General features: G+C 57.9%; 113 protein-coding genes, 1 tRNA gene and 3 pseudogenes (2 of these 117 cut by a window edge). 58 read left to right on the top strand and 59 right to left on the bottom strand.

Annotation, left to right across the window (positions count from 1 at the left end; translation table 11 throughout):
- Both NLK58_RS09985 and NLK58_RS09980 read left to right on the top strand, forming a co-directional pair.
- On the top strand, positions 1-368 hold the end of the coding sequence (locus NLK58_RS09985) for an NYN domain-containing protein (protein ID WP_117618361.1). 385 nt of this gene lie to the left of the window's left edge; the window shows 368 of its 753 coding nt (coding positions 386-753); the start codon falls outside the window, past its left edge; its stop codon occupies positions 366-368.
- Between the two features lie 220 nt (positions 369-588).
- On the top strand, positions 589-1,029 hold the full coding sequence (locus tag NLK58_RS09980; RefSeq protein ID WP_341582733.1) for a universal stress protein: 441 nt from the start codon (positions 589-591) through the stop codon (positions 1,027-1,029).
- Positions 1,030-1,419: 390 nt separating this feature from the next.
- On the opposite strand, the gene NLK58_RS09975 is transcribed toward NLK58_RS09980, so the two are convergent.
- The 8 genes from NLK58_RS09975 to NLK58_RS09940 form a co-directional block, all read right to left on the bottom strand.
- Positions 1,420-1,914, bottom strand: coding sequence for a type II toxin-antitoxin system VapC family toxin (locus NLK58_RS09975; RefSeq protein WP_117618359.1), 495 nt, complete (start codon positions 1,912-1,914; stop codon positions 1,420-1,422).
- A complete protein-coding gene (locus NLK58_RS09970) occupies positions 1,889-2,938 on the bottom strand; it encodes an XRE family transcriptional regulator (protein ID WP_205422301.1) in 1,050 nt (349 codons plus the stop codon). The genes NLK58_RS09975 and NLK58_RS09970 overlap by 26 nt, the downstream gene beginning before the upstream one ends.
- An 827-nt stretch (positions 2,939-3,765) precedes the next feature.
- Positions 3,766-4,965 carry an ImmA/IrrE family metallo-endopeptidase gene (locus tag NLK58_RS09965; protein WP_117618357.1) on the bottom strand — a complete coding sequence of 400 codons (1,200 nt, stop codon included), beginning with the start codon at positions 4,963-4,965 and terminating at the stop codon, positions 3,766-3,768.
- Positions 4,966-4,977: 12 nt separating this feature from the next.
- Positions 4,978-5,262 carry a type II toxin-antitoxin system HigB family toxin gene (locus tag NLK58_RS09960; protein WP_117618356.1) on the bottom strand — a complete coding sequence of 95 codons (285 nt, stop codon included), beginning with the start codon at positions 5,260-5,262 and terminating at the stop codon, positions 4,978-4,980.
- A gap of 332 nt (positions 5,263-5,594) precedes the next feature.
- Positions 5,595-5,670: transfer RNA gene (locus NLK58_RS09955), tRNA-Phe, on the bottom strand.
- 121 nt (positions 5,671-5,791) lie between these two features.
- Entirely contained in the window at positions 5,792-6,064 is a 273-nt protein-coding gene (locus tag NLK58_RS09950; RefSeq protein ID WP_117618355.1) for an oxidative damage protection protein, read from the bottom strand.
- Between the two features lie 75 nt (positions 6,065-6,139).
- A complete protein-coding gene (mutY, locus tag NLK58_RS09945) occupies positions 6,140-7,207 on the bottom strand; it encodes an A/G-specific adenine glycosylase (protein WP_117618354.1) in 1,068 nt (355 codons plus the stop codon).
- Positions 7,207-9,369, bottom strand: a complete 2,163-nt coding sequence (locus NLK58_RS09940) for an AsmA family protein (RefSeq protein ID WP_341582732.1) — start codon at positions 9,367-9,369, stop codon at positions 7,207-7,209. The genes mutY and NLK58_RS09940 overlap by 1 nt, the downstream gene beginning before the upstream one ends.
- 193 nt (positions 9,370-9,562) lie before the next feature.
- Between NLK58_RS09940 and NLK58_RS09935 the strand changes: the two genes are divergently transcribed.
- The 5 genes from NLK58_RS09935 to hisF all read left to right on the top strand — a co-directional run bounded on the left by NLK58_RS09935 (position 9,563) and on the right by hisF (position 13,171).
- Complete coding sequence (locus NLK58_RS09935; protein ID WP_117618352.1) at positions 9,563-10,024, top strand: SRPBCC family protein; 462 nt, start codon at positions 9,563-9,565, stop codon at positions 10,022-10,024.
- A 138-nt stretch (positions 10,025-10,162) separates the two neighbouring features.
- Positions 10,163-10,756 (top strand): imidazoleglycerol-phosphate dehydratase HisB, encoded by a 594-nt coding sequence (gene hisB, locus NLK58_RS09930; RefSeq protein WP_007153401.1) that lies wholly within the window; start codon positions 10,163-10,165, stop codon positions 10,754-10,756.
- Positions 10,757-10,827: 71 nt separating this feature from the next.
- On the top strand, positions 10,828-11,469 hold the full coding sequence (hisH, locus tag NLK58_RS09925) for an imidazole glycerol phosphate synthase subunit HisH (RefSeq protein WP_117618351.1): 642 nt from the start codon (positions 10,828-10,830) through the stop codon (positions 11,467-11,469).
- A gap of 182 nt (positions 11,470-11,651) precedes the next feature.
- Positions 11,652-12,389 (top strand): 1-(5-phosphoribosyl)-5-[(5-phosphoribosylamino)methylideneamino]imidazole-4-carboxamide isomerase, encoded by a 738-nt coding sequence (gene hisA, locus NLK58_RS09920; RefSeq protein WP_117618350.1) that lies wholly within the window; start codon positions 11,652-11,654, stop codon positions 12,387-12,389.
- A gap of 8 nt (positions 12,390-12,397) precedes the next feature.
- On the top strand, positions 12,398-13,171 hold the full coding sequence (hisF, locus tag NLK58_RS09915; protein ID WP_117618349.1) for an imidazole glycerol phosphate synthase subunit HisF: 774 nt from the start codon (positions 12,398-12,400) through the stop codon (positions 13,169-13,171).
- Between the two features lie 38 nt (positions 13,172-13,209).
- On the opposite strand, the gene NLK58_RS09910 is transcribed toward hisF, so the two are convergent.
- The 4 genes from NLK58_RS09910 to gpmI form a co-directional block, all read right to left on the bottom strand.
- A complete protein-coding gene (locus tag NLK58_RS09910; protein ID WP_341582794.1) occupies positions 13,210-13,992 on the bottom strand; it encodes a divergent polysaccharide deacetylase family protein in 783 nt (260 codons plus the stop codon).
- A gap of 38 nt (positions 13,993-14,030) precedes the next feature.
- Positions 14,031-15,440, bottom strand: coding sequence for a S41 family peptidase (locus NLK58_RS09905; RefSeq protein ID WP_341582731.1), 1,410 nt, complete (start codon positions 15,438-15,440; stop codon positions 14,031-14,033).
- 97 nt (positions 15,441-15,537) lie between these two features.
- Positions 15,538-16,671 carry a peptidoglycan DD-metalloendopeptidase family protein gene (locus tag NLK58_RS09900; RefSeq protein WP_341582730.1) on the bottom strand — a complete coding sequence of 378 codons (1,134 nt, stop codon included), beginning with the start codon at positions 16,669-16,671 and terminating at the stop codon, positions 15,538-15,540.
- A 20-nt stretch (positions 16,672-16,691) separates the two neighbouring features.
- Positions 16,692-18,239: a 2,3-bisphosphoglycerate-independent phosphoglycerate mutase gene (gene gpmI / locus NLK58_RS09895; RefSeq protein WP_341582793.1), complete on the bottom strand. Its 1,548-nt coding sequence runs from the start codon at positions 18,237-18,239 to the stop codon at positions 16,692-16,694.
- 147 nt (positions 18,240-18,386) lie between these two features.
- Between gpmI and NLK58_RS09890 the strand changes: the two genes are divergently transcribed.
- On the top strand, positions 18,387-18,803 hold the full coding sequence (locus NLK58_RS09890) for a rhodanese-like domain-containing protein (RefSeq protein ID WP_117618344.1): 417 nt from the start codon (positions 18,387-18,389) through the stop codon (positions 18,801-18,803).
- 144 nt (positions 18,804-18,947) lie between these two features.
- The gene (secB, locus tag NLK58_RS09885; protein ID WP_117618343.1) at positions 18,948-19,451 is read left to right on the top strand and encodes a protein-export chaperone SecB; all 504 of its coding nucleotides are present in this window, start codon (positions 18,948-18,950) and stop codon (positions 19,449-19,451) included.
- A gap of 85 nt (positions 19,452-19,536) precedes the next feature.
- Here the strand turns inward: secB and trmL are convergent, their stop codons facing one another.
- From trmL to traF, 5 genes are all read right to left on the bottom strand, one after another.
- Positions 19,537-20,001 (bottom strand): tRNA (uridine(34)/cytosine(34)/5-carboxymethylaminomethyluridine(34)-2'-O)-methyltransferase TrmL, encoded by a 465-nt coding sequence (gene trmL, locus NLK58_RS09880; protein WP_117618342.1) that lies wholly within the window; start codon positions 19,999-20,001, stop codon positions 19,537-19,539.
- Between the two features lie 5 nt (positions 20,002-20,006).
- A complete protein-coding gene (locus tag NLK58_RS09875) occupies positions 20,007-21,185 on the bottom strand; it encodes an acetyl-CoA C-acetyltransferase (RefSeq protein WP_117618341.1) in 1,179 nt (392 codons plus the stop codon).
- A 129-nt stretch (positions 21,186-21,314) separates the two neighbouring features.
- Positions 21,315-22,061: a pteridine reductase gene (locus tag NLK58_RS09870; RefSeq protein WP_117618340.1), complete on the bottom strand. Its 747-nt coding sequence runs from the start codon at positions 22,059-22,061 to the stop codon at positions 21,315-21,317.
- 9 nt (positions 22,062-22,070) lie between these two features.
- Positions 22,071-23,192 (bottom strand): multifunctional CCA tRNA nucleotidyl transferase/2'3'-cyclic phosphodiesterase/2'nucleotidase/phosphatase, encoded by a 1,122-nt coding sequence (locus tag NLK58_RS09865; protein WP_341582729.1) that lies wholly within the window; start codon positions 23,190-23,192, stop codon positions 22,071-22,073.
- Positions 23,193-23,318: 126 nt separating this feature from the next.
- Positions 23,319-24,623 (bottom strand): conjugal transfer protein TraF, encoded by a 1,305-nt coding sequence (gene traF, locus NLK58_RS09860; RefSeq protein ID WP_341582727.1) that lies wholly within the window; start codon positions 24,621-24,623, stop codon positions 23,319-23,321.
- Positions 24,624-24,870: 247 nt separating this feature from the next.
- Between traF and NLK58_RS09855 the strand changes: the two genes are divergently transcribed.
- Together NLK58_RS09855 and NLK58_RS09850 are read left to right on the top strand one after the other, a co-directional pair.
- Positions 24,871-25,419 (top strand): LPP20 family lipoprotein, encoded by a 549-nt coding sequence (locus NLK58_RS09855; RefSeq protein WP_117618337.1) that lies wholly within the window; start codon positions 24,871-24,873, stop codon positions 25,417-25,419.
- 9 nt (positions 25,420-25,428) lie between these two features.
- A complete protein-coding gene (locus tag NLK58_RS09850; RefSeq protein ID WP_341582725.1) occupies positions 25,429-26,673 on the top strand; it encodes a flagellar assembly protein T N-terminal domain-containing protein in 1,245 nt (414 codons plus the stop codon).
- Between the two features lie 13 nt (positions 26,674-26,686).
- Here the strand turns inward: NLK58_RS09850 and NLK58_RS09845 are convergent, their stop codons facing one another.
- The 8 genes from NLK58_RS09845 to yegQ form a co-directional block, all read right to left on the bottom strand.
- Positions 26,687-27,157, bottom strand: coding sequence for a SufE family protein (locus NLK58_RS09845; RefSeq protein ID WP_117618335.1), 471 nt, complete (start codon positions 27,155-27,157; stop codon positions 26,687-26,689).
- A 125-nt stretch (positions 27,158-27,282) separates the two neighbouring features.
- The gene (sufT, locus tag NLK58_RS09840) at positions 27,283-27,825 is read right to left on the bottom strand and encodes a putative Fe-S cluster assembly protein SufT (protein WP_117618334.1); all 543 of its coding nucleotides are present in this window, start codon (positions 27,823-27,825) and stop codon (positions 27,283-27,285) included.
- 88 nt (positions 27,826-27,913) lie between these two features.
- Positions 27,914-28,267, bottom strand: a complete 354-nt coding sequence (locus tag NLK58_RS09835) for an iron-sulfur cluster assembly accessory protein (protein WP_117618333.1) — start codon at positions 28,265-28,267, stop codon at positions 27,914-27,916.
- 13 nt (positions 28,268-28,280) lie between these two features.
- The gene (locus tag NLK58_RS09830; protein WP_117618332.1) at positions 28,281-29,534 is read right to left on the bottom strand and encodes an aminotransferase class V-fold PLP-dependent enzyme; all 1,254 of its coding nucleotides are present in this window, start codon (positions 29,532-29,534) and stop codon (positions 28,281-28,283) included.
- A 6-nt stretch (positions 29,535-29,540) separates the two neighbouring features.
- Positions 29,541-30,827 carry a Fe-S cluster assembly protein SufD gene (gene sufD, locus NLK58_RS09825; RefSeq protein WP_117618331.1) on the bottom strand — a complete coding sequence of 429 codons (1,287 nt, stop codon included), beginning with the start codon at positions 30,825-30,827 and terminating at the stop codon, positions 29,541-29,543.
- Positions 30,828-30,842: 15 nt separating this feature from the next.
- Positions 30,843-31,628, bottom strand: coding sequence for a Fe-S cluster assembly ATPase SufC (gene sufC, locus NLK58_RS09820; protein ID WP_117618330.1), 786 nt, complete (start codon positions 31,626-31,628; stop codon positions 30,843-30,845).
- A 90-nt stretch (positions 31,629-31,718) separates the two neighbouring features.
- Positions 31,719-33,167 (bottom strand): Fe-S cluster assembly protein SufB, encoded by a 1,449-nt coding sequence (gene sufB, locus NLK58_RS09815; RefSeq protein WP_117618329.1) that lies wholly within the window; start codon positions 33,165-33,167, stop codon positions 31,719-31,721.
- Positions 33,168-33,651: 484 nt separating this feature from the next.
- Positions 33,652-34,968, bottom strand: a complete 1,317-nt coding sequence (yegQ, locus tag NLK58_RS09810) for a tRNA 5-hydroxyuridine modification protein YegQ (RefSeq protein ID WP_117618328.1) — start codon at positions 34,966-34,968, stop codon at positions 33,652-33,654.
- A 207-nt stretch (positions 34,969-35,175) separates the two neighbouring features.
- Here yegQ and NLK58_RS09805 point away from each other — a divergent pair, with 207 nt between their 5' ends.
- The gene (locus NLK58_RS09805; RefSeq protein ID WP_117618327.1) at positions 35,176-35,532 is read left to right on the top strand and encodes a helix-turn-helix transcriptional regulator; all 357 of its coding nucleotides are present in this window, start codon (positions 35,176-35,178) and stop codon (positions 35,530-35,532) included.
- Positions 35,533-35,538: 6 nt separating this feature from the next.
- Here the strand turns inward: NLK58_RS09805 and fabB are convergent, their stop codons facing one another.
- The gene (fabB, locus tag NLK58_RS09800) at positions 35,539-36,750 is read right to left on the bottom strand and encodes a beta-ketoacyl-ACP synthase I (RefSeq protein WP_117618326.1); all 1,212 of its coding nucleotides are present in this window, start codon (positions 36,748-36,750) and stop codon (positions 35,539-35,541) included.
- A gap of 11 nt (positions 36,751-36,761) precedes the next feature.
- The gene (gene fabA / locus NLK58_RS09795) at positions 36,762-37,271 is read right to left on the bottom strand and encodes a bifunctional 3-hydroxydecanoyl-ACP dehydratase/trans-2-decenoyl-ACP isomerase (RefSeq protein ID WP_341582720.1); all 510 of its coding nucleotides are present in this window, start codon (positions 37,269-37,271) and stop codon (positions 36,762-36,764) included.
- A gap of 344 nt (positions 37,272-37,615) precedes the next feature.
- On the opposite strand from fabA, the gene NLK58_RS09790 reads away from it, so the two are divergent.
- Positions 37,616-38,146 carry an SRPBCC family protein gene (locus tag NLK58_RS09790; RefSeq protein WP_117618324.1) on the top strand — a complete coding sequence of 177 codons (531 nt, stop codon included), beginning with the start codon at positions 37,616-37,618 and terminating at the stop codon, positions 38,144-38,146.
- Positions 38,147-38,203: 57 nt separating this feature from the next.
- Here NLK58_RS09790 and NLK58_RS09785 read toward each other — a convergent pair whose 3' ends face one another.
- The gene (locus NLK58_RS09785) at positions 38,204-39,388 is read right to left on the bottom strand and encodes an NnrS family protein (RefSeq protein ID WP_341582716.1); all 1,185 of its coding nucleotides are present in this window, start codon (positions 39,386-39,388) and stop codon (positions 38,204-38,206) included.
- A 126-nt stretch (positions 39,389-39,514) separates the two neighbouring features.
- Between NLK58_RS09785 and NLK58_RS09780 the strand changes: the two genes are divergently transcribed.
- Positions 39,515-39,892: a SirB2 family protein gene (locus NLK58_RS09780; protein WP_341582715.1), complete on the top strand. Its 378-nt coding sequence runs from the start codon at positions 39,515-39,517 to the stop codon at positions 39,890-39,892.
- Here the strand turns inward: NLK58_RS09780 and NLK58_RS09775 are convergent, their stop codons facing one another.
- The gene (locus tag NLK58_RS09775; RefSeq protein ID WP_341582713.1) at positions 39,893-40,132 is read right to left on the bottom strand and encodes a hypothetical protein; all 240 of its coding nucleotides are present in this window, start codon (positions 40,130-40,132) and stop codon (positions 39,893-39,895) included.
- A gap of 172 nt (positions 40,133-40,304) precedes the next feature.
- Here NLK58_RS09775 and NLK58_RS09770 point away from each other — a divergent pair, with 172 nt between their 5' ends.
- Positions 40,305-40,802: a DUF6088 family protein gene (locus NLK58_RS09770; RefSeq protein ID WP_341582712.1), complete on the top strand. Its 498-nt coding sequence runs from the start codon at positions 40,305-40,307 to the stop codon at positions 40,800-40,802.
- A gap of 69 nt (positions 40,803-40,871) precedes the next feature.
- Positions 40,872-41,702, top strand: a complete 831-nt coding sequence (locus tag NLK58_RS09765; RefSeq protein WP_341582710.1) for a nucleotidyl transferase AbiEii/AbiGii toxin family protein — start codon at positions 40,872-40,874, stop codon at positions 41,700-41,702.
- A 301-nt stretch (positions 41,703-42,003) separates the two neighbouring features.
- Here the strand turns inward: NLK58_RS09765 and NLK58_RS09760 are convergent, their stop codons facing one another.
- Entirely contained in the window at positions 42,004-43,326 is a 1,323-nt protein-coding gene (locus NLK58_RS09760; RefSeq protein ID WP_341582708.1) for a nitrate/nitrite transporter, read from the bottom strand.
- Positions 43,327-43,625: 299 nt separating this feature from the next.
- Here NLK58_RS09760 and NLK58_RS09755 point away from each other — a divergent pair, with 299 nt between their 5' ends.
- Complete coding sequence (locus tag NLK58_RS09755) at positions 43,626-44,087, top strand: universal stress protein (protein WP_117618302.1); 462 nt, start codon at positions 43,626-43,628, stop codon at positions 44,085-44,087.
- 47 nt (positions 44,088-44,134) lie between these two features.
- Positions 44,135-45,637 (top strand): MFS transporter, encoded by a 1,503-nt coding sequence (locus NLK58_RS09750; RefSeq protein ID WP_117618301.1) that lies wholly within the window; start codon positions 44,135-44,137, stop codon positions 45,635-45,637.
- A gap of 79 nt (positions 45,638-45,716) precedes the next feature.
- Here the strand turns inward: NLK58_RS09750 and NLK58_RS09745 are convergent, their stop codons facing one another.
- The 3 genes from NLK58_RS09745 to NLK58_RS09735 all read right to left on the bottom strand — a co-directional run bounded on the left by NLK58_RS09745 (position 45,717) and on the right by NLK58_RS09735 (position 49,310).
- The gene (locus NLK58_RS09745) at positions 45,717-46,133 is read right to left on the bottom strand and encodes a globin (protein WP_341582706.1); all 417 of its coding nucleotides are present in this window, start codon (positions 46,131-46,133) and stop codon (positions 45,717-45,719) included.
- A gap of 168 nt (positions 46,134-46,301) precedes the next feature.
- On the bottom strand, positions 46,302-47,894 hold the full coding sequence (locus tag NLK58_RS09740) for an antiporter (RefSeq protein WP_117618299.1): 1,593 nt from the start codon (positions 47,892-47,894) through the stop codon (positions 46,302-46,304).
- 258 nt (positions 47,895-48,152) lie between these two features.
- Entirely contained in the window at positions 48,153-49,310 is a 1,158-nt protein-coding gene (locus NLK58_RS09735; RefSeq protein ID WP_117618298.1) for an NnrS family protein, read from the bottom strand.
- Between the two features lie 73 nt (positions 49,311-49,383).
- Between NLK58_RS09735 and NLK58_RS09730 the strand changes: the two genes are divergently transcribed.
- On the top strand, positions 49,384-49,947 hold the full coding sequence (locus tag NLK58_RS09730; RefSeq protein WP_117618297.1) for a Yip1 family protein: 564 nt from the start codon (positions 49,384-49,386) through the stop codon (positions 49,945-49,947).
- Here the strand turns inward: NLK58_RS09730 and NLK58_RS09725 are convergent, their stop codons facing one another.
- Complete coding sequence (locus NLK58_RS09725) at positions 49,948-50,613, bottom strand: hemolysin III family protein (protein ID WP_341582703.1); 666 nt, start codon at positions 50,611-50,613, stop codon at positions 49,948-49,950.
- A 190-nt stretch (positions 50,614-50,803) separates the two neighbouring features.
- Between NLK58_RS09725 and wrbA the strand changes: the two genes are divergently transcribed.
- On the top strand, positions 50,804-51,403 hold the full coding sequence (wrbA, locus tag NLK58_RS09720; protein WP_341582702.1) for an NAD(P)H:quinone oxidoreductase: 600 nt from the start codon (positions 50,804-50,806) through the stop codon (positions 51,401-51,403).
- 96 nt (positions 51,404-51,499) lie between these two features.
- Here the strand turns inward: wrbA and NLK58_RS09715 are convergent, their stop codons facing one another.
- The 9 genes and pseudogenes from NLK58_RS09715 to NLK58_RS09675 form a co-directional block, all read right to left on the bottom strand.
- Complete coding sequence (locus tag NLK58_RS09715) at positions 51,500-52,207, bottom strand: Crp/Fnr family transcriptional regulator (protein WP_341582700.1); 708 nt, start codon at positions 52,205-52,207, stop codon at positions 51,500-51,502.
- A gap of 204 nt (positions 52,208-52,411) precedes the next feature.
- Complete coding sequence (locus NLK58_RS09710; protein WP_376788088.1) at positions 52,412-53,905, bottom strand: cytochrome D1 domain-containing protein; 1,494 nt, start codon at positions 53,903-53,905, stop codon at positions 52,412-52,414.
- Positions 53,906-53,909: 4 nt separating this feature from the next.
- Positions 53,910-54,740, bottom strand: a pseudogene (cobA, locus tag NLK58_RS09705) (uroporphyrinogen-III C-methyltransferase); the annotation flags it as partial.
- Between the two features lie 38 nt (positions 54,741-54,778).
- Positions 54,779-55,975, bottom strand: a complete 1,197-nt coding sequence (gene nirJ, locus NLK58_RS09700; protein ID WP_341582696.1) for a heme d1 biosynthesis radical SAM protein NirJ — start codon at positions 55,973-55,975, stop codon at positions 54,779-54,781.
- A gap of 13 nt (positions 55,976-55,988) precedes the next feature.
- Entirely contained in the window at positions 55,989-56,504 is a 516-nt protein-coding gene (locus NLK58_RS09695) for an Lrp/AsnC family transcriptional regulator (protein ID WP_117618291.1), read from the bottom strand.
- Complete coding sequence (locus tag NLK58_RS09690; protein WP_341582693.1) at positions 56,479-56,961, bottom strand: Lrp/AsnC family transcriptional regulator; 483 nt, start codon at positions 56,959-56,961, stop codon at positions 56,479-56,481. The genes NLK58_RS09695 and NLK58_RS09690 overlap by 26 nt, the downstream gene beginning before the upstream one ends.
- A complete protein-coding gene (locus NLK58_RS09685; protein WP_341582792.1) occupies positions 56,945-57,445 on the bottom strand; it encodes an AsnC family protein in 501 nt (166 codons plus the stop codon). Before NLK58_RS09685 ends, NLK58_RS09690 begins: the two co-directional genes overlap by 17 nt.
- Positions 57,446-57,486: 41 nt before the next feature.
- Complete coding sequence (locus tag NLK58_RS09680) at positions 57,487-57,951, bottom strand: AsnC family transcriptional regulator (protein WP_341582691.1); 465 nt, start codon at positions 57,949-57,951, stop codon at positions 57,487-57,489.
- A 27-nt stretch (positions 57,952-57,978) separates the two neighbouring features.
- Entirely contained in the window at positions 57,979-59,706 is a 1,728-nt protein-coding gene (locus NLK58_RS09675) for a cytochrome D1 domain-containing protein (RefSeq protein ID WP_341582689.1), read from the bottom strand.
- A gap of 215 nt (positions 59,707-59,921) precedes the next feature.
- On the opposite strand from NLK58_RS09675, the gene NLK58_RS09670 reads away from it, so the two are divergent.
- Genes NLK58_RS09670 through NLK58_RS09650 form a run of 5 tightly spaced genes read left to right on the top strand, consistent with a single transcriptional unit; the run spans position 59,922 to position 63,419 of the window.
- The gene (locus tag NLK58_RS09670; protein ID WP_341582687.1) at positions 59,922-60,287 is read left to right on the top strand and encodes a cytochrome c; all 366 of its coding nucleotides are present in this window, start codon (positions 59,922-59,924) and stop codon (positions 60,285-60,287) included.
- Positions 60,288-60,313: 26 nt separating this feature from the next.
- Positions 60,314-61,546, top strand: coding sequence for a cytochrome D1 domain-containing protein (locus NLK58_RS09665; protein ID WP_117618286.1), 1,233 nt, complete (start codon positions 60,314-60,316; stop codon positions 61,544-61,546).
- 37 nt (positions 61,547-61,583) lie between these two features.
- Positions 61,584-62,294, top strand: coding sequence for a hypothetical protein (locus NLK58_RS09660; protein ID WP_117618285.1), 711 nt, complete (start codon positions 61,584-61,586; stop codon positions 62,292-62,294).
- Positions 62,291-63,079 carry a CbbQ/NirQ/NorQ/GpvN family protein gene (locus NLK58_RS09655; protein ID WP_117618284.1) on the top strand — a complete coding sequence of 263 codons (789 nt, stop codon included), beginning with the start codon at positions 62,291-62,293 and terminating at the stop codon, positions 63,077-63,079. The genes NLK58_RS09660 and NLK58_RS09655 overlap by 4 nt, the downstream gene beginning before the upstream one ends.
- A complete protein-coding gene (locus tag NLK58_RS09650) occupies positions 63,045-63,419 on the top strand; it encodes a hypothetical protein (protein WP_117618283.1) in 375 nt (124 codons plus the stop codon). Before NLK58_RS09655 ends, NLK58_RS09650 begins: the two co-directional genes overlap by 35 nt.
- A 97-nt stretch (positions 63,420-63,516) precedes the next feature.
- On the opposite strand, the gene NLK58_RS09645 is transcribed toward NLK58_RS09650, so the two are convergent.
- From NLK58_RS09645 to NLK58_RS09620, 6 genes are read right to left on the bottom strand one after another with little or no spacing between them, the layout of a single operon-like run.
- Positions 63,517-63,756 (bottom strand): cytochrome C oxidase subunit IV family protein, encoded by a 240-nt coding sequence (locus NLK58_RS09645; RefSeq protein WP_117618282.1) that lies wholly within the window; start codon positions 63,754-63,756, stop codon positions 63,517-63,519.
- 12 nt (positions 63,757-63,768) lie between these two features.
- Positions 63,769-64,341 carry a cytochrome c oxidase subunit 3 gene (locus NLK58_RS09640; protein ID WP_117618281.1) on the bottom strand — a complete coding sequence of 191 codons (573 nt, stop codon included), beginning with the start codon at positions 64,339-64,341 and terminating at the stop codon, positions 63,769-63,771.
- A 5-nt stretch (positions 64,342-64,346) separates the two neighbouring features.
- Entirely contained in the window at positions 64,347-66,170 is a 1,824-nt protein-coding gene (locus tag NLK58_RS09635; protein ID WP_341582684.1) for a VWA domain-containing protein, read from the bottom strand.
- 9 nt (positions 66,171-66,179) lie between these two features.
- Positions 66,180-67,136, bottom strand: coding sequence for a 4Fe-4S binding protein (locus NLK58_RS09630; RefSeq protein WP_341582682.1), 957 nt, complete (start codon positions 67,134-67,136; stop codon positions 66,180-66,182).
- 57 nt (positions 67,137-67,193) lie between these two features.
- Entirely contained in the window at positions 67,194-68,609 is a 1,416-nt protein-coding gene (locus NLK58_RS09625; RefSeq protein WP_341582681.1) for a cbb3-type cytochrome c oxidase subunit I, read from the bottom strand.
- A gap of 10 nt (positions 68,610-68,619) precedes the next feature.
- Positions 68,620-69,069 carry a cytochrome c gene (locus NLK58_RS09620; RefSeq protein WP_117618277.1) on the bottom strand — a complete coding sequence of 150 codons (450 nt, stop codon included), beginning with the start codon at positions 69,067-69,069 and terminating at the stop codon, positions 68,620-68,622.
- 194 nt (positions 69,070-69,263) lie between these two features.
- On the opposite strand from NLK58_RS09620, the gene NLK58_RS09615 reads away from it, so the two are divergent.
- Positions 69,264-70,181, top strand: a complete 918-nt coding sequence (locus tag NLK58_RS09615; RefSeq protein WP_117618276.1) for an AEC family transporter — start codon at positions 69,264-69,266, stop codon at positions 70,179-70,181.
- On the opposite strand, the gene NLK58_RS09610 is transcribed toward NLK58_RS09615, so the two are convergent.
- The 5 genes from NLK58_RS09610 to NLK58_RS09590 all read right to left on the bottom strand — a co-directional run bounded on the left by NLK58_RS09610 (position 70,178) and on the right by NLK58_RS09590 (position 73,979).
- Positions 70,178-70,837 (bottom strand): cation transporter, encoded by a 660-nt coding sequence (locus tag NLK58_RS09610; RefSeq protein ID WP_341582679.1) that lies wholly within the window; start codon positions 70,835-70,837, stop codon positions 70,178-70,180. The two genes, NLK58_RS09615 and NLK58_RS09610, sit on opposite strands and share 4 nt — an antisense overlap.
- A gap of 79 nt (positions 70,838-70,916) precedes the next feature.
- Positions 70,917-71,375, bottom strand: a complete 459-nt coding sequence (gene cadR / locus NLK58_RS09605) for a Cd(II)/Pb(II)-responsive transcriptional regulator (RefSeq protein ID WP_341582677.1) — start codon at positions 71,373-71,375, stop codon at positions 70,917-70,919.
- Between the two features lie 53 nt (positions 71,376-71,428).
- Entirely contained in the window at positions 71,429-72,052 is a 624-nt protein-coding gene (locus NLK58_RS09600) for an SCO family protein (protein ID WP_341582676.1), read from the bottom strand.
- Positions 72,052-72,891, bottom strand: a complete 840-nt coding sequence (locus tag NLK58_RS09595; RefSeq protein WP_341582674.1) for a cytochrome c oxidase assembly protein — start codon at positions 72,889-72,891, stop codon at positions 72,052-72,054. The genes NLK58_RS09600 and NLK58_RS09595 overlap by 1 nt, the downstream gene beginning before the upstream one ends.
- A gap of 179 nt (positions 72,892-73,070) precedes the next feature.
- Positions 73,071-73,979 (bottom strand): cation diffusion facilitator family transporter, encoded by a 909-nt coding sequence (locus tag NLK58_RS09590; protein ID WP_117618272.1) that lies wholly within the window; start codon positions 73,977-73,979, stop codon positions 73,071-73,073.
- Positions 73,980-74,344: 365 nt separating this feature from the next.
- Here NLK58_RS09590 and NLK58_RS09585 point away from each other — a divergent pair, with 365 nt between their 5' ends.
- From NLK58_RS09585 to NLK58_RS09575, 3 genes are all read left to right on the top strand, one after another.
- Positions 74,345-75,700, top strand: a complete 1,356-nt coding sequence (locus NLK58_RS09585) for an APC family permease (RefSeq protein WP_341582673.1) — start codon at positions 74,345-74,347, stop codon at positions 75,698-75,700.
- Positions 75,701-75,712: 12 nt separating this feature from the next.
- Positions 75,713-75,958, top strand: coding sequence for a hypothetical protein (locus tag NLK58_RS09580; RefSeq protein ID WP_341582671.1), 246 nt, complete (start codon positions 75,713-75,715; stop codon positions 75,956-75,958).
- 116 nt (positions 75,959-76,074) lie between these two features.
- Positions 76,075-76,548 carry a hypothetical protein gene (locus tag NLK58_RS09575; RefSeq protein ID WP_341582670.1) on the top strand — a complete coding sequence of 158 codons (474 nt, stop codon included), beginning with the start codon at positions 76,075-76,077 and terminating at the stop codon, positions 76,546-76,548.
- Positions 76,549-76,704: 156 nt separating this feature from the next.
- Here the strand turns inward: NLK58_RS09575 and NLK58_RS09570 are convergent, their stop codons facing one another.
- Positions 76,705-77,469, bottom strand: a complete 765-nt coding sequence (locus tag NLK58_RS09570; protein WP_341582668.1) for a copper resistance protein B — start codon at positions 77,467-77,469, stop codon at positions 76,705-76,707.
- 20 nt (positions 77,470-77,489) lie between these two features.
- On the bottom strand, positions 77,490-79,325 hold the full coding sequence (locus tag NLK58_RS09565; RefSeq protein ID WP_341582667.1) for a copper resistance system multicopper oxidase: 1,836 nt from the start codon (positions 79,323-79,325) through the stop codon (positions 77,490-77,492).
- 392 nt (positions 79,326-79,717) lie between these two features.
- Between NLK58_RS09565 and NLK58_RS09560 the strand changes: the two genes are divergently transcribed.
- From NLK58_RS09560 to NLK58_RS09550, 3 genes are all read left to right on the top strand, one after another.
- Positions 79,718-80,104: a hypothetical protein gene (locus NLK58_RS09560; protein ID WP_341582665.1), complete on the top strand. Its 387-nt coding sequence runs from the start codon at positions 79,718-79,720 to the stop codon at positions 80,102-80,104.
- 298 nt (positions 80,105-80,402) lie between these two features.
- The gene (locus tag NLK58_RS09555; protein WP_341582664.1) at positions 80,403-81,830 is read left to right on the top strand and encodes a hypothetical protein; all 1,428 of its coding nucleotides are present in this window, start codon (positions 80,403-80,405) and stop codon (positions 81,828-81,830) included.
- 58 nt (positions 81,831-81,888) lie between these two features.
- Positions 81,889-83,472 (top strand): hypothetical protein, encoded by a 1,584-nt coding sequence (locus tag NLK58_RS09550; RefSeq protein ID WP_341582662.1) that lies wholly within the window; start codon positions 81,889-81,891, stop codon positions 83,470-83,472.
- Here NLK58_RS09550 and NLK58_RS09545 read toward each other — a convergent pair.
- Positions 83,469-84,191: a cytochrome c biogenesis protein CcdA gene (locus tag NLK58_RS09545; RefSeq protein ID WP_341582660.1), complete on the bottom strand. Its 723-nt coding sequence runs from the start codon at positions 84,189-84,191 to the stop codon at positions 83,469-83,471. The genes NLK58_RS09550 and NLK58_RS09545 overlap by 4 nt on opposite strands.
- A 456-nt stretch (positions 84,192-84,647) precedes the next feature.
- On the opposite strand from NLK58_RS09545, the gene NLK58_RS09540 reads away from it, so the two are divergent.
- The 8 genes from NLK58_RS09540 (at position 84,648) to NLK58_RS09505 (ending at position 90,496) form a co-directional block, all read left to right on the top strand.
- Positions 84,648-85,106 (top strand): ATPase, encoded by a 459-nt coding sequence (locus NLK58_RS09540; RefSeq protein ID WP_341582658.1) that lies wholly within the window; start codon positions 84,648-84,650, stop codon positions 85,104-85,106.
- Positions 85,107-85,154: 48 nt separating this feature from the next.
- The gene (locus NLK58_RS09535) at positions 85,155-86,048 is read left to right on the top strand and encodes a hypothetical protein (protein WP_341582657.1); all 894 of its coding nucleotides are present in this window, start codon (positions 85,155-85,157) and stop codon (positions 86,046-86,048) included.
- Positions 86,049-86,181: 133 nt separating this feature from the next.
- Complete coding sequence (locus tag NLK58_RS09530; protein ID WP_341582655.1) at positions 86,182-87,048, top strand: ribose-phosphate diphosphokinase; 867 nt, start codon at positions 86,182-86,184, stop codon at positions 87,046-87,048.
- Positions 87,049-87,465: 417 nt separating this feature from the next.
- Positions 87,466-88,641 (top strand): porin, encoded by a 1,176-nt coding sequence (locus NLK58_RS09525; protein ID WP_341582654.1) that lies wholly within the window; start codon positions 87,466-87,468, stop codon positions 88,639-88,641.
- Between the two features lie 12 nt (positions 88,642-88,653).
- The gene (locus NLK58_RS09520) at positions 88,654-88,962 is read left to right on the top strand and encodes a cytochrome c (protein WP_341582653.1); all 309 of its coding nucleotides are present in this window, start codon (positions 88,654-88,656) and stop codon (positions 88,960-88,962) included.
- A complete protein-coding gene (locus tag NLK58_RS09515; protein WP_341582652.1) occupies positions 88,963-89,316 on the top strand; it encodes a c-type cytochrome in 354 nt (117 codons plus the stop codon).
- Between the two features lie 263 nt (positions 89,317-89,579).
- Positions 89,580-89,951 (top strand): DUF1778 domain-containing protein, encoded by a 372-nt coding sequence (locus NLK58_RS09510; RefSeq protein WP_341582650.1) that lies wholly within the window; start codon positions 89,580-89,582, stop codon positions 89,949-89,951.
- A complete protein-coding gene (locus NLK58_RS09505; protein ID WP_341582648.1) occupies positions 89,951-90,496 on the top strand; it encodes a GNAT family N-acetyltransferase in 546 nt (181 codons plus the stop codon). Before NLK58_RS09510 ends, NLK58_RS09505 begins: the two co-directional genes overlap by 1 nt.
- Positions 90,497-90,634: 138 nt before the next feature.
- Here NLK58_RS09505 and NLK58_RS09500 read toward each other — a convergent pair whose 3' ends face one another.
- On the bottom strand, positions 90,635-90,940 hold the full coding sequence (locus NLK58_RS09500) for a metalloregulator ArsR/SmtB family transcription factor (protein ID WP_341582646.1): 306 nt from the start codon (positions 90,938-90,940) through the stop codon (positions 90,635-90,637).
- A gap of 224 nt (positions 90,941-91,164) precedes the next feature.
- Here NLK58_RS09500 and NLK58_RS09495 point away from each other — a divergent pair, with 224 nt between their 5' ends.
- From NLK58_RS09495 to NLK58_RS09480, 4 genes are read left to right on the top strand one after another with little or no spacing between them, the layout of a single operon-like run.
- Positions 91,165-91,368 (top strand): DUF2892 domain-containing protein, encoded by a 204-nt coding sequence (locus NLK58_RS09495; RefSeq protein ID WP_053113999.1) that lies wholly within the window; start codon positions 91,165-91,167, stop codon positions 91,366-91,368.
- Positions 91,369-91,386: 18 nt separating this feature from the next.
- Positions 91,387-93,849 carry an MMPL family transporter gene (locus NLK58_RS09490; protein ID WP_341582643.1) on the top strand — a complete coding sequence of 821 codons (2,463 nt, stop codon included), beginning with the start codon at positions 91,387-91,389 and terminating at the stop codon, positions 93,847-93,849.
- Entirely contained in the window at positions 93,846-94,694 is an 849-nt protein-coding gene (locus tag NLK58_RS09485; protein ID WP_341582642.1) for an outer membrane lipoprotein-sorting protein, read from the top strand. Before NLK58_RS09490 ends, NLK58_RS09485 begins: the two co-directional genes overlap by 4 nt.
- 31 nt (positions 94,695-94,725) lie before the next feature.
- A complete protein-coding gene (locus NLK58_RS09480; protein ID WP_341582641.1) occupies positions 94,726-96,135 on the top strand; it encodes a hypothetical protein in 1,410 nt (469 codons plus the stop codon).
- A 152-nt stretch (positions 96,136-96,287) separates the two neighbouring features.
- Here the strand turns inward: NLK58_RS09480 and NLK58_RS09475 are convergent, their stop codons facing one another.
- Positions 96,288-97,556, bottom strand: a complete 1,269-nt coding sequence (locus NLK58_RS09475) for a cyclopropane-fatty-acyl-phospholipid synthase family protein (RefSeq protein ID WP_341582640.1) — start codon at positions 97,554-97,556, stop codon at positions 96,288-96,290.
- 286 nt (positions 97,557-97,842) lie between these two features.
- Here NLK58_RS09475 and NLK58_RS09470 point away from each other — a divergent pair, with 286 nt between their 5' ends.
- The 14 genes and pseudogenes from NLK58_RS09470 to NLK58_RS09410 all read left to right on the top strand — a co-directional run.
- Positions 97,843-98,490: a heavy metal translocating P-type ATPase gene (locus tag NLK58_RS09470; protein WP_341582639.1), complete on the top strand. Its 648-nt coding sequence runs from the start codon at positions 97,843-97,845 to the stop codon at positions 98,488-98,490.
- Positions 98,426-100,129: a copper-translocating P-type ATPase gene (locus tag NLK58_RS09465; protein ID WP_341582638.1), complete on the top strand. Its 1,704-nt coding sequence runs from the start codon at positions 98,426-98,428 to the stop codon at positions 100,127-100,129. Before NLK58_RS09470 ends, NLK58_RS09465 begins: the two co-directional genes overlap by 65 nt.
- 169 nt (positions 100,130-100,298) lie before the next feature.
- On the top strand, positions 100,299-100,757 hold the full coding sequence (locus NLK58_RS09460) for a hypothetical protein (protein ID WP_008171259.1): 459 nt from the start codon (positions 100,299-100,301) through the stop codon (positions 100,755-100,757).
- Between the two features lie 46 nt (positions 100,758-100,803).
- Positions 100,804-102,318 (top strand): thymidine phosphorylase family protein, encoded by a 1,515-nt coding sequence (locus tag NLK58_RS09455; RefSeq protein WP_339753352.1) that lies wholly within the window; start codon positions 100,804-100,806, stop codon positions 102,316-102,318.
- On the top strand, positions 102,315-103,235 hold the full coding sequence (locus tag NLK58_RS09450; protein ID WP_339753355.1) for a ribose-phosphate diphosphokinase: 921 nt from the start codon (positions 102,315-102,317) through the stop codon (positions 103,233-103,235). Before NLK58_RS09455 ends, NLK58_RS09450 begins: the two co-directional genes overlap by 4 nt.
- Entirely contained in the window at positions 103,232-104,587 is a 1,356-nt protein-coding gene (locus NLK58_RS09445; protein WP_341582633.1) for an MBL fold metallo-hydrolase, read from the top strand. The genes NLK58_RS09450 and NLK58_RS09445 overlap by 4 nt, the downstream gene beginning before the upstream one ends.
- Before the next feature lie 175 nt (positions 104,588-104,762).
- Positions 104,763-105,725 carry an HlyD family secretion protein gene (locus NLK58_RS09440; protein ID WP_162893663.1) on the top strand — a complete coding sequence of 321 codons (963 nt, stop codon included), beginning with the start codon at positions 104,763-104,765 and terminating at the stop codon, positions 105,723-105,725.
- A 6-nt stretch (positions 105,726-105,731) separates the two neighbouring features.
- A complete protein-coding gene (locus NLK58_RS09435) occupies positions 105,732-107,462 on the top strand; it encodes an ATP-binding cassette domain-containing protein (protein WP_341582631.1) in 1,731 nt (576 codons plus the stop codon).
- Positions 107,459-108,553, top strand: a complete 1,095-nt coding sequence (locus NLK58_RS09430) for an ABC transporter permease (RefSeq protein WP_286894525.1) — start codon at positions 107,459-107,461, stop codon at positions 108,551-108,553. Before NLK58_RS09435 ends, NLK58_RS09430 begins: the two co-directional genes overlap by 4 nt.
- A complete protein-coding gene (locus tag NLK58_RS09425; protein ID WP_008172526.1) occupies positions 108,553-109,656 on the top strand; it encodes an ABC transporter permease in 1,104 nt (367 codons plus the stop codon). The genes NLK58_RS09430 and NLK58_RS09425 overlap by 1 nt, the downstream gene beginning before the upstream one ends.
- A gap of 165 nt (positions 109,657-109,821) precedes the next feature.
- A pseudogene (locus tag NLK58_RS20615) lies at positions 109,822-110,106 on the top strand (hypothetical protein); the annotation flags it as partial.
- A 23-nt stretch (positions 110,107-110,129) separates the two neighbouring features.
- Positions 110,130-110,687, top strand: a pseudogene (locus tag NLK58_RS09420) (APC family permease); the annotation flags it as partial.
- Positions 110,663-111,526: an outer membrane lipoprotein-sorting protein gene (locus NLK58_RS09415; protein WP_341582628.1), complete on the top strand. Its 864-nt coding sequence runs from the start codon at positions 110,663-110,665 to the stop codon at positions 111,524-111,526. The pseudogene NLK58_RS09420 and the gene NLK58_RS09415, both read left to right, overlap by 25 nt.
- Positions 111,527-111,557: 31 nt before the next feature.
- A protein-coding gene (locus NLK58_RS09410; RefSeq protein WP_341582627.1) for a hypothetical protein crosses the window boundary here: on the top strand, positions 111,558-112,282 show its 5' portion. The gene runs 685 nt beyond the window's last position; only the first 725 of its 1,410 coding nucleotides appear in the window; the start codon lies at positions 111,558-111,560; its stop codon lies off the right edge, out of view.

The following is a 112,282-nucleotide window of genomic DNA, read 5'->3' as shown; positions in this document are numbered from 1 at the left end:
CTCCGGTTTCATTCCGCAGTGCCTGCGACGATTTCCTGTTCACGGAAAACCTTGAGTACCCCGATGAGGCGGCTCCGGGCGAACCGGCAAAAACCGAAACCGAACCCCGGAAAAAGAAACACGAAAAGCTTCCCGAGGAAGTCGCACTGCTCAAACGCGCGTGGGAACAGACCCAGGACGACCAGGGATGGGCGACTTTCTCTGCGGCCGGCTCCTTCCTCAAGCGCACCCGCCCGGACTTCGACCCAAGGACCTACGGTGTGAAGAAGTTCTCTGATTTGCTGGTAGCCAGATCGGAATATTTCACGGTCAAGAAGGGCGCCAACGGGCAGGGGTATCGGGCGTACAAGCCGATAGAACAGAAGTAAGCAGATATCAGAGGCGCCAGAGCCTGCGCCAGGCGGGCTTTGCGCATGGACTTTCGGGCATAGTAATCTAAGCTCATGCCGGGGATTCAAAGGAGTGAATGGTGTCCCTCAGAGCCTGCGGCTCTTAAGGATTCATCCGGGGGTATGACCTGAGTCAACCATCCGGCTTTCGCATCAATGTTATGTTGATTGCACATCCAACATAAAAGGAGAGGGGACCATGGCCAAAGGGACTCCGAGCATTGTGGTTGCTTGTGACGGTTCGGATCATTCGTTACACGCAGCAAAAATGGCAGCCGAACTGGCTAAATCTACCGGCCAACCGCTCAAATTGTTAGCTGTGTTTCCGGGCACAAAGGTGGAGAGACTGGTTGTCAGCGGCGTATGGCCGAGTGATATTGAGGAAGAGGCAAAAAGTTACGGGCGCAAAATATTTGATGCCGCGAGACAGGCCGTGAGCGGGACGGCCGATCCCGTTGAAGAGGTCCTTCTCAAAGGTGATCCTGCCAAGGAAATTATTGAGTACCTGGAAAACAATCCGGGCGCTCACCTGTTTATGGGCAGGCGCGGTCATTCACTGGTGCGCAGTCTTACTCTGGGTAGTATCAGCGAAAAGGTTGTCAGGCATGCCACCGGGCCGGTGACGGTTGTAAGCGAATAACGTCGGCCCTGTTGCCAGAAAAACCGCGATCAGGGTTCGGTTTTTCTGGCAACCAGGCCCATCAGTTAAAAAAGCGAAGAAGAGAAAACAAGTCGGCGACCCATGTCCGGCGTTGCATGCGGCGGGTGGTTTTGCAGGGTTGTGTCTTTATTGTCGATCACCAACACGTCCGATGTTGCCAGCTTGCCCTTCGCAGTGCAGCTTTCCCAGCGGGACCTGAAGATCTTGATGCCCACCTCGCCAAGTATGATGCTGGCCAGAGGGGAAAATGTTCATTTTTTCGAGACTTCATCCTGAAGCAATGAGTACTGCCGGGAAACGTCGACCTGAAGGCGGTGCAGGTCTGTCGTTATGGCGGTAGATTGACAGCTTGGAAGAAAAATTCGGATTTCAGCCCTTGCGCCACTTCGTAAGGCGTTTGTCGCATTCTTCGTCTGGCAAGCGTGCGCCGGAGTAGAGCATCGAAGCTAGAGCACTCGCGAGCTTAGCTGGCGACAGTCCCCGGTGAAACTCCAATTCATCCAGAATCCAGAGTACACCTCGGACATCCAACTCCGCTTGGTGGCCAGATTTTCGCAGGTCACCATCATTCGTTAGCAGGGTCCACCCTCTCTCCCTGGCCACGAAATAGCAGGACACATCCGCCAGCGATGAATTGTTCAGAGACTGCTTGAGGTCGAATAGCTGCAGCGTCTCGCTACGACTGAGCGCCTCAATGGTCAGCCCAAGATCCGTTAATTGCTGTCCCGGAGGCTTGCGCAGCTCCCGCCAGACAAACTCTGTGGTGACAAACTGATGGGGTAGCTCGAATACCGTCTCCAAAAGGTTGCAGCGGTGAAGATCTATCCAGATATTCGTGTCAGAGACGAGAATTTTCGTGGGCATCGGCGCCCTCACCTGCTTGTCCGTTTGCCATCACATCCTCGATCTCTCCCAGACCGACGCCAAGTAACTCAGCCGCTCTGGACGGGGTTACTAGCCCCTCCGCCAATGCCCTGTATACGATCTGACGCAAGCGATAGGAGTTCTCCGGGTCCAGAGGTTCCGGTTCATCCTTCCGGTAGCCCTTGGACGACCAGAAACGAAAAGTACTTTGGTAGAAGCCCTGCTGAACAATGTCCAGATCATAGAGTCGCCGCAGGAGCGCCTGGATAGAGATTCCCCATTCCTCTTTGGCCAGCAAAAACTCCTTGAACAGCACCCGTCGGCGGCTGGTGCCGAAAGTTGCTCTCACCTGGCTGGCGGGAAAAAGGAATGCGCCTGCAAAGCGGTGGCACCAGTTTTCTTCATCACGAGTGCCATGAACCGCTTCTGGTATGTCCATCACAAGGTGGCCCAGTTCGTGGGCCAGATTGAATCGCTGCCGTTCTCCGGGGCGTTCGATATTGCTTACGATCACAGCATCAGCACCATCGTTAACCACAGCACAAAGCCCATCAAATTTTTCATGAGCTTTCAGGCCAACCACCTTGATGCCATTCTCTTCCAGGGTTTCAGTTAGGTTTGCAATGGGGTTGGTGCCAAGATGCCATCCTTTCCGAAGGTCTTCTGCGGCCTTTTCAATATCGTCGACATTAGACACCGAAAAGCACTCCCGCCATTGGGCGAACCCATCGGCAGCGTGCTCGGTTTCAAACAGATCCTCCGCAGCCAGATACCGTTCCAGGTGTTCCCGAACTTGCTCTTTCACCGCTTCCTGCTGCTTTTTGCCGAATGCAGAGTGCTTCCGAAAGTCTACCTCGCCAAGCTTGACGGAATCGGAACGAAAGAAATACTCAGGGTTTACCTCCAGCACGTCCGCGAGCTGTATTAAACGGGTGGAATTGGGCGCATCTTTGCCCTGTTCATATTTCGACAGAGCCTGCTTGGAAATATCTCCCAACTGGTCCGCAACCTGCTGTAGTGACATGTTTTTCAGGACTCGTGCACAACGCAACCGATCATGCAACATGGCTCTATTCCTTTAGGGTGACAACTGCTGGTTGACAATTTTAGGTTAAAGTTAATGGATGTCAACCTTATATGTGGATTTATCACAGCACGACACAAGATGTAGTGTTTTTTGCACAGAACGGGATTTCTTCTCAAAGCTGGAAGTCTGGAAGGGCTTTATTGAGGAAGGGTTCCCGGCTTGGGTGGCTCATACCGGGAGAACGTCATTCAATCCGTAATATCGAATTTGAGTAATCCAAGCTCAGCTATATCCTTATCGCCTTTTGACGGTGAGTAGTAGGCCTGAAAAAAACGAAATTCTGCGCGCCCTTCGGCATGGCACTTTCTTTCAGGCAGTTGTGTTCGGATTAAAGAAGGTGTGAGGATTCCAGGCTGTCCATGGTTAAGGTTCGCCCCACTGGCAGTACGGAAGCCTATTGGACGGGGCTGGAACTGCCGGTTGAGCGATAAAGCCACCGGCACAGTAGATCAGCTTTAAGTCCGACAGGCTGCTGGAAACAACAAAGCCCGCACAAGGCGGGCTTTGTCTGAATTCTTAATGGTGCCCGGAGGCGGAATCGAACCACCGACACGGGGATTTTCGATCTGAAGAATGCTGTTGATGGCAGCAGTAGACAAAAAACGACGGCAATAAAATCAGTCAGGTACGGTTTTTTGGTGTCGCTGAGTGCCGCCCAGATGTAGCGCCCAGGCCGTTCCAGCCAATGGCCACGCAGTTGTTGTCTTTGAAGTTGTCGAAGTAGCGTCCCGTTCTCTTTGAGGGCAAGGCCAGTCTTGAATAATCTAGCACTCGAGCTCGGTGCCTACTTTCTCTCTGAAGGCGCTTCCAAACAGCCTGTGATTTCCCGTTTCGTGTCGAACTCTGCCGGCAATAATCGCTGGCGCAATATTCAGCTCATTTGCGAGCTTTCGGACCGAGGCCGCTAGGGTAATTGATCGGTAGTTAACGCTATCTGGCAGTAATGCGCTTTGCGCAAGAGCGTCGGCTTGCTGCTCCTGGTCGTCTTCGGTTTCGGCATCCAGGTTGTCGATGAACCAGGCTTCATTACCGTCCAGATGCAACGCAACGTGGGCAAGTTCGTGCATGAGAGTGAACCAGAAGTTATCGAGCCGGTTATACCGAAGTGTCAGCGCTATGACCGGGTTGCCATTGGCAGCTACGCAGGCTGCGCCGTCAAGGTAGGTCTTGGGTAAATGCGGTTCAATAACGAGATGGATGCCGGACCTTTCAAGATACTCCCGCGCCAGTTCAGGCCCCTTCCCGGACCAGGATAGCCGAGTGAGATTACGCATCCATTCCAGGGTAACTGTGCCTTTTTTGTATGAGCCAGGTAGTTGTTGCTCTGCGGCTTTCTGTAAAACTCTTGCCTGCCAGGCCCATAAGGCGTAGCGGTCGCTTACCTTGTCGTTGGTGCGAAGGTGAGCGGCCGTGCGCAGCATTGCCGGTTCCAGCTCAAAACCGCCTCGCACACCGCTGAAAAGTCGCGTCAACCACTCTGCTGCGTATTCTTTCAGTTCTTGAAGGGAACCCTCGAAGCCTTCGAAATACCCACGCTTCAGCATGACCGCCAAGGGGAACGCTTGCCAGTCGACGTTTTTTTCGCTGGCAGTCTCCTGAACGGGCTCCTGAATCAGGATGTCTGCCGGTATGCCAAGACCGTGATTCAGCCGGCGAATCATATTCAGGCTGAGCGGGCGGTTTCCATTCAGTACCTCACTGACTTTGGATGCTGAACCGATAAAGGGAATGAGGTCTTTATTCTTCAGGCCCTGCTGGTCCATGCGAAAGCGAATGGCTGTTACAGGGTCAGGAAGGTCGATAGGGAACTGGCGTTGCTCGTATTGCTCAATCAGCATAGCCAACACTTCCAGCTCGTCAGCTTCCGGGGAACCCTCCAGCGGGCCAGCGTCCATCAGTACCATAAGGCGCTCCAGAGCAGCCTCATGCTCTTCCGGAGTTTTAATGATTTTCAGATGGTCCATGATGCTGTTTCCTTAGAGTTTTTGCTTGCTGTAGTCCGCGTGTGTTCCAACCCACTCCACCACGACAATGCCACCCTGGTACCGAACCTTGACCACGAGCCGAAAGTGATTGCCCTTGATGTTGAATATGACCCGGTTATCGGCGAGAAAGTCGGCGCTGGCGAATCGATTCTTGATGTCTTGTGGTGTCTGCCAGTTGCTTCTTTCTGCCTCTGCATACCACGCTTCAAGAGCCTTCTTGGAGGAAGCGTGCTTGCGCATGAAGTCGGTCAGCTTGTTCCGGGCTAAGACCTTCATAGGATGGCGAAGTTCCTTTTTCGGGAATTTTATCAAATGTTCCCTAAATGGGAAAATAACGTCTGGTTATAAGGAGTGAGAAGGTTGGCTGTCAAGGCCACCCTGATTGAGCTAAAGGTGAACTCGGTTTTTCCGCTAGCGGCCGCAGAGGGTTTGCCTTTGCGCGAGTTGCCTCAACTGAGCTCGCTGACCGGAAAGCTAAACGGCGTTAGAGAAGGGGCCCGTAAAAGCCTTACACTGGCTAAAGAGATTGGCTGTTAGTTTTCCGTGGACACTTGGTGGACACCAGAAACAACAAAGCCCGCAAGAAGCGGGCTAAGTCATTGAATTCGTGGTGCCCGGAGGCGGAATCGAACCACCGACACGGGGATTTTCAATCCCCTGCTCTACCAACTGAGCTATCCGGGCATGTTGCGCTACTGCAGTGCAACGGGGCGCTATTAAACCGGTTTCGATGTTTTGAGTCAAGGCTGAGCCGGAAAAATTTCTGAATCTTTTCAGGGTCGCTCAGGCTTTGATCAATCCGGCTTTACTGCTCCGGCGGTACGTAGCCTTCGGCCTTGTCAAAAGGCTCGTTGTTGAAAAAGTGCTGCATCTGCGCCTGCAGGTATTTGCGGGTGTTCTGGTCCATCAGGCTCAGGTGTTTTTCGTTGATCAGCATGGTCTGCTGGGCCTGCCATTCTTCCCAGGCCTGCTTCGATACGTTTTCGAAAATGTCCTGGCCCCTGGCGCCGGGCATCGGGGGGAAATCCAGGCCTTCCAGTTCTTTCTGGTATTTGCGGCAGAACACGGTACGGCTCATGGTGGCTCCTGTTGGTAAGTGTCACTGGCGGTGATGATAACAGATCGTTGCGGGTGAAAGCGCAAGCGGGCCGGCTCAAAGCAGGGCGGTTTGCTCCGGTTTGGTGAGCAGCAAACGAATCGGCGCCGGTAACCCGAGATTCAGGGCTTCATGGCGGTGCAGCCATTTCAGGTGGCCCTGGTCTGCAATGCTTTTAGAGCCGCTGGCCACGTTCAGGCGGGCGGGTTGAATGTGCAGGTGGTAATGGGAGAAGGTGTGGCGGAAGCCGCTGATCAGTTCCGGTTCTCCGCAATCCAGCCCGAGGTTCTGTTCACAGGCTTCCTGGAGTTCGTCTGCCCCGTAGGCCGGGTCCAGTTCCGGCAGGCTCCAGAGGCCACCCCAGACGCCGCTGGGTGGGCGACGCTCCAGCAGGATGCGGCCCTCGCTGTCTTGAAGGATCATCATCCAGGTAGTCTTTTCCGGTTTGGCTTTCCTGGGCTTTGAGCCCGGATAGAGTGATGTTTCGCGCCGGGCATAGGCCTGGCAGCCGTGTTGCAATGGGCAGCTGTCACAGGCCGGGCGGCTACGGGTACACACCATGGCGCCCAGATCCATAATGCCCTGGGTATAATTCCGCACCCGTTGTTCTGGCGTGTGTTCCTCGGCCCGTTGCCAGAGCTGGTTGAGCACGGCGGTCTGGCCGGGCCAGCCGGGGATGGCGTGGTAGCGGGCCAGTACCCGTTTCACGTTGCCGTCCAGTATGGCGGCGCGAATGCCGAAGGCCTGGGCCAGTATGGCCGCTGCGGTCGAGCGGCCGATTCCGGTGAGGGACTCGAGCTCTTCCTGGGTTTGTGGAAACTCACCACCGAAGTCGCGAACGACCGTTTGCGCGGCTTTCTGCAGGTTGCGGGCCCGGGCGTAATAGCCAAGGCCGGACCAGTGGCTGAGCACGTCATCTACGGGTGCTTCGGCCAACGCCTGGACATCCGGGAAGCGTTCCATGAACGCTTCAAAGTAGGGGATAACGGTGGTTACCTGGGTTTGCTGCAGCATGATTTCCGAGACCCACACCCGGTAGGCGTTCCGGTTATGGTGCCACGGCAGGTCATGCCGGCCGTGGCTGTCGTACCATTGCAGCAGTTTTTGGGCGAATCGGTCGGGCATCAGTTGAACAGGCCCTTGAGTTTGTCGCCAAGTTTATCCTGCAGCTTCTCTTTCACCTTTTCCTCGGCTTTTGTCCTGGTCTCGTCAACTTTCTCCTTAACTTTGGCCCTGGCGGCATTTTCAGCGATGGTTTTCAGGGTATCCCGGAAACGTGATCCGTCAAAGGAGCAGAGGCCGGCGGGATCTTCGGCAAAGTTGCCCCGGCATTCCACCGGAATAACCACGTTCTCCACATACTCGGTAACCCGGCAGGCGTTATCCCGATGAATCTCACCCACGATTCGAAGCCCCGCCTCGTAATCCAGCTGGCTCTGTTCCATGTCTATGGTTCCTTTGCCCTCAAGGCGCATGCCGGCCAGTGAGGCCACCAGATCGGTGTTGTTCAGGGTGTTGCCGTTGATGTTCAGGGTCCCGCGCATGTCGTTAAACGGGGTGCTGGTGCCCCAGTCGGTGGTGGTCAGCTGATCCTGGTTAACCAGAGCAATTCCCTGGCAGGCCATGCGGGTCAGGTTCATTCGGCGGAACTGGCCCTCCGCCAGGTTGAAGCTGACCTGGCCATCGGCGTTGCTGCGTAGTGCCGAGATGCGGTTACCGGTGGTGGTGACGTTCACTTTGAGGTTGGCGCCACCGCCGAGCATGTCCACGTCGGCAAGGTCGGTGAGCAGGGGCAGGGTCTGCACATTGGTAACGTCTGAGCCAATGGTCCATTTCGGGTTGTCGCTCCGGGCGTCGATGGTTACGTTGGCGCTAAAGCGGCCCTCATAGAGCTTGCCGCTGAACTCATCCACTTTTAACAGGCCATTTTTCGCTGTGGTACTGGCTTTGATTTCTTTGATGGTCAGGTTGCTGACAATCAGTTGGCCGAGTCCCAGATCAATGTCCAGCAGCAGGCCGCGGATGGTTTCCAGTGGCAACAGATCGCCTTCCGGGCTGGTTGTCGCCTTTTCGGGGGTGGCGGCCTGCTTTGTATCGCCTTCTGCTTGAGGGGGGAGGTAGCGGTCTGCATTCAGCTGGTCGCCCTGAAGGTTGAAGACGATGCCAGTGTCAGCGAGGTTGTAGCTGCCGGAGCCATTGAAGGTGGTGTCATCCAGTTTGATGGTCAGGTCGGACAGCTCCACCTTGCCGGCCGGGCCGCTGATGCTGGTGGAGAAGGCGAGGGCTTCAAGAACGTCTTTGTCACGGGTTTCAACGGCTGGCTGGCCGAGGTTGCTTAGCAGCTTCCTGAGGGAGAAATCTGCGATGGATACCTTGCCGCTCAGGGTCGGTTTGTCACCGAACCCGTTCACGGTGAGTTCCGTGCTGAGGGACAGGTTGGCAAGGCTGGCGGTAAAGTCGCTCAGGGTTGCGGTTTCGTTTTCCAGGTTTGCCTTGGCAGAGCCACCAAGTTCAGCGGTGACCTCTTTGCTGCCGAACGGTTCGCCGGTCATATCGAACACGGCTTTCAGGCCGGATACGGCGAACTCGTTGAGTGCTTCGTTGGCGGCAAGACGGGCACTGATGTTGCCATCCACCTCAAGGGTCGGCTGGGTGGTGGCAACCCGGAATCCGATCTCCAGCGGGAACTCGGAACCCAGGGTGATGTTGCTGGCGTTAACGGTAAAGTTTTCCAGGGTGACCGACTGGCCGGTGCTCTTGTCGGTGTAGTGCACCTGGGCATTGCTGATCTGAACATTCTCCACGTTGAAGTTCAGGGGCTCGCCGCCGGCACCCTGATCTTCCTGTGCCTGCTCCTCCTGGGTCCCGGCTGTTTCCGCGGCTGCCTCTCCGGCGGACTTCCCGGGCATGATGCGGGTCCAGTTGCCGTTGCCCTGTTCGTCTACTTCGAGGCGCGCGTCCAGCCCGTCCAGCACAAAGGTATTCACCCGGGGCGACATGGCAATGAGTGACCAGAAGTCGATTTGGGCAACCAGCTTTTCCAGAGCAACGAAACGATCACCTTCCAGGGTGGCCTCTACGGAATTCAGTTCAAACCCCAGCGGGATGAAAGACCAGCCAATGTCGCCTTTGAGAATCAGGTCGAGGTTGGTCTGCTTCTCAACGGCCTGTTCAATCTGCGGTTTGTAGTCGTTGGGGTCGATCACGGCCATGGCGATGGCAACGGCAGCCACGGCGAGAATGACCAGCGCAACGAGGGTGATCAGCACATAACGGACGGCTTTCATGATTCAGGCTTCCTTCCTAATGTTGGGAGCTTGCAGTATTCGCGGAGAATACCGACGCCAATGACCCAAAGGATAACGCAGGGTTAACAAATTAACAGCGCAGGAGTATGACAATGCCGTAGTGTTGGGCCAAAATACACGTCCTTGATTTTCCGACTACATTGATACCTATAAACACAAGAAGGAGTTGGTTGTGGCTATTACTGTTTCGATTGAGCTGAACCGGGAGCTTGAAATACCGGGTAGTTATGATGAAGTGTTTGACCTGCTGGCGGATGTGCCACGTTCCGCCAGCCATTTTCCCAAGGTCCACAAGCTGACCGACCTTGGCGACAACGCCTACCGGTGGGAAATGGAAAAGGTGGGCGTGGACAAGCACGCGATCCAATCCGTGTATGCCTGCAAATATTACTCAGACAAAGACGCCGGCAAGATTACCTGGGACCCCGTTAAAGGTGAGGGCAACGGGGTGGTGAGCGGCTCCTGGACCATTAAGTCCAGGGGTGACAAGGCCACGGCAGTGAAATTCCAGACCAGCGCTGAGCTTACTTTGCCACTGCCCAGCCTGCTGAAACTGGCGATCAGCCCGGTGATCAAGCACGAGTTCAACAGCCTCGTGGATACCTACATGAATAACCTCAAGAAGGCGTTTTAACCGCGCTTTTCTTTCGGATTAACCGCGCTTTGCTATCGGAGCGATTAAACCGGTTGTGGGACTCAGGCGGACATAAAAGGTATAATCGCCGGATAGATTTTTTCCGGCGCTATGCCGCTCAATTGTCACGGAGTCCCCATGGCCGAACGTAAGGCTCGGGTAGAACGAAATACCCTTGAAACCCAGATCACCGTTGAGATCGATCTCGACGGCACCGGCAAATCCAGTTTCGACACCGGCGTGCCCTTCCTGGAGCACATGATGGACCAGATTGCCCGTCACGGCCTGGTGGATCTGAACATCGTTTCGAAGGGCGACCTGCACATTGATGACCATCACACGGTGGAGGACATCGGTATCACCCTGGGCCAGGCCTTTAAGCAGGCGGTGGGTGACAAAAAAGGCATTCGCCGTTATGGCCACGCCTATGTGCCGCTGGACGAAGCCCTTTCCCGTGTTGTGATTGACCTGTCCGGCCGTCCCGGCCTGATGATGGACGTGCCCTATACCCGGGGTGCCGTTGGTGGCTTCGATGTGGACCTGTTCGAGGAGTTCTTTCACGGTTTCGTGAACCATTCCATGGTGACCCTGCACATTGACAATCTGAAGGGCAAGAACACCCATCACCAGATTGAAACCGTGTTCAAGGCCTTTGGCCGCGCCCTGCGCATGGCTATTGAAATGGACGAGCGCATGGCGGGTATTACTCCGTCCACCAAAGGCTCGCTGTAAAAGGCTCGTCGCAAGAAGACTCGCTGTAACCGGTCACTTTTCACCGGTCAATCAAGGACACCGCAACAACCATGAAAACCGTTGCCATAATCGACTACGGCATGGGCAACCTTCACTCTGCCAAAAAAGCGGTAGAGCACGTCGCCCCGGACACCACCGTACTGGTCACCGACAACGCTGGCAAAATCCGCGAAGCCGACCATGTGATCCTTCCCGGCGTCGGCGCCATCCGCGACTGCATGGCCGAAATCCGCCGCCTGGGCGTCGACACCCTGGTTCGTGAAGTGTCCCAGGACCGACCATTCCTGGGCATCTGCGTTGGCATGCAGGCCCTGATGTCCCGCAGTGAAGAAAACGGCGGCGTCGACTGCATCGGCCTGTTCCCTTCGGAGGTGCGTTATTTTGGTGACCACCTCACGGAAAACGGTGAACGCCTGAAGGTGCCCCACATGGGCTGGAACCAGGTGCACCAGACCATCGATCACCCCCTGTGGCACAACATTCCGGAGGGCGACCGTTTCTACTTCGTGCACAGCTTCTACGCGGAAGCCGAGGGCAATGCCGATATGGCCGGCCGCACGCATTACGGCGTAGACCTTGCAGCAGCGGTGGCCAGAGACAACATTTTTGCAGTGCAGTTCCACCCGGAGAAAAGTGCACGGGCGGGTTTGCAGTTGCTAGAGAATTTCACAAACTGGACTGGAAAGAGCTGACGGACCGGAATGTTTCAGCCCTTCGATGCGGGGAGCTACTGCCGGGACTGCCTGCAGCATGGATGCTGCAGGCAAGCTCACAGGGACGTATTCACAGCGTGTTCCGGCAGTAGCTCCCTGTAGCGGAGGGTGGGCGACTATCTCCGGTATCTGATCGGCCATCTCCGAGGAAGCTAGAAAATATGCTCATTATCCCCGCCATTGATCTGAAAGACGGCAAATGCGTGCGCCTGCGCCAGGGCCGGATGGACGACTCCACCGTATTCGGTGACGACCCGGTAGATATGGCCACCCGCTGGGTGGAAGCCGGCGCCCGCCGCCTGCACCTGGTGGACCTGAACGGTGCCTTCGCCGGCGAGCCGGTAAACGGCGAAATCGTTCAGACCATTGCCCGAAAATACCCGGATCTGCCGATCCAGATCGGCGGCGGCATCCGCTCCGCGGAAACCATCGAAGCCTACCTGAAGGCCGGCGTGCAGTGGGTCATCATCGGCACCAAGGCGGTGAAAGAGCCGGAATTCGTTACCGATATGTGCAAGCGCTTCCCTGGCCACATCATTGTTGGCCTGGACGCCAAAGACGGCCGCGTTGCGACCGACGGCTGGGCGGAAGTCTCCGAAGTGATGGCTACCGACCTGGCGAAGCGGTTCGCCAACGACGGCGTGGACGCCATTGTCTACACCGACATCAGCCGCGACGGCATGATGCAGGGCGTTAACGTGGAAGCCACTGCGGCACTGGCGGAAGAGGGCGGCATTCCCGTGATTGCTTCCGGCGGCGTCACCAACATGGACGACCTCAGGCGCCTGGCTACCGTGGCCGATAAGGGTATCCTCGGTGCCATTACCGGCCGTGCCATCTACGAAGGCACGCTGGATGTGGCTGAAGCCCAGGCCTTCTGTGACAGCCTGAAGGGGTAAGACGACATATGGCTCTGGCGAAACGTATTATTCCCTGTCTGGACGTCGACAAAGGCCGCGTTGTAAAAGGTGTTAACTTCGTGGATATCCGCGACGCCGGCGATCCGGTGGAAGTGGCCCGCCGCTACAACGAGCAGGGTGCCGACGAAATTACCTTTCTCGATATAACGGCCAGCCATGAAAGCCGTGATACCACCTACGAAACTGTCGAACGGATGGCGGCGGAAGTGTTTATTCCGCTCACCGTGGGTGGCGGTGTGCGTACTGTGGACGATATTCGCAAGTTGCTGAATGCCGGCGCCGACAAGGTCTCGATCAACACCGCGGCGGTCTTCAACCCGGAATTTGTGCGTGAAGCAGCGGAGCGTTTTGGCAGCCAGTGCATCGTAGTGGCCATTGATGCCAAGCGGGTCAGTGAGGAAGGCGGGGAGCCTCGCTGGGAAATCTTCACCCACGGTGGCCGCAAGCCAACCGGCCTGGACGCCATAGAGTGGGCCCGCCAGATGGTCGAAATGGGCGCCGGGGAATTGCTGCTGACCAGTATGGACCGGGACGGCACCAAGATCGGTTTCGATCTGGGCCTGACCAAGGCAATTTCAGATGCTGTCATTGTGCCGGTGATCGCCTCCGGCGGTGTCGGGGAGCTGCGGCACCTGGCCGATGGCGTGACCCAGGGTGGTGCCGATGCGGTTCTGGCGGCTTCCATTTTTCACTTTGGCCAGCACACCATTCCCGAGGCCAAAGCTTTTATGAAGGCTCTGGGGATAGAAGTCCGCGATTGAACATGAAAGCCGGCGAATAAGGGGTCAGATGAAAGCTTTCATCTGACCCCTTTTTTACGTGCAAAAGCAGGTCGAATGGCCTGCTTCTCACCCTCTGCAAACATCTTCTGGTTGCTGTTGCGCATGGCCCAGAGGCCACTCACGGTAGCGATGGCAATGCCCTGGGCGTCCAGTTCCGGAAGGTGCTTTTCCAGATAGTCCACGGTGACTTTGTGTGGATGGCCGATGCCGATGGCGCTGCCGTTCTCCCGCGCACGCTGGATCAGCAGCTTGAACTGGCGGTCGACAAACTCCTCGGTTTGTTCGTGGTCGAGAAAGACATCCCGGTTCAGGGTGGGAATCCTGTAAGCGGCAGCCACATCACCGGCGACTGATGCAGCAATGGTGCGGCTGTCTACAAAATAGACCGGGTAGCGAAAGAGCTCCTTCATTACCCAGTCCATGGGCTGGAGCTGCTGGGTTAGCAGGCTACCCATGTGATTATTCACACCCTGTACGTGAGGAATGGAGCGGAGCGCGCGCCGGAGCGTCATTGCCATGCTCAGCTCGTCCATATCGGGCGTCAGCCCGCCAGGGCCAAGGCCGAAGTTTCGTGTGTTGGCCATCGGGGCGTGCAGCATGATTTCCTTGTTTTTCCGGTAGGCAAACCGGGCAAGGGTATCGGTATGCCTGCGGTAGGGCAGGAAGGCGAGGGTCAGCGGTTGATCCAGGTTGGCCAGGCGCTTGCCCTCGTGAAGGCTGTGTCCCATGTCATCAATAATGATGGCAATGGTCGGAGGCAGCGCCTGTTTTGCTGGCTCGGCTGCTACCAGGGTGGGCACAACCGAGAGGGCAAATGCCAGCAGGGAGCCTGCCAATTTCACTGACTGCTTCCTTCTGCCTTGCCTTTGCCTTGCGGATTCAGAATCCGGATGCCCTTGAGCAGATTAAGAGCCGAGCGCAGTTGGTAGTCCCTGTCTGCCAGGGAGGCGGTTTCGTCCTCCGCCAGGGTTTTATTGTCCTGTTGCTTCCTGTTCTCGTCCTGGCCTTCCAGGTGTCCGCTCAGGTCTGCCTCGGTGAAGAAGGGTTTGCTGTCCAGTTCCTTCAGCTCTGCCGGGCGCACTTCAATATCCGGTTTGATGCCGGTTGCCTGGATGGAGCGGCCATTCGGTGTGTAGTAGCGTGCAGTGGTCATCTTGATGGCGTGGGTTTCATCCAGGGGAATGACCGTCTGAACGCTGCCCTTGCCGAAGGACTGGGTGCCCATGATCACAGCGCGTTCATGGTCCTGCAGGGCTCCGGCCAGGATTTCGGAGGCAGAAGCAGAGCCTCCGTTAATCAGTACCACAATCGGAGTGCCTTCCATGACGTCGCCGGCTCCGGCGCTGAAGCGAAGGCGCGAACTCTGGATGCGGCCCTCGGTATAAACAATCAGCCCCTCATCAAGGAGCACGTCCGCGGATTCCACGGCCGCCTGAAGAACACCACCCGGATTGTTACGCAGATCAATGATCAGGCCATCGAGATCGCGGCCCAGTTCGTCCTCGAGTTTGCCGAGGGCATCCCTGAACTGCGAGCCGGTATCCGCCTGGAACTGGGTAATCCGCACATAGCCGTAGCCGTTTTCCAGCATCCGGGACTTCACGCTGGTGACCTTGATGATGTCACGCTCGACTTTGATCTCAATGGGCCCCGTCTCGCCCTCACGCATGATGGTCAACGTGAGGATGGTGCCGGGTTTGCCTCGCATCATTTGGACTGCTTCTTCGAGGCCCATGCCTTTCACCGGCTTCTCATCGAGCTTGATAATCAGGTCTCCGGCCTGAACCCCGGCCTTTTGTGCGGGAGTGTCATCAATCGGTGCGATTACCTTTACGAAGCCATTCTCCATGCCCACTTCAATGCCGAGCCCGCCAAATTCTCCGGAGGTGCTTTCTTCCAGATCCTCATAATCCTTGGGGGCAAGATAGGTGGAGTGGGGGTCCAGGTCTGACAGCATGCCCTTGATGGCGCTTTCAAGCAGCTGTCGATCATCCACTTCCTCTACATAGGCGTCTTTTATCCGACTGAACACCTCGGTAAATTTTCGGAGATCTTCCAGAGGCAGCTGCTTTTCCGGGTCAGGGAGGCGGATTTCAACCCGTTCGCCGTCCCGGATGCCTTCGAGCAGTTGTTCGGTAGCGGAGTTTTTCTCCTGGGCCCAGGCCAGACCGGATGCGGTGGCGAAACAGGTAGCGAGTGCAATGCTGCGTAATGGAAAGGCATGGAGTGTACTTCTGACCCGTTTCATTCACATATCCCGTTTTTATTCCGATAGTTGGACTGGTTTCCCTGACACCCGACAGTATGGCGTTACCCGGGACGTTTGTCAGCCCTCCCGCAGCCTGTCAGTTTGCCAGCCACCGGCCCGGATTGTCAGGTTTGCCATTGTGCCGAACCTCAAAATACAGGGCTGGAGAATCCGTGCCGCCGGTACGCCCGGCCAGGGCGATGGGTTCTCCGGCTGCCACCCAGTCTCCGGGGCTGGTAAACAGGCTGCTGCTGTGGCCATAGAGTGTCATGTAGCCGTCGCCGTGATCAATAATGGTGATCAGGCCAAAGCCCCGAAGCCAGTTGGCAAAAACCACCCGGCCATAATGAATTGCCCGTATCTCCGCTTCTTCTTCGGTGCCGATGAGAAGGCCGGTGCGTCGCAATCTGCCATCGGCGTACCTGTCTCCGTAGCCGCTGAGAACCTTGCCCTGTGCAGGCCAGGGCAGCTTGTCCCGTAGTGAAGCGAAGGGCCGGAATTCGTTGGGCGAAGGAATGTTATTGATCGCCTGCTGAACTTCCTCAAGCAGTTTTTCCAGCCGTTTGCGGTCGGATGCCAGTTCTTCCCGTTCGCCGAGCCGGTTCTTGATGTCGGCGTTGAGCGATGCGAGGGTTTGCTGCCGTTGCTTTCTGGATGCCGCCAATTCCTGCTGGCGCCTGGCCACATCATCTTCCGTTCGGGCCAGTTTCACCCGTGTCGCCTGCGCTGCGGCGCGGGTGTTTTTGAGTTCCTGTAGGCTTTCCCTGAACACCTCAAGGCGGGTGACCGTATCCTTGCTCAGATACTCGTAGTAAGTCATGGTCCGGGCGATCCTGTCCGGATCGATCTCATTCAGCAGAACCTTTACCGCCGGCGCGTCGCCCTCCATCCAGGCAGCCCGGATCTGTTTCTTCAGGCTCTCCCGTTGCCGGTCCAGCGTGCGGGTGAGTTCCTGCTCTTCTTTCTGCAGTTCCTTGAGTCGCTGTTGCTGCTGTTCCACCTGCTGGCGCAGGGAGCGGCGTTCCCGGGTCAGGCGGCTGATGGTGCGTTCAGTCGAAGCGAGCTGCTGCTCCAGGGAGGATCGGTCTTCTTCGGCATCCGCCAGCCAGTCATCTATCTCCTCAATACGTTCCTTGAGTTTCTCGATCTGGGCCGGTGTGACCTCTTGCTGGGAGATCGCCGGCGCCGCACCCAGAACAAGGGTTAGCGCCAGCATTGCAGGCAGTCGCAAGGGGTGGGTCCGCGCCGGGATCAACCGATCTGAACCAGGCTGTGCCCGGTCATTTCTTTCGGCTGGTCCAGTCCCATCAGGGTCAGCAGCGAGGGCGCCACGTCGCTCAGGCTGCCGTCGTTTTTCAGCGTCACCTTGCGGTGGCCGGTGTAGACCAACGGAACCGGGCCAATGGTGTGCGCGGTATGAACCTGCCCTGAATTGGGGTCAGTCATTTGCTCGCAGTTACCATGGTCCGCCGTAATCAGGGCTTCGCCGCCCACTTCATTCAGCGCTTCAACCACTCGCTTTACACACTCGTCGAGACACTCGGCGGCCTTGATGGCGGCAGCCAGCTTGCCGGTGTGGCCAACCATGTCGCCGTTGGCGTAGTTGCAGACAACCAGGTCGTATTTGCCGCTCTTGATGGCTTCTACGAGTTTGTCTGTTACTTCCGGCGCGCTCATTTCCGGTTGCAGGTCGTAGGTGGCGACTTTCGGGGAGGGGACCAGAATCCGGTCTTCACCCTCGAACGGTGTTTCCAGGCCGCCGTTAAAAAAGAACGTGACATGGGCGTATTTCTCCGTTTCAGCAATGCGGAGCTGGGTCTTGCCCTGATTTGCCACATATTCGCCGAGACCGTTGGTTAACTGCTCCGGGGGGTAGGCGCAGGATGCCTTGATGTCCGCCGCGTACTCGGTCAGCGTCACGAAATCCGCCAGTTCGGGGTGTTTGCGGCGCTTAAAACCGTTGAAGTCCGTCTCCACAAAAGTGCGGGTCATTTCCCGGGCACGGTCGGCCCGGAAGTTCATGAACAGAACCGTGTCGCCGTCGTTAATGGTGCCTTCTGGCTCCCCCGGTGCGTGAATACGAGTGGGCATCACGAATTCGTCATTCTCGCCGCGCTCGTAGGCCTGTTCCAGGCCGGAAACCGGGTCGACTGCCGTGAACTCGGCGGCGCCCTGGGTCATCAGGTTGTACGCGGCTTCAACACGATCCCAGCGGTTGTCGCGGTCCATGGCGTAATAACGGCCAACGATGGAGGCGACACGGCCTACACCCAGGCTCTTCAATCTGGCTGCTGCTTTCTCCAGAGAGGGCTTGGCACTGCGAGGCGGCATGTCCCGGCCGTCCAGGAAGGCATGTATGTAAACTTCCTTTGCACCACGAGCGGCAGCCAGTTCGGCAGCGGCCAGAATATGGTCTTCATGGCTATGCACGCCGCCCGGAGACATCAGCCCCATCAGGTGAACAGCGCGACCACTCTGAACGGCTTTATCGATGGCCGAGCAAAGCACTTCGTTGCTCTGGAAGGTGCCTTCTTCCAGATCCTTGTCGATCCGGGTCAGGCTCTGATAGACCACGCGCCCTGCGCCGAGGTTCATGTGGCCGACTTCCGAATTACCCATTTGCCCCTGAGGCAAACCAACAAACATGCCCGACGTGTTGAGCAGGGTCTTTGGCTGATTCTGCCAGAGCTTGTCCCAGAACGGGGTATTGGCGGTGCTGATGGCATTGTCTTCAGCCGGGTCGCGGTGGCCCCAGCCGTCCAGGATAATCAGGGCAGTCGGCTTGCGCATTGCAGTCATCATTCAGTCCGGAAGTAAAATGTTAGTAAATTTACTAAACTAAAAATTCAGTTTGTCTATTCTCGCATTTACAGGCCAGTTTCGTCACCTTCTGTCCGGGGAGCAGGCTGTGTATAATCCCGCCAAACTCATCATCGGGGTAAATTCATGGGCCGGTTGTTTGAATTTGTCGTTAATCACTACATTCTTGTGTCGCTGTTTGTGGCATTTCTGGTCGCGATTCTTATTCTGGAGTCCCGTCGTGGCGGTGCCAAGATCTCGGCCCAGGGCGCAGTTAACCTCATCAACAAGGATGAGGCCATCGTGGTGGACATCCGGGACCGGAAGGAATTCGGTGAAGGGCGCATTACCGGTTCCATCAATATTCCGCTGAACAGCCTCAAGAGCCGGGTTGCCGAGCTGAACAAGTTCAAAGACAAGCAGATTATTGTTGCTGACAAGATGGGCCAGCATTCAGCGATGGCGGTCAAGCAGCTGAACGCCGAAGGCTTCAGCAATGTTGTGCGTCTCAACGGTGGCGTTTCTGACTGGAAGGCCAGCAATCTTCCGCTGGTGAAGAAATAAGGCCACTCTTGATCTGAAGATCAATCTGCCGCACTGTTTCACATAAGCCGGCGTAGCCTCGACGTAAACTGTTCCGGCAGCAAACTCCACAACACTCCATAACAACGGGCCCCGGGCCCATGACCGAGAACGAAAGGACTGAACATGGCTGAGAATCAGCAAGCCGCAGCAGGCAGTGACAACCAGAACCAACCCCAGTTTGCCCTTCAGCGTATTTACGTGAAGGACCTGTCTTTTGAATCACCCAATTCTCCGGTGGTGTTTCAGGAGCAGTGGAAGCCACAGGTTAACCTGGACCTCAATACGTCCCACAACAAGGTGAGCGACAACCAGTACGAAGTTGTGCTTTCGCTGACCGTGACGGCCAAAGTGGGTGAGAAGGTTGCCTACATCGTCGAGATCCAGCAGGGTGGCGTGTTCCTGGTTCAGGGTATTGAAGGCCAGCAACTGGGTCAGATGCTCGGTGCCTACTGCCCGACTATCTTGTTCCCCTATGCCCGCGAAGCCATTGACGGCATCGTGAATAAGGGCAGCTTCCCGGCCCTGATGCTGGCGCCGGTGAATTTTGATGCCATCTACGCCCAGGCTCTGAAACGCAAGCAGGAAGAAGCGGCGGGTGAGGCGAAGGAAGAGCAGCAGACTCACTGAGGCTGGCACTTTCCGAATACGGGGTCAGATGAAAAAGGGGTCAGATGAAAAGTTCATCTGACCCCTTTTTCATCTGACCCCAACTTCACACTGCTCCGTTGAATCCCAGTTGCCGCCAGGCTTCGTAAACCACCAGCGCGGCGGTGTTGGAGAGGTTCAGGCTGCGGCTCTCAGGGCGCATGGGAACCCTGAGGCGATGTTCTGGCGGCAGGCCTTCACGGATACCGGCCGGCAGGCCCCGGGTTTCCGGGCCGAACATCAGATAGTCGCCGCCCTGATAACTCACTTCATGGTAGGGGTGGCTGCCTTTGGTGGTCAGCCCGAACAGGCGTTCCGGCTGCTCGCTGTCCAGAAAGCTCGGGTAGTCCTTGTGGACCTTAACCCGGGCGTACTCACTGTAATCCAGCCCCGCCCGCCGCATCTGTTTGTCTTCCAGGCTAAAGCCCAGGGGTTCGATCAGATGAAGCTGGCAGCCGGTGTTGGCGCACAGCCGGATGATATTGCCGGTATTCGGCGGTATCTCCGGTTCGTACAGCACCACGTGGAGCATGAAGCTTAGCGCTCGACAGCCAGGGCAACGCCCATGCCGCCGCCGATGCACAGGGTGGCCAGTCCCTTGTGGGCATCCCGGCGCACCATCTCATGAAGCAGCGAGACCAGGATGCGGCAACCGGAGGCGCCGATCGGGTGGCCCAGGGCGATGGCGCCGCCGTTGACGTTCACCTTGCTGGTATCCCAGCCCAGATCCCGGTTCACGGAGATGGCCTGGGCCGCGAAGGCTTCGTTGGCTTCCACCAGGTCCAGATCGTCAACGCTCCAGCCGGCCAGCTTCAGGCAGCGCTGGCTGGCCGGAATCGGGCCGGTTCCCATGATGGTGGGATCTACCCCTGCGTTGGCGTGAGCCTTTATGGTGGCCAGCGGCGTCAGCCCCAGTTCTTTGGCTTTTTCCGCGCTGCACACCATCACCGCAGCCGCTCCGTCGTTCAGTGACGAGGCGTTTCCAGCGGTGACAGTGCCGTCTTTTTTGAAAGCCGCACGAAGTTTGCCCAGTCCCTCGGCAGTCACGCCGTCACGGGGGCCTTCGTCCCGGTCAACCACGATCGGATCGCCTTTGCGCTGGGGAATGGAGACCGGAACAATCTGGCCATCGAAGTAGCCGGCTTCGCGAGCGGCAGCGGCTTTCTGCTGGGAAGCGGCGGCAAATTCGTCCTGCTCTTCACGGCTGATACCGTATTTCTCTGCGACGTTCTCGGCGGTAATGCCCATGTGGTAGTCGTTGAACGCGTCCCAGAGGCCATCGTTGATCATGGTATCCACCATGGACCAGTTGCCCATGCGCTGCCCATTGCGGCTGTTGGGCAAGACGTGGGGCGCCTGGCTCATGCTTTCCTGACCGCCGGCGATCATCATCTCGGCATCGCCACAGCGAATGGCCTGTGCCGCCATATGGACCGCTTTGAGGCCAGAGCCGCACACCTTGTTGATGGTCATGGCGGGCACCGATGCCGGAATGCCGGCGTTGATGGCGGACTGGCGGGCCGGGTTCTGGCCGCAGCCGGCAGTAAGGACCTGGCCAAGAACCACTTCGTTGATCTGGTCGCCGGCGACACCGGTTTCCTCCAGGAGCGCCTTGATGACGGCGGTCCCCAGCTGGTCTGCGCGCAGGCTGGAGAGACCTCCGCCAAAGGCTCCGATAGCAGTACGGCGGGCAGCAACAATAACGACATCACGCATGGGAATTCTCCGGGTCAATGGCGCGCGTGGGCCTGAGCCCCAGCGCGTGCAGGATTGAAAACTGCAAGTATTGTATCCGGAAAGCGGCGGTTGGCCAAAGTTAGCGGGCGGGGAACGCCGGGTGGCACTCTACATATTCAGGCTGCGGCCGCCATCGACGGCTAAAATTTGCCCGGTAATGAACGGCGCGTCGCAGATCAGGAAAGCGATGGTCCCGGCGATATCATCCGGGTTGCCGGTGCGCGCCAGCGGCGTTTTCTCGAGAATGGCCTGCTGGTGCTTTTCATCCATCGCGGCTCCCCCCTCCGGCCAGAGAATGGCTCCCGGCGAAACGCCGTTCACCCGCACATCGGGTGCCAGGTCTTTGGCCCATGAACGGGTCAGTGCAGCGAGGCCTGCCTTGCTGGCACAGTAAAGCGGGTGATCGGCAAGAGGCCTTTCGCTGTATATGTCGATCATGTTGACCACACTGCCTCCGTTTTCCCGCAGCGCCGGAAGGCAGGCCTGAAGCAGAAAGAATGGAGCCCGGAGATTGGTGTGCAGGACGGTGTTCCAGTCGTCCTCGGTGGCTACTTCTGTCGGGTTGGGGTAGAACGCCGAGGCATTGTTTACCAGTGCGTCGAGTCGGTCCCACGGGGTAATGGCCTCGCTCGCCAACCGGTTCACATCGCCAGTCAGGCCGAGATCAGCCTGAACCGCATAAGCGGAATCCGGGCGCTCCCGGTTCAGGTCTTCAACCAGCTCCCGGGCCTGCTGTTCCCTGCTCCGGTAGTGAACCACCAGATTCCAGCCCCTTTGATGAAGTGTCTTCGCCGTTTGCGCGCCAAGGCGATGGGCAGCGCCGGTGATCAGTGCAACGGGAGCAGTGGCGGGCATTTCAACTCCTCAGTGACTGGGCGGGGTGACGGCATCGGCAATGCGTTTCAGGCGTTCGGTACGGATCGCCTCCCCGAGTGCCTTGCCTTTATAACCATGGGTCAGAAGAGTCTTGGGGTCAACGCCGGTTGCGGCGTCGGAGGCGGTCCGAAGCAGTTTCAGGCTGTTCCGGCTATCCGGGAGGGCGCATTCCAGTACGTTAAGCAGTTGTGCGAAACGCCCCGGTCGGCGCCAGAAGTCCGCATGGTCGAGCCGATCCAGCAATGATTCACCCTCGGGATTCCGAGAGTTCATTTCCTGTACCTTTGGTATAAACGCCGTCGCCAGGCGTGCCAGATTCTGACAATCATTGGGAGCTTTCAGGACCTTGGCCCGGGCAATGGCTGCTTGCTCATCCAGAGGCGACAGCAGGGCGGCGAAGCGCTCTTCGGAACTGGTATCAGGTTGAGTATGGATGCAGCGAAGTGTCTCCATTGCCAGAGAGAAAACCTCTGACGGATCGAGTTCCGGAATCAGCACGCCAAGAGCCCCGCAGTCACGGAGAACCTCAAAGAACGCCTCTGGCGCCTGTTCGTGCAGAGCCCGCTGTATCTCCTGCCAGACCCGCTCCGGCACAAGGTGGTTTACTTCACCGGCATCCACCATGTTCTGCATCAGGGCCATGGTCTGGTCGCACACAGTAAATCCCAGGGGCCGGAAGCGGGCTGCGAAGCGGGCGGTGCGCAGGATTCGTAACGGGTCTTCGGCGAACGCCTCCGACACATGGCGCAGCTTCCGGTCTGCTAAATCGGCTTGGCCCTGGAAGGGGTCCACCAGATCGCCACCTTCGGTTTTCGCTATGGCGTTGATGGTCAGATCACGTCGCTTCAGGTCCTGTTCCAGGGTGACATCCGGTGCGCTGTATACGGTAAAACCATGGTAGCCACGTCCCTGCTTCCGCTCGGTACGGGCCAGCGCGTATTCCTCCCGGGTTCCCGGGTGCAGGAATACCGGAAAGTCCGCACCAACCTGTTTGAAGCCCTTGGCAAGCATTTCGTCAGGCGTTGCGCCAACCACGACCCAGTCCCGGTCCTTGACCTCAAGGCCGAGTAATTCATCACGAACAGCACCGCCAACCAGATAGGCTTGCATGGAATGCCTGATTCCTTTCGGAAAGTGTGCGTGGATTATCCGGTCTGGGAGGCAGGTTCGCAAATCCGGGAACGGTGAAATTGGGGTCAGATGAAATTTTCATCTGACCCCAATTTCAGTTTTTGATCAGAACGCGGTGCCAAGCTCCAGCGCAGCACCTACATCCGCATCGCTGTACAGGGCGCCGATATCAAGGCGGGCGCCCAGGATGTTCAGGCCGAGACCGGCGGTGAACTGGGTTTTTTCCTCGATGCCGTCGTTGTCTTCGTTGCTGGCCAGGTTATGGCGAACCCCGGCACGCAGCTGGGCATAGCGGAAGGCATCGAATTCAGCGCCCAGCGCCACCCACTGGGTATCGTCCTCAAAACCAAAGGCTTCCTTCCTGGTCAGATCAATTTGCGCGGTAACGACATGGTACTCGCCTTTATGGGCAATGCCGGTGGTGACCATCGGGTTAAGTTCGAGGGTCCGGACTTCCTCGCCCAGTGCCGGACGGCTGGCTGCGGAATCCAGCTCCATGGGGATGAGGTTTTTCACCACGATGCCGGCGTTCCATTGTTGTTCTTCACCGAAGGCATAGGCGGCGCCGATATCCATATTGAAGCCGCTTTTGTCGGTCTGGTATTGATCACCGTCGAAGTCGTTGTCCTCGAAAGCAGAGACACTCTCGGTGTACTGGAATGTTCTCAGTTCCACGTATTTCGGGGACAGTCCCAGTTGAAACTTATTGCCACTGGGGAGTTCAAACTGGCGTGCGAAGGAGATTCCGACTTCCCCGACTGCGGAGGCCAGGATTCTGCCTCGTGAGGTCAGGTCCAGGGTGCCATCCGGGTTGATAAGCTGGTCAATCGCGGTGTCGACATCCTGTGCATTCGCGGCATTGGCAATATCATCGAGCAAGCTTGTGTCCTGGCCAGAAACGTCGCCACGAACAGTCGCCGTCAGGCTGGCATTGGTAAACACACCCACGGCGAATGACTTGCCGGGGACCGCGAAACCCAGCCCCAGCCCTGCGTTTACTCGCATGGTGTCGCTGTCGAAGGCGGTCAGTCTGTCTCGGAGGTCGGCTGCACCATCCTGAATGATTTGCGGATCGTCCGTGTTCGGATCGAATCCAGAGACCAGGGATTCAAGGTCATCAATCACATCCTGAATATCATCAACCTGGTCAACCGTTTCTTCCTCGTCGGCGGCTCGGGCGTTAACTGATGGAAGCATCAATCCGAAGTCATCATTCCAGCTGTGGTGATCCGCAGCCATCATCGCGGGGTTGTCAGTCGGGGCCGTTGAAGGCGTTGCAACAGCAACACCGGTGCCGCCCATGGCAAAGGAGCGGGCAGACATAAAAGACTGGGGGCTGGCCAGTGCCGAGGTGGTGGCAACGGAGAGGCCAATGGCAGCAGAAAGCTTGGTTAGACGGTGTCCGGTCATGAAGAATCCTGTCGGGTAAAAGGCAAAATAAATATTACGTAACTGAAAGGTTAATGCAGAACGTTTTCCAGCACATGACACATGGGGTAACGGTTTGTTTTTGATGTGTAAACAGAGGCAGGTTTTTGCCGCATCGGGTTGACGGGTCGGTGCGCTTTGCGTCTGTTAACCGAAATATCAGGGGCTTAGAAAAACTGGCGTAATTCTTTCATGGCAAACCGGAAATGACGTTTTCTGGAGACAAGCAATGACCCTTCGCTGGATACTGATCCCTCTGCTGGCAACGAGTCTTGCTGCCTGTGCGCCGGTTGGCAGTTATCAGGGTGATGGCGGCAAACAGTCCCGGGAGGATACCAGGCTGGAGCCCATTACTGTTCGGGTGAGTGGTCTGGGGACCTATAAAGATGCCGGATCGGAGCGCTCGGACACCCGCAAGCGTCTGATGGCCCGGCGGGCTTCGCAACTGGATGCCTACCGGAACCTGGTTGAGCGGGTATACGGCACCGTGGTTTACGGCAGCTCCACCGTCAATGACTTCGTTTTGCGCAATGACACGTTCCGAACCTATGTCGACAGCTATCTCCGCGGCGCGAAGTTGGTCGCAGTCAACGAGCACAGCGACGGGGTTTTTGAAACGGTTATGGAGCTGAAGCTGGAACCCCGGTTCCGGGCCTGTGTTGCCAAGGTTGCAGAGGATCAGGTTCGGGACCTGTGCCCGATCCCCGTGCCGCGGGACAATGACAGTATTGGCGATGTGCAGAGCAAGGGCGTCGATTCCCTGTATTACCTTGAGTGATCGAAAATTATGAAGCGTTTGTCATCACTGCGTTTGTCATCACTGCGTTTGTCGTCACTGATAGTGCTGTGCGCCCTGGCCCTGCCGCTGGTGTTTGCCACCGGGGCGCAGGCCGTGGTTCTGGAAGGTGTGGGCCACGCCAGTATCTATAACGGGGATCTTGAGACCGCCCGTGCCGAGGCCCGCAAGGCCGCGATCAGGGATCTCTCGTTGCAGTATGAAGCCCGGGTGAGCACCCACGACACCATGGAAAACGGTGTTATCACCGAATCGCGGATACGCCTGGCTTCCAGTGCGCGGGCACGAAATGTACGGATTATTGACGAGTACCAGAGCGGCAATTTGCTGCGGGTGGTTGTACGGGGTGATATCAGTGAGAGTCGGGTAGGACAATGCAGTGCCGGTGAGTCGAGCCGGCTGAAGAAGCGAGTGGCGGTTACGGGGTTTCCGGTCCTGTATCCGGACCAGGCCAGGGTAGGGCGTATTGATGACGCCGGCGAAATCTTGCCGCACCAGCTGCAACAGCGGTTGATGGAGCAGGGTGGCTTTCAGGTCTTTGGCGCCACCACATCACGGGTGTTTACCGACCTTCTGAACGCACCCACTGTTTGGCAGGGCAACAACCAGCTGACCAATGTGTTACAGGTGGCTCGTGAAATGGAGGTTCAGTTTGTGGTAACGGGCGTTATCCGGGATCTGGGTGTGGCTGATCCCTCCGCCTGGGGCACATCGGTTCTGGACAGAATGCAGCGTGGCATTGGTGCGGTGGATCAGCAACGTCGGTTTGCTGCGGATCTTGTCGTTTATGACGGATTCAGCGGTTCCCCTGTCTATCAGCAGAGGTTCGCGACATCAGCAGATTGGGATGCAGGCCCCGGCAGCTCAGTCGGCTTTGGTTCGGAGGGGTTCCGGAAAACCGCCTATGGCCGGTCTGTAAATGGCGTCATTGAAGAAATGGCGACAGCGGTTACCGAGGCCCTGGCTTGTCAGCCGTTTATTACCCGGATTGCCCGGGTGGATGGGCATTTGGTGACGCTGGGATCCGGCGCAACTGCAGGGCTCAGGCCTGGCGACGAATTGAAGCTGTACCGGAGCACCGCTTACCTGGATTCACCCGGTGCCACGCCGGAACTGAACGATAGCCGGCTTTCTGTAACCCTGGACAGGGTTCAGCCTCAGTCCAGCCGCGGAACCATGCCGCAGCTGGGTGGCATGGTGAATATACAGAGGGATGATATTGCCATCCTGTGGTAGGCGTTGAGCTCATTCAGTCTGCGGCGTCAGCCACCTCGGCGGCGGCAATATCCCGGATCTTGCCGACCATGGCCCGCAGGCCATTGCCTCGGGTGGGGGAGATGTGGCGGAACAGATCCAGCTGCTCGAACAGCTCATCAATGTCGGTTGCCAGCAGGTCCCGTGGGGGTTTCCCGTTCAGTGCTACCAGAATGATGGCGGCCAGGCCACGAACAATCATGGCATCTGAATCAATCAGCAGGTAGAGACGGCCGCTGGCGTCGTCGTAATGGTGAATCAGCCAGACCTGGCTCTGGCAGCCGTGCACATAGTTCTCTTCAATCCGGGCTTCGTCCGGAAAGGCCGGCAGCTGTTTGCCCAGGTCGATAATGTAGGCGTAGCGCTCTTCCCAGTCGTCCAGCAACTCGAAGCCATCCAGAACGTCTTCGAGGGTGGTGTCTCTACCGAGCGGGTTGTTCAGGAAATCGTCTTTAGTGGCGGTCATGTGGTTGCTACTGTTATGAAAACGCGGTCAGATGAAAGCGTTCATCTGACCCCATGTTAGCGGTTTGAAGCCTGCGGGGAAAACGGGGTCAGAAGAAGGCTTTCTTCTGACCCCACCTTCAACCTTCACAGCATCCCCAGTTCAAGCTTGGCTTCATCGGTGAGCATGTCGTTGCTCCAGGGCGGATCGAAGGTCAGTTCCACGGTCACCTTGTCGACGTTCGGCACATGTTCGAGCTTGCGCTTGACGTCTTCGGTGATCACCGGCCCCATGCCACAACCGGCAGCGGTTAGCGTCATTCTGACGTACACGTGGTTGCCGTCTTCGGTGCCGTTCTCGATCTTGCATTCGTAGATCAGGCCGAGGTCCACTACGTTAACCGGAATTTCCGGGTCGTAGCAGTTGCGCATCGCTTCCCACACCTGATTTTCGTTGACGGTGCCGTCTTCCGGTGTGTCGAAGCTGCTTTCCAGTGGCTGCTTGCCAAGGGCGTCGGCGTCATGGCCCTCGATGCGGGCAAGGTTGCCGTTGACTGCAACGGTGAAGGTACCACCCAGTGACTGTGTGATGGTCACGAAGGTGTCCGAAGGAATCATGATCTCTGTCCCGGAAGGAACGAGTCTGGCTTCCACCTCGCGTTTGGTCAGGACCACTTCCCGTTCTTGCATGCCCAGACTTGCCTCGCTGTATCCTGTGTTTATTAGTGTGGGGTCAGATGAACTTTTCATCTGACCCCAATTTCATCTGACCCCAATTTCACGCTACGGTAAAACTCTCGCCGCACCCGCACTCGGCGGTCGCATTCGGATTGCGGAACTGGAACATGGAGTTCACGCCTTCGGTGACAAAATCGATCTCGATGCCGTTCACCAGTGGCAGGTGTTCCTCTTTAACGAAGACGTCAACGCCATCAATATGAAACACCCTGTCGTCGGCTGCGGCTTCTTCCACCCACTGGGTTTCGTACTTGAAGCCGGAGCAACCACTTTTCCTGATGGCCAGCCGGATGCCTTTGGCCTCCGGTTTCTTCTCCAGTTGTTTGCGCACGTGTGTGACCGCGCTGGGCGTCATGGTGACGGCGACGGTCGGGGTGAAGATTTCAGCTGTCATGATTCCATCTCCATCAGGCAAACAGGCGCTGGACTTTCCGCAGGGCGGTAAACAATGCTTCCACCTCGTCCAGGGTATTGTAGAACGCAAAGGAGGCCCGGGCTGTACCGGGAACTCCGTAGAAATCCATCAGCGGCATGGCGCAGTGGTGGCCGGTGCGGATGGCGATACCCTGCTGATCCAGCAGGGTGCCTATATCACTGGGGTGCAGGCCGGCAATTTTAAAGGACATCACCGGCACTTTCCGTTTTGCGGTGCCAATGATTTCCATGCCCGGAACGGTTTCCACCAGTTGGTTGGCCCGCTCGAGCAGCGCCGATTCCGCGGTTTCCATAGCCTGGCGATCCAGACCCTGGAGATAGTCGATGGCCGCCCCCAGGCCCACGGCTTCGGCAATGGCCGGCGTGCCGGCTTCAAACTTGTAGGGCAGGGTGTTCCAGGTGGTGCGCTCGAACGATACCCGCTCAATCATTTCGCCACCGCCCTGGTAGGGAGGCATCTCCTCCAGCAACTGGGCCTTGCCGTAGAGCACACCAATGCCGGTGGGGCCAAACAGTTTGTGGGATGAGAACACGTAAAAGTCGCAACCCAGCGCCCGGACATCCGGCTGGTAATGGGGTACCGCCTGTGCGCCATCCACCAGGGTGATGATGCCGAGGGCCTTGGCCTGCTCGATCAGCGCCGCCACCGGATTGACCGTGCCCAGCACGTTGGAAACATGGGTGATTGCCAGTACCCGGGTCTTCCCGTTCAGCAGGCTGGTGAAGGATTCCAGGTCCAGCTCACCTTCCGGCGTTACCTGGATGGGAACCACTTTCGCGCCGGTACGCTCGGCAATCATCTGCCAGGGCACAATGTTGGCGTGATGCTCCATGTGGCTGACCAGGATCTCGTCGCCGGCCTTCAGTCGCGGGGCCAGGCCGTTGGCGACCAGGTTAATGGCCTCGGTGGTGCCACGGGTCCAGATGATTTCCCGGGTGCTGTCGGCGTTCAGGAACCCGCGAACCGTCTCTCTGGAACCTTCGAAGGCGACCGTGGCCCGATCCCCGAGAGTGTGGGCACCCCGGTGAACGTTGGAGTGCATTTCCCGGTAATAGCGGTCCATGGCGTCCAGCACTGCCTCTGGCTTCTGGGCCGAAGCGGCATTGTCCAGATACACCAGCGGCTTTCCGTTCACCTGCTGTGACAGGATCGGGAAGTCCTGGCGAATGGCCTCCACATCGAAGGTCGGGCGCCTGGTTGTGTTTGCCACGGACAGATCGGTCATAGCCGGTTACGCCTCCTGGAATGTCTGTTCAAAGAACTGGTTCAGCCGGCCCTGGGCCGTTTCCCGAACGGTTTCTACCGGGATCTGCTCCACCAGCTCGTTGATGAAGGCCATGGTGAGCAGGACATTGGCTTCGCGCCGGCCGATACCTCGTGAAACCAGGTAAAACAGCGAGATTTTGTCGAGTTGGCCGATGGTGGCGCCATGGGCACACTTGACGTCGTCTGCGTAAATTTCCAGTTCCGGCTTGGTGTCGATTTCTGCGCCATTGGACAGCAGCAGGTTCTTGTTGTTCATATCCGCGCTGGACTTCTGGGCGTCCTGATGGATATGAATCCGGCCGTTGAAAATCGCGTGGGACTGATCCGCGGCAATGTTGCGATAGGTTTCTTCGCTGTTGCAGCGGGCCGCCACGTGCTCAATGGTGGTGTGGTTGTCGTAGTGCTGTTTGCCCTGGGTTACCACCACGCCGTTGAGCTTGCACTCCGCCCCTTCACCTTCCAGGCGAACCTGCAGGTCGTGCCGGCGCAGGAGGCCGCCGAAGCCGACGCAGTGGCTTTCAAAGCGGGAGCTGCGTTGCTGCAGGACGCCGGTTGCGCCAATATGCTGAACATTCTCGCCTTCCATGTTCAGGCGGATGCTGGTGACGTCGGCACCTTCACCAAGGTTCAGCTCGGTTACCGTATTCACCATGACCGATTCGCTGCCGCCGGAGATGTACTCTTCCACCAGGGTGATCTGGCTGTTAGCGCCGGCGTCCACGTAAATGCGCGGGTAGGCAGAGCCGCTGGCATCAGCACTGGTTTCATGAACAATGAACAGTGGCTGGTCCAGAACCGCGCCGGGCTTCAGACGAATCAGCAGGCCATCTTCAAACCGCGCGGTATTGAGGCGGGAGATCTGCACTGACTGGCTATCCAGGGCGTGATCCAGGCGCCCGGCCAGCCAGGTGGCGGTGTCGCTGTCCAGGTCCTCGAAGCGCTCAATGGTTATGCCATCCAGGTCCGGGTAGTCGCTGGCTTCCGGCATCATGATGCCGTTCAGCAATACTACCTTGTAGCCGGGCACCGCCAGACTGCTGCCGGACTTGCCTTCCGCGGGCAGCGAGATGGCCATATCGTCGGTCAGCTTCAGGTACTTGCTCGAGTACTTCCAGTTCTCTGTTTTCCGGGTGGGCAGCGGCAGATCCACAAGGCTGGAGCCCTGCTGCTTGCGCAGCGCAGCCAGAGGCTCCGGCAATGAGTGCCCGGCCGGATGCAGGAACGCGGTAGAAAGGGTTGGTGCTGGCTTCATTCCGCGACCTCCTTTTTAGTTGCCGGAAACGTTGGCTGTGCTGTCGGCGGTTTCTTCATCCTTGATGCCGAGCCAGCCGTAGCCACGTTCTTCCAGCTCCAGGGCCAGCTCACGGCCGCCGGATTTAACGATCTTGCCCCCGGCCAGCACGTGCACGTAATCCGGCACAATGTGGTTCAGCAGGCGCTGGTAGTGGGTCACCATCAAAATGGCGCGGTCTTTTGCGCGCAGGGCGTTAACGCCGTTGGAGACCACCTGCAGGGCGTCGATGTCCAGCCCGGAATCGGTTTCATCCAGAATGGCCAGCTTCGGCTGCAGCAGGAGCGCCTGCATGATTTCGTTCCGTTTTTTCTCACCGCCGGAGAAGCCTTCATTGACCCCGCGTTTCAGGAAGGCCGGATCCAGATCTACCTGTTTGGAGACCTCCTTGGCCAGCTTCATGAACTCCGCCGCGTTCATCTCGCCTTCGCCCTTGTGGTGACGCATGGCGTTCACGGCGGTGCGAAGGAACTGAAGGTTGCTCACGCCGGGAATCTCCACCGGGTACTGGAATGCCAGGAAAATGCCTTCGCGGGCGCGTTCCTCGGTTTCAAGCTCCAGCAGGTTTTCGCCATTCAGGGTAATTTCCCCCTCGGTGACTTCAAATGCTTCGTTGCCTGCCAGCACCTGCGACAGGGTGCTCTTACCAGAGCCGTTGGGGCCCATGATGGCGTGAACTTCCCCGGCCTTGATCTCCAGGTTGATACCCTTGAGGATTTCTTTGTCCTCAACGGATGCGTGCAGGTTCTTGATGCTCAGCATTTGTCGGCTTCTCTCTGTATTCTGAAATTCTGTATGTAAATTAAACCGTTTCGGTGCCCGCAAAACGTTCGGCGCAGCGAGGCAAAATAGTTAACCAACGGACCCTTCGAGGCTCACTTCGAGCAGCTTGCCGGCCTCGACAGCGAACTCCATCGGCAGTTCCCTGAACACCTCCTTGCAGAAGCCGTTCACGATCATGGACACGGCCTGCTCCGGATCGATACCACGCTGGCGGCAGAGGAACATCTGCTCATCGCTGACCTTGGACGTGGTGGCCTCGTGCTCGACAATGGCGGACTTGTTCTTGCTCTCTATGTACGGGAAGGTGTGCGCGCCGCAGCGGTCGCCAATGAGCAGCGAATCACACTGGGTGAAGTTGCGCGCGCCTTCCGCGCCGGGGCCGAATTTCACCAGCCCGCGATAGGCGTTGGAGCTCTTGCCGGCGGAGATACCCTTGGAGATGATGGTGCTGGAGGTATTCTTGCCCAGGTGGATCATCTTGGTGCCGGTGTCGGCCTGCTGGTAATTATTGGTCAGCGCCACGGAATAGAATTCGCCCACGCTGTTGTCGCCGCGCAGTACGCAGCTCGGGTACTTCCAGGTTACCGCTGAACCGGTCTCGACCTGGGTCCAGGAGATTTTGGAGTTCTTGCCGATGCAGGCGCCGCGCTTGGTCACGAAGTTAAAGATGCCGCCCTTGCCTTCTTCGTCGCCCGGGTACCAGTTCTGCACGGTGGAGTATTTGATCTGGGCATCGTCCAGGGCCACCAGCTCAACCACGGCCGCGTGCAGCTGGTTTTCGTCTCGCATGGGCGCGGTGCAGCCCTCGAGGTAGCTCACGTAGCTGCTGTCTTCGGCGATGATCAGGGTGCGCTCGAACTGGCCGGTGTTGGCTGCGTTGATGCGGAAGTAGGTGGACAGCTCCATGGGGCAGCGCACGCCCTTGGGCACATACACGAAGGTGCCGTCGGAGAAGACCGCCGAATTCAGTGCGGCAAAGAAGTTGTCGCCGTGGGGTACCACGGTGCCCAGATACTTCTGTACCAGCTCCGGATAATCGCGGACGGCCTCGGAGATGGAGCAGAAAATCACGCCGGCTTTGGCGAGGGGCTCCTTGAAAGTGGTCGCGACGGAAACGGAATCGAATACGGCATCGACGGCTACGCCAGCCAGCTTTTCGCGCTCGTGGAGGGGGATGCCCAGCTTTTCGTAGGTTTTCAGCAGTTCCGGATCCACCTCGTCCAGGCTCTGGGGCATGTCTTCGGGGCGCTTGGGCGCGGAATAGTACGAAATCGAGTTGTAATCGATTTTCGGGTAGCCCACGTGGGCCCAGTCCGGCTCGTCCATCTCGAGCCAGCGACGGTAGGCTTTCAGGCGCCACTCCAGCATCCATTCCGGTTCTTTCTTGAGGCCGGAAAGGCGGGCGATAACGTCTTCATTAAGGCCGGGTTCGAACGTGTCGGATTCAATGTCTGTTACGAATCCGTACTCGTATTCCCGTTTGATCAGCTCGTTCACCTCGGTGTCGGTGGTCGCCATGATCGTCGCTCCGTATTCTCTCATCGCGGGCTTGCGCCCTTGGTGTCGCCGGCAGCCTCATAGGCGGGCTGTCGATCGGATGTCATCAGTTTGGGTGTTGCCAGTAGTCGCTCATCCGGTGAGTGCGCCCTGCAATCGCTTTTTTGGATGACGGATTTCTGGTGGCCTGATGCTGAAAAGTAAGCAGAAAAACAGGCTGAATCCGTTGCTTCTGGCTGGCGATTATACAATACCAGAGTAAATTAGTCAGGTATTAATTTGTGCGTGAGGTGATTATACCTTAATCGGCCTTTGGGGCACTAAGGGGGCTGCCAATAGCCTTGATAGTCTGGCCTCGGGCAGGACGGCGTATTATGGAGGGGGGCGTCAGGCGGGTCTGCCTCCCAAAACACGCCGTGAACCCGTCCATGGGGGGCTCGGCATTGCCATCCATGGCAATGCACGGTTTTGGGAGGCAGACCCGCCTGACGCCTCAAACTAATTGCTATTCGCTGGCGGGAAGGATTCTGGTCAGGTAGGTGAAATCCAGAGATTTTGGCAAATGTTCTGGTTTCGGAATTCTCACGATATGGCCACTGCCCGGGGCATACTCCATGGTTTCGCCGTTCCGGTTTTCCATGATATCAGCGGAGAAACGAATATTACCGGCCGGGTTGATCAGTTCCAGTTGGTCGCCTGGGGCGAATTTGTTTTTCACGTCGATGGTCAGCCATCGGTCATCCGCATCCGTTATGGTGCCTACAACCTGCTGGGTGCCGAGGAACGATGAGCCCTGTTCGTAGGTCTGGTATTCCCGGGGTACGTGCCGGCGGAGGAAGCCTTCGGTGTAGCCGCGGTTGGAGAGGGCTTCGAGTTCGTCCATCAGGTTCATGTCAAAGGGCTTGCCGTGTACGGCCTCGTCGATGGCCCGGCGGTACACCTGGGTGGTGCGGGCTACGTAGTAGGTGCTTTTGGTGCGGCCTTCGATTTTCAGGGAGTGGACGCCCATTTTGGTCAGTTCCGCTACGTGCTGGACGGCCCTCAGGTCTTTCGAGTTCATGATGTAGGTGCCGTGTTCGTCCTCGTAGGCGGGGATGAAGCCTCCGGGGCGATTGGGCTCTTCCAGCAGGAGCTCTTTTGGCTCCACGTCTTGCACACCGCCGCTGCAGGTGGCGATCAGGTCGCCGGTCTGGTCATGGCTGTGCTGGACTTCCTTGTAGTTCCAGCGGCAGGCGTTGGTGCAGGCGCCCTGGTTGGCGTCCCGGTGGTTCATGTAGCCGGAGAGCAGGCAGCGGCCGGAGTAGGCCATGCACAGGGCGCCGTGCACGAAGACTTCCAGTTCCATGTCCGGGACCCGGTCGCGGATCTCGCGAATTTCGTCAAGAGCCAGTTCTCTGGAAAGGATTACCCGGCTGATGCCCTGTCTGCGCCAGAACTCCACAGTTGCCCAGTTAACGGCGTTGGCCTGCACCGAGAGGTGTATGGGCTGGTCCGGCCATTTTTCCCGCACCAGCATGATCAGTCCGGGGTCAGACATGATCAGGGCATCGGGTTTTTGTTCCAGTACCGGCTCCAGGTCTTTCAGATAGCTGCGTACCTTGTTGTTGTGAGGTGCTATGTTGGAGACAAGGTAGAACTGTTTGCCAAGTTCATGGGCTCTTGCGATTCCGGAGCCGAGGGCTGCAACATCCTTGAAACTGTTGTTCCTTACTCTCAGGGAGTAGCGGGGCTGGCCGGCGTAGACGGCATCCGCACCGTAGGCGAAGGCGGTTTCGAGGTGTTCAGGGGTGCCTGCGGGGGCAAGCAGTTCCGGGGTGTTCATGTTGGCTCCGGGTGGTCCGTTCAGGTCAGTCTGGTTGGCGGGCCCTGGCAGGGGATGCCGCCATTCTGAAAAGCGGGGTATTTTGCCGTACGTTGGCGGAGGTTCCCTTGACCCTGCTCAAAGGTAGTATTGATTGTTTTCGGCTAACAAGTGTACGCTCACAGCGTCGGCCAATATGGCCACAGAATCGGAAAAGAGGAGTTCCAGATGGGATCAAAGCCTCTGACGCCAGAGGTGGCGCGGGCTTCGCTGAGTCTTAGGGTGAGTTCCCTGATCAGTGTACAGCTTGCCCGTGGCAAGGTTGGTGTGGAAGTCGTGGCGTCGCAGCTGCATATGAGCCGCTACACGCTGCACAAGAAGCTGAAGCGGGAAGGGCTGACGTTTGCCCGCCTGCTTGAGGAGGTTCGCCGTAAACAGGCGCTGACCTACATGCAGGATAAAACCAAGCCACTGGTGGAAATTGCAGAGCAGCTCGGGTTCTCGGAATTGAGCGCATTCAGCCGGGCTTTCAAGCGCTGGATGGGAACATCCCCGGCTGAATATCGTTCTGTCAGGCTGTCCTGATCCGGCTCAGACCTTTTTGAACACCAGCGAGGCGTTGGTGCCGCCAAAGCCGAAGCTGTTGCTCATTACCAGGTCCAGATTCTGGTTGTCCATGCGCTCCCGAACGATCGGGTAGCCTTCGGCCCCTTCATCGAGGGTCTGGATGTTGGCCGACGGAGCAATGAAACCCTCGCGCAGCATGATCAGGCTGTAAATGGCCTCATGCACGCCTGCCGCACCCAGGGCATGGCCGCACAGGGGTTTGGTGGAGCTCAGCGGCGGGATTTTGTCGCCGAAGGTTTCCTTCAGTGCTTTCAGCTCGGTGATATCGCCTGCCGGGGTGCTGGTGCCGTGAGTGTTGACGTAGCTGATCTCGCCGTCCAGATGCTTCATGGCCTGCTTCATGCAGCGCACCGCGCCCTCGCCGCTCGGGGCAACCATATCGGCACCGTCGGAAGTCGCACCGAAGCCGACGATCTCCGCCAGAATGTTTGCGCCGCGTGCTTCTGCGTGTTCCAGCGCTTCAAGGGCCAGAACACCGCCGCCACCGGAAATAACGAAACCGTCCCGGTTTGCGTCATAGGTGCGGGACGCCAGTTCCGGCGTGTCGTTGTACTTGGTGGACAGGGCGCCCATGGCGTCGAACAACAGACTCAGGGTCCAGTGGATGTCCTCGCCGCCGCCGGCAAACATTACATCCTGGCGCCCCAGCGCAATCAGGTCTGCAGCGTGGCCAATGGCGTGTGCACTGGTGGCACAGGCGGAGGTAATGCCGTAGTTGATGCCGCGGATGCCAAAGCCGGTTGAGAGGGAGGCGTTAATGGCGCTGCCCATGGTGCGGGGCACGCGATAGGGGCCCACCCGGCGGATGCCGCGGTCACGGTGCGTGTCGATGGAATCGAGCAGCTCAACGGTGGAGGCGCCCCCCTGGCCGAAAATAATGCCTGTGGTGTCGGCCTTGATGTGCTTGTCGGTCAGGCCGGCCTGTTCGATGGCTTCAAGCATGGCCAGGTAGGTATAGCCTGAGGCCGGGCACATGAAGCGCCAGAGTTTGCGGTCGATCAGTTCCGGAAGGTTCAGGTTTATCTGGCCACAGACGTGGCTGCGGAGGCCCTTGTCCCGTGCTTCTTCGCTGAAGCCGATGCCGGGACGGGAATCCTTGAGGGACTGGGCAACGTCCTTCTGGTTGGTGCCAAGGCTGGAAACAATGCCCATACCAGTAATTACAACACGACGCATCTTGTTAACTCCTAAAAATCATCGGTCGAGGTGAACATGCCAACCCGGAGGTCCTTGGCGGTGTAGATTTCCCGGCCGTCCACTTCCATCCGGCCATCGGCAATTGCCATGGTCAGTTTGCGCCTGATCACGCGCTTGAGATCCAGGCGGTAGGTCACCTTTTTGGCAGTAGGCAGCACCTGGCCGGTAAACTTTACTTCACCGGAACCCAGGGCACGGCCCTTGCCTTCTCCGCCACCCCAGGCCAGAAAGAAGCCGACCAGCTGCCACATGGCGTCCAGCCCCAGGCATCCGGGCATAACGGGATCATCAACAAAGTGCACCTTGAAGAACCAGAGGTCCGGGTTGATGTCGAGTTCCGCCAGGATACTGCCCTTGCCATACAGGCCATCGTTGTCTGCTATATGCGTGACGCGGTCGAACATCAGCATCTCATCAATGGGCAGACGCATGGAGCCAGGGAAGAGTGTGCCGTGGCCACATTTGATCAGGTCTTCTTTATCAAAATGATCCGGGTTCATAGTGCCAGTATCTCAGTTACAAAATGATTTCCTCATACTTTAGCGCGAATTGGGCGTTTCGGTATTGACCTTTAGTGGATGATTGCCTTTTTTGCCGGGGTGAGGGGTTGATGGTCATCAAAGATCTGCCAGCGGCATGGTGGTAACGTGTGAACCGGCCCTTGAACAGAGCCGTTGATACACCGGATACCGTGGGATTCCTTGGGGAATATGCAACTCATGATTCGGTATGTATGGGTTTGCGGCTATGAAAAGTAAGAAATATAAATGTTCAGGGTCTTTTATTTGTCTGCTGGCCCGCAGGTATGGGGCAAGGTGGAATGGTATAAAAGGAGGGCGCATTGATGGCACTGGATGCTGATGACATTCAGGGAAACATCTGGCGTGAGGGAGAGTGGGTTGTCGCCCGGCTGCAACGAAAAATCGGATATGCGCCCGAGGTCGTCTGGAAAATGCTGACGGATTCCGTGTGCCTCAGCCAGTGGCTGGCACCGGGCACTCTGGAACAGGAGCGGGGTGGCAGGGTCAAGCTGGATTTTGGCAACAGTGGCACACCCATCGATTGCCGGATCAGCGCTTGCGAACCCCACTGTCTGCTGGCGTATTCCTGGAGTGCCGGCGATGATCCGGAACGGCCACTGGTCTGGGAGTTGTCCCCGGACGGTGGCGGGACGATCCTTACCCTCACGCTTTTTCTCCCTGACGACGAGTTGATCGCCATTGCCTGTGCGGGCTGGGATGCGCACCTGGAAATGCTGATGGCGGCGATGGAAGGCATCAGAATTTCATTTCCGGCCGCCCGTTTTCACGAGTCGCGGTCCGCATTTGCCGAGTTGGCGCGGAAAAACTGGCAGCCTGAGTGGGCTGAACGGTAAAGGCAGGCTCCCGGGCCTGCCTTTTTTCGTCTGCCTTTATTCGAGTGTTCCGGGCGTTTATCCGTCGCGGCCGTCCGGGCGTGGGCTGGCCAGTACCCGGGTGTAGCGGAACAGGAACATACCAAACGCGAACAACCAGAGCAGCGCGCTGGCGCTGATTCCCGGGTGCCAGCTGATAACCTCGAAGGCTGTCAGCACCCGGATAAGTGCGGCCAGGTGAATGGCGATGAATGCGGTCACCATGCCTGTGGGCAGAACCAGCGGCCGGCCGGTGTGACCGAGGGAGACGCGGGCGATGACGCCGAAAATCAGGCAGGCCACTGCGCCCGTGCCGGCGGCGTGGCTCCAGGCGTTGGATGGCCAGCCGGCAAGCAGTGTGCCGGCCAGCAGGAACAGGGCCACGGGCACCCAGAGGATGGACAGGTGCAGAATCCAGAGCAGTGGTTCCTTACGAACCAGCCAGCCTTTCCAGCCTGCCAGTCGCACCAGCATCAGGGTGCCTGCAACAATGGCCAATACGCCGGTGACGGTTTGCCAGCCAGTGACCAGGGAGACCATCAGCAGAATCAGGCTGAACAATGTGGTCATATCCAGGGCTGGGACAGTTTTCACGGCAGCGCTGTCCAGCCCTCGTTGATGAAGCCAGCCGGTGGTAAAGGCCGGAGTGATGCGCCCACCAATGATGCTGATCAGCGCCATGGCCATGATCAGGGCACCGTAGCTGAAGGTCATATCCAGTTGGGTCACGAATCCTATCTGCATCAGCCAGAGCAGCCCCAGAACCAGCAGGATCAACAGCTGGCGCTTCTGGCGGGCGCGCCAGATCCGCCAGCCGGCATCCAGCATGACCAGGGGCAGAAATGCCAGGTTCACGGTATGCACAAGCCAGTCCGGCAGGCCCGCACCGAAAGCAAGCAGCAGGCGGCCGGCCAGCCAGACGCCCCAGAGCAATACCAGTCTGGTTCCGTAGGTGCGCTCCGTCTGGGTCCACACGCAGACTGCGGTCAGCAGGAAGCCGGCGATGCCTGCCGACAGGAAACCGAACAACATCTCATGCTGATGCCAGAACAGGCCCGGCAGGGCCAGGGGCAGGCTGATCACACCATTGACCTGCATGATCCAGAGGGGGATCGCAAGCAGCGCCAGTACCGTCATGGACAGGAAGAAAATCCGGAACGGATAGCTGAAAAGCTGGCTGACGCTGGCGGCTTCGGTTTGGCTGGTGGTGGGGATCGCCGGCATGGTTGTCTCCGCTTATACATATAATTACAGTACATGTTATACGCGAGCCGATAGAAAGAACATACCCGGTTCGGGGTATCTTTGCGTACAATGCCGCCATCGTTTTGATTCACAACGGGATGATTTATGAGTGCCTACCTAATTCTCAAGCACCTGCACATGACCACGGCCTATCTGACCGTTGTGCTGTTTGCTCTGCGTCTGCTGCTGGATGCGGTTGGCAGGCCCGACTGGCGGAAAACACCGTTGCGCTGGATTCCGCATGCGAATGACACGGTCTTGCTGATAGCGGCCATCAGCCTGTTGTTTGTGACGCCCTGGATGCCATTCGTGAATGGCTGGCTGACGGCCAAGATCTTCCTGCTGGTTGGCTACATCATCGCCGGTCTGTTTGCCCTGAAAACCTCTCTGGGCAGGCCGGCCCGGGTGTTTGCAGCCATTCTGGCGTTCGTCCAGATCGGCGTCATTTTCCACCTGGCCATGACCAAGCCGGTGTTTGGCTGATCAGCGCCGCTCCGAGATCTGCCGGGTCTGCTCCTGCAACTGTGCCTGCACCGACTGGAGCTGCCGGGCGATCTCATCCCGTTCATCGTGGGCTTTCTGGGCCTGTTTGGTATTCTGTTCCTCGCCCATGACCTCCAGGATGGCGCCGATCATCATGTTCAGGAAGACGAAGGCGGTCAGGAAGATGAAGGTCAGGTAGTACAGCCAGCTGAGCGGGTACTGCTCCATGGTGGCGTACATCACAAATACCGATTAGATATATGCAGAAAACGTTTCCTTTGAGACTGTGAGGGAGGAATTACAGGCAGTTAGTGGCATAACTGGTGCCCATCCAGAAACTAATAAACAGCTGATTTTCAAATAATAATTCTGAGAATGGATAAAAAATCCTCTTGGTTCTGGTATGTTTTAAGTGCGAACCAAAAACATCAACAATCAAGAGGATCCCGCATGCGAGAAACCCGCAATGCTCAGGCCAGTATATTCGAACATTACTCGAATGGCTCTGACCACGCTCAAAAGTAAGATCAAATACCGCCTGAGCCGGAGTAAGGATACGGTTTTTACGCCGAAGGACTTTCTTGACCTCTCCGGGAGAGATCAGGTGGGTCGCGTATTGCGTGATCTTATTCTGGAAGGGGTTGTTATTAGGTTTGGCTATGGATTGTACGCCAAAGCTGATAAATCACCGTATTCTGGCAAGGTTGTACCGAAGAAGCCCTTGCCTGCCTTGGCTGAAGAAGCATTGAACAAGTTGGGAGTGAAGGTGGTTGCCTCGACCGCCAAGGAGCTCTATAACAGTGGCAAGTCAACGCAGGTCCCGACTGGACGGGTAATTGGTGTAAAGGGGCGTGTATCACGCAAAATGGGCTATAACGGACAGTCGGTGAAGCTAGAGCATGTCGCTTGATAGAGATGTCGCAGAATATCTAGGGAAGAGGGGGTAGACCCCGCTTTTATCGAAAAAGACTGGCACGCCGTGAGGGTGTTGGAAGCTCTTTCCCGTTACTCCCATGAGGGCATCACGACCATCTTCACAGGTGGCACTAGCCTTTCAAAAGGCCATGGCCTTTTGAAAGGCTTTTCCGAAGACCTTGATTTCAGGGCGCGGATAGACGGGACTTTGGGGGGCAATCAACTCAAAAAGCTAAGAAGTGCCTTTCGGAAAAGTGTTATCAACGTATTACGCGAGATCGAAGACCTCTCATTTGAAGAGGACGACATTGTCGTTGATGGCTTGGGTTTCAAAATTCAGCTTGCTTACCCGAAAGAATTTGAAGCTCCCCAAGGAATCAGGCCCGAGCTTCAGATAGAGTTCAGTTACACACAGCCTCGATTAGACCCCGAGGATCGTCCCATCGCGTCCATGATTGCTCGTTATAAGGGTGATCCAGACGAAACGGGCTTTCTCTGCCTCTCGCCTGTCGAAATAGCGGCGGATAAGTTCAGTAGCCTTATCTGGCGGGTACACAAACGGGACAGAGGCAACGAGAAAGACGATCCGGCCATGCTTCGCCACCTTCATGACTTAAGTGCCCTGAAAGGCATGGTCGAAGCAAATAATGCTCTTTTCACTGATACCACACTGGAATCTTTTGCGACCGACCAGCAAAGACTGAACCGTCAGGTTGGTATGGAGTTGAAAGACGCCGCGCTGAAAGCCTCTACTATCATGCAGAGCGATGCTTTCTATCAGGAGGAGTATCAGCAATTTGTGGATGCTATGTTCTATGTCCGTGACGATGAACGAATCGATTTCGCACAGGCGCTGGATAATTTTCAAAAGCTGGCGAATTTGTTGGACGCCTAACACAGAAACGAATACGGCTGATGTGTCACCTATCTCCTGAATCAGTGACTTCGTTATCAATATACAAGGCAGGTAGTCGGTTTAGACAGGCCGTACCGGGTTTGGTCGTGACTCAGGGTGTTTTGGGGTGGGCGTTCTTGAACTGAGCGCCAATGGCTGCCGAATTTCGATTGCTTTTCAACCAATCCCCCTCAGTCGGGGTGACGCCACCTTCTTTCAGGTGGCCGGGTTTGCCGGCTTCGCCGGGCAAACGAAAAAGCCCCCTAAGACGGGGGCCGTGAGGCGAAATCGCGAATTCCGGTTACGGTTTCTTCCGGTTCAGTGGGTAGAAAAGTTGGGGAGAGGCCAGCTCTGGCAAATCGGTTCGTTCCTCGTTGGCAGCCCACTCAACCCGCTCTGCGGATCGGATCGCATAGTGCATCCACACCAGGGCGGCTGCGACGATCACAAACATCAACATAAAATTGCTCTGCCAGATTCCGGTGAGGTCGTTCAGCACGCCGAAGGCCAGTGGCAGAATGAATCCCCCGAGTCCGCCAATCATCCCGACAACGCCACCCACAGCGCCCACGTGCATCGGATAGTAGACAGGAATGTGCTTGTAGACCGCCGCCTTACCCAGGGACATGAAGAAACCCAGAATAAAGATCAGCGCCACGAACACCGGCAGGCTCATCTCAAGGGTAAAGCGGATATCGCCATCGATGCCCTGCACCACATACTCGGTGGGCGGATAGCTCAGCAGGAAGGTACAGACAACGGAGGCACCGAAGGTCCAGTACATCACCCGGCGGGCACCGAAGTGGTCCGACATCCAACCCCCGAGGACACGGAACAGTGACGCCGGAATGGTGTAGAGCGCGGCGATGATGCCCGCCGTTTTGATGTCCAGGCCGTAAACGCCGATAAGGAAGTGAGGCAACCAGAGCGCCAGGGCGACAAAAGCGCCGAATACGAAGAAATAGTACAAAGCAAACCGCCAGACCCTCAGCTCACGCAGCGGCTCCATCTGCTCCATGAATGATTTGGCCCTGGTGCCGGCCCGCTCTGCGGCCAGAGGGTCCTCCCTGGCCAGCAGGATGAAGACCACACCCATGATTGCCAGCACGGTGGCGTAGATCTGAGCCGTGCTCTGCCAGCCGAACGCGACCAACAGGAACGGGGCCCCGAAGTTGGTTACCGCAGCACCCACATTGCCCGCGCCAAAAATCCCCAGCGCCGTGCCCTGGCGTTCCGGTTCAAACCATGCCGCCGTGTAGGCCACGCCGACGATGAAGGCGCCACCGGCCAGGCCGACACCCAGGGCGCCCACCAGCAGCATCAGGTAAGTGGTTGCGAAGGTCAGCAGGTACACGCAGGCGGCGGTGGTGAGCATCAGGATGCCAAATACCCAGCGGCCACCATAGCGGTCCGTCCAGATACCGAGGAACAGCCGGCTGATGGAGCCGGTGAGAATCGGGGTGGCCATCAGCAGGCCAAGCTGGGTATCCGACAGCCCCAGATCTTCGCTGATGCGGATTCCGATGATGGAGAAAATCGTCCACACCGCAAAGCACAGGGTGAAGGCAAATGTGGATAAACCGAGCGCACGATATTGCTCTGGTTTTGACGGGCTATTGGCCATGCTCCGCTCCCTCCGGACATTCATTAAGCGATGTCTGAAAACATCGCCTAAACCTTACCAAAAACAGGGTTTTCCGATGCGGGGCATTGGAGGTACCTCCTGCTGGGGGCGGTGGTGGTAGGTGATCGGAGCTTTTCGAGGCCGGAGGGATAGACCCTTGATTTCTCTCGTGGGGTACATGCTGCGAACGTTGATTTCCGTCAATTGTGGGGGGCGCCGGAGTGTGGGCTAATGCTGGCAGATACCAATGCCTGCCCCTTACACGGGCGATGAAAAACGCCTTCGGGAGAACCCATAAAATGAACATTATGATTGCCTACGACGGTTCGAGGAACGCCAGGTTGGCTCTGGCTCAGACCATCACCATGTTCCGCGATCTCAAACCCGTGATCACCCTGGTTGCGGTTGCTGAAAACCCACGGGATATCACCTCCGGAAACGAAGACCTGTTCCAGCAGGAAGTGGCCGAACTGAAAGAGCACCTTGCTGAGGCCCTGGGAGTGTGCGAGCAGGAGCAGATTTCCGCCGAAAGCATGCTGCTTGAGGGGGATGCGCGGAAAATGCTGCTGTACGCCGCGGAGAAAAAGATCCATCCCGATATGCTCGTTATTGCGCGCCACAGCAATGAACCGGACGGCGGATTTATCGCCCGCTCGCTGACCTATTTCGTGGACGAATTGGATTACATGACCTTCGGCAGCGTGAGTTCCTTCCTCGCCCGCCGGATCCAGTGTCCGCTCCTTATTTTGCCCAGCCGTTGAGACTGGCGCCTAACCGTTTCTGTATCTGATAGCCCAGGGAGGCTGACATGAAAGTCGCAGACGTTTTCCACGTCAAAAATCCGGAAGTCAGGGCCCTGCACCTGACCTGGATCGCATTCTTTATAACCTTCTACGTGTGGTTCAACATGGCGCCGCTGGCATCCAGTATGCTCAAAAGCGTCAACTGGCTCACCGCGGATGATCTTCGCCTGTTTGCCATCGCCAACGTAGCGCTGACCATACCTGCCCGGATTATCGTGGGCATGGCCCTGGACCGCTTCGGCCCCCGCCGGGTGTTTTCGGTACTGATGGTATTGATGGCCATCCCTGCCCTGGTATTTGCGTTCGGCAACACCATGACCCAGCTCCTGGTCAGCCGCCTGGTGCTCAGCTCCATTGGTGCCAGCTTTGTGGTGGGTATCCACATGACCGCCATGTGGTTCAAACCGAAAGACATCGGCTTTGCCGAAGGCTTCTATGCTGGCTGGGGCAATTTCGGTTCCGCTGCCGCGGCAATCACCTTGCCGACCATCGCCCTGCAAATGTATGGCGGTGAAGATGGCTGGCGCTGGGCCATCGCCCAAAGCGCGATCGTGATGGCGGCTTACGGCGTTTACTACTGGTTCGCGATTACCGACGGCCCTGTTGGCACGGTTCATCGCAAGCCGCGCAAGGCGGTGGCGCTGGAAGTCAGCAACTGGGGCGACATGATCAAGCTGATCCTGTGGACCATTCCGCTGGTGGGTGTGCTTGGTATTCTGGTCTGGCGTATCGAAAACATGGGGTACCTGAGTGCCACCGGAGCGGCCATCTGTTACGCTGTGATTGTCGCCATTGTGGGCTACCAGATTGTCCAGATCCTGAGGGTGAACGTGCCGATCCTTAAAAAAGGCGTGCCCGAGGATGACAAATACCCGTTCAACAGCGTTGCTGCGCTGAACAGCACCTACTTCGCGAACTTTGGTGCCGAGCTGGCGGTGGTTTCCATGCTGCCGATGTTCTTCGAGGAAACCTGGAGCCTGAGCGCCACCGCTGCCGGCCTGATCGCTGCTTCCTTCGCCTTCGTGAACCTGGTGGCACGCCCGATGGGTGGCCTGGTTTCAGACCGTATGGGCAATCGCCGGTTTGTGATGCTCAGCTACATGTTCGGGATCTCGGTGGGCTTCGCGCTGATGGGCCTGATGAACTCCAACTGGCCCCTGATCATCGCCGTGGGGATCACCGTGTTCACATCCTTCTTTGTGCAGGGTGCGGAAGGTGCGACATTCGGAATCATTCCCTCTATCAAGCGTCGCCTCACCGGCCAGATTTCCGGGATGGCGGGTGCCTATGGCAATGTGGGCGCGGTGGTGTACCTCACTATTTTCACCTTTGTAACGCCCTCTCAGTTCTTCTACATCATTGCCGGTGGCGCATTTGTCAGCTGGCTGCTGTGCATGATGTGGCTGAAAGAGCCTGAGAGCGGGTTCTCGGAGGAATACCACGTGTCTTCCGTGGATCTGCAGATTGAAGAGGAAGAGCGTCGCCGGCAGGCTGTTGTTGTCGGATAACCTGATAGCCAGCAGCCGTAAAGCCGCCGGGTCACCCCCCGGCGGCTTTTTTGTTTTTGTCGAATGCCTGTTTCGATACTCAGAAATGGTAATAGCCAAACTTCATATAGGTGATTCCGGGACAGAGGATGAGCCTCCAGGCCAGCTCAACATCGTCGCTGAACTCCGGATCGTAAGCCCTTACGGTGTCGATCAGGCACTCCAGCCATAGGTCGTAGAGGTGCGGTTTGATGTTGAGTTGACGGGCACTGTGCAGGTAGGCCGTCCGACGGAGAACGTCGTCAATAATGCCGCTTGCGTAAAACGAAACCAGGCTGAAAAACGATTTCTTCAGCATATGTCGTTGTTCTGCCATATCCGTATTGCGAAAGAGCATGCGGACTTCCGACGACGACATCAGAAAGCGGCGGTAAAAGGCTTCAAAAAAGTCCGGACTGCCGGGACGGGGTATTACGACACGTTCATAGCTGGCGTCAAAGATATCATCGAAGGACATGACTGGCTCCGGCCGGCGAGAGGGTTGCGCTTCGCCCCTGTTTAAAACCTAGCACTGGTCAGTCTTACTGCCAAATGCAAACCTTAAGACGGAGCTACTGCCTCCGTACCGCAAACAAAAAAACCGACCCCATCGCTGGCGCCGGTTCTGTTACGGGCAGTGTCAGCTCTACGGATTCTTGATGTAGGCATTCTTGCGCAGGTAGAACCACCAGTTAACTACCAGGCAGAGGGCGTAGAACACCGCAAACCCATACATGGCCACTTCCGGTGTGCCGGCCTGGATTTCCTGGCCCATCACCCGTGGCGCGATGAATGCACCGTAGGCAGCAACCGCTGATGTCCAGCCCAGAACCGGGCCTTTCTGCTGCTGGTTAAAGATGAAACCGATGCTGCGGAAGGTTGAGCCGTTGCCGATACCGCTGGCGGCGAACATGATAATGAACAGAATCAGGAAGGGCGCAAAGTAGACGTTCGGATCGGTGGAGTTGTACGCCAGCATCATCACGTAGCCGGTGGCCACAGAGGCGGCAACCATCACAACCGAGATGATCTGGGTAACGATGGAGCCGCCGACCTTATCGGAAATCCAGCCGCCGACCGGGCGAATGAGGGCGCCCACAAACGGCCCCATCCAGGCCCAGGTCAGTGCGCTCGGCGCATCAGGGTTCACCACCCGGGTTACCGTGCCGTCGGCAGCAACGTCCATCATGTTCCCGAAGATAACGCTGATGGACAGCGGCAGGGCGGCGGAGAAGCCGATAAACGAGCCGAAGGTCAGGATGTAGAGCACGGTCATGGACCAGGTGTGCTTGTTGCTGAAGATGGCAAACTGGTTCTGGATGTTGGGCTTGATGTCGCCCGGGATCAGCCGCAGAAGAATCAGCGTGAGCACGATGGTCAGGGGCAGGGCCAGCCACATGTTCAGCACGCCCAGGGCCCAGACGCCTGCAATGGACGTCAGAATGCCGACGCCATAGAGGCCAAGAATCTTGCCAAACGCCGAAAGCGGATTACCGGGATTCGGGGTAACCACTTTCAGGTTGTTCATGCCGAACCAGCCGGCAAACGCCAGCGGAATCAAAAACACCAGCCAGATAAATCCGGCGTTCTGGATCCAGGTGTCGGTACCTGCCTCAATACGGCCGATAAGGGTGCCGCTGGGGCTTTGCAGTTGCATCGGGTCACCGGCCAGGGCGCCGAAGATGCCAACGGTCATCACCAGTGGAATGACGACCTGCATGGTGGTCACGCCGAAATTACCCAGCCCGGCGTTCATGCCCAGGCCGTAGCCCTGTTTGCTTTTCGGGTAGAAGGTGCTGATGTTGCTCATGGAGCAGGCAAAGTTGCCACCACCGATACCGGAGAGCAGCGCCAGGGCCTGGAACACGATAAAGGGTGTATCCGGGTTCATCAGGGCGATGCCGGTACCGGCCGCCGGGATCATCAGCAGGGCGGTGGTCAGGAACACCGTGTTCCGCCCGCCGGCAATCTTGATCATGAATGAGGCCGGTATCCGCAGGGTTGCGCCGGACAGGCCTGCAATCGCAGAGAGGGTAAACAGCTGTTCAATGCTGAAGGGAAAACCCAGGTTTTTCATCTGGGCGGTGATCATTCCCCACATCAGCCAGACGGCAAAGCCCATCAGCAGGCTGGGGATGGAAATCCACAGGTTGCGGGAAGCAATGCGCTTGCCCTCCCGCTCCCAGAATTCTTCATTCTCGACATCCCAGTTTTCGATGTCTGCGTTGGTTTTGGCCATGATTTTGACTCCCTCGGTTAACGTGCCCCTGACCGCAAACCTGGCGGCATCCGGGTTTCTCGACACCATTGTGCAAAGCAGGGCAGGGAGTCATGCTTGATATTTCTCAAGGACAAAACGGCGTGTCAGTTGACCGGTTTCCCGGCGAAAATACCGATGCGTTTTTGTTTCTTAAAATCTAATAAAATCAATTGAGTACGATGGTGATATCTCGAAATGAGTAGGCATTCAGACTGCTGGCGCAGTAGAGGTAGCCAATCATTTCCGGCGGTTCTGGCTATGCCGGAACAGTACAACAAGCTGCAGGGCGACGAGAGCGTAGGTGCCGGACCAGCTCACAGCCGACAACCAGAGTACGTGGGGTTTCGCGAAAGGCGTTACGCCCGCATCAAGCCGAGCGAGCACCGCAATAGCCATACCGACAGCAATACCGATAACCTGCCAGGAGGGTGGCGTGGTCCGTCTGGCGCGCTGCCAGGCCAGCCGGAGCATGACACTGGTGGACAGCGTGCCAAGGGCGCCAATGGTGATCAGATGCATGGCGGGGATTGGGTCAGTTCCCTGCAAAAGACTGAACCCGGTGGCGCCGGCGCCTGCCGCCAGCCACAGATAACCAAGGGCCAGAACCAGCAGGTCCGGCCGGTTTCCGCAATGCCAGAGCTCCCAGCGGATAGCGCGAATCACAATCAGAACTGCCGAGATCAGCAATAAGAGTCCTGCCCCCGCAGCCGCGAATGGCAGAAAGGTCAGAACCAGTGCCAGCGGCAGAATGATCAACAGCATCCCTTCAATCCGTGGTTGCACCCTTGCCTTGAGGGGAATGCCTCTTTTCTCCAGGGTTCCCGCCACTGCCGGCGCGATGATTCTGCCCCCGATAAACGTCATCAGCAGCAGCAGGCCGACAATGGCGGCCATCATTACCGGCCGGGTTCCGGGCATTGGCTGAATACTTCCGGCCAGTATGCTATTGGCAAACCAGAAAACGACCGACAACAGGCAAAGAATCAGAATCAGCGGGCCTGTAATCCGGTTACGCCATTTTTTTGCAGCCTGGAATCTTGGCACGGCGTGGCGGGCGAGCAACAGGGCAAAAGCCGGGCTGAGCAGTTGAGCGGCCAGGTTCTCCGGAGCCAGAAGCCAACTGATCCGGGCGAGGATCCACAGCAGAAATAACAACGCAAGTACGCGCCGTGGTTGGGGGCCAAGGGTGTAGCCTGCAACAAGGGCCAGGGCGAAGCCGAAAATCAGTTCATGGCCATGCCCTGAGCCCAAAAGCCCCGGAGGCCAGCCTGTGCCAGACAGGGCGCTGTATACGGACAGAGGCACCGCCAATGCAGCCAGAAGCGAGGCCGCAGGAAAGAACAGCCAGAACGCATGCATGTTTTTACGGGGCATCCCCGAGTTGTCCGAAGTCATCTCGTGTCCTTGACCCGTTCACGTCCCGGGGCTATCAGTAAAAATAACATGGGGTACATTGTAAAGGTGCATCATGAATATTACACAACTTGCTCGCTTACCGTTTTCCGGCAATGGTGCCTGGTCTGAGCTTCGGCGCCTTAATCTTTCCATTCCATTCCTGGCGTGGGTTGTTGTCGTCCCTATGTCGTTCCTGCCACCGGTGCTGCTTTACTACGCAGGCACGCACTATGGGGATGGTTTTATTCAGGGGTTCGGTGACAAGCAATGGCGGTTTATCACCACCATTCTGTTTCTGGCCGAACTGCTCACGTTTTTTGTCATGGGGTGGCTGATTCACGCCGTGATGAACAGCCATCAATTGAAGATGAGTTACGGGGATGCCTATCTGCTGGCCGCAATTGCTCCGCTGCCGCTTTGGCTGTCGTCACTGGCGTTGCTGGTGCCGGCTCTGGCGGTGAGCGTGGTTGCGGTGTTTGCAGGGTTGTTCCTGTCCTGTGCGCTGGTATATCAGGGCGTTCGTTCCCTGTGTGAGCGAACGGATAATGACGTGGTAGCCATGTCTGCCACCTACATTGTTATGGCGGCGTCCTTGCTTGCCTGGGGCGTACTGATGGCGATGGTGTGGGGGTTCTGATCAGGCTGTGTAGGGCAGGACGCCGAAATAAATGGCGCTGAAATGGCAAGCGCTGCCGCCGATCACGAACAGATGCCAGACGGCGTGCATGTAGGGAATGCGGTCTGCCAGATAAAAGGCGACGCCGGCGGTGTACAAAATGCCGCCGGCGATGGTGAGGTTCAGGGCCGTCTCACTCAGGCTGGCAATCAGATCCGAGGAAGCGAAGGTGATCAGCCAGCCCATGGCCACGTAGATACCGACACGCGCCAGCTTGAAGCGGTTCCTGAAAATAACCTTAAGCACCACGCCTGTTATGGCCAGCGACCAGATTACCGCAAACAGCGTCCAGCCCACGGTTCCCCGCATGTTCACCAGGAGAAAAGGCGTGTAGGTGCCCGCAATCAGCAGGAAGATGGCGCAATGGTCAAGGGTTTTGAAGGCGCTCTTCAATTCCGGACGCCGGGCGCCGTGATAAAGGGCAGAAGCCATATATAGCAGAATGAGAGAAGCACCAAAAATACCGAAGCTGACAATTTTCCAGACGTCACCGAGCTGACTGGCACCCACGATCAGAGCGATGGTCCCGACAACGCTGAGCAGGGCACCCAGACCATGGGTGGCACTGTTAAGCCACTCCTCGATGCGATGGTGGATGTTTTGCGCAGGGGATGGAGCTGTTGTCATCGAAAGGACTTCCGTATTAGTCATGCTCATAAACTACTTGAGCGTACAGGTGTACGCAATAGTCGGGGATGAACATCCTGTGACCCTGTTCAGAAAAACTGAACGACCTGCTGGAAAACTTCCGGTTTTACTGTAATCCGTCGCTGGTTATTCTGAGTTTACCAAATGACAGACAGAGGAGGTTTTTCCGATGGCAAAAGTACTTGTCCTTTACTACTCGATGTACGGCCATATCGAAACGATGGCGAACACAGTCGCTGAAGGTGCCAAAGACGTAGACGGCGCTGAAGTCACCATCAAGCGAGTGCCGGAAACCATGGCTGATCAGGCGTTTCTGAGCGCTGGTGGCAAGGCGGAACAGGAGGCCCCGGTGGCAGATCCGAAAGAGCTGGCGGATTACGACGCCATCATCTTCGGCACTCCGACCCGGTTCGGCAACATGGCCGGCCAGATGCGCACCTTCCTGGACCAGACCGGTGGCCTGTGGGCTGGAGGCAAACTCCACAGCAAGTTGGCCAGTGTATTCACCTCTACCGGAACCGGTGGCGGCCAGGAGCATACGATCAGCTCGTTCTGGACCACGCTGGCCCACCACGGCATGGTGATCGTGCCCTTGGGCTATGGGATTCCGGAGCTTTTCGACATTTCCGAAGCCAACGGCGGAACGCCCTACGGTGCGTCCACCATCGCCGGTGGGGACGGCTCCCGGCAGCCCAGCGAGAAAGAACTGACGATTGCCCGTTATCAGGGCAGGCATGTGGCTGAGCTGGCGGTAAAGCTGCACGGCTAACAGCAAAGTATTGGTCAGGCGTTGAGCGTTTTTCAGGGCAGCAGGTGAGAGCTTGCTGCCCATTTTTTTATGTTGTAGCCGGCCCTGTTCCAGAACTTACGACCGGTTGCCTGCAGCACCGGTTTTCAGTCGGGAGAAGGTGGCAGGAACCACTCCCAGCCAGGACGCCAGCTGATTGTCTGGCACACGCCTGACCAGTTCCGGATATTCTTCAAGCAGCAGCTTATACCGTTCCCGGGCGGGCATCGTGTGCTTCCGGAACTCCCTCATGCTGGTCAGCTCCGCTATCTCCTCGGTCAGGGCAAGGGCGAACTTCGGCCAGAGCCCCTCACCGTGAGACTGGATCGCGGACCGGAAAGCGGAAAAATCAGCCATCCAGGCGGTTACCGGCGTTACCGTGGTCAGGCAGAGTGTGTTTCGTACGGTGCGGCTGCGGCCAAAGACCGGCCAGACCATATCGCCCTCGGAAAAGAAATGGTGTACGGAGACCTTGCCGCTGGGTGCTTCCCGGAAAAGCCGCAGGATGCCGTACTGAACCAGGTAAACGTTCGCCCAGGGGGTGTCGTGCTTCTCCATGGCGGTTTCGGCGTCAACCCTGCACGGATGAAACAGGCGGGCCAGGTCTGCCAGAAACCGTGCGTCCGGATCGTTTTCATGGCCTGCCAGGCGGATACCGAATACCCGGCTCAGGCCATTCAGTAGCGCCGTTGACTCTGGTGCGGTATCTTGCCGGATGATATCCGTATTGTCTTCTCCGAGCATGCAGGGGGGCGAGGATACGTCTGGCCTGAAAATTGAATTCATGGCTTTGACCCTGTTTGGACTGTGGGTCAATTATCGTATCAAAAAAGCATGTTTTGAAATGACTTAAATCATTAAGGCTTTTTCACTGAATCGATTAGAGCGGCGAAGTAGCGGGAGGGCCAGGGATGGCTCGGTGAAGACGGGGTCAGATGAACGTTTTCATCTGACCCCGGGTTCATTCCTGCTGGCCATCAGAGTAAGCCCTCAGTGACTGGTCCCTTCCTCATAATTGATCTTGTTCCAGACATTGTATTTGCCGGAGGGTTTGTTCATCGGAATGCGCTTTTCTTCCTCCAGCGTGTCTGCGTTGTAGACGATGACGGCGCCGTCCTTGTCCCAGATGCTCAGCAGCAGTTTTTTGCCGTATCGGTCAAACTCCACATGGGCAGCAACTTTGCCGGGAGCGGGTTGTAACGTTTTGACGATTTCAAGCGTCTGCTTGTCGATAACGTGGACCTTGTCCTTGTTGGGGCCGAAGAATACGTCCACCCAGGCGTAGCGGGAGTTCTCGTGGCTGCGCATGAAGAATCCGGGACCTTGCGTTTCCAGAGTTTTGATCACCTCCCAGTTGTCCATGTCGATTATGGAAACGGCGCCTGTCCGGAAGTGCGGAGTGGCCATGACCCGTTTGCCCTGGTACTCCCAGGTAATGCCGGAGCCCAGGTGCGGCATGCCGGGGAGAGGGAGTTCGGCGATGGTGTTACCGGTGTCGAGGTTGATCACGTAGCCGTGCTTGCCGTCGCGGGCGGCGCCGATGAGGTGTTCGTAGCCAGGGTCGAAGAAGAAGTCGTCCAGCCAGGTGTCGGTTTGCATCCGGCGGATTTTGGCCTCGCCATCTTCCACATTGATTTCCCAGGCTTCGGGAATGTCCTTCAGGGCGGCGATGAAGCTGTCCCTTGGTGGGGCCGCGTACACGGCGCTGACCCGGGAGCTTTCACCGGCATCGTTTTCCACCGGGATGATGTCCATGAGTTCAAGGTTGTCGGCACCGAACAGCACCAGGGTATGGGGCAGGTAGTTGGCGGCCATTACGTAGTTGCCATCAGCGGAGACGGCGATGTTGCGCATGTTGATGCCGGCACGCACTTCCGCCACCACTTTCAGGTTGTACAGGTCGTATTTGGTGATCCAGCCGTCCCGGGAGCCAAAGTAGACGTAACGGCCGTCCGGGCTGTATTTCGGACCGCCATGCAGAGCGTAGCGGCTTGGGAAACGATGGATGGGCTCCATCTTGTCGCCGTCGAGCAGGGTAACCTGGTGGTCACCGATTTCCACCACCAGGAACAGGTTCATCATATCGGCTTGGTAAACCGGCTGATCGGGTAATGTGCCTTGTGGGTGGGGCAGCAAGTGACTGTCGAGGATGTCTGCCCGTCCCCAGGTGGGTGTGTTGGCGGGCGGGCGGTAAATGTAGTCCGCCAGCGCCGTGATGGATTCGCTGCCAAGAATATCGTTAAAGGCCGGCATCTGGGTTGCGGGCCTGCCGTTGCGGATGGTGTTCTCGGCTTCGGGCTTTTTCAGCCGGGAAAGGTTTTCTGGTAGCAGGGCAGGGCCCATGCCGCCCAGGCGATCGGAGCCGTGGCAGCTGGCGCAGTGTTGCTGATAAAGCGCCCCGGTTTCCGGGGCTGGGCTGGCTTGCAGCGATGCGGGGATCAGCAGGCTGGCGGCCAGAATCAGCAGGGCGTTTTTTCGGTTCATCATGTCAGCCGGCCCCTGCACTGGCTGCAACGGCCTCACTCTGGCCGCAATGCCAGCCTGCTGTGGAGGGTTGCGCCAGTTTGTCTGCAAGACGGACAACCTCACCGACAATGATCAGTGTCGGGGGCTGGAAACCTTCACGGAGAATGGTCGCTTCCAGGTCTGCCAGGGTGGTGACCGCCATGTGTTGTTGTGGCGTGGTTCCCCGCTCCACCAGGGCCACAGGGCAGTCTCCCGGCAGGCCATGGGCAGTGAGTTCCCGGACAATGGTCGGGGCATTGTGGAGCCCCATGTAGAACACCCGGGTCTGGCCCGGCGCTGCCAACACACGCCAGTTCAGTTCCAGGGACTGGTCGGCCTTGCGGTGGCCGGTTACGAAGGTCACGCTCTGGGAGTAATCCCGGTGCGTCAGTGGGATGCCACAGTATGAGGCGCAGCCGGCGGCGGAGGTGATGCCTGGTACCACCTGAAAATCGATGTGGTTGTCCACCAGGAACTCCGCTTCCTCGCCACCACGGCCAAAAATATATGGGTCACCGCCCTTGAGGCGCACAACCCGGCGCTGTTTCACCGCCAGTTGCACCAGCAGTTCATTGGTGTCTTCCTGGGGTACATAGTGGCAACCGCTGGCTTTGCCCACGTGGATGCGTTCGGCAGCCGGGTTCACCAGTTCCATGATCTGGGGCGACACCAGGCGGTCATACACGATGGCATCGGCCTGCTGTATCAGCATCAGCGCCCGCAGGGTCAGCAGGCCGGGGTCTCCCGGGCCGGCTCCCACGATGGCTACCTCTCCGGCCCGTAAGGGTTGTTCCGCCAGTTGGAACTCCACCAGGCACTTCTTCCTTTGACTGGTTGTCATGATGCTTGTCCTTAGAGGTTGTGAACCGGAATCTCGGTAACCGGGGCGGCGACGCGCCGGGGCATATCAAGGACACCGATTTCGTCATTGGTGAGGTAACAGCCGGGATCCTCTTCCCAGAAATCACCGGAAATGTTGTAGGCCCGTACCCGGGTGTTGCCGTTGCAGATGGCCAGGTAACGGCAGTCGGCGCAGCGGCCTTTCACCGGCCTTGGTGTCTGGCGGAAACCCGTCATCAGCGGGTCGCTGGCTTCGGACCAGATCCGGGAAAAAGGTTGGTGCCGGACATTGCCTAGGTTGTAGTCCCACCAGAAGGTATCCGGATGAACCTCGCCGAGGTTGTCGATATTGGAAATATTCACGCCAGAGGCATTGCCACCCCAGTACGTCAATCGTTGTTCCAGGGCCGGAACCTGATCGGGGTAGTGTTCCGCGGCCCACTGCAGCAGGAAGGGGCCGTCGGCATCGTTGTTGCCGGTGACGTATTCCCGTTCGATGCCGCGCCGGAGCTCGTCGTGGCAGTGATCGAACAGCAGGGTCATGGCTTCCCGGGTCATCTCGTACCAGGCATCCCGCTTACGGTTGCGGCCGCCCCGGCCGGAGTAGTTCAGGTGCGACAGGTAGAACTTGTCGATGTCGTGTTCGTCCAGCAGTCTGAGCATGTCTGGCAACTGGGGGAAATTGTCCTGGGTGAGGGTGAAGCGAAGGCCGACCTTGATACCCGCCTGCTTGCACAGTTCAACCGCTTTCATGGAGGCCGCGAAGGCTCCTTTTTTCTGGCGGAACTCGTCGTGGGTCTGTTCCAGTCCGTCGATGCTGATACCCACGTAGTCGTAGCCGGCCTCGGCGATTTGCCGGATATTCTCTTCGGTGATCAGCGTGCCATTGGTGGACAGGCCGACATAGAAACCCATGGCTTTGGCCCGGTGGGAGATGTCGAAGATATCCGGGCGCATCAGCGGCTCGCCGCCGGACAGGATCAGCACGGGCACGCCGAAGGCCTTGAGGTCGTCCATCACGGTGTAGACCTCATCAGTGCTCAGTTCGCCCTTGAAATCCACATCGGCGGAGATGGAATAGCAGTGTTTGCAGGTCAGGTTGCAGCGTCGAATCAGGTTCCAGATTACCACCGGGCCGGCCGGTTTCGGAACCGGGCGCACGGGAGCCGGGTTCATCAGGCTCTTGATGTAGCGGGTCATTCTGAACATGGTGCTTCCTCTCTCATGATTTCCGCAGCCGCAGACCGGTTTTTTTCAGGATGGCCGAGCTGTAAAGAATGGTGTGCCCCCGGCAGGTGTCTCCGAGCACTGACTGAATCTGCGAAGCCTTGGCCTCGACTTCGTCACGGCTGGTGCCGTGAACCATGGCGAACAGGTTGTAGTGCCAGTAGGGCAAGTGGCGCGGGCGCCGGTAACAGTGGCTGACGAAGGGCAACTCGCCCACCTGCCGGCCCATGTCGGTGATGGCGTCGTCGCGGACATCCCAGACCGTCATGCCGTTGAAGCAATAGCCCAGGCGGTAGTGATCGGGGACGGCGGCGACCCGGCGGATAACGCCGGCGTCCTGCATGCGCTGAAAACGGGCCAGAACCTCGTCGGCCGGCAGCCCCAGTTCCTTGCCCAGGGTGCCCCAGGGATCCGGCACCAGGGGCAAACCGCCCTGGGTGGCCAGGATCAGTTTTCGGTCCAGCTCGCAGAGCACGTATTCCTGGTCAGACCGGGAAGTGGAGATGGACATGGAACTCTTCCTCTTTCGGCATGTTGTAGACGGCATAGCCGGTTGCGGATTCGATGGCGGCAATCGCCCGGGCGATGTCTTCCGGGGCTTCCGTGGCCAGAACAAACCACATGTTCAGTTCATGTTCCCGACGGTAATTGTGGGCCACCTCGTCAAAGGCGTTAACCTTTCGGGTGGCGTCTTCAAAGTCCTGCTCCGCGACCCGCATGGCGGCCAACGTGAGGCCGCCGCCCATTTCTCCGGCGTGAAACATGGGACCGAAACGGGTAAGAATTCGACGGTCCAGAAGGTCCTCAAGGGTGTGCAGAAGCGCCTGCTCGGTTATGCCCAGTTCGCCGGCGACCGCGGCATAGGGTCGGTGCACCAGTGGTAGCCCCGTTTGCAAACGGTTAATGACCGCCCGTTCCATCTCTGTGAATTCGGCAGTTGCCTGAGTTTGCTCAGTTGCTGCTGACATAACGGCCTCCCCGTTGCAGATAGGCCCTGGTGCTGAACAGTACGGCATGGGGTGTCTGTTCCAGGCCATGCTCTGCGATCAACATGTTCAGTTGGTCAATGACCCGTTGCCGGTCAACGCCGTGAATCATGCAGAACAGGTTGTAGGGCCAATCCGGGGGTCGGCGAGGGCGCTGATAGCAGAGGGTGATGAAGGATTTTCGGGCCAGTGTGCGGCCCAGATCCTGAACCTGACTGTCCGGGACATCCCAGACCACCATGGCATTGGCGGCGTAACCCAGCGTCCGGTGCCGGACCACCAGCCCGAGTCGTTTGATGAGCCCCTGGGCCTGCCACTGTCTGATGGCTGTCATCACTTCCTGCTCGGAGAGCCCGGTCATCTCAGCCAGTTTCTCATAGGGCCGCGGTGTTAGCGGAAGACCAAGCTCCAGCTGGCGCCGAAGCCGAAGCAATCCCCAGGCACTGACCGGCCCGGCCCCGGCGATTTCCGGCACCACCGCCAGATATTCCGGGGCGTGGCGAAGGTTCACGGTAGTGCCTCCCAGTCAATATCGAAGCCCAGGTCAATGTGGTAGGCCTCCACCATCGGCAGTCGAAGCATGGGGAGCCTGAGCTGGTGTTCCAGTTCATCAAGTCGCTCTTCCAGGGTGTCCTCATCGGGCGCGGTCATGACAAACCAGAGATTGTAGGTGTGCTCCCGGGCGTAGTTGTGATTCACCCCGGGAGCGAGATTCACCCGAGCGGCCACCAGATCGATCTGTTCGTCTGGCACCGCCAGGGCAGCCAGCAGGCTCGCGCCTGCCCGGCTGTGCTCAAAAACCGGTCCGACCCGGCTGAGAACCTGGCTGTCCTGGAGTGACTGAAGTCGTTCAATGACCTCCTCTTCGGCGATGCCCAGCTGTCGGGACATGGCCTGGTAGGGCCTGTCACAGACGGGCAGGTCCCGCTGGTAAAGGTTGATCAGTTGTTTGTCAGTCGTATCCAGTCTCATCAGTGCTCTCCCCCGGGCCGGAACCGATCAGTACACGTCGTGCTGGGTGTTGTAGACGTTGAACTTGCCGGTAGGCGTTACCAGCCGGTCGTCCTTGATCACCTTTTTCAGCCCGCGTGTTTTGTCATCAACAATCACCAGGGCCGAGGTCTGCTCCTTGCCGTTCCAGACCGAGAACCAGACTTCGTCACCGGCAACGTTATACTCCGGCTGAACCACGCGCTTGGGTCCTTCACCCAGATCCGCCCATTCGGCGATCGGCAGCACTTCATAGCCGGCGTCCAGGTTGTCGATGTCATACACTGCGACGCTTTGACTGACCGCCTCGGCCGGATTCAGCGCGGTATCGACCCACAGGTTGTCCGATTTCGGGTGAGTCTTGATGAACAGTGAGCCGCCACCCTGACCATTGAGCGTGCGGACCACTTTCCAGGCCTTGTCAGGATGACCCTCGGGATCGGTGCCGATCAGCTGGATGGTGGGGTCACCCAGATGGCTTGTGGCCCAGACCGGTCCATGCTCCGGATCCACGAAATTGGCGCCACGGCCGGGGTGGGGGATCTTGCCAACGTCGACCAGGGCTTCCAGTTCCCGTTCCCGGGAATCGACCACTGCGATCTTGTTGGACTGGTTGGCGGCGGTCAGGAAGTAGCGCATGCTGCTGTCCCAGCCTCCGTCGTGCAGGAACCGGGCGGCATCAATGGTGGTGATGCTGAGGTTGTCCAGGTCCTCAAAGTTGACCAGCTGGATCTTGCCAGTCTCTTTGACGTTGACAATAAACTCCGGGTGTTCGTGGGAGGCGACGATGGCTGCCACGCGGGGTTCCGGGTGATATTCCTGAGTATCCACAGTCATGCCCCGGGTAGAGACGATTTTTTTCGGCTCCAGGGTCTGGCCGTCCATGATCACAAACTGTGGTGGCCAATAGGTGCCGGCGATGGCGTACTTGTCCTCGTAGCCCTTGTACTTGGAGGTTTCCACGGAGCGGGCTTCCAGACCGACCTTGATCTTGGCGACGGTATCTGGATGTTCCATCCAGAGATCCACCATGTTGATCAGGGCATCACGACCGATAACAAACAGGTAGCGCCCGGAGGCGGACATCCGTGAGATGTGAACGGCGTAGCCGGTATCAATCACCTCGACGATTTCCTTGGATTCGCCATCGATAAGAGCAACCTGGCCGGCGTCCCGCAGGGTCACGCTGAACAGGTTCTTCAGGTCCAGGTCGTTCAGCTGTTTCTTGGGCCGGTCTTCAGGTGGGACGACAACTTCCCAGGTGGCCTTCATGTCGGCCAGGCTGAACTCCGGTGGCTCGGGCGGCTGATGCATCAGATACTTGGCCATGAGCTCGATTTCGGCGTCGGTGAATTCACCGGACGTCCCCCAGTTGGGCATGCCCGCGGGTGAGCCATAGGTGATGAAGGCTTTCAGGTAGTCCAGGCCGCGTTCCTGGGTGATGTCGGGGGTCAGCGGCTTGCCGGTTGCGCCTTTACGCAGGACGCCGTGACAACCGGCGCAACGTTCGAAGAAGATCTTCTTCGCTTTCTCGAATTCGGCCTCGGTCAGTTCCGGGGCACCCGGACTGCGAACGACTTTGGCTGACTCCGAAGCGATGGTGCTTGGAGTGCCCTCATACGCAGTTGCGGCCGGGTCGTCGGGGTGTTTGGCATCATCAGTGGCCGCCAGGGCGCCAAACGACGCAACGGCGACGGCCAGTGTCAGTGGTTGGAAAAACAGGTTGGTGACTCTCATCAGGTTCTCTCCTTGGATTTAAGAGTCCCTCTAGGTTTCGCTTCTTTACCCTAATGAACCTTGATTTATGTCAGATATCTGTTGTTTGACCGCCATCTACCCTAACAGGGGTATGCCATAATAGTGCTGGTGTTAGTGATCTCTTTTAACCAATATCAACAATGGGTTTTATGGGTGTCGTCAGGATGCGGACAACACTCGGGAGGATGCAGCGTGTGAAGGGTTTCTGGCGGGAAGACCAAAGGCGGATTCTGGTTTCGGCTGTCCTGTTGTCCGGTCTGGTCACGGCGCCAGTCGTGACCATGGGTGACGACGCCCGGGGCCGGAATGCGGACGAGGCCCGGCTTGCCAATTTGGTGGTTCAGGATTGCGGCTCCTGCCATGGCCTCACCCTGCGTGGTGGCCTGGGCCCGCCGCTGCGGCCAGAGGATCTCGGAGAGCTTCCGGTGGAGGCCATCGCAGCCATTATCCGCGAAGGTGTTCCGGATACCGCCATGCCACCCTGGAAGCCACTGTTGTCCCCGGAAGAAATTCACTGGATCAGCCAGCAGCTGAAATCCGGTGCACTGGTTTCGCCCTGAGGGCCAATCTGGAGGAATGATCAATCATGGATCCTGCATTCAAGCGGCCCGCACATCTGTTACTGGCACTACTTCTGGCTATTGGCCTGAGTGGTTGCCAGGCGTTCCCCGGATCGGAGGGCTCAGGATCAGAGTCCCGACCGGAACTCATGGGCACCGGCGATCTTGGCCTGATCATTGAGCGGGCCACCGGCTCGGTGCTGGTTATCAACACCTCCCGCCATGAGGTGCTGGGGCGAATTGCGGGTTTGGGGGATCTGTCCCACGCGTCAGTGGTCTACTCCCGGGACGCCCGATACGGCTACGTATTCGGGCGGGATGGCGGCCTCACCAAAGTCGATCTGTTGACCCGAACCATTGTCGACCGTGTTATCCAGTCTGGTAACAGCATTGGCGGCGCTATCTCTCAGGATGGCCGCTATGTGGCTGTCTCCAACTACCAGCCCGGTGGTGTGAAGGTGTTCGACAGCCAGACCCTGGAACTGGTGGCGGATGTCCCGGCCACCTACACCAGCGGGCACGATGAGCCTGGCCAGTCAAAAACAGTCGGGCTGGTGGACGCGCCGGGGAACCTGTTTGTGTTCAGCCTGTTCGACGCGGGAGAGATCTGGACCCTCGACATGAGTAATACGTCGGCCGAAATCACCCGGTTCGAAGCGGGCAAATCACCCTACGACGCACTGATCACCCCGGACGGCCGTTACTACATTGCCGGCCTGTTTGGCGAAGACGGCTTGTCGATGCTGGATCTGTGGAGACCGGGGCAGGGAGTGACTGAAATTCTGCCGGATTATGGCAAGGGCGAGCAGAAGCTGCCGGTGTACAAGATGCCCCACCTGGAGGGCTGGGCCATCGCCGATGGCCAGGCCTTTGTGCCGGCCGTTGGTCACCACCAGGTGCTGGTGGCTGACCTGAGCGACTGGTCCCTGACCGATCGTATCCCGGTGCAGGGCCAGCCCGTGTTCGTGATGGCCAGCCCGGACAATCGCCGGATCTGGGTGAGCTTCGCCCACCCGGACAACGATGTGGTTCAGGTGATCGATTCACAGACCCGGGAAATTATCCGCACCCTGGAGCCCGGCGATGCGGTTCTGCACATGGAATTCACGCCCCGGGGCGAAGAAGTGTGGGTGTCAGCCAGGGACAGTAACCGGGTGACCGTATACAACACCCGTACGCTGGAGCCGGTTGCAACGCTCAGTGCCGAAAAGCCCAGCGGCATCTTCTTCACCAGCCGGGCCCATGCGCTCGGTCTTTGAATTACGGCGGGCGTTGCCTGGCGTCCTACTGGCTGGCTTGTCGTTTACAGCACCTGCCAGTGCCGGGGACGCGCGGATTCTGATTGGGGTTGAGTCCGCGACCAGTGTCACCGAGGTCGCCCGCTATCGGCTGACAGACTATCTGCGAACTCAGGGCTGTGAGGCCGATATCCGGTTTAATACCGAGGCCCCGGGCCTTGCCCTGGCGTTCCTGCCAGCCGTTCCGGAGGGTTCGGTGCCAATTCTGGAAGCGGTTAACCGGGATGGCCGGCTACCGGTTCCTGTCTGGGTAACCCGCAGGACGGCCGGTGTGAGGCATATCCGGGAACTGCGGGGTCGTGACCTGGCAACGGTTGCCGGCAAGGAGCCACTGGGGGCCAGCCTGCCGCTGGCCGCGCTCAGGCAACAAGGCATCATCCCTGAGCCGGGGCGCCTTTACGAAGCCGGTGATTACAGTTCTGCCCTGGGGTTGCTGCTTCACAACAACACCCATGCGGCGGTTTCCGAGCTGGGATTTGTGAAGCCGTTCCTGACCGGGAATAACCTGGTGGTGAGCTGGCGGGGCGAACCGGTGAAGGCCGCAGGCTGGTTCCGGCAGGCCGGCTGGAACCAGGCCGCAGAGGCCTGTGAACAGGCATTGGGCCGGAGGCAGCGGTCAGACGACCCGCAGATGTTTGTGGTCTTCCCCGAATGGGTATACGGCTTTGCCTTGCCCGACAGTCAGTATTCAGAGGATTCAACACAATGACGTTTTACCAACCGGCAGGCAACGAGATCGAACTCTTTCAGGCCGCGGCAAATAACGGCCTGCCTGTGCTTATCAAGGGTCCCACCGGCTGCGGCAAGACCCGTTTTGTCCGGCACATGGCCGAGAAACTGGGGCGGCCGGTGTATACCGTTGCCTGCCACGATGACCTGACCGCCGCTGACCTGGTGGGCCGACACCTGATCGGGCCGGAAGGCACCTACTGGCAAGACGGGCCATTGACCCGGGCAGTGCGTGAAGGCGGCATCTGCTACCTTGATGAGGTGGTGGAGGCGCGCAAGGACACGACCGTGGTCCTGCACCCGCTGGCGGATGACCGGCGGGAACTGCCGATTGAGCGTACCGGCGAGGTGCTGACAGCGGCGCCCGGGTTCATGCTGGTGGTTTCCTACAACCCCGGGTACCAGAGCCTGCTGAAAGGAATGAAGCCGAGCACCCGGCAGCGCTTTGTCTCAATGAGTTTCGATTACCCGGGCGCGGCGGAGGAGCAGACAATCGTGATCGAGGAGTCCGGTTGCGACAGGGAGTTGGCGGAACGATTGGTCAACCTGGCCCGATCAATTCGTAACCTGAAGGATCACGATCTGGAAGAGGCGGCATCGACCCGGCTGCTGATTCACACCGCCCACCTGGTTCGGGCCGGCGTGCCGGTCGGCGAGGCTTGCCGTGCCGGGATGATAGAGCCACTATCAGACGACGAAGCAACGGTCAGCGCACTCATGGAGGTGGTGTATGCGGTATTCGGGAGGTCAGGCGAAGGACAGTAGTGGTGCGGTAGTGCCAGTGATCTGGTATCTGTTGAACCTGCTGGCCCTGCCGGTTATCGGGTTTTCGGTGCTGGTTTGGTTGTTCATCCGTTCCGGGGAGGCACCGGCGTTGCGACAGGCTCATACGCGCGCAGCGTTTTATATGTCGATCATCGGGGCGGTGGTGATTTTCTCCGGTGTGGGGGTACTCTGGCTGCTGTTTGGCAACACCGGTAACTTCTGGACCGGTGCCATTGTCTGGTCGATCACTCTGCACACGTCGTTTGTGCTGTGGGGGATGATCGCACTGGCTCAGGCGATTGGTGACAAGCCGCCTTATTTTCCTCAGAAACATCGGTAACCGCAGAGCTCTGGGCGGCGATCAGGGGAGGCTTTCCAAAACCGTGCGGAGCCATGTGAAGACGGGGTCAGATGAACGCTTTCATCTGACCCCATGTTCAGCTCACGGCATGAAATCCTGCAATTACTGCCACCACTACCGGCGCCCATGCTTGCGCGGCAAAGCGCCAACCAATGGGTGCATGCCGCATTTCCATGAAGTGATCGACCAGAAGAACGGCTTTCACGATCACCAGTGCAAATACCAGCCACACCAGAACGGAAGCATCAGCGCCTGCCTGCATGGCAATCACTGGCGTCATGGTGCAAACCATCAGGGCGATGTAAACCGCTAACATGGGCTCTCCTCCTTACGCCAGAACGTACAGCATCGGAAATAACACCAGCCACACCAGATCCACCATGTGCCAGTAAGACGCGCCGGACTCCATGCCATTCATGTCGTCCCCGTTGTAGTCGCCTCGCTTAACCTTCACCGCCAGTACCACCAGGATAATCTGGCCCAGTACCACGTGCATGAAGTGGAAGAAGGTCAGGAAGAAATAGAACATGAAGAAGGTGTCGGTACCCAGGTTATAGCCGTTACCGTAGAGGTCTGCGTACTCCCAGAGTTTGCCGAAGGTGTAGATGGAGGAGGCGGCGATGGCGCCCCAGAGCAACGGGGTAACGCATGGCTGGCGGTGACGGAGGCGGTGGACGGCGACGGCTACCAGGTAGCTGGCGGTGATCAGGCCGATGGTGTTGATCAGGCCGGTCCAGGGGTGTAATACCTCTCGGCCGGCGGTGAAGGTTGCCGGGTCCAGGCTGCGGGCAACGCCGAAGCCGATGAACAGGATGCCGAAAACGGCCAGTTCCGCAAATATGAAGAACCAGACGGCCAGATCGCCGGGGAGGTGATGGCGTGTCGGGGCAGATGCGTGCATGGGTGTCAGCGGGTCAGGTTCATATAGAGTTTGGGGAGCTGAAGCGGCAACTGCGCTGGGTCTTTGATCACCACGAAATGGTTGCTGCCAAAGATATAGGGCAGGTATTCGCTGGCGTCGTCGTCGATGGTGACGCAGAAGGGGGTCAGGCCAGCCTTGTGGGCTTCCTGAACCGCCATTCGGGTGTCTTCCACGCCGTATCGGCCTTCGTACAGGTCCAGGTCATTGGGTTTGCCATCGGTGAGCAGGAGCAGGATTTTCTGGTGTTCGTGGCGCCCCTGCAGCAAGCGGGTGGCCTGACGGATGGCCGCGCCCATGCGGGTGTAATAGCCCGGCTCCAGTGCCTGGATTCGACCCCGGCTGATGTCGTTGTAGGGCTCGTCGAACGATTTGATGTGATGGAAGCGCACATGGTCCCGGCGGCGTGAGGAGAAGGCAAAAATCGCAAAGGGGTCCCGGCTTGCCTGCAGGGCTTCGCTGAGCAGTTGTAAGCCGTCCCGGGCAATTTCGATCACCCGCTGGCTGTTGTTGATAAAGGTATCCGTGGACATGGAGATGTCCGCCAGAATCAGGCACGCCAGGTCCCGCTGATTCTGTTTGCAGCGGCGAAACAGCTTCTGGTCGATGACGCCGGTGCCCCGGCGGTGCTGGACTTCCCGTTCCATGCAGGCGTCCAGGTCCAGTTCCTCGCCTTCGGTCTGTCGGCGTTGCCATTGCCGGAGTGGCTTCAGGGCACTGAACTGTCGCCGCAGTCTCATGGCCGATCTGGACAGGTGGTCCGGCAGCCTGGTCGGAATAGAATCCTTGCTCAGCATTGGCTGCAGGCAGCAGAAACGTTCCCGGTAACTCTGGCTGCGCCAGTCCCATTCCGGCAGATGGATGCCGGGCCCCAGGTGCAGGTCATCGTTTTCTTCCGAGGGCAGGTCCAGATCAAACTTGATGGCTGAGGAGGCTTCCCGGCGGTCTTCAGAGACAGAAATCATGTCCATGTCGTCAGCCACCGCGTCGGCATCCTCTTCCTCCGTGTCATCACCGGCCCGGTCCACAGGGATAAATTCGCTCCATGAAAACAGGCTTTCCAGCCGGAACAGCATCAACCCCTGATCCTTGTCAAAGGCGTCCACCCGTTCGGCCCGCCGGCGTTTGCGCTTTTTCGCCAGTCCACCCGGTGTCGGGGTCGCTTCATCATCTCCGGTGGTCGGGCCGGTCGCCTTGCCGGGTGTGGTTGTGGGGTAAAGCCAGATGACAACCGGCCAGGGGTCGGACTCCGCACGCGGCAGGCATTCCACGCTGCCAGGATCAATCAGCGCCTGGCGAATGGCCTTTTCACGGCGACCTTCGGCTGGCGGCAGGGTGGTCGGATCCGGGCGCCATTGCAGGGTATGGCGTACCAGGCGCTGGTAAACCGGCTCAAGCCCCGGCCATTTGGCCAGCAGGGTCTGGACCATGGCCTGGTTGCCGGTCAGCCAGTCGGAGTCCGTCAGTTCACCAAGGGAGGCCAGGGCTGCCAGCCAGAGATAGAGATCCCGGTTAACGGCTTTGGAGGGAAACAGGGCCAGGCGTTCCGGCAGCCGAAGGCTTTGCTCATCCCGCCAGGCCAGTTCGAACTTTCTGTGGGTGCCTGCCAGCTTCTGCAGGAAACGGCGCCGGGTACGGAAATGCCGGGGTTCCGCGGTAACCAGGCTGAGGGCCGGGTCGCCGCCCAGGGCCCGGAACAGCACACCCAGGGTTCGCGCCTCGTCTTTCAGATGCACCGCGTGCTCGGGGAACTCTCCCATGGCCTGCCGGGTGATGTACTCGTGCCATTTGAAGCCTACCCACTCTTCCATTTCAACTCCTCAGGCTCCGGCGTGTTGCTTGCGTGGTGACGGATCAACCTGGCGAACCGGAATCAGAACCGTCTGTTTACCGGGCTCACCGGGTTCCCAGCTTAGGAGAGACCCTTCCGGATTGTCCTTCTGCACCTCGCGACAGGCGCTGACACACTGCAGGCACTGGGTACAGGTGAATTTTGCCCGCTTGTGGCTTCGGGTCGGCAATCGCATGGGGCAGGCTTCGTCACAGGCCCTGGTGCAGTCGCGGCAGGCTGCGGCCCGTTTGGTATCAAAAGTGACAACCCTGCCTTTACCGTTGGTCATCCAGGCAATGCTCTGGACCACCCCGAAGGCGCAGCCGTATTTGCAGAACAGATGCCGGGCGAACAGGAAATCCAGGGTGAACAGGGAGGTAGCCACGGCCAGAAAAATGGCCGGATAAAACGTCAGATTACCGGTCACCAGGTCCGTATACAGCGGGATCGGCGGCAACAGGTAAGACAGCATGGCCAGTGCCCAGGAAAAACCAATCAACGCGGACACCAGAACCAGTCCGGCCCAGTGCAGGGCTTTGCCGCGCCGGCCTTTCCGGAGCGCTTCGTAAAGGGTAGGTCGGCCAGTTACCCGGGTCATCAGATGATTGATGGTTTCCACCACCGAAAAATGCGGGCACAACCAGCCACAGTAGATTCGCCCCCACTTCCAGGCAATCCAGAGAACCAGTGGCACCAGCAGGATAAAGGGGAGTATGAACCAGACCAGGATCTGCCCGGCCACTTCGGCCGGTGAGCTCTGGCTGACCCAGGCCAGTTCTAGATTGAATGACAGGGGAAATCCGAAAAGCACAAAGTGGGTTTCGGTAAGATCGTATCGGAAAATATTGAGCACTGGCGCAAGCAGAAACAGCAGAAAGAAACCGGTGCGTGTCAGCAACCGCTTTTTCTGGAGAGTGTCCTTGTTCGGGAGAGTCTGTTCATGCACGGCAAGTGTCCGTTAAGGGTTGGGCGGGCCAGAGCGGTTAGCTCCGGCCCGCATTTCTTACGCCTCCTGGGTGGCAGGCCCGCGGACCTCTTCAGCCGGGGACGCCTGTCCCTTGATGAAGAAGCTGCAGAAGTACACCACCAGGCCAGCCATGAAGAAGCAGCCGGCGATCAGGCGCGCCCAGTAAAACAGGGCAATGTTGTCCTGGGTTGCCATGAACGACAGTGCTTCACCGCTTTCCGGAATCCGCTGCAGCCAGATCTGCAAGATGCCGGCGCCGGTCAGGAACAGCGTGATGAACACCATCGAAATGGTCATCAGCCAGAACCCCCACATCTCGACCACCTGGGCGGTGTTGCTATTGCCGTAGGGGCGGCCCCGCATGATCGGTACTGAATAGGAAATGATGGTCAGCACGATCATTACGTAGGCCCCGTAGAAGGCCATATGGCCATGGGCGGCCGTGATCTGGCTGCCGTGGGTGTAGTAATTCACCGGGGCCAGGGTATGCAGGAAGCCCCATACGCCTGCGCCAAGGAATGCCATCACCGCAGTACCCATGGCCCACAGCATGGCGGCCTTATTGGGGTGGTTGCGGCGGCGCCGGTTGATCATGTTGAAGGCGAAGATCACCATCATGAAGAACGGCAGCGGCTCAAGGGCGGAGAATACAGACCCCAGCCACAACCAGTATTCGGGCGGCCCGATCCAGAAGAAGTGGTGCCCGGTACCAATAATGCCGGTAATCAGCGCCATAGCGATGATCACGTACAGCCATTTTTCGATGACTTCACGGTCAACACCGGTGAGCTTGATCAGCACATAGGCCAGGATGGCACCCATGATAAGCTCCCAGACGCCCTCCACCCACAGGTGCACCACGAACCACCAGAAGTACTTGTCCTGGGTCAGGTTGCCCGGGTTGTAGAAAGAAAACAGCCACAGAACCGCCAGGCCGATCAGGCCGGTAATCAAGACAATATTGACCACGGTTTTGCGACCCTTCAGGGCGGTCATCAGGATGTTGTAGAGGAAACCGACAACTACCAGTGCGATGCCTATCTTGGTGATCGTGGGTTGTTCAAGGAACTCCCGCCCCATGGTTGGCAACAGCTTGTTCATAGTGACATCGGCCAGGGTGGCGTAGTCCACGAACAGGTAGCCAAGGATGGTCAGGGTGCCGGCAACGGCGAAAACCCAGAACAGGATCCAGGCGAGCAGCGGGCTGTGCAACTCGGTTTGTGCCTCTTCCGGAACCAGGTAATAGGTTGCCCCCATAAAGCCGAAGAGCAGCCAGACAATCAGCAGGTTGGTATGAACCATCCGCGCTACGTTGAAGGGGATTTCCGGGAACAGGAAGTCACCCACCACGTACTGGAGTCCCAGGATCAGGCCGAACAGAATCTGGCCGGCAAACAGAACCAGGGCAAAGATGAAGTAGGGCATTGCCACTTTTTGAGATTCGTATTTCATGTCTGCTCCCTCAGCCTTCGATGTTGGGTGGCCAGTTGTTGTCATCAATCTTTGATGTCCATTCCAGGAAGGCGGCGAGATCCTCGATTTCCTGATCGGTCAGATTGAACTGGGGCATCTGGCGGCGGCCGGGCACGTTGGTGGGCATGGCGTTCATCCAGGCATTCATGTATGCCTTGAAGACGTCGCTGTCACTACCACCGCGGCGGTCGAATACATTGGCAAGTTCCGGCGCGAAGTACGCACCTTCACCCATCAGGGAATGACAACCGACACAGTTGTTGTTCTCCCAGACATGTTTGCCACGAACCACCTGGTCGGTGAGTTGGTCTCGGTTGTCCCGCTCGGGCATTGCCCGCAACTGGGTATCAAAAGTCAGCGCCAGAAACAACAGGACGAAGAATGCACTTCCTCCCAGGTATATGTTCCTGGCCATGCTTTTGGTAAAGCGCTCGGCCATGGGTCTCTCTCCTCGGTCTTTGTGAAATACCTGACTGCCCTGCTAGGATATAAAGATGCATCCACAATGCTGTTGATGATTATCAAGCATGGCTGGCTATTTCACCATTGCGCCGGGGAGTTACCTCCGGAGGGGTAGGTGGTAGACTTCGCGCCCTATCTGTCCGGAAATGTTGCCTTTCCCATGGAGAGCCGATGGCTGCCGCTCTTGCCCTTTTCTTCAAGCTGATTCCGCTCTATGTAACCGTCGTCCTCGGCTGGATTGCCGGCCGCTATCTTGAGGCCAGCGGCCGGCATATAGCCGGCATCATGCTGTACATCGTGACCCCGTCGGTGGTGTTTTCCGGCGTTATGGTGGCGCCGCTCTCTCCAGAGGTCATCCTGCTGCCCTTCCTCGTTTTCGGAATCTCATCCGTACTGGGGATCGTTCAGTTGAAGCTGGCGCAAAAGGTTCTTACCGATGGCAGTGCCAACCTCATTCCCCTCTGTGTGGGCTCCGGCAACACCGGCTACTTCGGGGTGCCGGTGGCGCTGTTACTGTTCGGGGAAGAGGGGCTGGGGCTCTACATTGTGTGTATGCTGGGTACCACGCTGTTCGAGAATTCAGTGGGCTTTTACCTCGCCGCGAGAGGCCGGTATGGTTTAAGGGATGCCCTCTGGCGGGTGCTGAGGCTGCCCTCGGTGTACGCCTTTCTGGTCGCGGTGGCCCTGAACCTGGCGGGTGTGAGCATTCCGGAGATTTTTGTGCCGTTGTTCGATAACCTGCGCGGCGCCTACAGCATCCTGGGCATGATGATCATCGGTATGAGTATCACCAGTTTCCGGGGACTGGCGGGCAACGTCCGCTTCACCGCGCTGGCCTTTTTCGGGAAGTTTGTGGTCTGGCCCCTGGTGGCCATCGTGTTCTGGTGGGTCGATGCAACGCTTCTGGGGATCTATGGGCCGGCGGTGCACCAGGCCTTGTTCCTGATTTCGATCACACCGATTGCCGCCAACACGGTGGTCATTGCCACCCTGCTCGATACCTCGCCAAGGCAGGCAGCAGGCACGGTGCTGCTGACCACGCTGTTTGCCCTGGCGTTTATTCCGGTGATGATTTCCCTGGCATTTTAATGGCTGTGTGAGGATGACACTGCCGGCGCCAGTGCCACTGCGGAAGCTTTGGCCCCGGCGATGTCGCTGCGGGCATGGCGCACAACGCTGATGCCGGCGGTCATTGCCAGGGTCCCCATAATGGCGGCAACGATCAGATCCGGCCAGGCCGTGCCGGTGCCGAACACACCCAGGGCAGCGACCATAACGGCGATGTTACTGATGGCATCGTTGCGGCTGCACAGCCACACCGAGCGCATGTCGGAATCGCCTTCACGGAATTTGAACAGCAGCGCCGCAACACTCACGTTGGCGGTCAGGGCCAGCAGGCCGACTGCGCCCATAGTCAGTGGTTCCGGCGTAATGCCGGCCTGCATTACCCAGACCGCCCGGGCCCAGACCACCAGGCCGAACGTGGTCATGACGATGCCCTTGACCATGGCGGCACGGCCGCGCCAGAGCATGCCCATGGAAAGAACCGTCAGGGACAGAATGTAGTTGGCGCTGTCGCCGAAGAAATCGATGGCATCCGCCATCAGTGAGACCGAGCCGGACGAAAGACTGGCCAGACCTTCCACAACAAACATGGCCAGATTGACCCATAAGGCAATCCACAACGCGCGGCGAAAACCTGGCGGCGGGGATTTGGGTTCGGGGGCGGAGCAGTTGCACGCCATAAAGACCTCCTGCGTTCAGATGGCCTTATTGAAAGCCCTGTAGTAACTACAGCGTCAAGCGTTTTGGTGGGGTTCTGGGTCAGGTCTGGCCGGGGCCGTGGGTGCCTGGCACATGGTTGTGCCGGCCCTCAGGTTCCGGAGTCTCGAGTTCAGACTTGAGCCCGCCAAGAATGCCGCATTCCCTGACCGTGCGACGATCCGAACAGGCCTCCTGGAGTTGCACCAGGGTTTCTTCAAGGCTCGCCAGTTCCTTCAGGCGCTCCCGAACGTGGATCAGATGGCGTGCCAGCAGGGCATCCACTTCGCTGCAATCCGCCTCCGGCAGCTCGGCCAGCCGGATCAGCTCACGGATTTCGTCCTGGGCCATATCAAGATTGCGGCAACGCCTGATAAACAGCAGGCGGTCCAGATGGGCGGGGCGGTAGCAGCGGTAGCCGCTGCTGTCCCGGTCCGGTTCCGGCAGCAAACCGATTTTTTCGTAATAACGGATGGTTTCCGAGGGAACACCCGTTGCGTTCGCGAGTTCACCGATCTTCAAACTGTATCCTCTCAGTGATTCCGTTAACCGGGTTCATGAATGTTCCTGACCGATCACTCCGTGTCAGTTCTGGCGAGGGCTATCAGATCCTGGCGAATCTCTTTCGGGCTCAGATCCGCCCTGATCAGAAGACGGGCTTTTCCCTCGCGGTCAAAAACGTAAACTGCACTGCTGTGAGAAACGGCATAATTGCCGTTTTCGTCAGGCTCCTCATAACCGAAGGTCGTTCGATAGCGTTTGGCAAGCTCGCGAAGCTGCGGCTCTTTTCCGGTTAACCCGATGATCCCCTCGCCAAAGAAATTGACGTAGGCCGCCAGGCGTTCCGGCGAATCCCGCTCTGGATCAACGCTGACAAAGAGTGTCAGGACATCGTCCTGCAGCCCCGGTGGCAGGCCTTCAGTGGCCTGGTTGAGTTTTTGCAACGCAGTAGGGCAGACGTCCGGGCACGAGGTAAAGCCAAAAAACAGCAACCTTACCTTGCCGTCAAACTGCTCGGCGGTTACGGATCTGCCCTGGCTGTCTGTTAATTCAAACTCCAGACCGGGCATCAGGCCGCTGATGTCTTTGCCGTTCCAGTTTTCCTCTTCCCCTGAACAGCCGCTGACAACAAGCGTCATCAGAATAAGGGCGAGAAGCGACAGTGTGCCGGTGTGTCGCCGAAAAGGGCTGGTACTCATTAAGTTGTCTCCCCCACTTGGCTGGAACGGCTGGTGAAACTCCCGTCTTCCCGCATGGCGCGTCTCAGGATAATCAGAATGCCGAGGATGCTCATCATCGCGGGTGGTATCCAGGTCAGCATGCCGCCAAGAAGCTGGTCGGTCTCCGGCGCCATGGGCCAGGCCCGGCCACAGACCTCGTAAACGTCGTACACCATACCTCTTGAAAACACGATCATAGCCCCGAGCACCATCTGCGGTATCGCCACCAGGGCCAGGAGCAGTATGCGCTTGCCATAGCCCAGAGAAGGGGTGGTGGCAGGTGGGCGAGGATCAAAAATCAACCACCAGAAGAGTATTCCATCAATCAACATACTCCAGTTCATAACCCAGTAAAGGTTTCGGCTGAGCATGGCATCAAAATGAATTGGCGGCCATAACCAGAAATAGATGAGCCCCACAAACAGGACGGAGGCGATCAGGGGGTGTTGAAGAAATCGATACAGCCATCCCAGGGGGCGAAGCCGGCTCTTCAATCCAGGGCTTATTTGCCGGGACCAGAACCGCATTACCGGCAATGGGTTGGACAGGGCAATCAGTATGGGGCCCAGATGATGAAGAACGAGGTGCTGGCCGCGGTGGACGAAGAACATGTATTGGGAGTAGTAATCGAATCGGGTTTGCATGACCCCATAAGCAATCAGAACGCCCAGAACGAAGACCATAATCCTTACCGACCCGGGCCTGTCTTCTTCCGGCATCCGTAAAAGACCGACGCCATAAAAACCCAGTACCAGCATAAAGCTCAGTACGGTCAGCGGCGAGAAATCGTATGGTGCCAGGTACTCAATCAGAGACATAGGGTTGCCGGGTCAGTTGTTGCCTTTTGTTGTTGGCCTGAGCGCACGTTGCCTGGATATTCAGTGAGAATCTGTTTTACGTAAGGATACATCGCCCGGCGGCGGTGAGGTAGGCCCAGACGCTGATAGCGTTCAGTCGTGTCGCGCACGAGCTCCCCCGTAACCATCTGCATACAGCGTTAACAGTGGGTGGTGTTCGGGCATTCGCTATCACATCGTTCCCACTGAATCGTCGTATGCTGGATGTTGAACTCCTCTGCCAGTATCGCTGAGGCATCATTGATGATCCGGTCATCGCCCAGTGGATCAGGCTTCACCAGGTGGACTGTCAGCGCGTTCTCGGTCGTACTCAGGGCCCAGATATGAAGATGATGGGCAGAGTGCACGCCTGGCAGACTCTCCAGACACTCGCGAACAGCTGCGGGATCGATCCCTTTGGGTACGGCATCTACAGCCAGATTTACGGAGTCCTTTAGCAACTGCCAGGTGCCCAGGAAGATAACAGCGGCAATGACAAGGCTGACTACCGGATCGATCCAGGTCAGGCTGGTGTACATCAGTACTATGCCTGAGATCACGACACCCACCGATACCGCAGTGTCGGCGGCCATGTGCAGGAAGGCACCCCGTATGTTGATATCGCCTTTCTGACCTTTGACAAACAACATCATTGTTGCGCCGTTGATCAGCACCCCGATTCCGGCAACCACGACCACGGTCAAACCGGCAACCCCAGCGGGGTTTGTCAGGCGCTGGATTGCCTCCCAGGTAATCCCGCCAACCGCGGCGATAAGAATGAGTGCGTTGAATAGAGCCGCGAGAATGGTGGTCTTTTTCAGGCCATAGGTTTTGCTATGGGTCGCCGCCCGGCTGGCCAGCCAACTGGCCACCCAGGCCATTATCAGTCCCATGACATCGCTGAGATTATGGCCGGCATCTGCGATGAGTGCGAGAGACCCTGATAAAACGCCATAAACCGCTTCGATAACCACAAACAGGGTATTGAGAATCACCGCGATGGCAAAGGAGCGGTTATGAGTGTCGAAGTGATGGCCGTGGTCGTGGCTGTTAGGTTCGTGGCTGTGCATTCCTGCCTCTATTGAACGGAGCTTGAGTGCATGTTTTAAACCTTATAGTAACTACAGAGTCAATCCCGGACGGTGGCCGGTGTTTGCTCGTCGAGTCCTGATCTCCGTTGACCCGGATTCGCCATTGCTTTGCTCTGACGGGCCGGGGTATTCCCCCGGCCCGTTTCCGTCTACACTTTGATATAGATCACGTTCACCCGGAACTGCCTCCTGTATTCAGTTGCAGTTCAGGTTGGGATGGTGTGATACAGGGAAGGGGGTAACTCAGGCAACGAGGTGCACTCCCATGGCCAAAGCACACAACAGGCAATCATGAGCCATTTTGCTGTTCGAAAATCCCACCCATGAAAAAAACAGGAGGTTGAATGAGCAGGGGGAAAGACAGAACCACCCGCTACAAGGAAGGCAGTCTCACCCTCACGGGAACCGTTATGCTGGGTACCGGCGTCATGATCGGCGCCGGTATCTTTGCCCTTACGGGGCAAATGGCGCAGATGACGGGGGTTCTTTTCCCGTTGGCGTTTCTGGCGGCCGCGGTGATCGTCAGCTTCAGTTCTTATTCCTACGTCAAGATTTCCAATGCCTGGCCGTCAGCAGGGGGCATTGGCATGTACCTTTACAAAGCCTATGGCAATCGGCTGCCGACCGCGTTCAACGCCTTGCTGATGTATTTCTCGATGGTGATCGCCCAGAGCTTCCTCGCGCGCACTTTCGGTTCCTACACCATGCAACTGTTCGGTGGTGATGAAAGTGGTCGCATGGTGTCCATTCTGGGTGTGTCGCTGATCCTGGCGGCGTTTCTGATCAATCTGCTCGGTAATCGGATGATTCAGGGCGTGGCTTCCTTTATTGGTATTCTGAAAATCGGCGGCATACTGATCTTCGGGGTGGTGGGTGTCTGGATTGCCGACAGCCTGGCGGTGGATTTCTCGAACCCGGGAGAAGCCGGAACCGCGGGCAATTTCCTGGGTGCAACGGCGCTCGGAATTCTGGCCTTCAAGGGCTTCACCACCATCGCCAACAGCGGCTCCGAGGTCCAGGACCCTCATCGGAACGTAAGTCGCGCCATTGTCATTTCCATCGCGGCCTGCGTGGTGATCTACACCCTGGTCGGTTTTGCCGTCGCCAGCAACCTGTCCCTGGCGGAAATCATCAAGACGCAGGATTACTCCCTTGCGGCCGCCGCGCGCCCGGCGTTGGGTGATTATGGCCTCTGGTTCACGGTCGCCATTGCCATGATGGCCACCGCGGGTGGCATTCTGGCCAGCATTTTTGCTGTCTCGCGCATGCTTGCCATGCTGACTGAAATGAAACTGGTGCCTCACCGTCATTTTGGCATGCCGGGCAGTATCCAGAAGCACACGCTGGTCTACACTGTGGTTCTGGGGCTGGTTCTGACGGCCTTCTTTGACCTCTCCCGGATTGCCGCCCTGGGTATCGTGTTCTACCTGGTCATGGACATTGCCATCCATTGGGGCGTGCTTCGCTATCTGCGTGACGATGTGAAGGCCAGGGCGTGGGTGCCGGCGACGGCCATCGTTCTGGATTTGCTCGTGCTTGGCGGCTTTGTCTGGGTCAAACTGAATACCGACCCGTTTGTCATTGGCGTGGCGGTTGCCACAATGATCGTGATCGCGGTATCCGGGCAGCTTTTCCTGAAAAGGGCTGCAGCAGCCGAAAAAAACGGCCACGAGGAATCCCATGCTCACGGTCACCAGTAATCAGAATTCAACATGGAGGGCAGTATCACGATGGGGGAAAACATGTTTGGCAACACCATGTGGGCGGGGCACTGGCTGTGGATGCTGGTGATTGCCATCGTAGTCGTCATCCCGGCCTGGCGTATTTGCCAGCGCACGGGCTATCCGGGTTGGATGGGCATTCTGATACTGATACCCATCGTCAACCTCGTTCTGCTCTATTTTATCGCATTCGCGGATTGGCCGGCAGGCAAAGCGGGAAACCATGATGATAGCTGAGCAACGGATTCCCGTCGCTCACAATTCATTTCTTCGAGAGGTGTTTAAAAGGGGCGGCTTGATATCGAAAAAATGACAAGAAGGGATATATTCCAGGTTGAATTCAGTGTTCGTTGATGGAAGTGACAGGAACGGATGAACAATTGTCGAGTTTATTGATGGGAGATCAGATAGTGCGAACGAAAATCTTACAACTGGTGTTGGTTTTCATGGTATTTAAAGCGCCACTGCTACAGGCGAGTGAAATCCTGTCAGGTGAGGACGTTGCTGACATTTTGGTGGGTAACACGGTTCAAATGGTCTTTCGGGATGCAAAGGATGAATTCCGCACCCGGACTTTTCATGAATATTACGATCCCGACGGGTCGATCTATGGCATGACAAAGTACAGGGAACAACAAGGAAATCTCACCCACTATCTCGGTAGCTGGCAGGTTGAAGACGGGAAATTCTGTACCTCTGTCTACGGGCGAGATTACTCCTGCAACAAAATCAAACCCCTCGGTGACGGTAATTATGAGCTTGTAAATGAGGGGGGCACCATCAGAAACGTCAAGTTATTTGAAGGCAAGCATCACGGGCTGGAGTAGGGGCCGCTGTGCGTTGTTAACCCCGACGCTTCCTTGCAGTGGTTTTGCTCAGGGTTAAGGCAGGCCCGGTCGATGGGCCTGCCTCCTGAAGTCTTCCTGCGGAATGCCGTCTTGTTACTGGTTATTGCCGGTGCTGGCAGGTGCCTTGCGGGCGCCTTAAAACCACCACCGGATACCCGCCACAAAACTGGAGGACTCGACATCCTCGCCTTCCCGCTCACGGAGATCCTTTGTGTTGCCCAGGTAGCGTGTATAGGAAACACCAACGTAAGGAGCGAACTCCCGGGAAAAGTGGTATCTCAGCCGGAGCCCCAGGCCAACATTATTGATCCCGCTACCGACTCCCCATTCCTCGACATCACTGAAGGCCACCAGGGTTTCCCCCCGGCCTTGCAGAATGAGCCTTTGGGTCAGTAACCAGTCGTATTCGGCTTCGAAATCATACGACAGGTCGCCGTCTTCAGTAACCCTGAGGTTGGTATCCACCTCAAACCAGTAGGGAGCAAGGCCCTGCAGGCCAATAAGTGCCGAATAACGCTCCTTGTTCTGGCCCGGACCGAAGGTTGCCTGAGCGCCCAGCCCTGTCTGTATGTCCCAGAAGGGGGCCAGACGATAGCTGTACTGAGCATCAAAGTTTTCGATGTCGCCAGCCTCGGTGGCCAGATTCGTCTCACCCTCTGTTTCAATCCAGAGCCGCTTTTGGTCCGTGCCAACCCAGGCCTGGGCGTCCCAGAGCGCGATCTCGTTGTTGCCGTCGCGCTGATATTCCATCCGGTCAAGCAGTAGTTGGGCGAGTACCGGAGTGTCATGAATAGGCAATGTCCAGTCCGGCTCGGCCTGAACGCCGGTACCCGCGGCCCCGGCTCCCGAGGCAATCGTGAAGGCTGACGCGCCCACAACCAGTTTTATGCGATTCATCATAGTGATCATCCCCTATCCCGTTAAACGACCGACACGACGCGAAACATACCTGCGTCCAAGTGGTAGAGCAGGTGGCAGTGGAACGCCCAGTCACCGGGTGCGTCCGCCGTTATCAGCGCGGACACCCGTTCACCGGGTTTGACGGAGATCGTGTGCTTGCGTGGTCGGTACTCACCCGCCCCGGTTTCCAGCTCCATCCACATGCCGTGCAAATGAATGGGGTGGTCCATCATTGAATCGTTGACCAGGATCAGGCGAAGGCGTTCACCATGGTAGAATTTGATCGGGCCATCCACCTCGGAAAATTTCCTGCCATCAAACGACCACATGTAACGCTCCATATTGCCGGTAAGGTGGAGCTCCACTTCCCGTTCCGCCGGGCGCTTGTCGGGCCAGCCATCAATACTCCGTAACTGGGAGTAGGTCAGCACCCTGTGATCCACGGTTTCGAAGCCAACGCCGGGCTCATCCAGCCGTGACTGGGGGCTGGAAGCCACCATTGCTGCTCCGGGGCCGTGATTGTCCGGGCCATGGGATACCGGGCGCCCCGCAGTTGGAACCGGGCTCAGGCCCGGGGTGTCAGGCGAGGCGTCCATGCTCATCCGGGTATGATCCATGTTCATATTCATACCGCCCGAATCCCCCGCCATGTCGCCGTGGGCCATCTCCATGCCGCCGTGCATTGCCTGGCCACCATTCTTGCCCATGGCGCCCATTCCCATGGCCGCCATGCCCCGTTCAGTGCGCGGGTACATGGGAGGCACCGGGGCTTCCAGCCCTTTCCGGCTGGCCAGTGTGCCGCGCACGAACCCGGACCGGTCCTGGGACTGTGCAAACACGGTATGGGCCATGTCCGTTGGCTCCACGATAACGTCGTAGGTTTCGGCCACGCCAATGCGGAACTCGTCGGTCTCGACCGGCTGCACTGGCTGGCCGTCGGCGGAAATAACCGTCATTGGAAGTCCCGGGATACGGACATCAAAGTAGGTCATCGCCGAGGCGTTGATGAATCTCAGGCGGATTTTCTCGCCGGGACGGAACAGCCCGGTCCAGTTGCTGGCGGAGGGCGATCCATTCATCAGGTAGGTGTATTCAGAACCGGTCACATCCAGGATATCCCGGGGGCTCATTCGCATTCTGCCCCACATGCCGGCTTTGCTCCACGCGGCACTCCAACCCATGGTTTCGACATCCTTGAAGAAATCGCCAACGGTGCGCTGGTTATAGTTGTAATAACCTTCAAACACCTTGAGGTTGCGGAAGACGTCGCCGGGAGAATCGAAGGTCCAGTCGGAGAGAACCACAACGTATTCACGGTCATAGGCGACTGGCTCCGGCTCAGCCGGGTCTATAATAATCGGTCCGTAGTGGCCGAGCTGTTCCTGAAGCCCGGAATGGCTGTGATACCAGTAGGTGCCGTGCTGCTCGACCGGAAAACGGTACTCGAAGGTTTCGCCCGGCATGATGCCCGGAAAACTGACGCCTGGAACACCATCCATCTGAAACGGCAGTATCAGGCCGTGCCAGTGAATGGACGTTGCCTCGGCCAGGGTGTTGGTCACACGCATGATCGCTTCGCGGCCCTGCTTGAGCCGAATCAGGGGCGCAGGCAGCGTGCCATTGATGGTAATAGGCTGTTTCGAGAGTCTGGACCCGATCGTGAGAGGCGTTCGTGCGATCGTCAGATCATAGACATCGGCGCCGTCACGCACGGTATGATAAACATTCGAGTTGTCCAGGTTGCCCCTGGCAAACGCCGGCATCAGGCTGTCAAAACCGGCGAGAAGGCCCATTGCGGCAGCCCCCTGGATCAGGCGCCGCCTGGATAATCCCGTATCAGGATGTTTTTCACTCATACACTAATTCTCCTGCCTTTCATGGCACTATTGAATCACTGCGTCATGGCACTATTGAATCACTGCGGGTGCGCTCACGCGCCCTTGGCGCGTGGGATCGGTCTGACCACGGGCGCCCGCTTTCGCACTTCCGGTCTTTACCCTACACACTGTAGCTGAAACGAAGCTGAACCTCCTGGCAGGGCCGTGAATGCAGGATCCTGTCTGATGCTGGCTCATCTTTTAGCGCAAGAAGCTGACCGGCCTGTGGCATTGTCCGGGTGTTTGCCATGCTTCACCTCAGCCGATCGTTGTACTATCTTATACGAAGACGGTCGGAATCAGACCCGGTCAACAATCGTCTCTTACGGAGGCAATTGCATTTTCCAGTTACCCAACGGACGGAGAACACCATGAAAAGACTTACACTTGTTAGCACCGTCATAGCCGCCCTGCTTTCTATGCCGGCTTTGGCAGCGGATCATGATCAGCATCGCGATCAAAAGCACCATGAACAGGATTCCATGCAGATGCAGGAGATGCAGATGCAGGATCAGGACAGGGCGGAGGCGATGCAGAAGAATATGGAAGAAATGCAGGCGCTGATGAGCCGTATCAAGCAGGAGCAGGATCCTGCCAAGCGCCAGGAGCTGATGCAGGACCATATGAAAGCCATGCAGGAAAACATGCAGATGATGCATGGAGACATGAAGGGCTGCATGGGAATGATGAAGGAAATGAAGGGGTCGATGAAGGATCAGCCGATGAAATCGAAAGGGGCGGAGAAATCCGGCCATTGAGGTCATCAAGCCCTTATCCTTCGCGCTGATATTCGATCTGTTGTAAAGGTGACCGTCCAGGCGGTCACCAAAAACGGCCTTAACTCCTTTGTCTCCGACATGTTGCCAGCCCTGTCTAAGACATAAGTCGTAATCCCTCTGGATTTTCAGCTTCGTTTCAGGTTTCATTGGTCTCGGCCTGCCTGCAAGCAGGAGGTTGGTTGCCCTGCTGTATGCGACACGGCGGAATGACCGACCATTAGGTCCGTTTGCTGAGCTCTTCTGACGACTAATAAGACGACTAATAATAGGGATAACAATGAAGCAACTGAAACTTAAGCGCAGCCCGCTTTACCTGGCGATTCTCGGAGCAGCCGCTATGTATGCTCCAAACCCTGTAATGGCGGCCGAATTTGATTTTCATGGAGACATGAACAACCGATTTCAGGCATACACCAATCAGAGGGATTGGTTCAGAACAGGTAATTCCGGTGGCGGAACGCTGAAAGAAAGCGATCCCACCGAGAGTTATGGTGAGATAAAGTACCGGTTTTGGGTCACCGCCACGTCGGACAATGAAATGGTCAAGGGCGTGTTTGCAACCGAAATCGGCGGCGTTCGCTTCGGCGAAAGCTCAAAGGGGGGGGGGTATTCCGGTGACGGTAAAAATATCGAGACTCGCTGGGCTTACGTCGACTTCGTTTTGCCCGATACCGTTGATCAGCACCTGAAGATCGGGTTGCAGCCGGTTTCGGTTAACGCCCATGTCTGGAACGAGACGGCAACCGCAGCCGTGCTGACCGGGAAGCTTCAGTCCGGTATTGACTATCAGCTTCTGTGGGGGCGCGGTGACTCCACCAACGCAGGAGGCTCCGGCGACTCCCCGCAGGATGAAGGATGGGATGGCGCTGATAACTTTGCGCTGAACCTGGATAAACAGTTTTCACCCAACCTGAATGCCGGAATTTTTTATCTTTATCAGATGAACAATCAGGTTGCAAATGGTTTCGGTGTTGTCGAGAGCAGGAAATATGAGCTGAAGCATATCGCCGATAACTCAGAATACTCAGTGTCGAATCTGGGCGCGACCTTCGACTACAACACTGAGACGTCGGCGGGCCGGCTTTTCCTCAAGGGTACAGCCATCGCGCAGACGGGAACGATTGAGGGTGTTAATTTTAAACCTTTAAACGGGGCTCAAAACCCAAACACCAGCTATGACCTGTCCACCTTTTTGGGCCGTGGCGAGCTTGGCCTGCAATTTGGTCCCAATACAGTCACCTACACAATGGTGTATGCATCGGGAGACAGCAATGAGCAGGATTCCAATTTCGATGCGTTCATATCCACGGACGTCGATCTGACGGACAGCATGATTTTCCAGGAAAATATGACGGACGACGACTATTTCGCCGAGACTCCTTATATCCTGGATAAGGGGTATTTCATGAACAAGATCCAGCTCGATCACAAGGTCAGGCCTAACGTAAAGCTCAGTGGAATGCTGGTGTACAACCGGCTGGCGGAAGCCATTACGCTGGCTGACGGGAGTTCATCAAAAGATCTGGGCCTGGAGTTCGGTGGACGGGTGAGCTATCTTCCGTATCCGTCCCTGGAAATTGCGGCGGAAGCGGCTTATCTGCTTGCGGGAGATGCAGTGGATGCACTTGAGGAAGGCGCGCTTCAAAACGGCCAGAGTGATAAGGACATTGTGCATGTTGCCGGCCGCGTCCGGTATAAGTTTTAACTGACCAGAAGGTGCGAAGCCGACGCTTCGCACCTTATTCCTTTCGAAGAGTCCCTGTATGACGAATGTAATCAGCTGTGCCAGCGTCCGGATCTTTCGTTTTGTCGTTTTAATTGTTTTTACAATAACCGGACAGCTCTGTTTCGCAGGTGAGCGCTTCGACCCTTTTGTTTCCGCGATCAGCCGGATCGACAAGGACGAAGGTCTTGTTTACATAGACCGGCACGATAATGTCGTCGAGGTGGGGGATGTTTTCGTTACGGCAAAACCCGTTCAGAACGGCGATGCCAGTATGGTCGGTGACCGCCGGTCCGTAATCGGTATTTTACGGATTAATCCGGAAGAATTCGTTGGCAAGCTGCTGTCCGGGCCCATGCCTGGTGTAAATGCCGTTGTGGAGAGGTTTGGCCCTTTGCCGGCCGTAATTAAAAGTACAACCGAAAAAAGCGGGCCCGTGGAAGAAGAACTGAAATCCATGTTTCCACGCCTGGTCTGGGAAAATGAGGAAAGCAAGGCAGAGCCCTCTCTGACGTTCGAGTTAATAAGCAAGGGCAGGGTAGTTGTCACCTACGACAGAACCTGGCTGGTTGGCGTGGTAGATGTTGCGTCATATCCAAAAGAAGAGAACTTTCATGGCGCGGGAGAGTTAGATGCCGAGCTTGTTCTTGAGTTACCCGGCCGGGCAAGTTCGATTGCAGCCAATGAAATCTCAGGGCGTTATTTAGTGGCACTGGAAGACAAGCAGAAAATCAGGTTTTTTTCGGGTCAGTCCGATGGCCCCGTGAGCGAAATCGCCGATATCGCTATTCCACGTGGCGAGAGAATAATTTATATGGACTGGTATAACAATGCCGGTGATCTTTATCTGCTCGTCAACCAATGGGATGATTACCGGGTGTCAAGTTCCGTTGTCAAGCTTGATAGGGATCGTGCCTTGTTGGTTGGGTTTTCGCCATTGATGATGGGCGTGCATGATACCGACCTGGATGGGCGGAGTGAGACCATTCTGGGTCAGTCTTATACGGCAGAGCACGGTTTCGGATCAAAGATCTACACGGTCGTTCCAGAACATAGGGAGATTGTGGAAACTGCCAATGAAACATTCAGCGCTCTGACGCCCGGTTTCAGGGTTTTGGGTTCCCGGGTTCTGGGCAAAACAGACAGCGGCGCCGGAGGTTTTGTAAGCGCGTTTGACGGTAAAGTCTCTGTGTATTCCGGCAATGGTCCGGAACTGAAGCTCAGCTACGACTACGATATGGACCTTCTTCCCGGCTCGGAAATCCGGTTTGAAGTTAACCCGGAATTGATTTTCAGTCCGACAAGAACCTTATCCCTGGGCAATCCGTTTGTCGGGGGCACTGAAGGCACTGAGGTTTCGCGCCACATTGTCGGTATCGCGCAGCGCCCGACCCCTTCGGAGACCGGAGGCCCCAAAGACGTCGTCGCTATCGATTGGCTGGATGCAAACCCGGATTCGCCGTCCGTTCTGGGGAAAACCAGAGTATCCATACCTCGTTCAGCGAAGGCAGCCTATGGGAGTGGCGGGCTGTTCTTTTTCTCGGCGGAAAGCCGGGGCGGGGACGGAAAGGCCGGGGAAGGGGCAACAAGGCTCTACCGGCTTCCAGCCGACCTGGGACACTAGCCAAGCCCTCCCAGCACTGGAAAGGCCGACAGCATCCAGGATGCAAACCGAGTCATCTGGCCCGTTAACACCATCATGCCCATGATGATCAGCACCAGGCCCGCCAGTGCTCTTAGCGGCCTGCTCCAACGACTGAATCCACGCACTCGCTTGCGAAAATGCTCAATGAACAGCGCTGTTCCAAGAAAGGGGAGTGCCAGACCGAGCGAATACACCGCAAGATACAACATGCCCGTTTCTGCGTTGGCGTGGGTGGAGCTGAGCGCCAGTATGGCTCCGAGTATGGGGCCGATGCAGGGCGTCCAGCCGACGGCAAAGGCAACACCCAACAAAAAGGCGGCTGTGGGGCGCCCTCCCTCGAGCGTTTGCCCCAGGCGCCAGTCGCGTTGCAGCACAGGCATGCTCCACCAGCCCAGCATGAACAGGCCCATCAGCACGATCAGCAGGCCCGCCACCAGATTGGCTTCCTGTCGGTAGGCCATCAGCCATTGCCCCAGAAGACTGGCGCTTGCGCCCAGCGCGACGAAAACCACGCTGAACCCGAGTACGAAGCAGCAGCTCAGCCACAATGCTTTCAGACGATTTGCTGCCTCACTCACGGCTCCGCCGGTAACGACGGACAGGTAGCCGGGTACAAGGGGTAATGTACATGGCGAGAAGAAAGACACCAGTCCGCCCAGGAATGCGGCCAGGATGCCCCAGGTTGCAAGGTCGGGCATAGTCAGAACTCGTATCGTTTTATGGAAGCGGTGGCACGTGCGAGCAAGCCTGCGACAAGTGATTTTCTCATGCTGATCTCCTGACAGGTTGGCCTGGGGGTGGCCAGCCGTCGCCGGCACTGCCTGTGAATATGAACGGACGGACTATAAAACCTCTGAGCTACTCATACGTCAAGCAGTAGGGTATTGAATTTTTACGGAATGATCTGGATTTGATTCCCGTCAAGTTCGGATTGGCTGGCGGAAATTATTCAGTTTTGGTTCAGTGCAGTATGAGTTGCCACCCCCTTGGTGTGGTATTGGATTGATGTAAATCATATTAACCAGTGCCAGGGCCGGAGTTTTACGTTCTTTTGCTGGTTTTCAGGGTGATTTCAGATTACAGAGTTCTACTTGGGTCAGGGAGCGTTGTCCCTGGCTAACGCTCATCAACCCAAACGAAGCGGGGAAAACGAAATGGATATCAAAACCTTTGGTGAATTGATCAGTTGGACGCGGGATCTGCACTCACACCTGGCGAGCTGTCTCTCCCATTGTGCGACAAAGAATGAAGAGGAGCGGGCCCGGGCACTGCTGGACTATCTGGCGGCCCATGAGTCCGAAATGGAGCGGATAGTGAGCGAGTTCGAACGTCAGGGGAATTCCAGGGCGCTAGAAACAAGAGTCTTTGATTACCTTTCGCATAATCCCGTCAAAACTCACCGTACCTGTGATGAGCCGTACGCAAAGCTTGATTTCCAGGGTATTTGCCGGGAGGTATTCGACTTTCATGATCAGATCGCCGACCTCTATAAAGCCATGGCGGACCGGGCGGAGATTCCCGAGGCACGGGAGCTGTTCCAGGCTTTGTTAACCATGGAACAGAACGAATCAATGCGACTGGCCCGTCAGGTCGGACGAATGGAGGACCTCTGATCTTCTGCTGAAACCCGGGCCCTGATCAGTAACAGAATGAAGAGAACTATGGATTCTTCCAGCCAGTTAAAAGCTTACCTGATGGGGATTGACACCCATCAGGAACCTGTTGTGTATATGCGCGACGATTGTCAGGTGTGCCGTTCGGAGGGATTCACCGCCAGTTCAAGGGTGGGCATTTCCACGGAAGAGCAGGCCATTGTGGCAACCCTGAACATTGTCTACGGCGAGACCGTTCCCGAGGGGTACGCGGGCCTTTCCAACATCGCCAGGATTATCGCCGATATTTCCGATCACAAGTACAGCGATGTCGAAATCGCCTGCTTTCTGAGTGTCTGTGCCGGCGGACGACTGAATATTGATGAGATTACCAGCCTGACCCGGGCCATGGTGAACTGCGGGGAGCGCCTGAGCTGGGACAACGTGGATCGGGTGTTTGATAAACATTGCGTCGGAGGCCTCCCCGGCAACCGAACCACACCACTGGTCGTTTCGATTGTCAGCGCGGCGGGACTGGTCATGCCCAAGACGTCGTCCCGCGCAATCACGTCGCCCGCCGGTACCGCGGATACCATGGAGGCGTTGACGACCGTCAACCTGGATCTGGCCGCCATTCAGCGCGTGGTCGGGCAGACCGGTGCCTGCCTCGCCTGGGGAGGTGCGATCAATCTCAGCCCGGCGGATGATCTGCTGATTCGTGTTGAACGGGCACTGGATCTGGATGGTGAAGGGCAACTGGTAGCATCGGTGTTATCGAAGAAGATTGCCGCCGGCTCAACTCACGTGGTGATTGATATTCCGGTTGGCAACACGGCCAAAGTCCGCAGCCACGCGGAAGCCGATCGATTGTCCTCCCTGTTCTCAAACGTAGGGGCCGCCTGCGGCTTCTTGTCAATGTCGGCGACACCGTCACGGCGGGTCAGCCGCTTTACGAGGTGTTGAGTGACAGCGTCGGCGAGCGGGATTACGCACTGGCTTATAGTGCCAGTGAGTTGCCGGTTTTTGCCATTCAAACGGAGGGTTGATTGTGGGCAACACTGGAAGAACCGTTCTTTTTTGCCTGGAACCACACCCTTTGCAGGAAAAACTGTGTGACCAGCTTGGCCTGGCGCCGGGGCATCACGAGTTGCGACGTTTTCCCGATGGTGAGTCCTACCTGCGCGTACTCACGCCGGTGAGCGGTGCTGACTGTATTGTACTGGCGGACTTTTCCCGTCCGGACGCCAAGTACCTGGCTCACCTGTTTCTCTTTGAAACTCTCCGGGAACTCGGTGCCAGGTCGGTGGGGCTGGTGGCTCCCTATCTGTGCTATATGCGCCAGGACCGTCGCTTCGCGGAAGGGGAGGCGGTCACGTCCAGAGTGTTTGCCCGGTCGCTGTCTTCACACATCGACTGGCTGATCACCATCGATCCGCATTTGCACCGGTACCAGTCTCTTGGCGAGATCTACAGCGTACCGGCGCAAGTTGTTCAGGGAGCGCCTGCGCTGGCGGATTGGCTACGGGGGCAGGACGGTCTGTTGCTGGTAGGCCCGGACGCGGAGAGCGAGCAATGGGTATCGAGTATCGCGATGGCCAGTAACCATCCTTATGTCATTGGCACCAAGCAGCGTCTGGGTGACCGGCGCGTTGAGGTCACCTTGCCGGATATCTCGGCGTATCGCGGTCGGAAAGCCGTCATCATTGATGACGTTATTTCCAGCGGCCGCACCGTTGGCGAGTGCGTCAGGGCGCTCAAGGCGCAGGGCATGGAGGCCATCCTTTGTGCGGCGGTGCATGGCATTTTCGCGGAGGCTTCGGACACCTACCTTCTGGGCACCGGCCTGCAGGCGCTGGTGACCACCAACACTGTCCCACACAGCACCAATGGGATTGATGTCAGCGAGTTGCTGGTGTCACCGATCAGGCATTTTCTCAATCAGGCGGAGGATGAGCGCAGATGAACATCACATTCCTGGGTGGAACGGAGACCGTGACCGGCTCCAAGTTCCTGGTTGAAACCGGCCAGACACGTGTATTGGTCGATTGCAGTCTGTGAGGACTCCAAGGCGCTGGAAGCCACGCGGGACCACCTCCGCCGGAACACCCGGTTTGAGGTGGACGTGGCGGGCTACCAGTCGATTTTACGCCTCTGACCACGGCGAGGGTTTGTTGCCGCGGAGGCAGGGGCCTGGGCTTCTTGCTGTCAGGCGAGAATAAAAACTGACGTGAATCAAGGCCGGGGCGAGCAGGCCGAAAAATTCAGTTTCGTTTCAGTTTCAAGGTGTCTAATTGTTCATGTTTTGGATCAGTAGCTTTTCGAAAGCCTTTTCCCGGAACAGCTATATACGTCTCTTCATCTAACCCAGAAGGGTGCACCTATGAAAAAACTCCATTTTATTAAGCTGTCGCTGGCAGCCTCCGTATTCGCAAGCGGGGCCGCGATCGCAAACGAAGACACCGAATCAAAAATTGCTAACCTTGAGTCACAGATGGCGGCTCTGCGGGAGGATGTAAAGAGCAACAACCTCGATACGCTGACCAAGCTGCATATGGCCGGATACAGCAACGTTGATTTCATAGCGGGCTCCGACAACCAGGAGGACGGTTTTACGGCAGCGCGATTTGCGCCGATCTTTCATTTTCAGTTTTCCGACCGAGTGCTGTTTGAAGGTGAGCTTGAATTCGAGACCGATGAAAACGGTGAAACCGAGTTTGGAGTGGAATACACGACAATTGACCTCGTACTGAACGATTACATGGCGCTGGTGGCGGGCAAGTTTTTGAGCCCGATCGGCCAGTTCCGCCAGAATGTCCACCCAAGCTGGATCAACAAGCTGCCTACCGCACCCGTGGGCTTTGGTCACGGGGGCGCGGCCCCGCTCTCCGACCTGGGCGTTCAGTTGCGTGGCGGCATCCCGTTGAGTGGGTCGATGCGCGCCAACTACGCCCTGTTTACGTCGAACGGTCCGACCCTTCTTGTCGATGAGGCTGACGGTGAGGTGGAGTTGGAAACCGAGGCTGCCGCATCCAATGCCGATGGTAATTTTGTATACGGTGGCCGGGTAGGATTCCTGCCGGTGCCTGCGCTGGAGCTGGGCCTTTCGGGCGCCCTGGGCAAGATCGGAGTGGCCGAGGGACACGATGTGTCTGAGCTGGCGGCGGGAGAGCCGGACCGTGACTACACCGTTCTGGGCGCGGACGCCGTTTACAACATTGCCACCCTGCAGCTGCGCGGTGAATTCATCCAGCAAACCGTGGGTAGCGAAGCCAATAGCGCGATTGCCGGTGGCGCGGCGGCCGAAGAACTCGAATACACTGCCTGGTATGCGCAGGCGGCGTACCGGGTGCCGGATACCAAGTGGGAAGGTGTTGTCCGTTTAGGTGACCTAGACACCCCCGATGCCGATGCAAACCGCTCCCAGTGGTCCGCAGGGGTGAATTACCTGTTCGCAAACAATGTTATCGTTAAGGCGGCCTACACCGTGGATGATTACGATGACAACGCTATCGACGATGACAAGCGCTTCAACGTTCAGCTGGCTTACGGATTTTAAGAGGGTATTAACATGAAATTAATGAACCGCAACCTCATCAGTAATGCTACATTGGTGGCCGCGCTTTTCATCGGTGGCGCAGGTTCAGCCGCCGCCCAGGACGACGATCCCATGGCATTCGTCCGGGGCGCCCAGTCATGGGCGGACAACTGCGCACGGTGCCATAACATGCGGGACCCAGCCGAGTTCCGCGACGATGTCTGGGAGCCAACGTTGCTTCACATGCGAATGCGAGCGGGCTTGACCGGGCAGGAAGTGCGGGATATACAAGCCTTTCTTCAGAAAAGCAATGATCCCGCAGGTAACAAGGGGGGGGAATAAATGAAAAGGTCGTCTTTTCTGATCGCCAGTCTGGTCGCCGGGATCGTTGCATACTCAGCCGGAGCCGCAGCTTCGTCTGAAAGCGTGGAAACCGGCGAAAAGCTCTATAACTCCACCTGCGTTGCCTGCCACGGCGCAAACGGAAAGGGCAAGCTGCCAGGCGTTCCGGACTTCACAAAGAGCGATGGCCGGCTGTCCAAGGATAACGAGGTACTGGTTACTCACATCATGGAGGGGTTCAAGAGCCCAGGCTCATCCATGGCGATGCCCGCCAAGGGCGGCATCAGTTCATTAACGAAAGAGCAGGCGGGGGCCATCGTTCAATACATGCGCCAGGCCTTCTCAGGCAAATAGCAGTTGAAGTCGGGGCAACGCGGGCCTGGTGTATGCCCGCGTTGCCCCGCTTTTTTATGAGTCGAAAGCAGGCTGTGCCTGCCCAATCCCCCACACCCTCCTGAGAATCCCCGGGTACGCAGTTCAGTTGCGCCGCGATCTTGCGTTGACCCTGCTCACGATCCCCACAGACGGGCTTTCCCGGTTATCGATGGTAGACTTTCAACCCCACGCGCAGCCGGCTTGTCGTTGAGCCAGAGCTGGCCAATACTTAAACACTATAAATGTACGCCGATCAGGCGTACAATTTAAAAATCTCTGGCGTTGGTGAGGAAATGTCCATGTTGCCATCATCGAATTCTGACAGCGGCCTCAAGGCCAATCAGCGTAATACCGCTCGCTTCAACTTTCGCACGACTGAGCGGATCAAAAAAACGGTTGAGCGGGCGGCGGCGCTCACTGGTCAGGATATGTCATCGTTTGCGATCAACGCGGTATACCAGAGGGCGATAGCAACGATCCAGGCGCATGAAGTGACGCACCTGGAGCCGGAGGATCATCAAGCCTTTTTCGATGCTTTGGATAACCCGCCTGCTCCCACTGAAAAGCTGAGTGCGGCTTTTGCCCGGCATGAGGAACAGGTGGACAACCGCTGATGCCGCCAGCGATTGTTATTGAGCCCCTCGATACAAACAAACATGATCGATCAGCTTTTACATCCGGGGTTGAGCAGGTTGACAACTTTCTTCGCAAAACAGCCTCGAAGCTCATGAAAGGTGGCACAGCGAGGGTATTTGTGGCGTTGAATCCCGATGACAACCCAGAGGACATTCTGGGATTTTATTCGATCAACGCGCACACCGTGAACTACAGTAACCTCCCCAGCCGATATCGGCGTTATTCATTGCCTGACGGCCAAATTCCAGCAGCCTTTATAGGCATGATGGGCGTGACGGCCCATGCTCAGGGAAAGGGACTGGGCAGCCTACTTCTCGCAGATGCGCTCAAGGGGGCCTATCTGGCCTCGCATCGAATAGGCACCGCGCTCGTATTGCTGGACGTTTTAGATTGCGGAACCCCGGAAGCGGTTGAGCGAAGACAGAGACTTTACCTGGCGTTTGGGTTTCAGCCCCTCCCCTCAAACCCTTTGCGAATGTTCCTGCCACTGGCGACGATAGGGCAGATGTACGAGAAGGCGTAAACCAACTTCAGGAAGGGCTCTCACTCGATGAGCGTGATTCGCCAGTGTCCAAAAGATCGGGCGCGGGGTGCGTGGCCCAATCCCTCCGCTTCGCCGGCATCATCAGTTTCTCTTGCGGCCATGGTAAAGGCTTGCTTTTTATAGTGCGTCGGTATCGCAGAACAGCTCATACAGAACTTCTATGATTCGGCGCGCCTCCTCTCCCGCCAGGGAGTAGTGTATGGTCCGCGCTTCGCGGCGCGCTGATACCAGGCCGTCCTTGCGCAGCAGGGCGAGTTGCTGGGAGACGGCCGCCTGGCGCATCTCCAGTGCATCCGCAAGCTCGCTCACCGCCTGCTCGCCGTCGATCAGTTGGCAGAGGATCATCAGCCGGCTCCGTCCGGAGAGGGCCTTTAGCAGATTGGTGGCCTGATCCGCCGCTTCCGACATCTGATTTTTATTCATACATTCATAGCTCTGCAATCGTGAATGTGTTAGGCTTGGTTCAGATGATCGGGTGTTCTTGGTCAGGTAGTCAAGTGTTGCCCGTCGTCGTCTGGCAGGCCCCGGCTTTCCGTGGTCCGGCACGTGGCCATGCCAGGTATTATGTACGGTTGCTTTCAGCGCAGCCAGCGCAGCGCGCAATCTGCTGAAAGTGCCGGAACGCGCTACTATAACAGGAGGGGCATATGTCTATCGACCGCCTTGTACTCGCATTCGCAGGATCTTTCATTCTTGTAAGTCTGGCTCTTTCCCAGCTCCACTCACCTTACTGGTTGTGGTTCACCGCGTTTGTGGGCGCCAACATGCTGCAGGCTGCCTTCAGCGGATTCTGCCCTCTGGCGAAGATCCTCAAGGCCTTGGGCAAGAAGCCCGGCGCCGCCTTCGACTGACTTGCGGAGGCGCTGTAAATGGCTGAAAAGACCGAGGGTTCCTGGCTAGAGTTCGCCACTGACCGTCCTCGCCTGACCGTTTGGACCATGGTGGTCGTCACGCTGATGCTGGTGGTGCTGGCGGCGCTGCCAAGCGTCTGGCCCGAACGGTTTGGTCTGCTTAATCCGCTGACCATCGATACCGACCCGGAGAATATGCTCTCCGCCGACGAACCCGTACGCGTTTTTCACGACGACATGAAGAAGCAGTTCTCGCTTTATGACATGGTCGTGGTGGGTGTGGTCAACGAAAGCAACCCTGACGGCGTATTCAATGTCGGTTCGCTGCGGCGTATTTATGAACTGACGGAGTTTGCCAGTACGCTCAGGTGGCCCGATCCGGACAACCCGGGCCGGCAGGAGGGCGTGGTCGAGGAGGATATGCTCGCGCTCTCGCGGGTTGACAACATTGAGCAAGAGGGGGTCGGCTCGGTTCGTTTCAGCTGGCTCATGCCAGAGCCGCCGGATACTCGCAATCAGGCGCTCGCTATTCTTGAGCGGGCGCAACGCATCCCGCTGTTCGACAATACCCTGGTAAGCGCCGATGGCAAGGCAGTCGCCCTTTACCTGCCGCTGACCAGCAAGGACATGAGTTACCGGGTCCGCGAAGCCCTGCTTGACAAAGTCGCTGGCTGGAAGGATACCGGCGATCAGGTCTACATCACCGGGTTGCCCGTGGCGGAGGACACCTTTGGTGTGCAGATGTTCTACCAGATGGCGATTTCGGCGCCACTGGCAATGCTGGTCATCTTCCTGGCGATGTGGTGGTTCTTCCGCCACGTCCGGCTCATTACCTCGGCGATGATCGTGGCCATGGTGGCGGCCGCGAGCACCATGGCGTTGCTGGTGATCAGCGGCAGCACCGTCCACATCATGAGCTCGATGATCCCCGTATTCATCATGCCCATTGCGGTGCTGGATGCGGTGCATATCCTCTCGGAATTCTTCGACCGCTATCCCCAGCATCGTGACCGCCACCGGGCCATCCGGGAGGTTATGGGGATACTGTTCAAGCCGATGCTGTTCACCACCCTGACGACGATGGCCGGGTTTGGGTCACTGGCACTCACCCCGATCCCGCCGGTTCAGGTGTTCGGCATCTTTATCGCGATCGGTGTGTTCCTGGCCTGGTTGTGCACGGTGACCTTTATTCCGGCTTACATCATGCTGATGCCGGAGCGGCGGCTCACCGGCTTCGGACACGCCGTCGGGGACCCAGATGGGAATACAGTCATGGGGCGCTGGCTGCGTCGCCTCGGCGAGGGCGTGGTCGGCCACGCCAGGGCGGTGCTGGTGGTTACCATGGTCGTGGTGGTGGCTGCGGGTTATGGCATCAGCCAGATCCGTATCAACGATAACCCGGTCAAGTGGTTCGAGCCCGAGCACCCCATCCGGGTGGCGGACCGGGTGCTCAACGAACATTTCGGCGGCACCTACATGGCCTATCTGGCGCTGGTTCCGGAGGCCGATGACGCGGCCCGGCCCGACGAGACCTTCAAGCGCCCCGAGGTCCTGCGCTACATCGCCAGGCTGCAGCAGCGGCTGGGCGAGACTGGTGTGGTCGGCAAGTCCAACTCCGTCGCCGATCTGGTCAAAACCGTCCACCGCGAACTTCTGGGCGGCGATGCCGGGGCCTTTCGCATTCCGGACAGTCCGGCGGCGGTTGCGCAGACCCTGCTCACTTACCAGAATGGCCATCGCCCCCAGGACCTCTGGCACTTCGTTACGCCCGACTACCGCCGTGCCAGCATCTGGGTTCAGCTCACCAGTGGCGATAACCGGGACATGAGCCGGGTGGTTCAGGCGCTCGACGACTTCATTGCGGCCAATCCTCCGCCGGCGTCGATCCAGGCACGCTGGTTTGGTCTTAACTATATCAATGTGGTCTGGCAGGACAAAATGGTCAGCGGCATGGCCATGGCCCTGTTCGGCAGTTTCGTGGTTGTGCTGCTGTTGATGGCTGTGCTGTTCCGTTCGCTGCTCTGGGGGCTGCTGTGCATGATACCTCTGACTGTGACCATCGGGGCCATCTACGGTCTGATCGGTATCATCGGCAAGAACTACGATATGCCGGTCGCCGTGCTTAGCGCCCTGAGTCTGGGGCTCGCCGTGGACTACGCCATCCACTTCCTGGCCCGCGCCCGCGCCATCCAGGCCGAGACAGGTTCCTGGCGTCGCTCGGTGGCACCGATGTTCGGCGAGCCGGCACGGGCAATAACCCGCAACGCCATCGTGCTTGGCGTTGGTTTCCTGCCGCTGCTGGCGGCACCGCTTGTGCCCTACCAGACGGTGGGGGTGTTTATCGCGGCCATTCTGTTGACCGCCGGCCTGAGCACACTGCTGATCCTGCCGGCATTGGTAACCCTGCTGCAACGGTGGCTGTTTCCCGGCGCCCACAGGGCCGTCCCGAATCCGCAAAACCAAGAGGAAGGCGTGCAATGAGTAGATACTGGCTTGTTACCCTGTTCCGAAAGCTGGCCCTGATGGTGATGGCGCTGGGCATCGCGCCCATTGCCCTGGCCCAGGATGCCGGCGCTGCGCCCTCGGTGGAGCGCATTGTCAACCGTGCCAATATGGTCTCCTACTTCCAGGGGCGTGATGGCCGCGCCAGGGTCGCCATGACCATCACTGACCGCCAGGGGCGTACCCGCAGTCGCGAGCTTACCATTTTGCGGCGGGACGGCCCGGAGACAGATGCCATTGAGGGGAGCGCCTACCGTGGCGAGCAGAAGTACTATGTCTATTTCCGGCGACCGGCGGATGTGAGCCAGATGACGCTGCTGGTGTGGAAACACCAGGACCGGGACGACGACCGCTGGCTGTACCTGCCGGCGCTGGATCTGGTTAAGCGAATTGCCGCTTCCGACAAACGCACCAGCTTCGTCGGCTCGGATTTCTTCTACGAGGATATCTCGGGGCGCAGTATTGACGACGACAGCCACGAGCTGATCGAGACCACGGACAACTACTACGTAGTGCGCAACAAACCCAGGCGGCCCGGGGAGGTTGAGTTCGCCTACTACGATGTCTATATCCACAAGCAGTCCTTCCTGCCGGTTCGCACCGAGTATGTCGACGACAGTGGCAACCTCTACCGGCGTTACACCGCGCTGGCGGTGGAGAAGGTGCAGGGTTACCCCACGGTCGTAAAGGCGAGGATGGAGAACCTGCGCAGCGGCGGCACCACGGAGCTGACCTACAGTGGCATTGACTATGACCTGGGTCTGCCGGAAGACGTCTTCTCGGAGCGCTACCTGCGCCGGGCACCAAAGGAGTACTTGCAGTGACCACCGGTGCACTGAGGGCAGGAGGGCGTGGATGAACACCAGAAGCCTGCTCTGGGGCATGTTGCTGGCGGGTATCGGTCTCGGTGTGGCGCCCGGGGCGCTATGGGCGGCCGCGCCCGAGCTGCCGGAGGGGCTGGGCGCGCCAGCCAGCGATACCGAGGAACCGGCCCTGCCGGCAGGCCTCGGGGGTGAGGCCGGGGCAGAACAAACCGCCGACCGACCGGCTGCGGCGGCGCTGCCATTTCGCCTGCGTGGCTTCTGGGAAGCCCGGGGCGGAACCCGGCTGGGCGATGATCCCTACGAGCGCGATCTCTCCATCGCCGAGACCCGGTTGCAGCTTGAGGCGGAGAAGTATTTCCAGGGAGCAACGCTGCGCCTTACCGGCGATTTTCTCTATGATGACCTGGACGACGATCGGGCGATGGACCTGGAATCGGGTGAGGGCGCCTTCGACCTGCGCGAGGCCAGCCTGGTGTTTTCGCCGAGCGCGGATACCGATGTAAAAGTAGGTCGCCAAATATTAACCTGGGGAACCGGCGACCTGGTGTTCATCAACGATCTGTTTCCAAAGGACTGGGTCTCGTTTTTTATCGGCCGCGATGTGGAGTACCTCAAGGCGCCCTCGGACGCGCTGAAGGTTTCGGCTTTTTCCAGCTGGGCCAATCTTGACCTTGTCTACACCCCTCGGTTTGACGCTGATCGCTTCATCGACGGTCGCCGTCTCTCTTTCTTCAACGCAGGACAAGGGCGGCTGACCGGGCGCAATGCGGTTGTACTGGCGGACCGCCCGGCGGACGCCTTCGAAGACGACGAGTGGGCCGCCCGGCTGTACCGCAACCTTGGCGCCTACGAGGTCGCGCTCTACGGCTACGACGGCTTCTGGAAGAGCCCGGCCGGGGCTGATCCGGTCAGCGGCAGGGCCACGTTTCCTCCGCTGTCGGTGCTCGGCGCCAGCCTGCGCGGGCCGGTGGGGCCGGGCATCGGCAACGTCGAACTGGGTTATTACGATTCCCGCACCGACCGCGACGGCGACGATCCCACGGTGCGCAACAGCGAGCTGCGCCTGCTGCTCGGCTATGAGCAGGAAATTGCCCGTAACCTGACCCTGGGCCTGCAGTACTACCTGGAGCGCATGGATGAGTATGAGGCCTACCGGCGAACCTTGCCCCCGGGTGCCCCGGTGCGGGACGAGAATCGCCACGTCCTCACCCAGCGTCTGACCTGGCTGACACACAGCCAGAATCTGGAGTGGTCGTTGTTCCTGTTCTACTCGCCCTCGGACCGGGACGCGTACCTACGCCCCCGGGTGGGCTACCAGGTTGATGATCATCTCTCTGTTGAAGCCGGCGGGAACCTGTTTTTCGGCGCCCAGGAGGAAACCTTCTTCGGTCAGTTTCAGGACAACAATAACCTGTATCTGGGGGTGCGCTATGGGTTCTGAAAAGGTTAGGTGTTGATGCCGAAGTGCCGGTTGAGCTCTTGCCGGGCGGGGCCAGTCCATCTTTTTCCGGACAGTCCACCAGTGACATCACATGACGAATAACATTGAGTCGGGCCTGTTTTTTATTGACTCCTCCGGCCGAATGAAAACCATCACTTGGCGTTCCATACCTCGCGATCAGTGATCTTCTCTCCGTCCCTGGTGGCCGGTTCGCCCAGTCTGTCCCGGCTGGCCAGGTAATCCCGCGTGAGCGGTACCGCGTCCTGTTTTTTGGCAAGCTGGATCTGAAAGACGACAAGACCGTCGTGCCGGAATGCCACTTCGCTGGCAACCAGGTAGAACCGCCACATGCGGCAGAACCGCTCGTCATAGATCGACCGTACCCGGTCCAGGCTGGCCTCGAACCGATTGCGCCATTCCTTCAGAGTCTCGGCGTAATGAAGCCGCCACACCTCGACATCGGTGACATAGAGACCGGATTGCTCGACGACGGCAAGGATTTCCGACAGGGCCGGGCTGTAGCCACCGGGAAATATGTATTTGGTGATCCAGGGGTTGGTTGATCCTGGTCCGTCGGCCCGGCCAATTGTGTGCAGCAGTGCCACACCATCGTCTTTGAGCCGGTCTCGCAGGGTGGCGAAGAACTCCTTGTAGTGTGGCACTCCGACATGCTCAAACATGCCCACTGACACGATCCGGTCAAAAGTGCCGTCGATGTCGCGGTAGTCTTGCAGCCGGAACCGGGCCTGGTCGCCAAGACCCTCGGCCCGGGCACGTTCTTCGGCGATCCTGTGTTGCTCCTGCGACAGGGTTATCCCGGTGACCCGGGCGCCATGGTCACGGGCAAGGTGAAGCCCAAGCCCGCCCCATCCGCAGCCGATGTCGAGAACCCGTTGTTCCGGCGCCAGGAGGAGTTTTCGGGCGATCAGGGATTTCTTGTTTCTTTGGGCGGTCTCCAGGGTGTCGCCCGGTTCGCGGAAATAGGCGCAGGAGTATTGGCGGTCGGGGTCCAGAAACAGGTCATACAGCGTGCCGGACAGGTCGTAATGATGCGCCACGTTGCGCTGAGCCCGCCCGGCCGGGTTGAACTGCGCCAGTCTGCGATGAAGCTGACGGAGGTTTGCCTGCCAGCGAAGGTGCCATGCATCGGACTGGCGCTTCAGGTTGATGACCAGCAACTCAACCAGGCCATAGAGATCGTCCTGGTCGACCGTGAGTGTCCCGTCCATATAGGCCTCGCCCAGTGTGAGCTCGGGATTGATCAGGAGTTTGCGTGGCAGGGAGCGGGCGTGAAAACGCATGGTGGCGGAGGGTGTCGACCCGTCACCGTATTGTATTGATCGTCCGTCAGGATAGACGACAACCAGGCTCCCCTGCCTGATCAGACGCTTCAGAAAAATCGAAAGCAGTTTTATCCACATCGTGTTTTCTCGTTGCTGCGACCTTTGTGTCGTTGAAATGATCACTTCTCCGGATCATTTGATTCCGGGTTGTGCTAGCGAAGCCGGCGTACCGGCACTTCGCTGTTCGAGTAATCACATCAGTAAACTATATACTATGACGGCAAGTCGGCCTGTTCGTTACACGTCCGCGGCTTGCCCCGGATCACCCGGCCCCAAAACAGCTGTAACGGATATCTTTTTTTTGCGTCTGGTTTTCTGGTTTATGGTCTATGTTGTCTCATATCAAAATCAAAAGGATTGATTTATGACAGTCAAGGTTATCGAGGTAGGCGGTCTGACCTCCACACTGAGCGCGAGGGGCGTTGAAAAACAGCTCTCCCGGCTGCCGGGTGTGAGCAAGGTTGAAGTGAATTACGTCGCGGGCAGTGCCACCGTGGTCTATGACGAAACGCGTACCGACCTTGAGGCGATCAAGGCGAAAGTCGTCGAGTGCGGCTATCACTGCGGCGGCGAGCTGGTGCCGAAGCACGTCTGTGCGCCGGAGGCTTCGCAAGGTAAGTCTGGTGCCGCCGCAAAACCGGCCGGTCATCATCACCCGGGCGCGGACAATACCCGCGCCGAAGCCGAGGCAGCGCCGCCCGTGGATCACGCGGCCCATGAGATGGGCCATGGCGGCGGCATGAGCATGGAAGCCATGGCGCGCGATATGCGCAATCGCTTCTGGATTGCGTTCGTCTTCAGCATCCCCATCTTTGCCTATTCGCCCATGGGCGAGGTGTTCATACCCCCGGCGCCGCCATTTGGCCTCCGCCTGGATCTGTGGCTGTTTTTCCTGGCGAGCGCTTCGCAACGGAGTGCTCAACATGGCCGTGCTCGTGGTCCTGTCCGTGGGCACGGGGTATCTGTTCAGCGTCGGCGCGACCTTCTTCTTTCCCAGTGTTCAGTTCTATGAAGCGGTGGCAGTGCTTCTGGTCTTTATCCTGCTCGGCCATTGGCTGGAGATGCGCGCCCGTGCCGGTGCCTCGGACGCCATCCGCTCGCTGATGGATCTCGCGCCGCCCAAGGCCACTGTGTTGCGTGATGGCCAGGAACGGGAGGTTCCCACCGCTGAGGTTCTGAAGGACGACATCGTCGTGATCCGCCCCGGCAATAAGATTCCGGTGGACGGTGAGGTCTTGGAGGGCGAGTCCCTGGTGGATGAGTCCATGCTCACTGGCGAGTCCATGCCGGTGGAAAAAAAGCCCGGCGATAAGGTGATCGGGGCCACCATTAACAAGAGCGGCAGCTTCAGGTATCGCGCCACCAAGGTAGGTTCCGACACCGCGTTAGCGCAGATCGTCAAGCTGGTGCAGGAGGCGCAGAACTCCAAGGCTCCGGCGCAGCTGCTGGCGGACAAAGCGTCACAGTGGCTGGTAGTGATTGCCATCGTAATCGGCCTGCTCACCTTCGCCGTCTGGTTCTGGTGGATTGGCCAAAGCCTGCTGCTTGCCGTGACCCTGACTATCACCGTGTTCGTGATCGCCTGCCCGGACGCCCTGGGCCTTGCAACGCCCATGGCGGTGATGGTGGGCACCGGCCTCGGTGCCAGGAACGGCATCTTGTTCAAGAATGCCTCTGCACTTGAGGATGCCACCCGGCTGGATATTGTGGTCTTCGACAAGACCGGCACCCTGACCATGGGCGAGCCGCAGGTGGTCGAGGTGGTCGTGGTGGCGGGCAGCACCGAGGAGGCGGTCCTCGCACTGGCGGGGACGGTGGAGCAGGGCTCGGACCATCCTCTGGCCCAGGCGATACAAAGTAAGGCCGAAGGCTTGCAGCTCGATCCGCTGACCGGTTTCACCAACATCGAGGGCAAGGGCGCGCGGACGGAGATTGGCAGCAAGACCGTGCTGCTCGGCAACCGCCGGCTGATGGACGAAGAGAAGGTCGACATGGCGAGCCTGAAGGACGAGGCCGCGCGTCTGCAGAGTGCGGGGCAGACCGTGGTGCACGTCGCCCAGGACGGGAAGCTGGTCGGCCTTATCGCCATTGCCGATGCGCCGCGCCCCACCGCTACTGCAATGGTCAAAAAGATGCGTGAACGCGGGGTGGAGGTGGCGATGCTCACCGGCGACAACCAGGCCACCGCCGAGCGCATCGCCCGGGAACTCGGCATTGAGATGGTGATCGCCGATGTCCTTCCGGGGCAGAAAGCAGACAAGATCAAGGAGCTCCAGGCTCAGGGCAAGAAGGTTGGCATGGTGGGCGACGGTGTCAATGACGCCCCGGCACTGACCCAGGCGGAGGTGGGTTTCGCCATCGGTGCCGGCACCGATGTGGCCATTGAGAGCGCTGACGTGGTGCTGATGAAGAGCGACCCCTACGATGTGCTGGGAGCCATCGAGCTGTCGCGCGCTACCCTGCGCAAGATGCACCAGAACCTGTTCTGGGCGGTGGGCTATAACGTCATCGCCTTTCCCGCGGCGGCAGGCGTGTTCTATCCGTTGGTGATAAGCCCAGAAGTAGCGGCGCTCGCAATGTCTGGAAGCTCCGCTCTTGTTGCGGTAAATGCACTCCTGTTAAAGCGCACCCAACTGGACGGCTTAGGGTAGACGAACACTTCCAATTGGAAAAATTGATGTTCATCAAGCCCACGCTATTGGGCGACTCTTTTTGCATCTTTTGTTGGGGTTTTTCAGTGTGAATTCAGGCTTATGAGTTTAAGTGGTAGGTAATTGCTGTTTGCTGACATGATTAATGACAACAAGGGGGAACGGGTAAATGGACATCAAAACCTTTGGAGAACTTATTAGCTGGACACGGGATTTGCATGCTCACCTTGCAAGGTGTATGTCACATTGCGCTACGAAGAATGAAGAGGAGCGAGCACGGGCGCTGCTGGACTATCTGGCGACCCATGAATCGGAAATGGAACGTATCGTGAATGAATTCAAGTCGCAGGGCGATTTCAAAGCATTGGAGACAAGGGTCTACGACTACCTGTCTCACCATCCCATTAAGACCCACAGAACCTGCGATGAGCCATACGCACAGCTGGATTTTGAGGGCATATGCAGAGAAGTATTCGATTTCCATGATCAGATAGAGGACCTTTATCGCACCATGGCCGACAAAGCCGAGATTCCCGAGGCGAAAGAATTACTGCAATCGTTGCTAACCATGGAAGAGAACGAAGCTATGCGATTGGCCAGGCAGATAGGGCGTATGAACGACCTCTGATCAGAACACTGAAATTATTCTTCGACGCAGAAAAGGATGTTGATACATGGTGGCGTCTTCCAGTCAGTTACGGGTTTTCAAGATGGGTATCAATACTCATCAGGAGCCTGTCGTCTACATGCGTGGTGATTGTGATGTGTGCCTTTCAGAAGGATTCGCCGCCAGTTCCAGGGTGGGAATTTCCTCGCAGGGACGTTCCATCATCGCAACTCTCAATATTTCGTCTGATGAAACGGTTCCCAAAGGGTATGCGGGGCTTTCAGATATCGCCATAGAGCGGCTCGGGGTGGCTCAGTCTGACCTGGTTTCAGTACATCATGCGCCCTATATCGAATCCTTGAGTCTGGTTCGTCGGAAAGTATTCGGACACAGCTTGCTTCCGGCTGAGATGGCCCGCATTGTCTCCGATATCTCCGCACACAAATACAGCGATGTCGAAATAGCCTGTTTCCTGAGCGCTTGTGCGGGTGGCAGATTAGGTTTCGATGAGATTGTTGCTTTGACCCAGGCGATGGTGAATTGCGGACAACAGCTCGATTGGCCAGGCGTGGATCGTGTGTTCGACAAACACTGTGTTGGAGGCCTGCCGGGCAACCGGACCACGCCGCTGGTTGTGTCGATCGTCAGCGCAGCAGGCTTAGTAATGCCTAAAACCTCCTCCCGTGCCATCACCTCACCGGCGGGAACAGCGGACACCATGGAAGCGCTGACCAATGTGAGGCTTGGGCTGAACGAGATTCGCCGTGTGGTCAGAGAAACCGGTGCCTGTCTCGCCTGGGGTGGGGCGATGAACCTCAGCCCGGCTGATGACCTGTTGATTCGCATCGAGAGAGCGCTGGACCTTGATGGTGAGGGCCAGCTCGTGGCCTCGGTGCTGTCCAAGAAGATTGCTGCCGGTTCCACCCATGCGGTGATTGATATTCCGGTGGGGGAGACGGCCAAGGTTCGAACGCCCGGCGATGCCGACCGGCTGGCCTCTCTTTTCACAAGCGTTGGGGCGGCCTGTGGGCTGAAGGTACGCTGCATCGCGACAGACGGCAGCAAGCCGGTTGGTGCAGGGATCGGGCCGACAGAGGAGGCCCGTGATGTTTTGGCCGTGTTGCAGGGAAAGCGGGGTGCGCCGGAGGATCTACGGAGCCGCGCCATCATGCTGGCTGGCCATTTGTTCGATCTGGCCGATGGTCTTGGCGTGAAAGAGGGGATGATCAAAGCAGAGCGATTACTTCAAAACGGCTCTGCCTGGGAGCAGTTCAAGCGCATAACAAAGGCTCAGGGGGGACTGAAGAGCTTAGGTGAAGCCCGTTTTCGGCGTCCAGTTCTGTCCTCGGAATCCGGAACAATCGTGTCTATCGACAATCGTCGGCTTGCCCGTGTCGCCAAGCTGGCAGGCGCACCTGCCAGCTCTACCGCAGGGCTGCGGCTACTGGCGACCGTCGGTGATAGAGTCACTAAGGGAGAGCCTCTCTATGAATTGCTCAGTGACAGTCCGGGGCAGCAGGATTATGCGCTGGCGTTTAACGATATGGGGCCGGCAATCTTCACTGTAAAGCGAGAGGAATGATTGTGGACATTATTGAAAAAAATGTGCTGTTTAGCCTCACCCCGCACCCATTACAGGAGAAGCTTTGTGATCAGCTTAACTTGGAGCCGGGAAGTTTGGAGGTGCGGAGGTTCCCTGATGGTGAGTCCTACTTACGTGTGCTCACATCAGTCAAAGGTGCGAACTGCGTAATATTGGCCGACCTAACGCATCCAGACACCAAATACCTTGCTCTCCTGTTTCTCTTTGAAACTCTCCGGGAACTCGGTGCCAGGTCGATTGGGTTGGTGGCGCCCTATCTTTGCTATATGCGCCAGGATCGACGCTTCGAAGAAGGGGAGGCGGTCACTTCCAGGGTGTTTGCCCAGTCTTTGTCTTTACATATCGACTGGCTGATCACCGTTGATCCACATTTGCACAGGTACCAGTCTCTTGACGAAATCTACAGCATACCCACGCAAGTTGTTCAGGGAGCACCGGCGCTGGCGGATTGGCTACGGGGGCAAAACGGTCTGTTGCTGGTAGGTCCGGACGCGGAAAGTGAGCAATGGGTATCAAGTATCGCGCAGGCCAGTAACCATCCTTATGTCATTGGCACCAAGCAGCGTCTGGGTGACCGGCGCGTTGAAGTCACCTTGCCGGATATCTCGGCGTATAACGGCCGGAAAGCCGTCATCATTGATGACGTTATTTCCAGCGGACGCACCATTGGCGAGTGTGTCAGGGCACTTAAGGCGCAAGGCACGGAGGCCATCCTGTGTGCGGCGGTGCATGGCATTTTTGCGGAGGCCTCGGACACCTACCTTCTGGGTACCGGCCTGCAGACGCTGGTGACCACCAACACGGTTCCACACAGCAGCAATGAGATCGATGTCAGCGAGTTGCTGGTGCCGCCGGTCAGGCATTTTCTCAATCAGGTGGAGGATGAGCGCCGATGAACATTACATTTCTGGGTGGCACGGAAACCGTGACCGGCTCCAAGTTCCTGGTTGAAACCGGCCAGACACGTGTATTGGTCGATTGCGGCCTGTTTCAGGGGTACAAGTGGCTGAGAAAGCGCAACCGGCAACCGTTGCCGCTCGATATTGCCTCGCTGGATGCCGTGCTTCTGACCCATGCCCATCTGGATCATTCAGGCTACATCCCCGTGTTGTACAAGCAGGGCTTCCGGGGGGCGGTTTATACCCATCATGCCACCCGAGAGCTATGCAGCATATTGCTGGCCGATAGCGGCCATCTTCAGGAAGAGGAGGCACATTACCTCGGCCGCCATAAGCTGAGCAGGCATGAGAATCCGGAGCCCCTGTATGATCAGGAGGATGCAGAAGCCTGCATGGAGCTGTTTCAGTCGGTGGACTTTCACCAAGTGATCCAGCTCGGTGATATACGCTTTCATCTGCGACCGGTCGGGCACATTCTCGGGGCGGCCTGTGTCATCATCGAGGCGGAAGGTAAACGCGTCGGTTTTTCCGGCGATGTGGGCCGCCTCAATGATATTTTCATGAGGCCACCGGCACCCCTGCCAGCACTCGACATGCTGATGCTGGAATCAACATATGGCGATCGTCGCCACGAAGACGTGGATTTGCTGTCACAACTGGCGGACATCGTTAACGAAACGGTCGACAAAGGGGGCAATATACTGATTCCGGCCTTTGCCGTGGGCAGAGCGCAGGTCTTGCAGCATATGCTCACCGACCTGATGAAGGCGGGACGAATTCCAAGGTTGCCAGTTTATCTGGATAGCCCCATGGCGATTGATGTTTCTGAGATTTACTGCCGCTACGAAGATCAGCATCGGTTGAGCAGTTCAGAATGCCATGAAATGTGCAGCACCGTTCACTATAGCCGCAGCGTCCAAGACTCCAAGGCGCTGGCTGACCAGGCCTACCCGCACGTAATTATTGCAGGCAGCGGTATGGCAACGGGCGGTCGCATTCTTCATCACTTCAAACGTCTCCTCGGCCAGCACCGCACAACCGTTATCTTTGCCGGTTATCAGGCAGGGGGGACACGAGGCGCCAAAATGGTTGATGGAGCGGAAAGGATCAAGATCCACGGCGACTGGATTCCGGTCAAGGCCCGGCTGGAGGTGTTGAGTGGGCTTTCCGGACATGGAGATTTCACAGAGATTGAACAGTGGCTGGCTCAAAGTGACTTAGCCCCCGAAACGCCGATCAACTTGATTCATGGAGACCCTGATGCGCTGGAGGCCATGAAGGATCACTTGCGTCAGAACACCCGGTTTGAGGTGGAGGTGGCAGGCTACCAATCCATTTTGCGTCTTTGACGATGCCCTGACGGCCATCTTCGAGGGCGACCTGAATGAGCCGCTTAAGATCCGGCAACGACCTTGCTCGCGGCGGCTGCCGAGTGCTAGAGTGGGTGATCTCATTGGCTGGAGTGAGAGGCAGTGGCCCTGATCCCGGCTCCAACCTGAACAGTAATGTCATAAGGAGTGTTTGGTGAAATCCCAATCCTGGCTCTGGTCTCTGATAGCGGTGTTGGTGCTCGCCGGCGGTTCTTATGGGGTTTTTGTTCTGTTTGGGGAAGAGCCCTTGCCGCAGGGAATCGTCTATGGCAATGGCCATATCGAGGGGCGGGAAGTGTGGATCGCGGCCGAAGTGGCCGGTCGGGTCATCGAGCACCATCTCGCGGAAGGCAGCAAGGTTTCGGCTGGCGACACGGTAGCCGTGATCGACCCCGCCGATGCCAGAGACCGCCTGCGCTCGGCACAGGCCGAGCTGGCCTCGGCGCGGGAAGTCCGTGACGGCTTCGACAGCCAAATCACCACCTGGCGTCATCATCTCAAGAATGCCGAGAAACAACGGCAGCGGATCCGGGACTTGCGGTCCCGCAATCTGGCCAGCTCGAGTGATCTGGATCAGGCGGAAAATGCCGTCAGTGAGGCCCGGGGCCGACTTGAGTCTCTCCAGCGGCAGAAGGATGCCGCCGAAGAACAGGTGGCTGCAAGGGCGGCGCAGGTGGCACTGGCTGAATCGCAACTGGACAAAGCGGAGGTTGCCGCGCCGCTCTCCGGAACCATCCTGATCCGGGCGGTGGAGACGGGAGAGGTTGTCGATACCGGCCAGCCGCTGGCCACGATGGTGAATCTGCAGCAGCTCGAACTCAAGGTCTATGTCCCCGGTGATATCCTCAACCGGATCAGCTTGGGGGATCCCGCCAGAATCCGCGTGGACGGTTTGCCCGGGGACTTTTCCGCCAAAGTCGGCAGGATTGACGATTTCGCCCAGTTCACCCCCCGCGATGTCCACATGCCCGACGAGAGAGTTCGGATGGTCTATGGCGTTACCCTGGTGCTGGATAATCCGGCCGATGCTCTGAAACCGGGTATGCCGGCAGATGCCTGGATTCGCTGGGATCCGGACGCCGAGTGGCCAGCGACCCTCTCGGTTCCGGCGCGCTGAGCCGTCATGTCTTCCCCGGAACCCATCGTCGCCAAAGGCCTTGGCCGCCAATTCGGAGACAATGTTGTCATCGAGCCACTGGATGTTTCCGTTGATCGCGGCCAACGAGTGGGCATTGTCGGTGCTGATGGCGCTGGCAAGACGACGCTGTTACAGATGTTGGCTGGCATCCTGGACCCCACTGTGGGGGAATGCCGGGTCCTGGGCTTCGATACCCGTCGTGAGGCCAAGCAGGTTGCTGCCAAGATTGGCTATATGTCCCAGGGATTTACGCTTTACGATCGACTCAGCGTCAAGGAAAACCTGAGCTTTGCCGCTCGCATCCGGGATGTGCCCGACGAACTCTATCGGGAGCGTTCAGAAAGGTTGCTATCCATGTCGGGGCTTGGCCGCTTTACTGACAGGCCCGCCGCCAAACTGTCCGGTGGCATGCAGAAAAAGTTGTCGCTATGTACCAATCTGGTCCATGAACCGGAGCTGCTGATCCTTGACGAACCGGGGCTCGGCGTCGACCCCCTGTCCCGGCGCCATCTCTGGACCATGCTCGACCGCTTCCGGTCGCAGGGCCTGACCATGGTTGTGGCTACCTCCTACATGGACGAGGCGGAGCGCTGCGACAGGATACTGCTGCTGGAACAGGGCCGCGTTCTTGCGGATGGGTCGCTGGAAGAGCTGCTGAGGCCCGCCGCCGGAAGGGTGTTCACTGTAAATGCTGGAGATACCGGACGAGGCTTGCGGGAGTTGTCCGGCATCCTGGCTCAAATTGACAGCGTCCATTCAGTGCAGTGGTTGCCGGATCACCTGCGACTGGTGATGAACGCGGACATCGCTGAAAACCAGCTCGCCGAGTTATTGCCCGAGGGAACCCACCTGGCGGCGGCCGAGCCCCGGCTCGAGGATCTGTTTGTGCTGCGGACGGACAGGAGGGCCGGCGAGCAGCAGTTTCCGGAATTGGCCCGGCAAGACAGGGGAAAAGAGGAAGGGCTGGTGGCCACCGGCCTGAGCGTCCGCTTCGGGCATTTCAAGGCCCTTGACCGGGTGAGTTTCGAGGCGCCATCTGGCGAACTGCTTGCGTTGCTGGGGCCCAACGGGGCGGGCAAGACAACCCTGATCAGGGCCTTGTGCGGGCTGGTGGCCATCGATGAGGGCAACGCCCGGGTGGCCGGGGTGAGCTCCGGCGGGGGTAGCACCGCATTGCGCCGGCAAATTGGTTATATGTCACAACGGTTTTCACTCTATCTGGAACTGACCCCCTGGGAGAATCTCCGCTTCTTTGCCAATGCCTACGGCCTGGCCGGAGGCGCGGCGCGGGCTGCGATCGACTGGGCCAGGGAAGTAACGGGGCTGACAGATATTCCCGACAAGCTCACCGGTGATCTTTCAAGTGCCTTGCGCCAGCGTCTGGCGCTGGCCTGCAGCCTGCTTCACCGGCCCCGGGTCTTGTTCCTTGATGAGCCCACCTCGGGTGTCGATCCCGTCGCCCGGTACCGTTTCTGGCGGGTTATCCGTGAGCTGGCCGCCAGCGGTATGACCGTGCTGGTCACTACCCACTACCTGGAGGAAGCGGCCTATTGTGATCGTTTGGCGTTAATGCTGGACGGGCGGCTGCTTGCACACGGTAGCCGATCATCGCTGAATCATTCGCTCGGCCTCGAAGCCGACGCCACGGTGGAGATGCTCTTCACGGCGGCCATAGAACAGGCGGGAACGGCCAATTCCCGGGCGTTGGGACCATGAAGGCTCATCGGCTTGGAGCCCTCATCGTCAAGGAAAGTCGCGAGCTGATTCGCGACCCGGTTACCATTGCGTTGGCCGTGATCATGCCGCTGATCATGCTTTTTCTGTTCGGCTATGCGGTCAATCTGGATGTGGAACAGGTTGCCGTGGGCATTTACGATCTGGACAACACGCCGGCAAGCCGCGACCTGTCAGCCCGTTTCGACAGCTCGCGGTATTTTCAATTAGAGCAGAAAACGACCGATCTCCGCGATCTGGAGTCGGCACTGCAAAGCTCGACCATCAGCATGGGCGTGGTGATTCCAGCCGGCTTGGCCCGGCAACTGCTCAGAGGCGACGAGGCGCCTGTCCAGGTGATCGTGGACGGCGGCTATCCTGTTCTGGGTCGATTGGCATCGGCCTATGCCGAGGCGGTAATCGCAAATTTCCCCGCCCCGCGTCAGAGCGCCGTCCGGGTCCAGGCCAGGGTCTGGTTCAATCCCTCCCTGCGCAGCGTCAATTTCGTCGTCCCCGGGTTATTTGCCGTGATCCTGATGGCGTTCCCACCCCTGCTGACCGCCTTGGCGATCGTGCGTGAGAAAGAGACCGGTACGATTGAGCAGATCTATGCATCGCCGGTCACCTCAACCGAGTTTGTTGTCGGCAAGCTGGTGCCCTACGGTCTGGTGGCTTTCCTGGAGATTCTTATGGTCATGGTGGTGGGGTTTGCCTGGTTTCAGGTCCCCATTGCCGGCAGCCCGATACTGCTGCTGACGTCCGCTTTCGTTTATGTGCTGACCACGGTGGGTATCGGCCTGTTGGTCTCATCCCTGGTCCGTACCCAGTTGGCGGCCATGTTGATAACGCTGATTGTCACCTTGATGCCGTCGTTTTTGTTTTCCGGTTTTCTGTTCCCTCTGTTCACCATGCCTCTTGCCCTGCAACTGTATAGCTGGCTTTTCCCTGCCGGTTATTTTATGGAAATCTCCCGGGGCATCGTACTGAAATCAGCCGGCCTTGAAGCCGTTCTGCCAAATCTGATGATGTTGATCGTCTATACGGTCCTGGTATTTGTCTTCGCGGCCTGGCGAATGAAGCAGAAGGTGGCCTGATGGGAATTGCCTTATTTGGTTTGTTGCGCAAGGAGCTCGTGCAGTTCTTTCGTGACCGGTTGATACTGACCCTGATACTTTGGCTTTACACCATTGAAGTCGTCATTTGTGCCGTTGCGCTCAGTTTTGATGTAAGCCACCTGCCCCTGGCGGTGGTGGACGAGGATCGCAGCGCCTTGAGTCGCTCGTTGATCCAGAAATTTGCGGTGAGCGAAACCTTCGACCTGAAATTTCAGGAAACCCGTGTGGCAACCGCCACTGACCTCCTGGAGAAAGGCGATGCCACCATGGTGTTGGTCGTTCCCGCCGGGTTCGAAGGTGCTCTTCTCGCTGGCAAGAGTGCTCAGCTCCAGTTGCTCCAGGACGGCACCAATTCCAACATTGCCGCCAATGCCGTCAATGATGCTCTGCAGATCGTCCAGCGCCAGGAGCGCGAAGCGCTCCCTGCTGCCGGGAAGAAGGGGGTCGCGGTACCCCTGATCCGTATCTGGTATAACCCCGATCTGACAACATCGGGTTTTATCGTGTTATCGATGATTGCTCTGGCCGGTATGATGGTGGGCGTTATTCACCCGGCCGCCTCTATTGTCCGGGAAAAGGAGCGAGGCACTATCGAGCAGCTGCTGGTGACGCCCATTTCCACCCTGGAACTGTTCCTGGCCAAGGTCACACCCACGCTGATCATGGGCGTACTGTCCATCTTTCCGAGTTTGGTGATTGTCAGAGTCTTTGATGTGCCCCTTCAGGGCAGTCTGCTTTTATTTCTGGTGCTGACCGCCATCTTTTTGCTCAGTGCGATTGCGCTGGGCGTACTGATTGCCGCCTACAGCCGGACCCTTCAGCAGGCGTTGCTGCTCTCCTTTTTCGGACTTTTCCCGCTGATGTTCCTGTCGGGCAGTTTGACGCCGGTAGAAGCCATGCCGCCTTTCCTGCAAAGCCTCTCCCTGCTGAGTCCACTGCGTTATTACATGGATATCATCGTCGGTATTTTCCTCAAAGGCGCCGGCCTGGCGGTTCTCTGGGATGAGGCTCTCGCCTTGCTGGTAATCGGTGTCACGCTGTTTATTTTCTCCCTTTGGGTCTTTCGACGCCGGGTACAATGAGATCGGTTGGGTGAGTGCCTGACGTTTGTCGCTACACGGCCAAGAGGATACGGCGCATAGGCATCAGGATTACCGTGATTATTCATTTTCATCAGTAACCTGAATCAATGGGATGGACTCCTCCTCACCTCACCGGCATCTACGTGCCAAAATGGTGAGTGATTTGGCGAGAGTCAGTGGGGCGATTTCATCCATGAACTCAACCATCATCCCTGTGTTGATTTTGCCGAGCGCAAACCGAACAACCAGCTGCATGTCGTCTACGATGGAACCCATTGGTCTCTTGACGAGTTAATGGAACTGATCAAAACCCACGGAGGCGGGTTGCAGGCCGGGTGGTGGACCCAGCGGAAACTGGCGTGGTGTCGGTTTACAGACGACAATGTTCGGGCCAACGCAAAACATGATCCGTTTTGCTGTTCCAAAATCCCACCTATGAAGCGTAAATAGAAACGACAATAACCGGAGGTTGAATGAGCAGGGAGCAAGACAGAACCACTCGCTATCAGGAAGGCAGTCTCACCCTGCCAGGAACCGTCATGCTGGGTACCGGCGTCATGATAGGCGCTGGTATTTTTGCGTTGACCGGACAGATGGCACAGATGACGGGCGTTCTGTTCCCCCTGGCGTTTCTGGCGGCCGCCGTGATCGTCAGCTTCAGTGCTTATTCCTACATCAAAATTTCCGATGCGTACCCGTCTGCGGGCGGTATCGGCATGTACTTACACAAGGCCTACGGAAACCGGCTGCCGACCGCATTTAACGCCTTGCTGATGTACTTTTCCATGGTGATCGCCCAGAGTTTTCTGGCCCGCACGTTCGGCTCCTACACCATGCAGCTCTTCGGTGGCGACGAAAGCGGGCGAATGGTGCCCATTCTCGGGGTGTCACTGATCCTGGCAGCGTTTCTCATAAATCTGCTGGGTAACCGGATGATTCAGGGTGTGGCTTCCTTTATCGGCGTCCTGAAAATCGGCGGCATACTGATTTTCGGGTTGGTGGGGGTATGGGTCGCCGACTCCATATCGGTTACTGGCTTGTTACCCTGTTCCAAAAGCTGGCCCTGGTGGTGATCGCGCTGGGCATCACGCCCATTGCCCTGGCCCAGGATGCCGGCGCTGCGCCCTCGGTGGAGCGCATTGTCAACCGGGCCAATATGGTCTCCTACTTCCAGGGGCGTGATGGCCGCGCCAGGGTCGCCATGACCATCACCGACCGCCAGGGCCGTACCCGCAGTCGCGAGCTTACCATTTTGCGGCGGGACGGCCCGGAGACAGATGCCATTGAGGGGAGTGCCTACCGTGGCGAGCAGAAGTACTATGTCTATTTCCGGCGACCGGCGGATGTGAGCCAGATGACGCTGCTGGTGTGGAAACACCTGGACCGGGACGACGACCGCTGGCTGTACCTGCCGGCGCTGGATCTGGTTAAGCGAATTGCTGCCTCCGACAAACGCACCAGCTTCGTCGGCTCGGATTTCTTTTACGAGGATATCTCCGGGCGCAGTATTGATGCCGACAGCCATGAGCTGATCGAGACCACAGACAACTACTACGTAGTGCGCAACACACCCAGGCGGCCCGGGGAGGTTGAGTTCGCCTACTACGATGTCTATATCCACAAGCAGTCCTTCCTGCCGGTTCGCACCGAGTATGTCGACGACAGTGGCAACCTCTACCGGCGTTACACCGCGCTGGCGGTGGAGAAGGTGCAGGGTTACCCCACGGTCGTCAAGGCGAGGATGGAGAACCTGCGCAGCGGCGGCACCACGGAGCTGACCTACACTGGCATTGACTATGACCTGGGCCTGCCGGAAGACGTCTTCTCGGAGCGCTACCTGCGCCGGGCGCCAAAGGAGTACTTGCAGTGACCACCGGTGCACTGAGGGCAGGAGGGCGTGGATGAACACCAGAAGCCTGCTCTGGGGCATGTTGCTGGCGGGTATCGGTCTCGGTGTGGCGCCCGGGGCGCTATGGGCGGCCGCGCCCGAGCTGCCGGAGGGGCTGGGCGCGCCAGCCAGTGATACCGAGGAACCGGCCCTGCCGGCAGGCCTCGGGGGTGAGGCCGGGGCAGAACAGACCACCGACCGACCGGCTGCGGCGGCGCTGCCATTTCGTCTGCGCGGCTTCTGGGAGGCCCGCGGCGGAACCCGGCTGGGCGATGATCCCCGCCAGCGCGATCTCTCCATCGCCGAAACCCGGTTGCAGCTCGAGGCGGAGAAGTATTTCCGGGGAGCAACGTTGCGCCTTACCGGCGATTTTCTCTATGACGACCTGGACGATGATCGGTCGGTGGACCTGGAATCGGGTGAGGGCGCCTTCGACCTGCGCGAGGCCAGCCTGGTGTTTTCGCCGAGCGCGGACACCGATGTCAAGCTGGGGCGCCAGATACTAACCTGGGGAACCGGCGACCTGGTGTTCATCAACGATCTGTTTCCCAAGGACTGGGTCTCGTTTTTTATCGGCCGCGATGTGGAGTACCTCAAGGCGCCCTCGGACGCGCTGAAGGTCTCGGCTTTTTCCAGCTGGGCCAATCTTGACCTTGTCTACACCCCCCGGTTTGACGCTGATCGCTTCATCGACGGCCGCCGTCTCTCTTTCTTCAACACAGGGCAAGGGCGGCTGAC

The sequence above is a fragment of the Marinobacter metalliresistant genome (assembly GCF_038098645.1).
GTDB lineage: Bacteria > Pseudomonadota > Gammaproteobacteria > Pseudomonadales > Oleiphilaceae > Marinobacter > Marinobacter metalliresistant.
The sequence above is the reverse complement of the archived record's forward strand: the minus strand, read 5'-3'. Positions and strand labels throughout refer to the sequence as shown.

Coding starts and splice junctions, on each gene's coding strand:
- NLK58_RS09980 (WP_341582733.1), top strand. CDS start 589: ATGGCCAAAGGGACTCCGAGCATTGTGGTTGCTTGTGACGGTTCGGAT.
- NLK58_RS09975 (WP_117618359.1), bottom strand. CDS start 1,914: ATGCCCACGAAAATTCTCGTCTCTGACACGAATATCTGGATAGATCTT.
- NLK58_RS09970 (WP_205422301.1), bottom strand. CDS start 2,938: ATGTCACTACAGCAGGTTGCGGACCAGTTGGGAGATATTTCCAAGCAG.
- NLK58_RS09965 (WP_117618357.1), bottom strand. CDS start 4,965: ATGGACCATCTGAAAATCATTAAAACTCCGGAAGAGCATGAGGCTGCT.
- NLK58_RS09960 (WP_117618356.1), bottom strand. CDS start 5,262: ATGAAGGTCTTAGCCCGGAACAAGCTGACCGACTTCATGCGCAAGCAC.
- NLK58_RS09950 (WP_117618355.1), bottom strand. CDS start 6,064: ATGAGCCGTACCGTGTTCTGCCGCAAATACCAGAAAGAACTGGAAGGC.
- mutY (WP_117618354.1), bottom strand. CDS start 7,207: ATGCCCGACCGATTCGCCCAAAAACTGCTGCAATGGTACGACAGCCAC.
- NLK58_RS09940 (WP_341582732.1), bottom strand. CDS start 9,369: ATGAAAGCCGTCCGTTATGTGCTGATCACCCTCGTTGCGCTGGTCATT.
- hisB (WP_007153401.1), top strand. CDS start 10,163: ATGGCCGAACGTAAGGCTCGGGTAGAACGAAATACCCTTGAAACCCAG.
- hisH (WP_117618351.1), top strand. CDS start 10,828: ATGAAAACCGTTGCCATAATCGACTACGGCATGGGCAACCTTCACTCT.
- hisA (WP_117618350.1), top strand. CDS start 11,652: ATGCTCATTATCCCCGCCATTGATCTGAAAGACGGCAAATGCGTGCGC.
- hisF (WP_117618349.1), top strand. CDS start 12,398: ATGGCTCTGGCGAAACGTATTATTCCCTGTCTGGACGTCGACAAAGGC.
- NLK58_RS09905 (WP_341582731.1), bottom strand. CDS start 15,440: ATGAAACGGGTCAGAAGTACACTCCATGCCTTTCCATTACGCAGCATT.
- gpmI (WP_341582793.1), bottom strand. CDS start 18,239: ATGACTGCAATGCGCAAGCCGACTGCCCTGATTATCCTGGACGGCTGG.
- NLK58_RS09890 (WP_117618344.1), top strand. CDS start 18,387: ATGGGCCGGTTGTTTGAATTTGTCGTTAATCACTACATTCTTGTGTCG.
- secB (WP_117618343.1), top strand. CDS start 18,948: ATGGCTGAGAATCAGCAAGCCGCAGCAGGCAGTGACAACCAGAACCAA.
- trmL (WP_117618342.1), bottom strand. CDS start 20,001: ATGCTCCACGTGGTGCTGTACGAACCGGAGATACCGCCGAATACCGGC.
- NLK58_RS09875 (WP_117618341.1), bottom strand. CDS start 21,185: ATGCGTGATGTCGTTATTGTTGCTGCCCGCCGTACTGCTATCGGAGCC.
- NLK58_RS09870 (WP_117618340.1), bottom strand. CDS start 22,061: ATGCCCGCCACTGCTCCCGTTGCACTGATCACCGGCGCTGCCCATCGC.
- NLK58_RS09865 (WP_341582729.1), bottom strand. CDS start 23,192: ATGCAAGCCTATCTGGTTGGCGGTGCTGTTCGTGATGAATTACTCGGC.
- traF (WP_341582727.1), bottom strand. CDS start 24,623: ATGACCGGACACCGTCTAACCAAGCTTTCTGCTGCCATTGGCCTCTCC.
- NLK58_RS09855 (WP_117618337.1), top strand. CDS start 24,871: ATGACCCTTCGCTGGATACTGATCCCTCTGCTGGCAACGAGTCTTGCT.
- NLK58_RS09850 (WP_341582725.1), top strand. CDS start 25,429: ATGAAGCGTTTGTCATCACTGCGTTTGTCATCACTGCGTTTGTCGTCA.
- NLK58_RS09845 (WP_117618335.1), bottom strand. CDS start 27,157: ATGACCGCCACTAAAGACGATTTCCTGAACAACCCGCTCGGTAGAGAC.
- sufT (WP_117618334.1), bottom strand. CDS start 27,825: ATGCAAGAACGGGAAGTGGTCCTGACCAAACGCGAGGTGGAAGCCAGA.
- NLK58_RS09835 (WP_117618333.1), bottom strand. CDS start 28,267: ATGACAGCTGAAATCTTCACCCCGACCGTCGCCGTCACCATGACGCCC.
- NLK58_RS09830 (WP_117618332.1), bottom strand. CDS start 29,534: ATGACCGATCTGTCCGTGGCAAACACAACCAGGCGCCCGACCTTCGAT.
- sufD (WP_117618331.1), bottom strand. CDS start 30,827: ATGAAGCCAGCACCAACCCTTTCTACCGCGTTCCTGCATCCGGCCGGG.
- sufC (WP_117618330.1), bottom strand. CDS start 31,628: ATGCTGAGCATCAAGAACCTGCACGCATCCGTTGAGGACAAAGAAATC.
- sufB (WP_117618329.1), bottom strand. CDS start 33,167: ATGGCGACCACCGACACCGAGGTGAACGAGCTGATCAAACGGGAATAC.
- yegQ (WP_117618328.1), bottom strand. CDS start 34,968: ATGAACACCCCGGAACTGCTTGCCCCCGCAGGCACCCCTGAACACCTC.
- NLK58_RS09805 (WP_117618327.1), top strand. CDS start 35,176: ATGGGATCAAAGCCTCTGACGCCAGAGGTGGCGCGGGCTTCGCTGAGT.
- fabB (WP_117618326.1), bottom strand. CDS start 36,750: ATGCGTCGTGTTGTAATTACTGGTATGGGCATTGTTTCCAGCCTTGGC.
- fabA (WP_341582720.1), bottom strand. CDS start 37,271: ATGAACCCGGATCATTTTGATAAAGAAGACCTGATCAAATGTGGCCAC.
- NLK58_RS09790 (WP_117618324.1), top strand. CDS start 37,616: ATGGCACTGGATGCTGATGACATTCAGGGAAACATCTGGCGTGAGGGA.
- NLK58_RS09785 (WP_341582716.1), bottom strand. CDS start 39,388: ATGCCGGCGATCCCCACCACCAGCCAAACCGAAGCCGCCAGCGTCAGC.
- NLK58_RS09780 (WP_341582715.1), top strand. CDS start 39,515: ATGAGTGCCTACCTAATTCTCAAGCACCTGCACATGACCACGGCCTAT.
- NLK58_RS09775 (WP_341582713.1), bottom strand. CDS start 40,132: ATGTACGCCACCATGGAGCAGTACCCGCTCAGCTGGCTGTACTACCTG.
- NLK58_RS09760 (WP_341582708.1), bottom strand. CDS start 43,326: ATGGCCAATAGCCCGTCAAAACCAGAGCAATATCGTGCGCTCGGTTTA.
- NLK58_RS09755 (WP_117618302.1), top strand. CDS start 43,626: ATGAACATTATGATTGCCTACGACGGTTCGAGGAACGCCAGGTTGGCT.
- NLK58_RS09750 (WP_117618301.1), top strand. CDS start 44,135: ATGAAAGTCGCAGACGTTTTCCACGTCAAAAATCCGGAAGTCAGGGCC.
- NLK58_RS09745 (WP_341582706.1), bottom strand. CDS start 46,133: ATGTCCTTCGATGATATCTTTGACGCCAGCTATGAACGTGTCGTAATA.
- NLK58_RS09740 (WP_117618299.1), bottom strand. CDS start 47,894: ATGGCCAAAACCAACGCAGACATCGAAAACTGGGATGTCGAGAATGAA.
- NLK58_RS09735 (WP_117618298.1), bottom strand. CDS start 49,310: ATGACTTCGGACAACTCGGGGATGCCCCGTAAAAACATGCATGCGTTC.
- NLK58_RS09730 (WP_117618297.1), top strand. CDS start 49,384: ATGAATATTACACAACTTGCTCGCTTACCGTTTTCCGGCAATGGTGCC.
- NLK58_RS09725 (WP_341582703.1), bottom strand. CDS start 50,613: ATGACAACAGCTCCATCCCCTGCGCAAAACATCCACCATCGCATCGAG.
- wrbA (WP_341582702.1), top strand. CDS start 50,804: ATGGCAAAAGTACTTGTCCTTTACTACTCGATGTACGGCCATATCGAA.
- NLK58_RS09715 (WP_341582700.1), bottom strand. CDS start 52,207: ATGAATTCAATTTTCAGGCCAGACGTATCCTCGCCCCCCTGCATGCTC.
- NLK58_RS09710 (WP_376788088.1), bottom strand. CDS start 53,905: ATGAACCGAAAAAACGCCCTGCTGATTCTGGCCGCCAGCCTGCTGATC.
- nirJ (WP_341582696.1), bottom strand. CDS start 55,975: ATGTTCAGAATGACCCGCTACATCAAGAGCCTGATGAACCCGGCTCCC.
- NLK58_RS09695 (WP_117618291.1), bottom strand. CDS start 56,504: ATGTCCATCTCCACTTCCCGGTCTGACCAGGAATACGTGCTCTGCGAG.
- NLK58_RS09690 (WP_341582693.1), bottom strand. CDS start 56,961: ATGTCAGCAGCAACTGAGCAAACTCAGGCAACTGCCGAATTCACAGAG.
- NLK58_RS09680 (WP_341582691.1), bottom strand. CDS start 57,951: ATGAGACTGGATACGACTGACAAACAACTGATCAACCTTTACCAGCGG.
- NLK58_RS09675 (WP_341582689.1), bottom strand. CDS start 59,706: ATGAGAGTCACCAACCTGTTTTTCCAACCACTGACACTGGCCGTCGCC.
- NLK58_RS09665 (WP_117618286.1), top strand. CDS start 60,314: ATGGATCCTGCATTCAAGCGGCCCGCACATCTGTTACTGGCACTACTT.
- NLK58_RS09655 (WP_117618284.1), top strand. CDS start 62,291: ATGACGTTTTACCAACCGGCAGGCAACGAGATCGAACTCTTTCAGGCC.
- NLK58_RS09650 (WP_117618283.1), top strand. CDS start 63,045: ATGCGGTATTCGGGAGGTCAGGCGAAGGACAGTAGTGGTGCGGTAGTG.
- NLK58_RS09645 (WP_117618282.1), bottom strand. CDS start 63,756: ATGTTAGCGGTTTACATCGCCCTGATGGTTTGCACCATGACGCCAGTG.
- NLK58_RS09640 (WP_117618281.1), bottom strand. CDS start 64,341: ATGCACGCATCTGCCCCGACACGCCATCACCTCCCCGGCGATCTGGCC.
- NLK58_RS09635 (WP_341582684.1), bottom strand. CDS start 66,170: ATGGAAGAGTGGGTAGGCTTCAAATGGCACGAGTACATCACCCGGCAG.
- NLK58_RS09625 (WP_341582681.1), bottom strand. CDS start 68,609: ATGAAATACGAATCTCAAAAAGTGGCAATGCCCTACTTCATCTTTGCC.
- NLK58_RS09620 (WP_117618277.1), bottom strand. CDS start 69,069: ATGGCCGAGCGCTTTACCAAAAGCATGGCCAGGAACATATACCTGGGA.
- NLK58_RS09615 (WP_117618276.1), top strand. CDS start 69,264: ATGGCTGCCGCTCTTGCCCTTTTCTTCAAGCTGATTCCGCTCTATGTA.
- NLK58_RS09610 (WP_341582679.1), bottom strand. CDS start 70,837: ATGGCGTGCAACTGCTCCGCCCCCGAACCCAAATCCCCGCCGCCAGGT.
- NLK58_RS09600 (WP_341582676.1), bottom strand. CDS start 72,052: ATGAGTACCAGCCCTTTTCGGCGACACACCGGCACACTGTCGCTTCTC.
- NLK58_RS09595 (WP_341582674.1), bottom strand. CDS start 72,891: ATGTCTCTGATTGAGTACCTGGCACCATACGATTTCTCGCCGCTGACC.
- NLK58_RS09590 (WP_117618272.1), bottom strand. CDS start 73,979: ATGCACAGCCACGAACCTAACAGCCACGACCACGGCCATCACTTCGAC.
- NLK58_RS09585 (WP_341582673.1), top strand. CDS start 74,345: ATGAGCAGGGGGAAAGACAGAACCACCCGCTACAAGGAAGGCAGTCTC.
- NLK58_RS09580 (WP_341582671.1), top strand. CDS start 75,713: ATGGAGGGCAGTATCACGATGGGGGAAAACATGTTTGGCAACACCATG.
- NLK58_RS09575 (WP_341582670.1), top strand. CDS start 76,075: ATGGAAGTGACAGGAACGGATGAACAATTGTCGAGTTTATTGATGGGA.
- NLK58_RS09570 (WP_341582668.1), bottom strand. CDS start 77,469: ATGATGAATCGCATAAAACTGGTTGTGGGCGCGTCAGCCTTCACGATT.
- NLK58_RS09565 (WP_341582667.1), bottom strand. CDS start 79,325: ATGAGTGAAAAACATCCTGATACGGGATTATCCAGGCGGCGCCTGATC.
- NLK58_RS09560 (WP_341582665.1), top strand. CDS start 79,718: ATGAAAAGACTTACACTTGTTAGCACCGTCATAGCCGCCCTGCTTTCT.
- NLK58_RS09555 (WP_341582664.1), top strand. CDS start 80,403: ATGAAGCAACTGAAACTTAAGCGCAGCCCGCTTTACCTGGCGATTCTC.
- NLK58_RS09550 (WP_341582662.1), top strand. CDS start 81,889: ATGACGAATGTAATCAGCTGTGCCAGCGTCCGGATCTTTCGTTTTGTC.
- NLK58_RS09545 (WP_341582660.1), bottom strand. CDS start 84,191: ATGCCCGACCTTGCAACCTGGGGCATCCTGGCCGCATTCCTGGGCGGA.
- NLK58_RS09540 (WP_341582658.1), top strand. CDS start 84,648: ATGGATATCAAAACCTTTGGTGAATTGATCAGTTGGACGCGGGATCTG.
- NLK58_RS09535 (WP_341582657.1), top strand. CDS start 85,155: ATGGATTCTTCCAGCCAGTTAAAAGCTTACCTGATGGGGATTGACACC.
- NLK58_RS09525 (WP_341582654.1), top strand. CDS start 87,466: ATGAAAAAACTCCATTTTATTAAGCTGTCGCTGGCAGCCTCCGTATTC.
- NLK58_RS09520 (WP_341582653.1), top strand. CDS start 88,654: ATGAAATTAATGAACCGCAACCTCATCAGTAATGCTACATTGGTGGCC.
- NLK58_RS09515 (WP_341582652.1), top strand. CDS start 88,963: ATGAAAAGGTCGTCTTTTCTGATCGCCAGTCTGGTCGCCGGGATCGTT.
- NLK58_RS09510 (WP_341582650.1), top strand. CDS start 89,580: ATGTACGCCGATCAGGCGTACAATTTAAAAATCTCTGGCGTTGGTGAG.
- NLK58_RS09505 (WP_341582648.1), top strand. CDS start 89,951: ATGCCGCCAGCGATTGTTATTGAGCCCCTCGATACAAACAAACATGAT.
- NLK58_RS09500 (WP_341582646.1), bottom strand. CDS start 90,940: ATGAATAAAAATCAGATGTCGGAAGCGGCGGATCAGGCCACCAATCTG.
- NLK58_RS09495 (WP_053113999.1), top strand. CDS start 91,165: ATGTCTATCGACCGCCTTGTACTCGCATTCGCAGGATCTTTCATTCTT.
- NLK58_RS09490 (WP_341582643.1), top strand. CDS start 91,387: ATGGCTGAAAAGACCGAGGGTTCCTGGCTAGAGTTCGCCACTGACCGT.
- NLK58_RS09485 (WP_341582642.1), top strand. CDS start 93,846: ATGAGTAGATACTGGCTTGTTACCCTGTTCCGAAAGCTGGCCCTGATG.
- NLK58_RS09480 (WP_341582641.1), top strand. CDS start 94,726: ATGAACACCAGAAGCCTGCTCTGGGGCATGTTGCTGGCGGGTATCGGT.
- NLK58_RS09475 (WP_341582640.1), bottom strand. CDS start 97,556: ATGTGGATAAAACTGCTTTCGATTTTTCTGAAGCGTCTGATCAGGCAG.
- NLK58_RS09470 (WP_341582639.1), top strand. CDS start 97,843: ATGACAGTCAAGGTTATCGAGGTAGGCGGTCTGACCTCCACACTGAGC.
- NLK58_RS09460 (WP_008171259.1), top strand. CDS start 100,299: ATGGACATCAAAACCTTTGGAGAACTTATTAGCTGGACACGGGATTTG.
- NLK58_RS09455 (WP_339753352.1), top strand. CDS start 100,804: ATGGTGGCGTCTTCCAGTCAGTTACGGGTTTTCAAGATGGGTATCAAT.
- NLK58_RS09450 (WP_339753355.1), top strand. CDS start 102,315: ATGATTGTGGACATTATTGAAAAAAATGTGCTGTTTAGCCTCACCCCG.
- NLK58_RS09445 (WP_341582633.1), top strand. CDS start 103,232: ATGAACATTACATTTCTGGGTGGCACGGAAACCGTGACCGGCTCCAAG.
- NLK58_RS09435 (WP_341582631.1), top strand. CDS start 105,732: ATGTCTTCCCCGGAACCCATCGTCGCCAAAGGCCTTGGCCGCCAATTC.
- NLK58_RS09430 (WP_286894525.1), top strand. CDS start 107,459: ATGAAGGCTCATCGGCTTGGAGCCCTCATCGTCAAGGAAAGTCGCGAG.
- NLK58_RS09425 (WP_008172526.1), top strand. CDS start 108,553: ATGGGAATTGCCTTATTTGGTTTGTTGCGCAAGGAGCTCGTGCAGTTC.
- NLK58_RS09415 (WP_341582628.1), top strand. CDS start 110,663: ATGGGTCGCCGACTCCATATCGGTTACTGGCTTGTTACCCTGTTCCAA.